The 107,964-nt window shown below is 67.1% G+C and carries 118 protein-coding genes and 2 tRNA genes (2 of these 120 running past the window's edge); 45 read left to right on the forward strand and 75 right to left on the reverse strand.

Annotation, left to right across the window (positions count from 1 at the left end):
* From AC3WMA_RS06060 to AC3WMA_RS06070, 3 genes are all read left to right on the forward strand, one after another.
* A protein-coding gene (locus AC3WMA_RS06060; RefSeq protein ID WP_492284467.1) for a putative bifunctional diguanylate cyclase/phosphodiesterase crosses the window boundary here: on the forward strand, positions 1-1,188 show its 3' portion. Its footprint begins 1,149 nt before the window's first position; 1,188 of the gene's 2,337 nt are visible here — the last part of the coding sequence; the start codon falls outside the window, past its left edge; it ends in the stop codon at positions 1,186-1,188.
* 107 nt (positions 1,189-1,295) lie between these two features.
* Positions 1,296-2,741: an FAD-dependent oxidoreductase gene (locus AC3WMA_RS06065; RefSeq protein ID WP_492284468.1), complete on the forward strand. Its 1,446-nt coding sequence runs from the start codon at positions 1,296-1,298 to the stop codon at positions 2,739-2,741.
* A gap of 11 nt (positions 2,742-2,752) precedes the next feature.
* Positions 2,753-4,201, forward strand: coding sequence for a sensor histidine kinase (locus tag AC3WMA_RS06070; protein WP_492284469.1), 1,449 nt, complete (start codon positions 2,753-2,755; stop codon positions 4,199-4,201).
* A gap of 12 nt (positions 4,202-4,213) precedes the next feature.
* On the opposite strand, the gene AC3WMA_RS06075 is transcribed toward AC3WMA_RS06070, so the two are convergent.
* On the reverse strand, positions 4,214-4,843 hold the full coding sequence (locus AC3WMA_RS06075) for a S24 family peptidase (RefSeq protein WP_492284470.1): 630 nt from the start codon (positions 4,841-4,843) through the stop codon (positions 4,214-4,216).
* Positions 4,844-5,009: 166 nt separating this feature from the next.
* Here AC3WMA_RS06075 and AC3WMA_RS06080 point away from each other — a divergent pair, with 166 nt between their 5' ends.
* Positions 5,010-5,354, forward strand: a complete 345-nt coding sequence (locus tag AC3WMA_RS06080) for a DUF952 domain-containing protein (protein WP_492284471.1) — start codon at positions 5,010-5,012, stop codon at positions 5,352-5,354.
* Positions 5,351-6,439, forward strand: coding sequence for a quinone-dependent dihydroorotate dehydrogenase (locus tag AC3WMA_RS06085; RefSeq protein WP_492284472.1), 1,089 nt, complete (start codon positions 5,351-5,353; stop codon positions 6,437-6,439). The genes AC3WMA_RS06080 and AC3WMA_RS06085 overlap by 4 nt, the downstream gene beginning before the upstream one ends.
* A gap of 3 nt (positions 6,440-6,442) precedes the next feature.
* Here the strand turns inward: AC3WMA_RS06085 and AC3WMA_RS06090 are convergent, their stop codons facing one another.
* The 3 genes from AC3WMA_RS06090 to AC3WMA_RS06100 all read right to left on the reverse strand — a co-directional run bounded on the left by AC3WMA_RS06090 (position 6,443) and on the right by AC3WMA_RS06100 (position 9,249).
* Positions 6,443-6,697, reverse strand: a complete 255-nt coding sequence (locus AC3WMA_RS06090; RefSeq protein ID WP_492284473.1) for a DUF6460 domain-containing protein — start codon at positions 6,695-6,697, stop codon at positions 6,443-6,445.
* Positions 6,698-6,800: 103 nt separating this feature from the next.
* Complete coding sequence (locus AC3WMA_RS06095) at positions 6,801-7,481, reverse strand: response regulator (protein ID WP_257733878.1); 681 nt, start codon at positions 7,479-7,481, stop codon at positions 6,801-6,803.
* A 130-nt stretch (positions 7,482-7,611) separates the two neighbouring features.
* Positions 7,612-9,249: a cisplatin damage response ATP-dependent DNA ligase gene (locus AC3WMA_RS06100; RefSeq protein WP_492284474.1), complete on the reverse strand. Its 1,638-nt coding sequence runs from the start codon at positions 9,247-9,249 to the stop codon at positions 7,612-7,614.
* A 107-nt stretch (positions 9,250-9,356) separates the two neighbouring features.
* Here AC3WMA_RS06100 and AC3WMA_RS06105 point away from each other — a divergent pair, with 107 nt between their 5' ends.
* Positions 9,357-10,139, forward strand: coding sequence for an SGNH/GDSL hydrolase family protein (locus AC3WMA_RS06105; RefSeq protein WP_492284475.1), 783 nt, complete (start codon positions 9,357-9,359; stop codon positions 10,137-10,139).
* A gap of 7 nt (positions 10,140-10,146) precedes the next feature.
* Here AC3WMA_RS06105 and AC3WMA_RS06110 read toward each other — a convergent pair whose 3' ends face one another.
* On the reverse strand, positions 10,147-11,211 hold the full coding sequence (locus AC3WMA_RS06110) for a ligase-associated DNA damage response exonuclease (RefSeq protein WP_492284757.1): 1,065 nt from the start codon (positions 11,209-11,211) through the stop codon (positions 10,147-10,149).
* 29 nt (positions 11,212-11,240) lie between these two features.
* Here AC3WMA_RS06110 and AC3WMA_RS06115 point away from each other — a divergent pair, with 29 nt between their 5' ends.
* The 4 genes from AC3WMA_RS06115 (at position 11,241) to AC3WMA_RS06130 (ending at position 15,808) form a co-directional block, all read left to right on the forward strand.
* Positions 11,241-12,200: a class I SAM-dependent methyltransferase gene (locus AC3WMA_RS06115; protein WP_492284476.1), complete on the forward strand. Its 960-nt coding sequence runs from the start codon at positions 11,241-11,243 to the stop codon at positions 12,198-12,200.
* Positions 12,201-12,431: 231 nt separating this feature from the next.
* Positions 12,432-14,918 carry a ligase-associated DNA damage response DEXH box helicase gene (locus AC3WMA_RS06120; RefSeq protein ID WP_492284477.1) on the forward strand — a complete coding sequence of 829 codons (2,487 nt, stop codon included), beginning with the start codon at positions 12,432-12,434 and terminating at the stop codon, positions 14,916-14,918.
* Positions 14,919-14,959: 41 nt separating this feature from the next.
* Complete coding sequence (gene pdeM / locus AC3WMA_RS06125; RefSeq protein ID WP_492284758.1) at positions 14,960-15,622, forward strand: ligase-associated DNA damage response endonuclease PdeM; 663 nt, start codon at positions 14,960-14,962, stop codon at positions 15,620-15,622.
* Between the two features lie 111 nt (positions 15,623-15,733).
* Positions 15,734-15,808, forward strand: a tRNA-Thr gene (locus AC3WMA_RS06130).
* Between the two features lie 158 nt (positions 15,809-15,966).
* Here the strand turns inward: AC3WMA_RS06130 and AC3WMA_RS06135 are convergent.
* The 5 genes from AC3WMA_RS06135 to AC3WMA_RS06155 form a co-directional block, all read right to left on the reverse strand.
* Complete coding sequence (locus AC3WMA_RS06135) at positions 15,967-16,617, reverse strand: ATP-binding cassette domain-containing protein (protein ID WP_492284478.1); 651 nt, start codon at positions 16,615-16,617, stop codon at positions 15,967-15,969.
* Positions 16,617-17,363, reverse strand: coding sequence for an ABC transporter ATP-binding protein (locus AC3WMA_RS06140; RefSeq protein WP_492284479.1), 747 nt, complete (start codon positions 17,361-17,363; stop codon positions 16,617-16,619). The genes AC3WMA_RS06135 and AC3WMA_RS06140 overlap by 1 nt, the downstream gene beginning before the upstream one ends.
* The gene (locus tag AC3WMA_RS06145) at positions 17,360-18,283 is read right to left on the reverse strand and encodes a branched-chain amino acid ABC transporter permease (RefSeq protein ID WP_492284480.1); all 924 of its coding nucleotides are present in this window, start codon (positions 18,281-18,283) and stop codon (positions 17,360-17,362) included. The genes AC3WMA_RS06140 and AC3WMA_RS06145 overlap by 4 nt, the downstream gene beginning before the upstream one ends.
* A gap of 5 nt (positions 18,284-18,288) precedes the next feature.
* Positions 18,289-19,188, reverse strand: coding sequence for a branched-chain amino acid ABC transporter permease (locus tag AC3WMA_RS06150; protein ID WP_492284481.1), 900 nt, complete (start codon positions 19,186-19,188; stop codon positions 18,289-18,291).
* A 79-nt stretch (positions 19,189-19,267) separates the two neighbouring features.
* Positions 19,268-20,560, reverse strand: a complete 1,293-nt coding sequence (locus tag AC3WMA_RS06155; RefSeq protein ID WP_492284482.1) for an ABC transporter substrate-binding protein — start codon at positions 20,558-20,560, stop codon at positions 19,268-19,270.
* Positions 20,561-20,767: 207 nt separating this feature from the next.
* Between AC3WMA_RS06155 and AC3WMA_RS06160 the strand changes: the two genes are divergently transcribed.
* Both AC3WMA_RS06160 and AC3WMA_RS06165 read left to right on the forward strand, forming a co-directional pair.
* The gene (locus tag AC3WMA_RS06160; RefSeq protein WP_492284483.1) at positions 20,768-21,454 is read left to right on the forward strand and encodes a DUF2848 domain-containing protein; all 687 of its coding nucleotides are present in this window, start codon (positions 20,768-20,770) and stop codon (positions 21,452-21,454) included.
* Between the two features lie 58 nt (positions 21,455-21,512).
* Entirely contained in the window at positions 21,513-22,178 is a 666-nt protein-coding gene (locus AC3WMA_RS06165; protein ID WP_492284484.1) for a GntR family transcriptional regulator, read from the forward strand.
* 17 nt (positions 22,179-22,195) lie between these two features.
* Here AC3WMA_RS06165 and AC3WMA_RS06170 read toward each other — a convergent pair whose 3' ends face one another.
* The 4 genes from AC3WMA_RS06170 to AC3WMA_RS06185 are packed head-to-tail and all read right to left on the reverse strand — an operon-like array spanning position 22,196 to position 25,966.
* Complete coding sequence (locus AC3WMA_RS06170; protein WP_492284485.1) at positions 22,196-23,548, reverse strand: amidase; 1,353 nt, start codon at positions 23,546-23,548, stop codon at positions 22,196-22,198.
* A gap of 7 nt (positions 23,549-23,555) precedes the next feature.
* A complete protein-coding gene (locus AC3WMA_RS06175) occupies positions 23,556-23,936 on the reverse strand; it encodes a cupin domain-containing protein (RefSeq protein WP_492284486.1) in 381 nt (126 codons plus the stop codon).
* Between the two features lie 17 nt (positions 23,937-23,953).
* Positions 23,954-25,417: a 4-hydroxyphenylacetate 3-hydroxylase family protein gene (locus AC3WMA_RS06180; RefSeq protein ID WP_492284487.1), complete on the reverse strand. Its 1,464-nt coding sequence runs from the start codon at positions 25,415-25,417 to the stop codon at positions 23,954-23,956.
* Between the two features lie 30 nt (positions 25,418-25,447).
* A complete protein-coding gene (locus AC3WMA_RS06185; protein WP_336809969.1) occupies positions 25,448-25,966 on the reverse strand; it encodes a flavin reductase family protein in 519 nt (172 codons plus the stop codon).
* A 95-nt stretch (positions 25,967-26,061) separates the two neighbouring features.
* Between AC3WMA_RS06185 and AC3WMA_RS06190 the strand changes: the two genes are divergently transcribed.
* Together AC3WMA_RS06190 and AC3WMA_RS06195 are read left to right on the forward strand one after the other, a co-directional pair.
* On the forward strand, positions 26,062-26,610 hold the full coding sequence (locus tag AC3WMA_RS06190; RefSeq protein ID WP_492284488.1) for a MarR family winged helix-turn-helix transcriptional regulator: 549 nt from the start codon (positions 26,062-26,064) through the stop codon (positions 26,608-26,610).
* Positions 26,611-26,669: 59 nt separating this feature from the next.
* The gene (locus AC3WMA_RS06195; RefSeq protein WP_492284489.1) at positions 26,670-27,059 is read left to right on the forward strand and encodes a RidA family protein; all 390 of its coding nucleotides are present in this window, start codon (positions 26,670-26,672) and stop codon (positions 27,057-27,059) included.
* On the opposite strand, the gene AC3WMA_RS06200 is transcribed toward AC3WMA_RS06195, so the two are convergent.
* The 3 genes from AC3WMA_RS06200 to AC3WMA_RS06210 are packed head-to-tail and all read right to left on the reverse strand — an operon-like array spanning position 27,038 to position 29,340.
* Complete coding sequence (locus tag AC3WMA_RS06200) at positions 27,038-28,255, reverse strand: cyanate transporter (protein WP_492284490.1); 1,218 nt, start codon at positions 28,253-28,255, stop codon at positions 27,038-27,040. The genes AC3WMA_RS06195 and AC3WMA_RS06200 overlap by 22 nt on opposite strands.
* 4 nt (positions 28,256-28,259) lie before the next feature.
* Positions 28,260-28,733 (reverse strand): nucleoside deaminase, encoded by a 474-nt coding sequence (locus AC3WMA_RS06205; RefSeq protein ID WP_492284491.1) that lies wholly within the window; start codon positions 28,731-28,733, stop codon positions 28,260-28,262.
* A 13-nt stretch (positions 28,734-28,746) separates the two neighbouring features.
* Complete coding sequence (locus AC3WMA_RS06210; protein WP_492284492.1) at positions 28,747-29,340, reverse strand: ankyrin repeat domain-containing protein; 594 nt, start codon at positions 29,338-29,340, stop codon at positions 28,747-28,749.
* A 263-nt stretch (positions 29,341-29,603) separates the two neighbouring features.
* Here AC3WMA_RS06210 and AC3WMA_RS06215 point away from each other — a divergent pair, with 263 nt between their 5' ends.
* Entirely contained in the window at positions 29,604-30,461 is an 858-nt protein-coding gene (locus tag AC3WMA_RS06215; RefSeq protein WP_492284493.1) for a LysR family transcriptional regulator, read from the forward strand.
* Between the two features lie 6 nt (positions 30,462-30,467).
* Here the strand turns inward: AC3WMA_RS06215 and AC3WMA_RS06220 are convergent, their stop codons facing one another.
* The 9 genes from AC3WMA_RS06220 to AC3WMA_RS06260 form a co-directional block, all read right to left on the reverse strand.
* The gene (locus AC3WMA_RS06220) at positions 30,468-31,352 is read right to left on the reverse strand and encodes a DMT family transporter (RefSeq protein WP_492284494.1); all 885 of its coding nucleotides are present in this window, start codon (positions 31,350-31,352) and stop codon (positions 30,468-30,470) included.
* Positions 31,349-32,638, reverse strand: coding sequence for an ArgE/DapE family deacylase (locus AC3WMA_RS06225; protein ID WP_492284495.1), 1,290 nt, complete (start codon positions 32,636-32,638; stop codon positions 31,349-31,351). Before AC3WMA_RS06225 ends, AC3WMA_RS06220 begins: the two co-directional genes overlap by 4 nt.
* Before the next feature lie 130 nt (positions 32,639-32,768).
* Positions 32,769-34,376 carry an ABC transporter ATP-binding protein gene (locus AC3WMA_RS06230; RefSeq protein ID WP_492284496.1) on the reverse strand — a complete coding sequence of 536 codons (1,608 nt, stop codon included), beginning with the start codon at positions 34,374-34,376 and terminating at the stop codon, positions 32,769-32,771.
* Positions 34,373-35,209 (reverse strand): ABC transporter permease, encoded by an 837-nt coding sequence (locus AC3WMA_RS06235; protein ID WP_492284497.1) that lies wholly within the window; start codon positions 35,207-35,209, stop codon positions 34,373-34,375. The genes AC3WMA_RS06230 and AC3WMA_RS06235 overlap by 4 nt, the downstream gene beginning before the upstream one ends.
* Positions 35,206-36,183, reverse strand: coding sequence for an ABC transporter permease (locus AC3WMA_RS06240; protein WP_492284498.1), 978 nt, complete (start codon positions 36,181-36,183; stop codon positions 35,206-35,208). Before AC3WMA_RS06240 ends, AC3WMA_RS06235 begins: the two co-directional genes overlap by 4 nt.
* A gap of 165 nt (positions 36,184-36,348) precedes the next feature.
* Positions 36,349-37,917 carry an ABC transporter substrate-binding protein gene (locus AC3WMA_RS06245; RefSeq protein ID WP_492284499.1) on the reverse strand — a complete coding sequence of 523 codons (1,569 nt, stop codon included), beginning with the start codon at positions 37,915-37,917 and terminating at the stop codon, positions 36,349-36,351.
* Positions 37,918-38,041: 124 nt separating this feature from the next.
* On the reverse strand, positions 38,042-38,836 hold the full coding sequence (locus AC3WMA_RS06250; protein WP_492284500.1) for a bestrophin-like domain: 795 nt from the start codon (positions 38,834-38,836) through the stop codon (positions 38,042-38,044).
* A 114-nt stretch (positions 38,837-38,950) separates the two neighbouring features.
* Positions 38,951-39,559, reverse strand: a complete 609-nt coding sequence (locus tag AC3WMA_RS06255) for a helix-turn-helix transcriptional regulator (RefSeq protein ID WP_492284501.1) — start codon at positions 39,557-39,559, stop codon at positions 38,951-38,953.
* Between the two features lie 187 nt (positions 39,560-39,746).
* Positions 39,747-40,529, reverse strand: coding sequence for a GntR family transcriptional regulator (locus AC3WMA_RS06260; protein WP_492284502.1), 783 nt, complete (start codon positions 40,527-40,529; stop codon positions 39,747-39,749).
* Between the two features lie 61 nt (positions 40,530-40,590).
* Here AC3WMA_RS06260 and AC3WMA_RS06265 point away from each other — a divergent pair, with 61 nt between their 5' ends.
* Both AC3WMA_RS06265 and AC3WMA_RS06270 read left to right on the forward strand, forming a co-directional pair.
* Positions 40,591-41,532 (forward strand): PfkB family carbohydrate kinase, encoded by a 942-nt coding sequence (locus tag AC3WMA_RS06265; RefSeq protein WP_492284503.1) that lies wholly within the window; start codon positions 40,591-40,593, stop codon positions 41,530-41,532.
* A gap of 120 nt (positions 41,533-41,652) precedes the next feature.
* Positions 41,653-42,789: a helix-turn-helix transcriptional regulator gene (locus tag AC3WMA_RS06270; RefSeq protein WP_492284504.1), complete on the forward strand. Its 1,137-nt coding sequence runs from the start codon at positions 41,653-41,655 to the stop codon at positions 42,787-42,789.
* A gap of 152 nt (positions 42,790-42,941) precedes the next feature.
* On the opposite strand, the gene AC3WMA_RS06275 is transcribed toward AC3WMA_RS06270, so the two are convergent.
* Genes AC3WMA_RS06275 through pyrF form a run of 3 tightly spaced genes read right to left on the reverse strand, consistent with a single transcriptional unit; the run spans position 42,942 to position 44,283 of the window.
* A complete protein-coding gene (locus tag AC3WMA_RS06275) occupies positions 42,942-43,250 on the reverse strand; it encodes a DUF1330 domain-containing protein (RefSeq protein ID WP_492284505.1) in 309 nt (102 codons plus the stop codon).
* A gap of 2 nt (positions 43,251-43,252) precedes the next feature.
* Positions 43,253-43,540 carry a DUF1330 domain-containing protein gene (locus AC3WMA_RS06280; RefSeq protein WP_492284506.1) on the reverse strand — a complete coding sequence of 96 codons (288 nt, stop codon included), beginning with the start codon at positions 43,538-43,540 and terminating at the stop codon, positions 43,253-43,255.
* Positions 43,541-43,578: 38 nt separating this feature from the next.
* The gene (pyrF, locus tag AC3WMA_RS06285; protein WP_492284507.1) at positions 43,579-44,283 is read right to left on the reverse strand and encodes an orotidine-5'-phosphate decarboxylase; all 705 of its coding nucleotides are present in this window, start codon (positions 44,281-44,283) and stop codon (positions 43,579-43,581) included.
* Positions 44,284-44,327: 44 nt separating this feature from the next.
* Between pyrF and AC3WMA_RS06290 the strand changes: the two genes are divergently transcribed.
* From AC3WMA_RS06290 to AC3WMA_RS06300, 3 genes are all read left to right on the forward strand, one after another.
* On the forward strand, positions 44,328-44,579 hold the full coding sequence (locus AC3WMA_RS06290; RefSeq protein ID WP_492284508.1) for a hypothetical protein: 252 nt from the start codon (positions 44,328-44,330) through the stop codon (positions 44,577-44,579).
* A gap of 177 nt (positions 44,580-44,756) precedes the next feature.
* Positions 44,757-44,885, forward strand: coding sequence for a hypothetical protein (locus AC3WMA_RS06295; RefSeq protein ID WP_492284509.1), 129 nt, complete (start codon positions 44,757-44,759; stop codon positions 44,883-44,885).
* 230 nt (positions 44,886-45,115) lie between these two features.
* A complete protein-coding gene (locus AC3WMA_RS06300) occupies positions 45,116-45,886 on the forward strand; it encodes a TSUP family transporter (RefSeq protein WP_492284510.1) in 771 nt (256 codons plus the stop codon).
* Between the two features lie 12 nt (positions 45,887-45,898).
* On the opposite strand, the gene AC3WMA_RS06305 is transcribed toward AC3WMA_RS06300, so the two are convergent.
* Genes AC3WMA_RS06305 through epmA form a run of 3 tightly spaced genes read right to left on the reverse strand, consistent with a single transcriptional unit; the run spans position 45,899 to position 48,707 of the window.
* A complete protein-coding gene (locus AC3WMA_RS06305) occupies positions 45,899-46,561 on the reverse strand; it encodes a DsbA family oxidoreductase (protein WP_492284511.1) in 663 nt (220 codons plus the stop codon).
* Between the two features lie 17 nt (positions 46,562-46,578).
* On the reverse strand, positions 46,579-47,646 hold the full coding sequence (locus tag AC3WMA_RS06310) for a lysine-2,3-aminomutase-like protein (protein WP_492284512.1): 1,068 nt from the start codon (positions 47,644-47,646) through the stop codon (positions 46,579-46,581).
* Positions 47,643-48,707 carry an EF-P lysine aminoacylase EpmA gene (gene epmA / locus AC3WMA_RS06315; protein ID WP_492284513.1) on the reverse strand — a complete coding sequence of 355 codons (1,065 nt, stop codon included), beginning with the start codon at positions 48,705-48,707 and terminating at the stop codon, positions 47,643-47,645. Before epmA ends, AC3WMA_RS06310 begins: the two co-directional genes overlap by 4 nt.
* Before the next feature lie 116 nt (positions 48,708-48,823).
* On the opposite strand from epmA, the gene efp reads away from it, so the two are divergent.
* From efp to AC3WMA_RS06330, 3 genes are all read left to right on the forward strand, one after another.
* On the forward strand, positions 48,824-49,393 hold the full coding sequence (efp, locus tag AC3WMA_RS06320; protein ID WP_306226669.1) for an elongation factor P: 570 nt from the start codon (positions 48,824-48,826) through the stop codon (positions 49,391-49,393).
* Between the two features lie 91 nt (positions 49,394-49,484).
* On the forward strand, positions 49,485-50,003 hold the full coding sequence (locus tag AC3WMA_RS06325) for a DUF1993 domain-containing protein (protein WP_492284514.1): 519 nt from the start codon (positions 49,485-49,487) through the stop codon (positions 50,001-50,003).
* 11 nt (positions 50,004-50,014) lie between these two features.
* Positions 50,015-50,494, forward strand: a complete 480-nt coding sequence (locus AC3WMA_RS06330) for a GNAT family N-acetyltransferase (protein ID WP_492284515.1) — start codon at positions 50,015-50,017, stop codon at positions 50,492-50,494.
* A gap of 288 nt (positions 50,495-50,782) precedes the next feature.
* Here AC3WMA_RS06330 and AC3WMA_RS06335 read toward each other — a convergent pair whose 3' ends face one another.
* From AC3WMA_RS06335 to AC3WMA_RS06380, 10 genes are all read right to left on the reverse strand, one after another.
* On the reverse strand, positions 50,783-51,436 hold the full coding sequence (locus AC3WMA_RS06335; RefSeq protein WP_492284516.1) for an MBL fold metallo-hydrolase: 654 nt from the start codon (positions 51,434-51,436) through the stop codon (positions 50,783-50,785).
* 143 nt (positions 51,437-51,579) lie between these two features.
* Positions 51,580-51,903 carry a hypothetical protein gene (locus AC3WMA_RS06340; protein ID WP_492284517.1) on the reverse strand — a complete coding sequence of 108 codons (324 nt, stop codon included), beginning with the start codon at positions 51,901-51,903 and terminating at the stop codon, positions 51,580-51,582.
* Positions 51,900-53,516 carry a fumarate hydratase gene (locus AC3WMA_RS06345; RefSeq protein WP_492284518.1) on the reverse strand — a complete coding sequence of 539 codons (1,617 nt, stop codon included), beginning with the start codon at positions 53,514-53,516 and terminating at the stop codon, positions 51,900-51,902. The genes AC3WMA_RS06340 and AC3WMA_RS06345 overlap by 4 nt, the downstream gene beginning before the upstream one ends.
* A gap of 131 nt (positions 53,517-53,647) precedes the next feature.
* Positions 53,648-54,109 (reverse strand): PTS IIA-like nitrogen regulatory protein PtsN, encoded by a 462-nt coding sequence (gene ptsN / locus AC3WMA_RS06350; protein WP_336809999.1) that lies wholly within the window; start codon positions 54,107-54,109, stop codon positions 53,648-53,650.
* 85 nt (positions 54,110-54,194) lie between these two features.
* On the reverse strand, positions 54,195-54,779 hold the full coding sequence (gene hpf, locus AC3WMA_RS06355) for a ribosome hibernation-promoting factor, HPF/YfiA family (RefSeq protein WP_492284519.1): 585 nt from the start codon (positions 54,777-54,779) through the stop codon (positions 54,195-54,197).
* Between the two features lie 130 nt (positions 54,780-54,909).
* Positions 54,910-56,439, reverse strand: a complete 1,530-nt coding sequence (gene rpoN / locus AC3WMA_RS06360; RefSeq protein WP_492284520.1) for an RNA polymerase factor sigma-54 — start codon at positions 56,437-56,439, stop codon at positions 54,910-54,912.
* A 160-nt stretch (positions 56,440-56,599) separates the two neighbouring features.
* Positions 56,600-57,481 carry an LPS export ABC transporter ATP-binding protein gene (gene lptB / locus AC3WMA_RS06365; protein ID WP_492284521.1) on the reverse strand — a complete coding sequence of 294 codons (882 nt, stop codon included), beginning with the start codon at positions 57,479-57,481 and terminating at the stop codon, positions 56,600-56,602.
* A gap of 10 nt (positions 57,482-57,491) precedes the next feature.
* Positions 57,492-58,208 (reverse strand): LptA/OstA family protein, encoded by a 717-nt coding sequence (locus AC3WMA_RS06370; protein WP_492284522.1) that lies wholly within the window; start codon positions 58,206-58,208, stop codon positions 57,492-57,494.
* Position 58,209: 1 nt separating this feature from the next.
* The gene (gene lptC, locus AC3WMA_RS06375; protein WP_492284523.1) at positions 58,210-58,986 is read right to left on the reverse strand and encodes an LPS export ABC transporter periplasmic protein LptC; all 777 of its coding nucleotides are present in this window, start codon (positions 58,984-58,986) and stop codon (positions 58,210-58,212) included.
* A gap of 156 nt (positions 58,987-59,142) precedes the next feature.
* Complete coding sequence (locus tag AC3WMA_RS06380; RefSeq protein WP_492284524.1) at positions 59,143-59,757, reverse strand: ribonuclease D; 615 nt, start codon at positions 59,755-59,757, stop codon at positions 59,143-59,145.
* A 235-nt stretch (positions 59,758-59,992) separates the two neighbouring features.
* Here AC3WMA_RS06380 and AC3WMA_RS06385 point away from each other — a divergent pair, with 235 nt between their 5' ends.
* From AC3WMA_RS06385 to AC3WMA_RS06395, 3 genes are all read left to right on the forward strand, one after another.
* Positions 59,993-60,421, forward strand: a complete 429-nt coding sequence (locus tag AC3WMA_RS06385) for a DUF805 domain-containing protein (RefSeq protein WP_492284525.1) — start codon at positions 59,993-59,995, stop codon at positions 60,419-60,421.
* The gene (gene dapE, locus AC3WMA_RS06390; RefSeq protein WP_492284526.1) at positions 60,418-61,629 is read left to right on the forward strand and encodes a succinyl-diaminopimelate desuccinylase; all 1,212 of its coding nucleotides are present in this window, start codon (positions 60,418-60,420) and stop codon (positions 61,627-61,629) included. Before AC3WMA_RS06385 ends, dapE begins: the two co-directional genes overlap by 4 nt.
* A gap of 68 nt (positions 61,630-61,697) precedes the next feature.
* Positions 61,698-62,282: a hypothetical protein gene (locus tag AC3WMA_RS06395; RefSeq protein ID WP_492284527.1), complete on the forward strand. Its 585-nt coding sequence runs from the start codon at positions 61,698-61,700 to the stop codon at positions 62,280-62,282.
* A gap of 175 nt (positions 62,283-62,457) precedes the next feature.
* On the opposite strand, the gene truA is transcribed toward AC3WMA_RS06395, so the two are convergent.
* From truA to def, 3 genes are all read right to left on the reverse strand, one after another.
* Complete coding sequence (truA, locus tag AC3WMA_RS06400) at positions 62,458-63,195, reverse strand: tRNA pseudouridine(38-40) synthase TruA (RefSeq protein ID WP_492284528.1); 738 nt, start codon at positions 63,193-63,195, stop codon at positions 62,458-62,460.
* Positions 63,195-64,124, reverse strand: coding sequence for a methionyl-tRNA formyltransferase (gene fmt / locus AC3WMA_RS06405; RefSeq protein WP_492284529.1), 930 nt, complete (start codon positions 64,122-64,124; stop codon positions 63,195-63,197). The genes truA and fmt overlap by 1 nt, the downstream gene beginning before the upstream one ends.
* Before the next feature lie 81 nt (positions 64,125-64,205).
* Positions 64,206-64,745: a peptide deformylase gene (def, locus tag AC3WMA_RS06410; protein ID WP_492284530.1), complete on the reverse strand. Its 540-nt coding sequence runs from the start codon at positions 64,743-64,745 to the stop codon at positions 64,206-64,208.
* A 114-nt stretch (positions 64,746-64,859) separates the two neighbouring features.
* On the opposite strand from def, the gene AC3WMA_RS06415 reads away from it, so the two are divergent.
* Both AC3WMA_RS06415 and AC3WMA_RS06420 read left to right on the forward strand, forming a co-directional pair.
* Complete coding sequence (locus AC3WMA_RS06415; RefSeq protein WP_492284531.1) at positions 64,860-66,044, forward strand: DNA recombination protein RmuC; 1,185 nt, start codon at positions 64,860-64,862, stop codon at positions 66,042-66,044.
* Between the two features lie 300 nt (positions 66,045-66,344).
* The gene (locus AC3WMA_RS06420; protein ID WP_492284532.1) at positions 66,345-68,414 is read left to right on the forward strand and encodes a HAMP domain-containing methyl-accepting chemotaxis protein; all 2,070 of its coding nucleotides are present in this window, start codon (positions 66,345-66,347) and stop codon (positions 68,412-68,414) included.
* A 45-nt stretch (positions 68,415-68,459) separates the two neighbouring features.
* On the opposite strand, the gene AC3WMA_RS06425 is transcribed toward AC3WMA_RS06420, so the two are convergent.
* The 5 genes from AC3WMA_RS06425 to AC3WMA_RS06445 all read right to left on the reverse strand — a co-directional run bounded on the left by AC3WMA_RS06425 (position 68,460) and on the right by AC3WMA_RS06445 (position 72,491).
* On the reverse strand, positions 68,460-68,975 hold the full coding sequence (locus AC3WMA_RS06425) for an OsmC family protein (protein WP_492284533.1): 516 nt from the start codon (positions 68,973-68,975) through the stop codon (positions 68,460-68,462).
* Between the two features lie 42 nt (positions 68,976-69,017).
* Complete coding sequence (locus tag AC3WMA_RS06430) at positions 69,018-69,728, reverse strand: ATP-binding cassette domain-containing protein (RefSeq protein WP_492284534.1); 711 nt, start codon at positions 69,726-69,728, stop codon at positions 69,018-69,020.
* Positions 69,729-69,886: 158 nt separating this feature from the next.
* Positions 69,887-70,669, reverse strand: coding sequence for an ABC transporter ATP-binding protein (locus tag AC3WMA_RS06435; protein ID WP_492284535.1), 783 nt, complete (start codon positions 70,667-70,669; stop codon positions 69,887-69,889).
* 11 nt (positions 70,670-70,680) lie between these two features.
* Positions 70,681-71,511: an ABC transporter permease gene (locus tag AC3WMA_RS06440; RefSeq protein WP_492284536.1), complete on the reverse strand. Its 831-nt coding sequence runs from the start codon at positions 71,509-71,511 to the stop codon at positions 70,681-70,683.
* Positions 71,512-71,528: 17 nt separating this feature from the next.
* Positions 71,529-72,491 (reverse strand): aliphatic sulfonate ABC transporter substrate-binding protein, encoded by a 963-nt coding sequence (locus tag AC3WMA_RS06445; RefSeq protein WP_492284537.1) that lies wholly within the window; start codon positions 72,489-72,491, stop codon positions 71,529-71,531.
* A 307-nt stretch (positions 72,492-72,798) separates the two neighbouring features.
* On the opposite strand from AC3WMA_RS06445, the gene AC3WMA_RS06450 reads away from it, so the two are divergent.
* The 3 genes from AC3WMA_RS06450 to AC3WMA_RS06460 all read left to right on the forward strand — a co-directional run bounded on the left by AC3WMA_RS06450 (position 72,799) and on the right by AC3WMA_RS06460 (position 76,907).
* Entirely contained in the window at positions 72,799-75,567 is a 2,769-nt protein-coding gene (locus tag AC3WMA_RS06450; protein WP_492284759.1) for a [protein-PII] uridylyltransferase, read from the forward strand.
* Between the two features lie 112 nt (positions 75,568-75,679).
* Entirely contained in the window at positions 75,680-76,282 is a 603-nt protein-coding gene (gene grpE, locus AC3WMA_RS06455) for a nucleotide exchange factor GrpE (RefSeq protein ID WP_492284538.1), read from the forward strand.
* A 4-nt stretch (positions 76,283-76,286) separates the two neighbouring features.
* The gene (locus tag AC3WMA_RS06460) at positions 76,287-76,907 is read left to right on the forward strand and encodes a trimeric intracellular cation channel family protein (protein WP_492284539.1); all 621 of its coding nucleotides are present in this window, start codon (positions 76,287-76,289) and stop codon (positions 76,905-76,907) included.
* 174 nt (positions 76,908-77,081) lie between these two features.
* On the opposite strand, the gene AC3WMA_RS06465 is transcribed toward AC3WMA_RS06460, so the two are convergent.
* From AC3WMA_RS06465 to AC3WMA_RS06475, 3 genes are all read right to left on the reverse strand, one after another.
* A complete protein-coding gene (locus tag AC3WMA_RS06465) occupies positions 77,082-77,702 on the reverse strand; it encodes an alpha-ketoglutarate-dependent dioxygenase AlkB family protein (protein ID WP_492284540.1) in 621 nt (206 codons plus the stop codon).
* Positions 77,703-77,704: 2 nt separating this feature from the next.
* Positions 77,705-78,511, reverse strand: a complete 807-nt coding sequence (gene dapB / locus AC3WMA_RS06470) for a 4-hydroxy-tetrahydrodipicolinate reductase (RefSeq protein ID WP_492284760.1) — start codon at positions 78,509-78,511, stop codon at positions 77,705-77,707.
* Between the two features lie 163 nt (positions 78,512-78,674).
* Entirely contained in the window at positions 78,675-79,667 is a 993-nt protein-coding gene (locus tag AC3WMA_RS06475; protein ID WP_492284541.1) for a Tim44 domain-containing protein, read from the reverse strand.
* A 229-nt stretch (positions 79,668-79,896) separates the two neighbouring features.
* Between AC3WMA_RS06475 and AC3WMA_RS06480 the strand changes: the two genes are divergently transcribed.
* A complete protein-coding gene (locus AC3WMA_RS06480) occupies positions 79,897-80,160 on the forward strand; it encodes a hypothetical protein (RefSeq protein ID WP_492284542.1) in 264 nt (87 codons plus the stop codon).
* A 595-nt stretch (positions 80,161-80,755) separates the two neighbouring features.
* Entirely contained in the window at positions 80,756-81,892 is a 1,137-nt protein-coding gene (locus AC3WMA_RS06485) for an extensin-like domain-containing protein (RefSeq protein ID WP_492284543.1), read from the forward strand.
* 131 nt (positions 81,893-82,023) lie between these two features.
* Here the strand turns inward: AC3WMA_RS06485 and mepA are convergent, their stop codons facing one another.
* Positions 82,024-82,962, reverse strand: coding sequence for a penicillin-insensitive murein endopeptidase (gene mepA / locus AC3WMA_RS06490; RefSeq protein WP_492284544.1), 939 nt, complete (start codon positions 82,960-82,962; stop codon positions 82,024-82,026).
* 118 nt (positions 82,963-83,080) lie between these two features.
* Between mepA and AC3WMA_RS06495 the strand changes: the two genes are divergently transcribed.
* On the forward strand, positions 83,081-84,061 hold the full coding sequence (locus AC3WMA_RS06495) for a tripartite tricarboxylate transporter substrate binding protein (RefSeq protein ID WP_492284545.1): 981 nt from the start codon (positions 83,081-83,083) through the stop codon (positions 84,059-84,061).
* Positions 84,062-84,152: 91 nt separating this feature from the next.
* Positions 84,153-84,323, forward strand: coding sequence for a DUF3309 family protein (locus AC3WMA_RS06500; RefSeq protein WP_492284546.1), 171 nt, complete (start codon positions 84,153-84,155; stop codon positions 84,321-84,323).
* 20 nt (positions 84,324-84,343) lie between these two features.
* Here the strand turns inward: AC3WMA_RS06500 and AC3WMA_RS06505 are convergent, their stop codons facing one another.
* From AC3WMA_RS06505 to rpsA, 7 genes are all read right to left on the reverse strand, one after another.
* Positions 84,344-84,640: a hypothetical protein gene (locus AC3WMA_RS06505; RefSeq protein WP_492284547.1), complete on the reverse strand. Its 297-nt coding sequence runs from the start codon at positions 84,638-84,640 to the stop codon at positions 84,344-84,346.
* Between the two features lie 35 nt (positions 84,641-84,675).
* Positions 84,676-85,623: a bifunctional Delta(1)-pyrroline-2-carboxylate/Delta(1)-piperideine-2-carboxylate reductase gene (gene lhpI / locus AC3WMA_RS06510; protein WP_492284548.1), complete on the reverse strand. Its 948-nt coding sequence runs from the start codon at positions 85,621-85,623 to the stop codon at positions 84,676-84,678.
* A complete protein-coding gene (locus AC3WMA_RS06515; protein ID WP_492284549.1) occupies positions 85,623-85,961 on the reverse strand; it encodes a LapA family protein in 339 nt (112 codons plus the stop codon). Before AC3WMA_RS06515 ends, lhpI begins: the two co-directional genes overlap by 1 nt.
* Positions 85,962-85,998: 37 nt before the next feature.
* Positions 85,999-86,283: an integration host factor subunit beta gene (gene ihfB / locus AC3WMA_RS06520; RefSeq protein ID WP_199085290.1), complete on the reverse strand. Its 285-nt coding sequence runs from the start codon at positions 86,281-86,283 to the stop codon at positions 85,999-86,001.
* Between the two features lie 28 nt (positions 86,284-86,311).
* Complete coding sequence (gene sppA, locus AC3WMA_RS06525) at positions 86,312-87,283, reverse strand: signal peptide peptidase SppA (protein ID WP_492284550.1); 972 nt, start codon at positions 87,281-87,283, stop codon at positions 86,312-86,314.
* Between the two features lie 70 nt (positions 87,284-87,353).
* Positions 87,354-88,643, reverse strand: coding sequence for an Hsp70 family protein (locus AC3WMA_RS06530; protein WP_492284551.1), 1,290 nt, complete (start codon positions 88,641-88,643; stop codon positions 87,354-87,356).
* A gap of 192 nt (positions 88,644-88,835) precedes the next feature.
* Positions 88,836-90,539 carry a 30S ribosomal protein S1 gene (rpsA, locus tag AC3WMA_RS06535; RefSeq protein ID WP_492284552.1) on the reverse strand — a complete coding sequence of 568 codons (1,704 nt, stop codon included), beginning with the start codon at positions 90,537-90,539 and terminating at the stop codon, positions 88,836-88,838.
* A 461-nt stretch (positions 90,540-91,000) separates the two neighbouring features.
* On the opposite strand from rpsA, the gene AC3WMA_RS06540 reads away from it, so the two are divergent.
* The 3 genes from AC3WMA_RS06540 to AC3WMA_RS06550 all read left to right on the forward strand — a co-directional run bounded on the left by AC3WMA_RS06540 (position 91,001) and on the right by AC3WMA_RS06550 (position 92,999).
* Positions 91,001-91,558, forward strand: coding sequence for a LemA family protein (locus AC3WMA_RS06540; RefSeq protein ID WP_492284553.1), 558 nt, complete (start codon positions 91,001-91,003; stop codon positions 91,556-91,558).
* A 37-nt stretch (positions 91,559-91,595) separates the two neighbouring features.
* A complete protein-coding gene (locus tag AC3WMA_RS06545; protein ID WP_492284554.1) occupies positions 91,596-92,657 on the forward strand; it encodes a M48 family metallopeptidase in 1,062 nt (353 codons plus the stop codon).
* Positions 92,658-92,735: 78 nt separating this feature from the next.
* Positions 92,736-92,999, forward strand: coding sequence for a hypothetical protein (locus AC3WMA_RS06550; RefSeq protein ID WP_492284555.1), 264 nt, complete (start codon positions 92,736-92,738; stop codon positions 92,997-92,999).
* 19 nt (positions 93,000-93,018) lie between these two features.
* Here AC3WMA_RS06550 and AC3WMA_RS06555 read toward each other — a convergent pair whose 3' ends face one another.
* Positions 93,019-93,216, reverse strand: coding sequence for a hypothetical protein (locus AC3WMA_RS06555; protein WP_492284556.1), 198 nt, complete (start codon positions 93,214-93,216; stop codon positions 93,019-93,021).
* Complete coding sequence (locus AC3WMA_RS06560; protein WP_492284557.1) at positions 93,195-93,803, reverse strand: 2-hydroxychromene-2-carboxylate isomerase; 609 nt, start codon at positions 93,801-93,803, stop codon at positions 93,195-93,197. Before AC3WMA_RS06560 ends, AC3WMA_RS06555 begins: the two co-directional genes overlap by 22 nt.
* 247 nt (positions 93,804-94,050) lie before the next feature.
* Here AC3WMA_RS06560 and AC3WMA_RS06565 point away from each other — a divergent pair, with 247 nt between their 5' ends.
* Positions 94,051-95,283 (forward strand): argininosuccinate synthase, encoded by a 1,233-nt coding sequence (locus AC3WMA_RS06565; RefSeq protein ID WP_257735359.1) that lies wholly within the window; start codon positions 94,051-94,053, stop codon positions 95,281-95,283.
* 92 nt (positions 95,284-95,375) lie between these two features.
* On the opposite strand, the gene AC3WMA_RS06570 is transcribed toward AC3WMA_RS06565, so the two are convergent.
* The gene (locus AC3WMA_RS06570; protein ID WP_492284558.1) at positions 95,376-95,660 is read right to left on the reverse strand and encodes a GIY-YIG nuclease family protein; all 285 of its coding nucleotides are present in this window, start codon (positions 95,658-95,660) and stop codon (positions 95,376-95,378) included.
* A gap of 159 nt (positions 95,661-95,819) precedes the next feature.
* Between AC3WMA_RS06570 and AC3WMA_RS06575 the strand changes: the two genes are divergently transcribed.
* Entirely contained in the window at positions 95,820-96,170 is a 351-nt protein-coding gene (locus tag AC3WMA_RS06575; RefSeq protein WP_492284559.1) for a hypothetical protein, read from the forward strand.
* 66 nt (positions 96,171-96,236) lie between these two features.
* Here the strand turns inward: AC3WMA_RS06575 and AC3WMA_RS06580 are convergent, their stop codons facing one another.
* The 6 genes from AC3WMA_RS06580 to AC3WMA_RS06605 form a co-directional block, all read right to left on the reverse strand.
* Positions 96,237-96,482, reverse strand: a complete 246-nt coding sequence (locus AC3WMA_RS06580; RefSeq protein WP_492284560.1) for a DUF2188 domain-containing protein — start codon at positions 96,480-96,482, stop codon at positions 96,237-96,239.
* Positions 96,483-96,536: 54 nt separating this feature from the next.
* Positions 96,537-97,370, reverse strand: a complete 834-nt coding sequence (fabI, locus tag AC3WMA_RS06585) for an enoyl-ACP reductase FabI (protein ID WP_492284561.1) — start codon at positions 97,368-97,370, stop codon at positions 96,537-96,539.
* 137 nt (positions 97,371-97,507) lie between these two features.
* Positions 97,508-97,780, reverse strand: a complete 273-nt coding sequence (locus AC3WMA_RS06590) for a DUF3303 domain-containing protein (protein WP_492284562.1) — start codon at positions 97,778-97,780, stop codon at positions 97,508-97,510.
* A gap of 7 nt (positions 97,781-97,787) precedes the next feature.
* Positions 97,788-99,014 (reverse strand): beta-ketoacyl-ACP synthase I, encoded by a 1,227-nt coding sequence (gene fabB / locus AC3WMA_RS06595; protein ID WP_257735365.1) that lies wholly within the window; start codon positions 99,012-99,014, stop codon positions 97,788-97,790.
* Positions 99,015-99,126: 112 nt separating this feature from the next.
* Entirely contained in the window at positions 99,127-99,639 is a 513-nt protein-coding gene (gene fabA / locus AC3WMA_RS06600; RefSeq protein WP_047578039.1) for a 3-hydroxyacyl-[acyl-carrier-protein] dehydratase FabA, read from the reverse strand.
* A gap of 113 nt (positions 99,640-99,752) precedes the next feature.
* Positions 99,753-100,388, reverse strand: a complete 636-nt coding sequence (locus tag AC3WMA_RS06605; RefSeq protein WP_492284563.1) for a LysE family translocator — start codon at positions 100,386-100,388, stop codon at positions 99,753-99,755.
* A 185-nt stretch (positions 100,389-100,573) separates the two neighbouring features.
* On the opposite strand from AC3WMA_RS06605, the gene irrA reads away from it, so the two are divergent.
* Both irrA and AC3WMA_RS06615 read left to right on the forward strand, forming a co-directional pair.
* The gene (gene irrA / locus AC3WMA_RS06610) at positions 100,574-101,038 is read left to right on the forward strand and encodes an iron response transcriptional regulator IrrA (RefSeq protein ID WP_306226588.1); all 465 of its coding nucleotides are present in this window, start codon (positions 100,574-100,576) and stop codon (positions 101,036-101,038) included.
* Between the two features lie 32 nt (positions 101,039-101,070).
* Positions 101,071-101,841, forward strand: a complete 771-nt coding sequence (locus tag AC3WMA_RS06615; protein WP_492284564.1) for a YbaY family lipoprotein — start codon at positions 101,071-101,073, stop codon at positions 101,839-101,841.
* 15 nt (positions 101,842-101,856) lie between these two features.
* Here the strand turns inward: AC3WMA_RS06615 and AC3WMA_RS06620 are convergent, their stop codons facing one another.
* On the reverse strand, positions 101,857-102,387 hold the full coding sequence (locus tag AC3WMA_RS06620; RefSeq protein ID WP_492284565.1) for an SH3 domain-containing protein: 531 nt from the start codon (positions 102,385-102,387) through the stop codon (positions 101,857-101,859).
* A gap of 176 nt (positions 102,388-102,563) precedes the next feature.
* Between AC3WMA_RS06620 and AC3WMA_RS06625 the strand changes: the two genes are divergently transcribed.
* A complete protein-coding gene (locus AC3WMA_RS06625) occupies positions 102,564-103,559 on the forward strand; it encodes a 2-hydroxyacid dehydrogenase (RefSeq protein ID WP_492284566.1) in 996 nt (331 codons plus the stop codon).
* Between the two features lie 9 nt (positions 103,560-103,568).
* Here AC3WMA_RS06625 and AC3WMA_RS06630 read toward each other — a convergent pair whose 3' ends face one another.
* Positions 103,569-104,249: an HAD family hydrolase gene (locus tag AC3WMA_RS06630; protein ID WP_492284567.1), complete on the reverse strand. Its 681-nt coding sequence runs from the start codon at positions 104,247-104,249 to the stop codon at positions 103,569-103,571.
* A gap of 20 nt (positions 104,250-104,269) precedes the next feature.
* The gene (locus tag AC3WMA_RS06635) at positions 104,270-105,274 is read right to left on the reverse strand and encodes a complex I NDUFA9 subunit family protein (RefSeq protein WP_492284568.1); all 1,005 of its coding nucleotides are present in this window, start codon (positions 105,272-105,274) and stop codon (positions 104,270-104,272) included.
* A gap of 287 nt (positions 105,275-105,561) precedes the next feature.
* Between AC3WMA_RS06635 and AC3WMA_RS06640 the strand changes: the two genes are divergently transcribed.
* Positions 105,562-105,648: transfer RNA gene (locus tag AC3WMA_RS06640), tRNA-Leu, on the forward strand.
* Positions 105,649-106,026: 378 nt separating this feature from the next.
* Here the strand turns inward: AC3WMA_RS06640 and AC3WMA_RS06645 are convergent.
* Positions 106,027-106,914 carry a LysR family transcriptional regulator gene (locus AC3WMA_RS06645; protein ID WP_492284569.1) on the reverse strand — a complete coding sequence of 296 codons (888 nt, stop codon included), beginning with the start codon at positions 106,912-106,914 and terminating at the stop codon, positions 106,027-106,029.
* Between the two features lie 85 nt (positions 106,915-106,999).
* On the opposite strand from AC3WMA_RS06645, the gene AC3WMA_RS06650 reads away from it, so the two are divergent.
* Positions 107,000-107,575, forward strand: a complete 576-nt coding sequence (locus AC3WMA_RS06650; protein ID WP_492284570.1) for an NAD(P)H-dependent oxidoreductase — start codon at positions 107,000-107,002, stop codon at positions 107,573-107,575.
* A 37-nt stretch (positions 107,576-107,612) separates the two neighbouring features.
* Here AC3WMA_RS06650 and AC3WMA_RS06655 read toward each other — a convergent pair whose 3' ends face one another.
* Positions 107,613-107,964 carry the final stretch of an MFS transporter gene (locus AC3WMA_RS06655; protein ID WP_492284571.1) on the reverse strand. The gene runs 1,268 nt beyond the window's last position, so 352 of the gene's 1,620 nt are visible here — the last part of the coding sequence; the start codon falls outside the window, past its right edge — the gene reads right to left on this strand; the stop codon is at positions 107,613-107,615.

Below are 107,964 nucleotides of genomic sequence, written 5' to 3' on the forward strand. Positions count from 1 at the left end.
TTCGCGCTGCTCTATCTCGACCTCGACGGCTTCAAGCAGGTCAATGACAGCCTGGGCCACGATATCGGCGACCATGTGCTGATGGAGACCGCGAGCCGCCTGCGCGGCGCGATCCGCAGCAACGACATGCTCGCCCGCTTCGGTGGCGACGAATTCCTGCTGATCCTGCCCTCCGCCGACCATCTCGTCGTCACCGCCATCGCCCAGCGCATGATCGACGTGATGTCGAAGGCCTTCGATGTCGACGGCAAGACCGTCTACGTGACCGCGAGCATCGGCATCGCGATGGCGCCGCTCGACGGCGCCAATCCGGCCGACCTGCTGCGCCATGCCGATACCGCGCTCTACAAGGCCAAGTCTGCCGGCCGGAACATGCTGATGTTCTTCAACCCGGCCATGGCCGAGGAGATGATGGAGCGGCACGAGATCGAGGTCGATCTGCGCAAGGCCTGCGTCGACGGTTCGCTTGAGCTCTACTACCAGCCGATCATCGACCTGAAGACCCAGAAGGTCGTGTCGCGCGAGGCGCTGATGCGCTGGCGCCACCCCACCCGCGGCATGGTGCCGCCGAGCGTCTTCATCCCGATCGCCGAACAATCCGGCCTGATCGCCGGCATGGGCGACTGGGCGATCCGCCAGGCCTGCCGCGATGCCGCGAGCTGGGAGCCGGGCATCGGCGTCTCCGTCAACGTCTCGCCACTGCAGTTCCGCGAGCCGCGCCGGATCGTCGAGACGGTCAAGGAGGCCCTCCTCGCCTCGCAGCTCGAATCGCGCCGCCTGATGCTCGAAGTCACCGAATCGCTGCTGATCGAGGACGACAAGCTGGCGCTTTCGGTGCTGGACGAATTGCGGGCGCTGGGCGTGACCTTCGCGCTGGACGATTTCGGAACCGGCTATTCCTCGCTGGCCTATCTCTCGACCTACCCGTTCGCGCAGGTGAAGATCGACCAGAGCTTCGCCCGCGAAGTCCACACCAACGAGGCCTCCAAGGCCGTCATCGAGGCCGTCTGCCAATTGGCGCGCCGGCTCCAGATGAATGTCGTGGTCGAAGGCATCGAGACCGAGCAGCAGCGCATCGCCGTCCAGCTGCTGGGCGCGCACCGTGCCCAGGGCTTCCTGTTCGGCCGCCCGGAAGCGCTGGCCAGCATCAAGGACCGCAACGGCAGCGGCAATCGCAGCGTCGCCTGAACGGGCCTGCATGTTCCTTTAATTCAGGAACGATTGTGCAACGGCCTTGATTCCGCCGGCCCGGCAACGCATCAGCGTTCAGGGACGACAGCGAAACGGGACATCCGGTGAGCGACGGCACGGCCAAGGCGGCGAAACCAGCCGCGTTGACACCCGATATCTGCGTCATCGGCGCGGGCGGTAACGGCAGCGCGCTGGCGATCGCCGCGGCGGCCTTCGGCGTCCCCGTCGTGCTGATCGAGCGGGACGCCATCGGCGGCGACAAGGGCCCGCTCGCTGTCCGAGCATTGATCGAGGCCGGAGCCCGCGCGCAGGCGCTGCGCGAGGCCGGGCGGCTTGGTTTCGCGGCAGCCGAGCCGCAGCCGAATCCGGCCCAGATCCACGATCATATCCAGCGGGCACTGGCAGCCGACCGGGCCAATCACACGGCCGAACGACTGGCCACGCTCGGCATCAGCGTCATCCGGGGCGAGGCTCGTTTCACCAGCCGCAGCACGGTCACCGTCGAGGGACAGCCGATCAAGGCACGCCGCTTCGTCATCGCCACCGGCGCGCGCGTCGCGTCGCCCGCGATAGCGGGGCTCGATGCGGTGCCGGTTCTCCGCGAGGCCGATCTTGCCGGCCTGACCCGGTTGCCTGAACGGCCGATCGTGCTGGGCGGCGCGGGCGCTGCCCTGGCCCAAGCCCTGCGCCGACTCGGCTGCGCCGCGACCCTCGTCGCGCCCGAAGGCTTGCTGGCGGGCCATGACGCCGAAGCGGCGACGATCCTGCGCCGCCGCCTGCTGCGCGAGGAGCTGGCGCTTCACGAGGACGGCGAGCTGCTGCGGGCGGAACGCTCGCGCTCCGGGCTTCGCCTGATCCTGGCCTCGCCTTCCGGCGAAACCACGATCGAGGGCTCGCATCTCATCCTTTGCGGCCCGCGCCGGCCTGCGATCGAGGACCTCGACCTCGATCTCGGCGGCATCCGGCACGACGCCTCCGGCATCGTCGTCGACCGTAGCCTGCGGACGAGCAATCGCCGCGCCCATGCGTTGGGCGCCTGTGCCGGCGGTGCGGCGACCGCCCGTGCCGACCGCGAGGGCGACGACCATGTCGGGCTCGTGCTGCGCAGCGTCCTGTTCCGCCAGCCGGTGAAGATCGACCCGATCAGCGAACCGCGCGTCGCCTGGAGCCGGCCGCAGGTCGCCTCGATCGGGCTTTCGGAGACGGAGGCTCGGAAAGCGGCCGGCAATATCCGGGTGCTGCGCTGGCCGTTCTCCGAGAATGCCGCAGCCCAGGCGGCCGGCGAGACCGAAGGCTTCGTCAAGGCGATCGTCGACCGCAAGGGCCGTATCCTCGGCGTCACCATCGTCGGCGAGGATGCGGGCGAGTTGATCGCCCCCTGGTGCATCGCGATGCGGGCCGGGCTCGGCGTTGGCGACCTCGCCGGCATGCCGCTGCCCGCCGGCGCCCGCTCGGACGCCTCGCGTCGCGCAGCCCTCTCCTTCCATGCGGCTTTGACGACGCGGCCGGGCCTGCGCCGCCTCATCGGCTTTCTGCGTCGTTTCGGCTAAGATCACCGGCGATGCATGCACCCAAGTCAGCCTTGTCGGTCAGCCAGCCGCGCGGCCTCACCCGCCTCGGCCTCTCGGCCAAGCTGCTGCTGGTCACCGTGCTCTTCGTCATGCTGGCGGAGGTGCTGATCTATCTGCCCTCAATCGCGAATTTCCGGCGCAGCTGGCTGCATGACCGGATCGCCGCCGCGCAGGTTGCTGCACTCGTGCTGGAAGGCGCCCCGGAGGACGGCCTGCCCGAAGGCAGCGAGAACCGTCTGCTGATGGGCGTCGGCGCCCGCGCGATCGCGGCCCGCGTCGGCGCGGCGCGGCGCCTGCTCAGCCTCGATTCGATGCCGCCGCCTGAAGTCTCGCGTTCGGTCGACTTGCGCAACCTGGGCTGGCTGAGCGCGATCGAGGAGGCTCTGGCCGTGCTGGTCTCGCCCGCGACCATGCCCATCCGCGTGGTCGGCGAGGCGGTCGGCGGCGCTGATTTCGTCGAGATCGTCATTGACGAGGCGCCGCTGCGCCGGGCGATGCTGAAATTCTCCTGGAGCCTGCTGCTGATCTCGCTGCTGCTCACCGGCCTCACCGCGCTCGCCGTCTATATCGCGCTCAATGCGCTGATCATCGGGCCGATCCGGCATCTGGCGGCCAATGTCATGGAGTTCGAGGCCGACCCCGAGAACCCGCGACGGATCATTGAGCCCTCTTTGCGCGCCGACGAGATCGGCGAGGCGGAGCGCGCGCTCGCCCGCATGCAGGCGACGCTCGCCGACGAGTTGCGCACCAAGAAACATCTCGCCGAGCTCGGCCTCGCCGTGTCCAAGATCAATCACGACCTGCGCAACATGCTGGCAGCGGCGCAGCTCATGTCCGACCAACTCATCGAGACCCGCGACGCCAAGATCCGCCGCTTCGCACCGCGCCTGATCGCGACGCTCGGGCGCGCCATCGATTTCTGCCAAGCGACCCTCGCCTATGGCCGCGCCGCCGAGGCGACGCCCGCGATCCGAGACGTCGCGCTGCGCCAGCTCGTCGCCGAACAGGCGGAGATGCTCGGCCTCGGCGACGGCAAGCAGCCGCGCTTCGAGAACCGGGTGCCGCCCGAACTCTCCGCTCCCTGCGACCCCGACCAGATGGCGCGCGTGCTGACCAACCTGATGCGCAATGCGATCCAGGCGCTGACGCGGGCGGGGGCCGAAGCCGGCGACCTGCCCGTGCTGACGGTGACGGCCGGGCCTGAGAACGGCTCCTTCGCCTTGCGCGTCATCGATAACGGCCCCGGCGTGCCCGAGCGGGCGCGAGCCAACCTGTTCCAGGCCTTCCGCGGCTCGGTGACGCCGGGCGGCACCGGGCTTGGCTTGGCCGTCGCGGCCGAGCTCGTCCGGCTCCATGGCGGCTCGATCGCGCTGGAGCCCTCGACGACGGGCGCGGTCTTCGCGGTGATGCTGCCGGCGCGGCGCGCCAACGGGCACTGATCGGCGACGCGCCTACTGGCTCGCCCAGATCACCCGCGCCATGAAGGCGATCTCGGCATTGTTCAGCACGCGGTCGGCATGCTCCGGGTTGAGCGAGGCCAACTCGACCGTCTTGGCCGTCTGGCGCTTGAGCTGTTTGGCCAGCACCTCACCCTCCACCGTCTTGACCACGACGCGGTCGCCGCGCCGGACCGTCGCGGTCGGCGAGACGATGATGGTGTCGCCGTCACGATAGAGCGGCAGCATCGAATCGCCGGAGATTTCGAGCGCATAGGCCTTCTCGTCGGCGACGCCGGGAAAGGCGACCTCCTCCCAGCCGGTGCCAACGGGAAAGCCGCCATCGTCGAAGAAGCCGCCCGAGCCCGCCTGGGCGAAGCCGATCAAGGGAATCGTGCGGGCCGGCGCCGGCTCGCGCCGCAGCACCACGCTCATGAACTCGTCGAAGGAGGCGCCGGTCGCAACCAGGATCTTCGAGATCGATTCGGTCGAGGGCCAGCGCTCGCGCCCGTCGGGGGCGACGCGCTTCGAGCGGTTGAAGGTGGTGGCGTCGAGCCCGGCCTTGCGCGCCAGCCCCGAGGCGGTGAAGCCATAGCGCTGGGCGAGCGCGTCGATCGCCCCCCAGATCTGGTCATGTGACAGCATCGCTGAGGGCCTCGCTTCGCTCTTGCCGTTCGGCGGGGATTGAAGATAGGAAATATCCCCTATCGCATAAGATTTCAATCCGAATCTCGCCACAATCGGACAACCGCTTGCGGAATCCTCCTGCCAGCGTTTAAGCCGGTGCCGACAATCGCGCGCGAGACCTCCGGTGTCCCTGATCTACAAGATATGCCCTGCCGCGCTCTGGTCGGAAGCCGAGGCCAAGGGCCGCTTCGATGGCGCCCCGGTCGATCTCGCCGACGGCTATATCCATTTCTCCACAGCCGCCCAGGTCGCCGAAACCGCGGCGAAGCATTTCGCCGGGCAGGACGGGCTCCTGCTCATAGCCATCGACGACAAACGCCTCGGCCCGGCCCTGCGCTACGAGCCCTCGCGCGGCGGCGCGCTGTTCCCGCATCTCTATGCCCCGCTCGATCCGAAGGTCGTCCGCTGGATCGCCCCCATGCCGCTGAAGACCGACGGCAGCCACATTCTACCGGAGACGCTCGCATGATCGGCGGCCTGTTCAACCTCGCCCGGCCTCTGATCCACCGCATGGATGCGGAGACGGCGCATCGCCTGACGGTCACGGCGCTGGCCACGGCGCCCGCTCTCAAGCCAGGCGCGGACGACCCCGTGCTCGCGACAGAGGCGTTCGGGCTGTCCTTCTCCAACCCGGTCGGCCTCGCGGCCGGTTTCGACAAGAATGCGGAAGCCGTCGATGGTGCGCTGGGGCTCGGCTTCGGCTTCGTCGAGGTCGGCGGCGTGACGCCGCTGCCGCAGCCCGGCAACCCGCGTCCGCGCGTCTTCCGGCTGCTGGAGGACGAAGCCGTCATCAACCGCTACGGCCTCAACAGCGAGGGCATGGAAGCCGTGGCGAAGCGGCTCGAGGGCCGCCTGCGCCGCAACGGGCTCGTCGGCGTCAATCTCGGCGCCAACAAGGAATCGGCCGACCGCGCCGCCGATTATGCGACACTGGCGCGCCGGCTCGCTCCCCTCGCCGATTTCCTGACGATCAACGTCTCCTCGCCGAACACGCCGGGCTTGCGCGACCTGCAGGCGGAAAGCGCGCTCGACGACCTCGTGGCGCGGACGCTTGCGGCGCGGGACGAGGTGGCTACCGTTGGCCAGCGCACACCGATCCTGATCAAGATCGCGCCGGACCTGACGATGCCCGAGCTCGACGGCATGATCGCGGTCGCCCGCAAGCGGAATATCGACGGGCTGATCGTCTCGAACACCACGATCGCACGCCCGGACAGCCTGCGCAGCGCCAGCAAGGCCGAGACCGGCGGGCTTTCCGGCAAGCCGCTCTTCACCGCCTCGACCCGCATGCTGGCCGAGGCCTTCCTGCGCGTCGAAGGGCAATTCCCGCTGGTCGGCGTCGGCGGCGTCGATTCGGCCGAAGCCGCCTTCGCCAAGATCCGCGCCGGAGCCACGTTGGTGCAGTTCTATTCGGCGATGGTGTTCAAGGGGCCGGGACTGGCGAAGGAGATCAAGACCGGCCTCGCCACGCGGGCGCGCCGCGCCGGGCTGACGCGCCTGACCGCCCTCATCGGGCGCGACGCGGCGGCGATCGCGCGGGGCGAAAGGCTGTAACGCCTATTTCCGCGCCGCGAAGAGCCGCATCAGCAGCCAGAGCGGCACGACGATCAGCGCGCCGGCAATGACCCATTGGCCGACCTCGCGCACCGCGCCGAAGCCGAGCCCGGTGATCGAGCGCAGGAAGCGCGCGGCTGCGTCGTAGAGGCTCTGCGGGGAGAGGCCGAGAAAGGCCATGGCCGCGCCGACCAGAAGCGAGATGAAGATCAGGCGGACGAGGACGCTGAGGGGCGAGCCGCCGAGAAACCGTTCCATGGAAGCAATGGCCATCCTGTTGCGCCCCAAGCCGATCCGGGGCGCTTCCGCGCTGTCTTAACCTGAAACCCGTTGCGCTTGAACGGGGACTGAACGGAGCGCGTCAGGCGGTCGCCGCCGCCCCAGCCGTCGCCCAGGCGGTACCGGCAATCTTCGAGGCGGCGATCACGGCCTGCGTGCGGCTGTCGACATCGAGCTTGGTCAGGATCGCCGAGACATGCGCCTTCACGGTCGCCTCGGAGACGCCGAGCTCATAGGCGATCTGCTTGTTGAGAAGTCCTTCCGACAGCATCATCAGCACGCGCACCTGCTGCGGCGTCAGCGTCGAGAGGCGGCGGACCATGTCGGCGACCTCGGCATCCACGGGCGCGGACAAATCGACGCCGGGCGGGGTCCAGACGCCGCCGTCGAGCACGGCGCGGATCGCCTCGCCCATCTGCGCGACATCCGCCGTCTTGGGCAGGAAGCCGAGCGCGCCGAACTCGATGCAGCGGCGAATCACCGCCGGGTCGTCATTGGCGGAGACGACGATGACCGGAATCTCGGGATGGTCGGCGCGCAAGAAGAGCAGGCCGGAGAAGCCCTGCACGCCCGGCATGGTCAGATCGAGCAGGACGAGATCGGCATCGCCGCCGCTCGCCAGCGCCTCGGTCAGAGCTTCGAGCGAGCCGACCTCGCTGACCTCGGCCCCGCCGATGGCGCTCGACACCGCCTGACGCAGCGCGCCGCGAAACAACGGATGGTCATCCGCGATGACGATCCGCGTCGAAGGCTGCTTGCTCATGGCCCCACTCCCTTAAGCCTGCCCCGGCTCCGTCCGGTACGGGCCGATGCCTTGTTCGACCCGGACATTTTGCCTCAGCCCGGGCGTGCACCACAAGCACTGCAAACGCAAGGCTGCAACCCGTCACGGCTCAACCATTGGTCGGCAACAGCGCTTCCAGCACCTCGATATGGTCGGCCTCAACAGGCGGCTTGTCCCAGCGGATGCGGTTGATCCGGGGAAAACGCATGGCGAGGCCGGATTTATGCCGGGTCGAGCGCTGCAAGCCCTCGAAGGCGACCTCGAAGACGAGGCCCGATTGCGCGTCATGCGTGACCTCGCGCACCGGGCCGAAGCGGTTCAGCGTGTTCTTGCGGACATATTTGTCGATCTCGATCAGCTCCTCGTCGGTGAAGCCGAAATAAGCCTTGCCGACCGGGACCAGCTCCTCCCCGCCATCCTCGCCCACGCGCCAGACGCCGAAGGTGTAGTCCGAATAGAAGGAGGAGCGCTTGCCGTGGCCGCGCTTGGCATACATCAGCACGCAGTCGACGAGCCGGGCATCGCGCTTCCATTTCCACCAATAGCCCTTGGGTCGACCGGGCAGATAGGGCGAATCGCGGCGCTTGATCATGCAGCCCTCGACCGCTTCCGCATCGGCTCCGGCCCCCGCCCCGGCCGGATCGGCGCGAGCGGCCGTCAGCTCCTCCCAGGAGGCGAAGGGAATCACCGGCGAGAGATCGAAGCGGATGCTGGAAAGGCGCGACAGGAAGCCTTCAAGCCGCTGGCGCCGCTCTTCCAGCGGCAGATGCCGGATATCCTCCTCGCCATCGACGAGCAGGTCGTAGACGCGGATATGGGCGGGGAATTCGCCCAGCATCCTGGCGGTGACGGTCTTGCGGTTCAGCCGCTGCTGGAGGGTGTTGAAGCTCTGGACCGTGCTGTCGCGCATCACCAGCAATTCGCCGTCGAGCGCGCCGTCCAGCGTGAGTTCCTCTACGAGATCGGGGAAGGCGGCGGCGATGTCCTCGCCGGTGCGCGAATAAAGCCGCGTCACCCGCGTGCCGTCGGCCTTGCGACCGCTGACGGCCTGGACACGGATGCCGTCCCATTTCCATTCGGCCGAGAACTCTGCCGGGGCGAGCTTGTCGAAATCGCCGTCCTCGATCGGATGCGAGAGCATGACAGGCCGAAACGGCGCGGGATCGCGCGCCTCGGGACGCGGTCCCCTGCCCTCCAACCAGGCGAAGAGCTCGGCATAGGGCGGCTCCAGCCCGTGCCAGACCTGTTCGACCTCGTCGGGCGGCACGCCGCCGAGGCTGGCGGCCGCCGTCTTGGCGAGGCGGGCCGAGACGCCGATGCGCAAGGCCCCGGTGATGAGCTTGAGCAGGGCCCAGCGCCCGGTCTCGTCGAGCGCATCGAGCCAGCCGGCGACGAGGCGCGGCAGGTCGGTCTTGCCGGCCTCACGCAGGCTCTCGACCACCTCCGGCAGATGCGGCACCGCATTGGCGCCATGCCGAGCCGGCCACATCAGCGCCACCGTCTCCGAGAGATCGCCGACATAGTCATAGGACAGCGCGAACAGCACCGGATCGGTACGCTCGGCGATGAGCGCGCGGATCAGCCCGGCCTTGGCATTGCGGAAGACCAGCCCGCCCGTCATCGCCGCCAGCGCATAGCCGCGATCGGGATCGGGCGTCGTGCGCAAGTAATCGGCGATCAGCGCGATCTTGGCGTTGCGGCGCGGCTCATAGGCGAGGCGATCGAGCAGCCAGGCGAAGCGGTTCATGCTGTCGCCCCAGCGCCACACCGCGCCGCTTCATTCATGTTGCAGCGCATCGTTCAGATACCGTTCATGAAGCAAACCTTAACGGCAGCAGGGTAGCTAGGAGAGCCATGCCGATGCGCGCAGCGATGCGGTTTCTTGCCTTTGCCTTGCCTGCCATCGCTGCCACGTTTTCGGTCGGAGCCCCCGCGCAGGCGGCGAGCTTCTCCTGCCGCGAGACGCCGATCGTGCGCTCGAACGCCGCGCTTGCGCCACTCTCCGCCAAAGTCTCGCAGGGCAAGGCCCTGACGATCCTCGCCATCGGCTCGTCCTCGACCGAGGGCGTCGGCGCCAGCGCCAAAGACAAGACCTATCCCGCCCGCCTGCAGGCGCTGCTCGCCAAGTCCTGGCCGAAGTCGCAGGTCGAGATCGTCAATGCCGGCATCGGCGGCGAGACCGCACCGCAGACGCTCGCGCGCATGAAGGCTGCGATGGCCGCGCGTCCCTACGACCTCGTGATCTGGCAGGTCGGTACCAATGACGCCGTCAGGGGCGGCGATCTCAACGCCTTCAAGACGATGATCGGCGAAGGAATCGCGCTCGTCCGCGAGGCCGGCCCGGCGCTCGCCATCCTCGACCCGCAATATTTCCCGTCCGTGCGCGATCCGCAGCGCTATGGCCAATATGTCGAGGCCGTCGGCGAGGTCGCCCGGCGCGAGGCCGTGCCGGTCTTCGGCCGCTATGACGCGATGCGCGAATGGCACCGCAGCGATGCCGAGGCGTTCAAGGCCGCGCTCTGGACCGACGGCTTCCATATGAGCGATGCGGGCTATGACTGCCTCGCCCGCGACATGGCGAATGCGATGCTCGGCATGGCCGCGCCCGCGCGCCCGATCGTCGCCGCCTCGCGCTGATCGGACGCTAGACAGAAGCCGCATCGGCAGCCTCCTCGACCGGATCGGCCTCGCCCTCGTCGCCATAGCCGACGAGATGCAGCGGCTTGGCTTTCAGCCCCGCCGTGCCGCACCAGTGGACGAGCGCATCGGCCTCGCCATGCGTGACCCAGATTTCGCCGGCCTGGACCTCGCGGATCGTCGCGAGCAGATCGTCCCAATCGGCATGGTCCGAGATGACGAGCGGCAATTCGACGCCCTTCTGGCGGGCCCGCGCCCTGATCCGCATCCAACCCGAGGCGAAAGCTGTGACCGGGTCGGGAAAGCGGCGTGCCCACAGGTCCTGCGTCGCGCTCGGCGGGCAGATGACGATCTCGCCGCCCAGCGTCTTGCGATCGGTCTCGGAAACCAGCCTGACCTCGCCGAGCGGAATGCCCTCGGCTTCGTAGAAGGTGGTGATCTTCTCGACCGCGCCATGGATATAGATCGGGCGCTCGTAGCCGGCCTCGCGGATCAGGGCCATAACGCGCTGCGCCTTGCCTAGCGAATAGGCGCCGACGATATGCGTCCGCTCCGGGAAGAGCCGGACCGATTCAAGCAGCTTGGCCACCTCCCCCGCGGCAGGCGGATGGCGGAAGACCGGCAGGCCGAAGGTCGCCTCGGTGATGAAGATGTCGCAGGGCAAAGACTCGAAGCCGGCACAGGTCGGGTCGCGCTCGCGCTTGTAGTCGCCGGAGGCAACGATCCGCAGGCCCCGGCTCTCGACCGCGATCTGGGCGGAGCCAAGGACATGACCGGCCGGCACGAAAGTGAAATCGACCTCGCCGATCCGAATGACCTCGCCGGGCACGGCAACCTGCTGCGAACCGGTAAAACCCTCGCCATAGCGCAGAGCCATGATGGCCAGCGTTTCGCGCGTCGCCAGCACGGCGCCATGGCCGGCGCGGGCATGGTCGGAATGGCCATGGGTGATCAGCGCCCGCGCCACCGGGCGAACCGGGTCGATATGGATGTCGGCCGGCGGGCAATAGAGCCCGGCCGGCGTCGGCACCAGCAATTCGGAAGGGCGCCAGCGGGCGCTTTGTCTGGCCAGCGTCACACTCCTCGGCTACATCGGTCGGTATGACCGATACAGGCTCGACCACGCATTTCGCCTCGTCCGGCGACCCCGTGCTCGACCGCCGCTATGGCTGGGCCGAGGCTGCGCTGAAGGACGGGGACGCGCAAGCGGCCGTCGAGATCCTCGACCAGACCCTGTCGCAGGCTTACCACTTCACCGCCGCCTGGCATCTCTATGGGCTGGCGCAGGAGGCCCTTGGCCACAAGGAAGACGCGGCCACGGCCTGGCGACAATGCCTCGACCTCGACCCCAACGACCATTTCGGGGCGCGGCTCGATCTCGCCCGCATCGGCGCGCTGCCGGCCGAGCAGGCGACATCGGAGAATTTCTCCGGTGCGCTGTTCGACGCCTATGCCGACCGGTTCGACAGCCATCTCACGCAAACCCTGCAATACAACGCGCCCGACCTGCTCAAGGCGGCGCTCGTCCGCTGCTGCAGCAACGCCGGCCGGCCCTTCCGGTTCGACATCGTCTATGATCTCGGCTGCGGCACCGGATTGATGGGCGAGGCGATCCACGAGCAGAGCGGCTTCATCGCCGGCTGCGATCTCTCGCCGCGCATGATCGAACGGGCGCGGACCAAGCTCGCGCCGGACGGCACGCCGCTCTACGACAAGCTCGCCGTCGCGGGGCTCACCGCCTTCCTCGCCAGCCGGCCGGACGCCTCCGCCGATCTCGTCGTCGCGGCCGATGTCTTCGTCTATCTCGGCGAGCTCGCCCCCTGCTTCGCCCAGAGCGCGCGCGTGCTGGAGCAGGACGGGCTGCTCGCCTTCACGGTGCAGAGCCATGACGGCGAAGGCGTCGTGGTGGGCGATGACAGGCGGTTCGCGCATGCGGAGGGCTGGCTGAAGGAACGGCTCCTGGAAGCCGGGCTCACACCGATACTCGTCGAGCCCGCCAGCACGCGGCAGGATCGCGGCGCGCCCGTGCCGGGATTGCTGGTGGTGGCGGAGCGGCGCTGAAAGCCATCCACCTCGATCGCCATATAAGAGACCCGGCCGCAAAGGGGGGTTCGCGACCGGGCCAGCCCCAAGATGCGGCTTTGAGGCGGGGCCACACCTCACTGGGTGTACATTCCGACAGCGGCTTTGGATGCACGGCGGAAGCGACGCTTGGCTCTTTGAGCCAATCGATTGAAGCGATGGCTTCATTCCCCTTTCGTTCTCCCTCATCACCCCCTATCTTCGGCCAGCATGGCCGCCTCCTCCCCGCTCCCTCCCGCTTTCGAGGCCTGGTTCACTGGGCGCGGCTGGAGCGTGCGGCCGCATCAGCTCGCCTTGCTGGAGGAGGCCCGCGCCGGGCGCTCGACGCTATTGGTCGCGCCGACCGGGGCCGGCAAGACGCTCGCTGGCTTCCTGCCCTCGCTGGTCGAACTGGCCGAGCGCGAGGGCAAGCATGACGGCCTGCACACGCTCTATATTTCGCCGCTGAAGGCGCTTGCCGTCGACATCGCCCGCAATCTCGAAGCGCCTGTCCGCGAGATGGAGCTTCCGATCACGATCGAGACCCGTACTGGCGATACCTCCGCCGCCAAGCGCGTACGCCAGATTCAGCGCCCGCCCGATATCCTGCTGACGACGCCGGAGCAGCTCGCGCTTTTGGTCTCCCATCGCGATGCCGCGCCGTTCTTCGCAAACTTACGCCGCATCGTGCTCGACGAATTGCATGCGCTGGTCACCTCCAAGCGTGGCGACCTGCTGGCGCTCGACCTCGCGCGACTGAAGACGCTGGCGCCCCAGGTCTCGGGCGTCGGTCTCTCGGCGACGGTGCGTGAGCCTGCCGATCTCCAGCGCTATCTCGGCGGCACCGGGACGCCGGCCGGACTTGTCACGGTCGCGGGCGGCGCGAAGCCGCGCATCGGCATCCTCGACACGGAGCGGCGCCTGCCGATCGCCGGCCACACGACGCTGCATGCGATGGCCGAGGTCTATCAGGCCATCCGCACGCACAAGCTGACGCTGGTCTTCGTCAACACGCGCATGCAGGCGGAATTCGCCTTCCAGGCTTTGTGGAACCTCAACGACGACAACCTGCCGATCGCGCTGCATCACGGCTCGCTCGATGCCCAGCAGCGCCGCAAGGTCGAGGCGGCGATGGCGGACGGACGCCTCAAGGCCGTGGTCTGCACCGCGACGCTCGATCTCGGCATCGACTGGGGCGATGTCGACCTCGTCGTCAATCTCGGCGCGCCGAAGGGCGCGAGCCGATTGATCCAGCGCATCGGCCGCTCCAACCACCGCATGGACGAGCCCTCGGAGGCGCTGCTGGTGCCCTCCAACCGCTTCGAGCTGCTGGAGTGCCGCGCGGCGCTCGAAGCCGTGCACGAGGCCGCGCAGGACACGCCGCCGCCGCGCATCGGCGCGCTCGACGTGCTCGCCCAGCATGTGCTCGGCGTCGCCTGCTCGGACGGCTTTCAGGCCGACGCGCTCTATGAGGAGGTTCGCACCGCCGCTCCTTACGCCGATCTCTCCCGCGAAGACTTCGACGCCGTGGTCAATTTCGTCGCGACGGGCGGCTATGCGCTGAAGAGCTATGAGCGCTTCGCCAAGCTCAGGCAGGACAAGGCCGGTCTCTGGCGCGCCAGCCATGCCCGCGTGATCCAGCAATACCGCATGAATGTCGGCACGATCGTCGAGGCGACGATGCTGAAGGTCCGGCTCGGCCGGGCGCGTGCCGGAAAACCCGGCCAGCCCGGCATGATCACGCGTGGCGGGCGCGTGCTCGGCGAGATCGAGGAGTATTTCGCCGAGACGATGGTCCCGGGCGACACCTTCGTCTTCGCCGGCGAGGTACTGCGCTTCGAGGGCATCGTCGAAAACGAGGCGGTCTGCTCGCGCGCCGCGGCCGGAACCGATCCGAAGATCCCGTCCTATGACGGCGGCAAGTTCCCGCTCTCGACCTTCCTCGCCGCCCGCGTGCGCGCCATCCTGGCCTCGCCCAGCCTCTGGAATACCCTGCCGGAGGAGGTCTCGGCCTGGCTGCACGCACAGAAGCGGATATCGCGCCTGCCGCAGCCCGGCGAATTGCTGGTCGAGACCTTCCCGCGCGGCGGGCGCTTCTATCTCGCCGCCTATCCGTTCGAGGGCCGTCTCGCCCACCAGACGCTCGGCATGCTGCTGACGCGCCGGCTGGAGCGCGCCCGGATGCGACCGCTCGGCTTCGTCTGCAACGATTACGGCATGGCCTGCTGGACGCTCGGCGACATGACCGCGGCGATCGCGCGCGGGGCGCTCGATCTCGACGAGCTCTTCGCGCAGGACATGCTGGGCGACGACCTCGAGGACTGGATGGCGGAATCGGCGCTGATGAAGCGCACCTTCCGCTCCTGCGCCATCATCGGCGGGCTGATCGAGCGCCGCTTCCCCGGCCAGGAGAAGAGCGGCCGGCAAGTGACGATCTCGACCGACCTGGTCTACGACGTGCTGCGCCGGCACGAGCCCGACCATATCCTGCTCAAGGCGGCGCGGGCGGATGCGGCGACGGGCCTGCTCGACATTCGCCGGCTTGGTGAGATGCTGACACGGATCAGCGGCCGAATCGTGCATCAGCCGCTCGACCATGTCTCGCCGCTCGGCGTCTCCGTAATGCTCGAGATCGGGCGCGAGGCTGTCTATGGCGAGGCGGCGGACGAAATCCTGGCGGAAGCAGAGGCGATGCTGACGGAAGAGGCGATGGCGTGACGGCAGCTGCGGCAGCCTTAGCGAAGACGAGCGAGGCCTTCATGCTGGGCCGGCTCGCGCTCGTGCCCGATCTCTCCGGTGCGCTTTGGCTGCCGGAGGAGCGTACGCTCGTCGTCGCCGACTTGCATCTGGAGAAGGGCTCGGCCTATGCGGCCCGCGGCGTGATGCTGCCGCCCTATGATTCGACCGCGACGCTCGTGGCGCTGGGCCATGCGATCCGGCGCCATCAGCCGGCCCGCGTCATTGCGCTCGGCGATAGCTTCCATGATCGCGATGCCGAAAACCGTCTCGCGCCGGAAACGCGGGCCGCGCTTGTCGCGCTGCAGCAGGGCCGCGACTGGCTCTGGATCACTGGCAACCACGACCCCGCGATCAGCCGCGCCATGGGCGGCGAGAGCGCAGCCGAGGTCGTGCTTGCCGGCGTGACCTTGTGCCATGAGCCGACCGCTTCCGAGAGTGGATACGAGATCGCCGGGCATCTGCATCCGGCGGCGAAGGTCAGGATGCGCGGGCGGGCGATCCGACGGCGCTGTTTCGCTCTGTCGGCGCGGCGCTGCGTGATGCCGGCGATGGGCGCCTATGCCGGCGGCCTCAACCTGCGCGACGCGGCTTTCCGGCCGTTGTTCCGCGAAGGATTGAGCGCGCATCTGCTTGGCGACGGCCGGCTCTTCCGGATCGATCCACGGTTATTGTTGCCGGATTGATCGAGCGGGTTGCGTCCGTCACAAGGTTGTGGCATCAGGGCGCCGCTTCGGAACGACGCCAGCGCCCGCAACCGCCTCAGAGCAACCGCGAACGCCCCGGCCGCCGGACCTGCTGCGGTAGCTCAGTGGTAGAGCACTCCATTGGTAATGGAGAGGTCGAGAGTTCAATCCTCTCTCGCAGCACCAGCATCCTCTGACAGATCTGCAAATTTCGACGGCGCGCTACGCTTTGTGAGCGCTGATGTTGGCGTTCACCGAGACGCCATCAGCAATCGGCCCGCCGCGCGCAATCAAGCGCGGGCGGGCCGACATATTCTTGAAGGGCCGCGACTGGCCGGACTGGCTCAGTTGATCTCGCCGCGCTCGATCTGGAGCGTCTCGTCGGCGATGGCATCGAGCAGCGCCGGCGTCGATTCCGTGACGAGGATGGCGAGGTCCGGACGGCTGCGCTTGAGATCTCCGAGGGTGCGCGCATAATCCAGGGCCAGCGCGGGGGCGAGCCCCTGGAAAGGCTCGTCTAGCAGCAGCGCCGTGCGGGCGACCATCAGGGCGCGGCCGAGCGCCACCATCTTGCCCTGGCCGCCCGAAACGCCGCCGCCCGGCCGCTTGCGCATGGTCTTGAGCTGCGGCAGCAGCGCATAGACCTCGTCGAGCCGCCGCGTCCGCTCGACTGCGGGCAGGTTGAGCGCCAGCGCCGGCAGCACGATATTGTCCTCGACGGTGAATTCGGGGACCAGCCTGCGATCCTCCGGCGCGTAGCCGATACCTTGCGCCGCACGGCGATAGGCCGGCGTCGTGCCGATCTCCTCGCCGTCGAGCCGGACCGAGCCGCCCTGTACGGGCAGCAAGCCCATGATCGCGCGCAGCGTCGTGGTCTTGCCGGCGCCGTTGCGGCCGATCAGGATCGTCGTCCTGCCCGATGTCAGCCCGAGCGAGACCGAGCGCAGAACCTGCACGCCGGCGATCGCGGCGCTTACCCCTTCGATCCGAAGCATCACGCCACCCCCACGACGTTGCGCAGCACCCGCTCGTCCTTGAACACGACAGAGGGTGGTCCCTCGGCCATGACGCTGCCGGAATCCCAGACGACGACGCGGTCGGCGTAGCGCTGGACCACGTCCATGTCGTGCTCGACGAAGAGCGCCGTGACCTTGGCCTGGCGCAAGGCACCCATCAGCGTCTCCATCAGGGTGAAGCGCTCGATCGTGCTGACGCCGCTGGTCGGCTCGTCGAGCAGGACGAGGCGCGGCTTCAGGGCGAGCGCGATGACGATGTCGAGCAGCTTGCGCCGTCCTTCCGGCAGCGTGCCGGCGAGCTGCGCGGCCTCACGGTCGAGTCCGACCAAGGCCAGCAATTCCTCCGCCTCCTGGCGCCGCCCCTCGGCGCCAAGCGCCTTGAAGGGCACCCAGATGCCGCGCTTGGCCGCGACCGCGATCATCAGGTTGTCGAGCACCGTCTGGTCGAGGAAGAGCTGCGGGATCTGGAAGGCGCGGGCGATGCCGCGGCGGGCGATGGTGCGCGGCGCCATCGCGGTGATCGGCTTGCCGTCGAGATAGACCTCGCCCGAACTCGGCCGGAGATAGCCGGTGCAGAGATTGAGGAAGGTCGTCTTGCCGGAGCCGTTGGGCCCGATGATCGCGAGGAACTCGCCCTCGCGGATTTCGAGATTGACGCCGTCGGCGGCCTTCACGCCGTAGAAGGCGATGCGCAGGTCCTTGGCCTGGAGGAGAGGCGTGGTCATGCCGGTTCTCCGCTGCGGCGCCGCAGCAGGCCGTAGAGCCCGCTCGGCAGGAAGAAGATGACGCCGATCAGCGCGACGCCGATGATGAGGTTCCAGGCATCGGTGACGCCGACCGCGACCGTGTGCAGCACTTCAAGGAAGAGCGAGCCGATGAAGGGGCCGGCGACGCCGCCGATGCCGCCGAGCACCGCGACCAGCACGAGATGGCCGGAGGCCGTCCAGAAGGCGAATTCCGGCAGGATATGGCCGATCGCCAGCGCCGCGATCGCACCGCCGATGCCGGCGAGCGCGGCCGAAACCGTATAGGCGATCAGCAGCACGACCCGGACGGGCACGCCGAGATATTCAAGCCGAAGCTCGTTGGTATGCACGGCCGATAGCGCATGGCCGAGCGGGCTCGCCAAGTAGCGCTGCACGCCGTAGCCGACGCCGACCATCAGCATGATGCCGGCATAGTAGAGCGCGGTATCGAAGCGCGGCTTGTCGAGCGTGATGCCGAAGAAGCTGGGCACCGCGACGCGCATGCCGTCCGTGCCGCCGGTGATACCGTAGAGCTTCGAGATCAGCGCATAGAGCACCATCGACATGGCAAGGTTGAGCATCGCGAAGAAGATCGCGCGGTAGCGCACCAGGAAGGCGCCGACGACGAGGCCGGCGATGGCCGAGGCCAGCGTCCCGAGCAGCAGCAGCAGGACGAACTCGTTCACTCCGGCCCGCGCCAGGAAGGCGATGGCATAAGCGCTGACGGCGTAGAACATGGCATGGCCGATCGAGATCAGCCCGCCGCGCAGCAGCACGGCGACGCCGAGCGCGGCGAAGCCCTTGGCGATGGCCAGCGTCAGCACGAATTGCAGCCAGGGCGCGGCGACGGGCGCGAGCGCCAGCGCAGCCAGCGCGATGAGGAAGAGGGCAACGCGCATGGCGGTCAGATCCTCCGGGTCGCGGCCTGGCCGAACAGCCCGTAGGGGCGGATCAGCAGCACGACCATCATGACGATGTAGGGGGCCACGGCATCGAGCGAAGGCGCGAAATAGATCGCCAGCACGCGGGCGAGGCCGACGATGATCGCTGCCAGCGCGGCGCCCTCGATCTGGCCGAGCCCGCCGATGGCGGCGACCGCGAAGGCGAGCACCATGGTCTCGGCGCCGAGGCCGGGCGCGGCGCCCGCCGTCGGCGTCGCCAGCGCCCCGCCCAAGGCCGCGAGGAAGACGCCGAGCGAGAAGGACAGGATGAAGACGCGGTTGGTGTTGATGCCGATACTCTGCGCCATCTCGCGATCGGCGACGACGGCGGTGACGAGGCGTCCGGTCCGGGTCTTCGTCAACAGTACGCGCAGGCCGATGACGACCAGGGCCGCGAGCGCGATCAGCAGGAGCTGGTAGTTGAGATAGACGACGCCGCCGATCTGGGTCGAGCCCAGCAATTGCATCGGCGTGTCCTCGGCGAGCGAGGAAACACCGAAGACGATGCGTTGCAGGTCCTCGAGGATCAGGAACAGGCCGAAGGTGACGAGGATCTGGATGGCTTCGGACTTGCCGTAGGTCCAGCGCATCAGGCAGCTTTCGACCAGCGGGCCGAAAAGAGCCGCGACGATGGCCGCGCTGAGGATCAGCGCCGGGAAGGAGAGCCAGGGATTGAGCCCCGCGCCGGCGATCCAGAGGCCAATCGAGGCGGCGACATAGGCGCCGATCGAGTAGAAGCTGCCATGTGCCACGTTGAGCACGCGGAGCACGCTGAAGACGAGCGTCAGCCCGACCGCGACGAAGAAGATCAGCGCCGCGCTGGCAAGGCCGTCGACGGCGAGCGGAATCAGGGTGTCGAGCATGGGCGGCACCTTGGAAATGATGATGATGAGGGAATGAGCGGGAGGGCTTGAAGCCGCCCTCCCCGTGTCTGTGGCGCGCTTACTTGTAGCTGCCGGGCTTCGGCTGCGCGGCGAGGAAGGCCGGCGCCAGCGTGCCCACCCACTTGATCGCGTCCTCGCCCTGCGGCGGCATCAGCGCATCGCCCTTGTAGCGAACCATCCCGCCGATGACCGGGAACTTGTAATCGGCCGATTTCGTGGTGACGCCGACGATCTGGTCGACGAGCCCGTCATTGTCCTTGCGGGTCACGGTGGTACCGGTCAGCGTCTTGACCGTACTGCCGCGCATGGCCTCGGCAAGCTCGTCGCGGCTCGGCCATTTGCCGCCGTTCTTCTTCATCGCGGCCTCGTAGCCCGCCTTCATGTAGACGATGGCATTGGCCATCTTCACCGATGGGAAGACCGGGTATTCGCCGTAGCGCTTCTGATAGGCCTCGACGAAGCTCTTCGTGTCGGGATTGGCCTTGGCGTCCGGCGACATCCACCAGCCGTCGCCGAGCACGCCGACGATCACGCCTTCCGGCAGCGCGACGCGCTGGAGCACGGTCTCGCCCAGCGCCAGCACGACCTGGCTCGACGAGAACAGCCCGCGCGGCTGGGCCTGACGCACGAAGTTCTCGAGATCGGCGCCCCAGAGATTGGAGAAGACCACATCCGGGCGCGAGGCCGAGAGCTTCGAGATCTCGGTCTGGAAATTGGCCGAGCCGAGCTTCGGGAAGAGCTCCGCGACGACCTCGACATCGGGCTTCAGCGCCTTCATCGCGGTCTTGAAGATCAAAGCCGCGTCATGGCCGAAAGCATAGTCGGGATTGACGATGGCGATGCGCTTCACGTCCGGCTTCTGCTGCAGCAGGTAGAGCGCATAGGCGACGAATTCGGGGATCGTGTTGCCGTTCGGGCGGAAATAATAGCGGCTCTTGCCGTCGAGCAGGAGCTGGTGCGTGTCGCAGTTCCAGCCGATCGTCGGGGCCTGCAGCTGCTCGGCCAGCGGCGCCAGCGCGAGGCAGTTGGCGCTCGACAGCGCCGCGATCATCACCTGATTGGTCTTGTCGTCGGCGAGGCGGCGGTACTCGGCGATGACGCCCTGCGTGCCCTGCGCCTCGTCGACATAGGTCGCCTTCAGCGGCACGCCGCCGATGCCGCCCTTGGCGTTGATCTCGTCGATCATCAGCTCGGCTGCGTTCTTGCCGGGCATGCCATAGGCGGCGGCCGGGCCTGAGGTGAAGGTGAGCACGCCGATGCCGAGCGCGGCCGGCTTGTCCTGCGCGAAAGCCGGCGCGGCGAGCGCCCCGAGCGAAACCGCCAAGGCGGCCATCCAACCTGACTTGATCATCACTGCTCCTCTCCGTTTGCCGGCTGCCCGGTTTCGGGCTCCGCAGCCTTGCGTCGCCGGCTTGCGACATCCCCGCGCCATTCCCGACGCTTGAAGGCATCATAAAAATCCTTGTGAAACCTCACAAGGATTTTTATGATGCAGCCGAGAACTTTTTTGCGGCCGGCTGCCTACGGAACAGGCGGCTCATTCCTGGAAGGTGATGTGATGAAGACCCTGGACCTGACCGTGGAAAGCCGCAGCGGCTCCGCGCCCCTCTCGGCTGCGATCGATGAATTGGTGATCGGCGGCTGGGCCGGACGCGACAAGGCCGCGATGGAGCACCACATGGTCGAGCTGGAGGCACTGGGCGTGAAGCGCCCGGCCTCGACGCCGGTCTTCTATCGCGTCGCGGCCGCCCGCCTGACGACCGATCCGGTGATCGAAGATGTCGGCGCCAACAGCAGCGGCGAGGTCGAGGCCGTGCTCTTCGCCTGCGGCGGACGCACCTATGTCGGCGTCGGCTCGGACCATACCGACCGCCAGGTCGAGACCTATGGCATCAGCGTCTCCAAGCAGGTCTGCGACAAGCCGGTCGCGGACACCGTCTGGCCCTATGAAGAGGTCGCCGGCCATTGGGATGAGCTGATCCTGCGCAGCTTCGCGGTGATCGACGGCGAGCGCCGCAAATATCAGGAAGGGCCGATCTCCGGCCTGCTCGCCCCGGCCGACCTGATCCGCGGTTTCAGCGAGAGCGGCGAACTGCCCGAAGGCACGGCGCTGTTCGGCGGCACCATGCCGGCGATCGGCGGCATCCGCATGGCCAGCCGCTTCGAGGGCGAACTGGAGGACCCGGTGCTGAAGCGCAGCCTGCGTTTCGGCTATGATCTGAAGATTCTCCCCATCCGGGGTTGATCCCGTCCCCATCCGGAAGAACGATGCTGACGACCTCTCCGACTCGGTGCAGAGACACGTGACGCTTCTGGATATGCACAAGGGCGCGCAGCGGCATGTCTCGCTGCGCGAACAGGCCTACAGCGCGATCAAGCGCCTGATCATCACCTGCGAGCTCAGGCCGGGCGAAATCCTGAGCGAGCCGGCGCTCAGTAGCCAGCTCGATATCGGCCGCACGCCGATCCGCCAGGCCATCGACCGGTTGCTCAATGACGGACTGGTCGAGGTGATGCCGCGCAAGGGCACGATCGTGAAGCCGGTCAGCCTCGACGAGATCTTCAACATCATCGATGTGCGCGTCGTGAACGAGACCTTCTGCGTGCGCGTCGCCGCGGCGCAGGCGGGGCCGGATGTCGCGGTACAGCTCAAGCGCAATCTCGACGCCATGCTGGCGGCCGCACACCAGCGCGAGATCGAGACGATCGCCGGGCTCGACCAGCAGTTCCATGCGCTGATCGCCGGCTCGGTGCGCAACCCGGTGATGAGCGACCTGTTGCGGAACCTGCACGAGCGCTCGGCACGGATGTGGTTCATCTCGCTCAGCGCCAACGAGCAGCACCTGCGCATCTGCGACGAGCATGCCGCGATCGTCGACGGCATCGCCCGGCAGGACCCCGACCTCGCCGAGCGGGCGATGCGGGAGCATATCCAGTCCTTCCGCGCGAACATCACGCGGCAGGCCTGAACGGTCCCCACCTTAGCTTAGCGGCTGGCCAGCGCCGCTTCCGCAGCGGCCGCGATCCCGAACAGCGCCGCGTCCTCGCCGCCGGCCCGGGCCAGCATCAGCCCGGCCGGGGCCTCGCCGGCACGGTGCATCGGCAGCGAGATCGCGCAGCCGTCCATGACGTTGATCAGGCCCGGGTTGCGCAGCATCAGGAGGTTGATGCGGGCGAAGGCCTCGTCGTCCTCGGCGAGCTCGGCGATCGTCGGCGCGATCGTCGGCACGGTCGGCATCGCCAGCACGTCGAAGGCAGAGACCTCCGCGCGCATCGCCGCGACGAAGGCCGCCCGCGCCTGGACGAGCTGGATGTAATCGGCGGCATCCTGGTTGCGGCCGCGCAGCACGCGCGTGCGCACCCGCTGGTCGTAGCCGTCGCCCTTGGCCTCGATGAGGTCGCGGTGATGGGCATAGGCCTCGGAGGGGGCAAAGCCCCCCTTGGCGTTGAGGCGGGCGACCTCGGCGAAGCGGGCGAAGGGCACGTCGATGATGGTCGCGCCGGCCTTGGCGAGCAGGTCCAGCGCGCGGTCGAAGCTTGCGGCGACATGCGCGTCGAGCCCGTCGAGCGCGACGGTCTGCGGCACGGCGATGCGCAGGCCCTTGAGGCTCGACGGCCCTTCCGACGTAAGCGTCACGCCGCTCATGATCTCGTGCAGGATGCGGCAGCATGCGACGCTGTTGGCGAGCGGCCCGATCGAGTCGAGCGTCCGCGACAGCGGGAAGGCGCCTTCGCGCGGCACGCTCGACGCAGTCGGCTTGTAGCCGGTGATGCCGCAGAAGGCGGCGGGGATGCGGCAGGAACCGCCGGTGTCGGAGCCGATGCCGGCGAAGGCCATGCCGTCCGCCACCGAAACCGCGGCACCCGACGACGAGCCGCCCGGAATCCGGCGGGTCGTGGCGCGCTCGTAAGGAGAAGCCGGCGTGCCGTAATGCGGGTTGAGGCCGAGGCCGGAGAAGGCGAACTCGGTCATGTTGGTGCGGCCCATCACGATGAAGCCGGCGCTGCGCAGCCTAGCGATCGCCGGAGCGTCGCGCTCGGCAGGGGCGGCATCCGCCAGCACCGTCGAGCCGGCCGTGGTCGGTTCGCCGGCAAGGTCGAACAGGTCCTTCACCGAGATCGGGATGCCGGCGAAGCGCGACGGGGCGAGCCCGGCGCTCCGCAGCTTGTCCATCGCCTCGGCGGCGGCGAGCGCCGCCTCGCGATGGACCTTGATGAAGGCCAGCTTCCCCTCCCCGTCCGGGGCGTCGATCCGGGCGAGAGCCTCACGCACGAGGGCGAGCGCGCTCGTCCGGCCGGAGGCGAGATCGTCGGCAAGGGCGGAAAGGGTGCGAGCCATGGGCGTATCAGACCGGGTCGAAGTAATGGATTTCGAGGAGCAGGCAGCCGCCCTCGGACTTGAACGGCCCATGTTTGGCATGCGGCGGACGAACCGCATAGGTGTGCGGCGGGAAAGCCGTCCCGCCATTGCCGCTGGCATCGTTGCCGACGGTCAGGTCGCCCTCGACCAGATAGACCTCCTCCCAGTAGTCATGGGAGAACGGCGCGGTGGTGTAGACGCCGGGCTGGAAGCGCAGCAGGCGCGTGCGCGTGCCACGGTTGTTGACCTCGTCCAGCGCCCCCGAGAGGATCTTCTGCTGGATGCCGGCGGGATAGCCGGCCGGGACTTCCCAGCCGCTGGTCATGTCGAGCGTGTAGAACTCGTCGTGCGTCTTGTTGACGGGCATGGCTTTTCCTTTCGCGCTCAGGCGGCGGGCTTGCTGTCGAGATCGTAGGAATCCAGCATCGACTGCACGATGCCGCCGGCCTTGCCCCAGTCATAGGTGCGGAAGGAGTGGCCCTTCGTCACGAAGGTCGCCCCGGCATAGAACATCTCGTACTGGTGATGGCGCGAGCCGAACTCGGAGCCCACCGCGTCCCAGGCGAGCTTGTAGAACTTCACCCGGTCATGCGAATTCGCGGCCGGCGACTGCTGGGTCTTCTCGATCATCGCGGCGATCTCGGGATTGGCGAAATCCGCGATCGAGGACGGCAGCATGATCATGCCGCCGCCGGCGAGCTCGCGCAGCGAGTTCAGGATCTTCGGATACATCTGCTGGGTCAGCACCTGCGCCGAATAGAGCATGTGCCGGTCGGGCACGTAGTAGGGGCCGACCTGCGTGCCCTTGGCTTCCATCGCGTTGACGAAGGCATCGACCATCGCGGCCTCCGCCGCGAGCTGGCCGAGGATTTCGCGGACCTGCGGGAACTGGGTGATGCCGTTGGTCTGCGTCGTGCGATGGGCGATGCCCATCAGGAACTGCAGCTTGACCTTGAGGCGGATCATCGCCTGGTAGTTCTGGTAGACATGCGCCGGCGTCGCATGGAACTGCTTCTGGCACATCTCGACGCTGCCATCGATGAAGACGCGGTCCCACGGCACCTTCACGTCATCGAAGAACAGCACGGCGTCGTTCTCGTCGTAGCGGCTCGCCAGCGGGTTATCGAAGATCGAGCCGGCCTGCGCCTCATACGACTTGCGCGAGAGCATCTTCAGGCCCTTGCTGTTCATCGGGATGGCGAAGGAGACGGCATAGCGCTCCTCGCCGGGCTGCATCGGCTGGATCGTGGTGACGAAGACCTCGTTGGCGACGACGCCGCCGGTCGCCAGCATCTTGGCGCCGCGGATGGTGATGCCCTCGGCATCGCGATCGACCACGCCGGCCGTCAGGAAGGGATCGGCCTGCTCGGCCGCGTTCTTGGAGCGGTCGGCCTGCGGGTTGATGATGACATAGGTCAGGTAGAGGTCGTTGTCGCGGGCGTAGCGGTAGTAGTTTTCCAGAGCCGCGGCGCGGGCGGGATCATAGCCCTCGAAGACCGGCAGGCCCATGCGCATGCCGGAGATGCAGGAGGCGACATGATCCGGCGCGCGGCCGAGGAAGCCGCCATGGATCGCGGTCCAGGCCTCGAGCGCACGGCGGCGCTCGACGAGGTCGGCATAGGAGGTCGGCAATTGCCAGATGCGATTGGCCCGGCCGCCGGTCTCGGTCTCGAAGGTCATCAGCTCGCGGCGAGAGGCATCGTTGGCGAAGTCGAACAGACCGCCGACCGAGCGCGCCACGTTGCGGAAGGCGCGATGCGTGGTGACGTCCTCGACGCGCGCGCCGTCGATGAAGATCGTGCGGCCGTCGCGCAGGCTGGCGAGATGTTCCTGTCCCGTCTTGGTCATGGGTATCCCCTCTCCGGTTGTCGTGGTGGTTCAGTAGTGGATGGGCAGCGGCCAGGACGGCTCGCGCTCGGTCTCGTCGACGAGGTCGCGGTAACGGCCGCGGAAGAACACGAGCGGCGCCGGATTGCCGGCGCGCACCGCATGGCGCAGCACCCGCACGACGAAGATCACATGGTCGCCGCCGTCATAATTGGCGTAGGGCTCGCATTCGAAATGGGCGAGCGCGCCGGTGATCAAAGGCGCCTGCGCATGGCCGACGGTGCGCTTGACCTCGGCCCATTTGTCGCTCAGCGCCCGTGCAAAACGGTTGGAAATCTGCTCCTGCTCGCGTGCCAGCACATTGACCGCGAAGCCCTTGGCTTCGAGCATGGCCGGCAGGCTGTTCGCCCGCCTGTCGACGCTGAACAGGACGAGCGGCGGATCGATCGAAACGGAGTTGAACGAACTCATGGTCATGCCGATGAGATCTTCGCCGCTGCCTTGCGCGGTGATGACCGCGACCCCCGTCGCGAACTCGCCCAGGGATTGTCTGAAGGCCCTGCCGTCCATCGTTCCCTCCGGTTGCCATCCGCAACACTCATTTGCTATATAGCTTTGTAATAAAGCTATATAGCAAAGTCAACAACCCGAATGACGGACGAATCATGTCGATCGAGAACCGGCGCCTGACCGTGGCGAAACCCGATTTGCTGGAGGGCGGGAGCGACGCGCGTTTCCGCGACATGCTCTATGACTTCTTCGCCTTCGGCAGCCGGCTGGAGGAGGCCCGCGCGCGCTTCGCCGGCTATATCGGCCTGACGCCGCCGCAATACCTGATCCTGATCGCGGTCGGCCGCGGCGCGCCCGACAACGAGCTCGGCGTCGCGCAGGTGGCCGAGCGGCTGCATCTCAGCGGCGCCTTCGTGACCATCGAGCTGAACAAGCTGGTGAAGAGCGGCCTCGTCGAGAAACGCCCTCATCCGAGCGACGGGCGCCGGGTCACCCTCACCGTCACGGCGACCGGCTTCCAGAAGCTGGAGCAGCTGGCCTCGCTGCAGCGCCCGGTCAACGACGCGCTGTTCGCACCGCTCGACCGCGAGACCTTCGAGGCGCTGAGCGGCGTGATGCGCCGCCTCGCCTCCGGATCGGAGCAGGCCATCCACCTCGCGGACCACATCATCGCCAGCGAGACATCACCGGGGACGCGGAGCTAGGCCGCATTCCTTCGTGCATGCACGGCCGCTAGGGTGGGCATCCCTAGACGGAGCCTGCCATGCCCAAGCGCATCATCACCTCGGACCGCATCCACAAGGGCCGCCTGCCCTTCGCCCAGGCGACCGTCGCCGGCGGCTTCATGTTCGTCTGCTGCGTCGGCACGGACAAGGACGGCAAGCTCGCGATCGGCGATCCCCGGGCGCAGACCCAGCAATGCATCGACAACATCAAGGCGCTGCTCGAAGAAGCCGGCGGCAGCCTCGACGATGTCGTGAAATGCACGGTCTACGTCACCGACCGCGCCTATTGGGAGCCGATGAACGAGATCTATTTCGCCAATTTCGCCGAGGCGACGCCGCATCGCGTCTCCTGCATCGTCAACGGGCTGGGCTCGCCGAACTGCATCGTCGAGATCGACGCCACCGCCTATCTCGGCGACAAGGCCTGACCGGCCTCTGTTCCCAGCCGCATCGCGCGGGCATAACCGCGCGGTGCGAAGCGCAGCGCCATCAGACCTGCCAGCACCGCACATGTCAGATGCATCAGCCAGCCGGCGGTGAAGCTGCCGGCAGCATCGCGCATTAATGCGACGATCCAGGGCGGGATGGCGGAGATCAGGAAGCCGCCGCCCTGCATCAAGGCCGAGAGCGCCCCGGCATTGGCGGGGTTGTCGAGATGGTCGAGCGCCACGATCAGGAAGAGCGCGAAGCCGGCGCCCAGCCCGACACCGATCGCCACCGCCCAGACTGTCGGCGCCGCCAGTGGCCACCAGGCGAGGCCGGCAAAGCCGACGACCTGACAGCCCAGCGCGAGCCAGATCCAGAAGCGGCGATCGGGATTGCGGGCCGCCAGCGCGGGAATGCCGAGCGCCGCCACGGCCTGGCTCGCAGCCATGACAGCCAGCAGGCCACCGCTCTGAGCGCCCGACCAGCCCATCGCCTGATAGGCCGGCGCAAGCCAGGCGACCACTGAGGCATAGCCGCCGTTCACCAGTCCGAAGCAGATCATCAGCAGCCATGTGCGCGGACGCCGCAGCAGGACAAGCGCCGGCAAACCACCGCCCTGCCCTGATCGGCCGGACGGCAGCGCCACCGCCGAGACCAACGCCGCCAGCGCGGCTGGCAGGGCGATCCAACCGAGGCCGAGATGCCAGCTTCCGGAGCGTGCGGCGATCAATGGCGAGAGTTGGGCGCCGAGCGCACCGCCACCCATCAGCATCGCCGAATAAAGCCCCATCACCAGCGCGACGCGACCGGGGAACTCGGCCTTGACGATACCGGGGAAGACCGACTGCACCACCGCGACGCCAAGCCCGCAGAAAGCCGCCGTCGCGATCAGCGCCTCGCCGCTCGTCGTGACCAGACGCAACGCCGCCGCCGCGCAGAGGATGCAGAGCGCGCCGACCACCGCCACCCGCGCCCCAAGCACGCGCTGGAGCCAGGGGCCGGCGAAGGCACAGACGCCCATCAATAGCATCGGCACCAGCGTGAACAGCGAGAGGCTACCAAAACCCAAGCCCGTCGCAGCCTGGATTTCCGCCGCGAGCGGGCCGATGCCGGTCAGGAACGGGCGCAGGTTCAGGCCGACCAGAACCACGGCCGCGAGCAGCAGCGCGCGGGACGCGCCGGATGTTGTAGGCGTCATGGCTTCAGGCCGGCTTAGGCTGGCGCCGCTTCCACTCGGCATAGAGATCGGGTCCGGTTTCGAGGCGGACCGGCATATAGGCGATCTTCATCGACTGCTCGGCGAAGGGCTTTGCCAGATCGGCATAGATCGCCGCCGTCGACAGACCGAAAGGCGCGCCGTCATCGTTGGAATAGGCGTAGCAGACCTCGCTGACGCCGGAGAGCCGCATCGCCGCCATGCACATCGGGCAGGGATGACCGCTGGCATAGACCGCGCAGCCGGCGAGGCTCGGTGTTCCGAGCTTTCGGCTCGCCGCCCGCAGAGCCGTCATCTCGGCATGGGCAGTGGGGTCATGGGTCGCGACGGTCTCGTTGACACCGGTCGCGACGACCTCGCCGTCCCTGACGACGACCGCGCCGAACGGCCGGCCGCCCTGTTCCATATTGGCCTGCGCAAGCTCGATCGCCTCGCAGAGAAAACGCTGTGCCTGGCTCATGATCGCCCTCCGCTCAGCGACCGCCGGCGGCGAGCAGGATCTGCTGCATCTTCGCCTGGCCGCGGCTGCGGGCATGCTGCAACGGGGTGACGCCATCGCGATCGGCGAGGTTCACATCGGCGCCAGCCGCAAGCAGGTCCTTGACGATCTGCTGATGCTTCTCGCCGCCATCGCTGAGGATGATCGCCTCCAGCAGGCCGGTCCAGCCGAGATTGTTGATATGGTCGACCTTGACGCCGGCCGCGATCAGGGTGCGGACCGTCTCGACATGACCGCGCTCACAGGCCGGGATCAGAGCGGTGCCGCCATAGCGATTGGTGCTCTTCAGGTCGGCGCCATGTTCGAGTGTCAGCTTGAGGATGGCGAGGTGGCCCCGCGCGCCGGCATAGAGATAGGGGCTGTCGTTCATCGCATCCTTGGCATTGACGTCGGCACCGGCCTCGATCAGGGCGCGGGCGGCATTGACGCGGTTCTCATGGGTCGCGGCGAGCAAGGCGGTCCGGCCACGCTCATCGCGTGCATTGATCGCGGCCCCCTCGGCGAGAAGCCGCTTGATCGTGGCGACGTCATCCCTGGCAGCGGCGGCGTGCAATCTGGTCTCGGTCATGGCTTGTCCGAAGGCTGTCTGCGGACCGAGGGCCAGCAGGAGAAGAACGAAGGCAAGGATCGGCGAAAATCGGGTCAATTCCGTCTCCTTGATGGGCGCAGGCGGCATCGGCCGGCGCTGCCGCACCCCGTCGATCAGGCAAGGCAAGCTTGCCTTGATCCCTGAATAACGGCGCGTAGGTCCATCTGAAAATTAAATATCTGGATATTGATCAGTGGTCTTGCGAATGTAGCCGGCATCCCGGCTTCCGACACGCGGCACCGATGCTCGATCCCCGTCTGCTCCGTTCCTTCGTCGCCATCGCCGATACCGGCAGCTTCACCCAGGCGGCCGAGCGGCTCAACATGACGCAATCGACGATCAGCCAGCAGCTCGCACGGCTGGAGGAGGCGGTGGGGCGCGGATTGATCGACCGCGTCGCCCGCCCGGTCCGCGCTACGGCCTCGGGCGAGCGCCTGCTCGGCTATGCCCGGCGCATCCTGACGCTGCAGCAGGAGGCGGAGACCATGCTCGGCGATTCCGCCGGCACCGCCTCGATCCGCATCGGCGTGCCCGACGACATCGTCACTGGCAACATGGCGCAGGTTTTCGCCGGCTTCATCAGGCAGCATCGTGAAGTCCGGCTCGACGTGGTCGCGGGCTTGAGCCGCGAATTGACGCGGCGCTACCGGGCCGGCGAGTTCGACGTCGTCATCGTCAAGGAGCCATCCGCGAGTTCCGACCACCGCGCCAGCTATCCGGAGGCGATGGCCTGGTTCGAGAGCACCGAGGCGCCGGAGAGCTGGCCCGAGCCGCTGCCGCTGGTCACCTTCCCGCCCGGTGGGCTCTATCGCGATGCGATGTTCGAGCGGATCGAGCGCGAGCGGCACCGCTGGTACATCGCCCTGTCGAGCAGCAATCTCTACAACGTCATCGTGGCGGTCGAGGCCGGGCTCGGGCTCTCCCTCCTGCCGGTCGGCACCACGATCGGCCGCCGGGTCAGACCCTACGCGGCCTTCGGCATGGAGCCGGCGATGGTCGTCTCGATCTATTCCTGGGAGAAGGGCGGGCTCATCGCCGAGCTTGTCGCCGCGATGAGCGCCGTGCTGGCCCAGCGCTACAGCATTCCCGGCCAGAGCTGAGTGCGATCACCCCCGGCGGGCGGGGATCATGATCGCGCCGGAAGCGGCAATCACGAGACAGAGGCCGAGCCAATCCGTCAGCGTCGGCCGCTCGCCGAGCAGCAGCACCGAGCCGAGCACGCCGACCGCCGGCACCATCAGCGTGCCCAAGCTCGCAATGCCCGCCGGCAGGCGCGCCACCACCGTGAACCAGAGGAAATACGCCAGCGCCTGCGCGCCGATGATGTGGAAGCTCAGCGCCGTCAGCACGCGGGGCGACAGGAGCTTCGGCACAGGCAGGCCTTCGAAGACGAGCATGCCGATGCCGGCGACCACGCCGCCGATCAGCAATTGCCAGGCGGCGATCGTCAGCGCCGGGGCCGAGACCGGCCAGCGCTTGGTCACGATCGTGCCGAGCGCCCAGCTCACCGCTGCAAGCAGCGCCAGCGTCAGGCCGAAGGAGAGCTGCCCGGCGAGGATCAATGGCAGACCGAGGCAGACGAGGCCGGAGATGCCGAGCGCGAGCCCCGCAAGGCGCCGGCCGTCGAAAGCTTCGCCCAGCACGAAACGGGCGAGCAGCGTCGCCCAGATCGGCATGGTGAAGGTCAGGATCGCCGCGCGCGAGGTCGGCGCCGCGAGTTGCGCGAAGGCCAGCAGCACGTTGAAGGCGGCGATCGAAAGAAAGCCGGCGACGACCAGTCGCGGCCACTGGCCCCGCGGCACGGCGAGCGGGACGCCCCGCGCCAGTGCGATGGCGACGAGCACCAGTCCGGCGAAGCTCATGCCGGCGGCGCGCAAGGTCCAGGGAGCGATCTCGGCCAGCGAGATCCGCACCGCCGGCCAATTGAAGCCCCAGAGCAGCCCGAGCAGGGGAACGAGCAGCAGCGCCCTGCCCGGCGCCTGCCCGCTCACCCCTCGATGCTTTCGAGGCCGCACCATTCGGCGACGAAGAGCGCCATGGCGCCGGTGATGCGCTTCACCGAGGCGAGGCTGACGCGTTCGTCAAAGGCGTGGATGTTCTCGCCCATCGGGCCGTAGCAAAGCGCCGGGATCTTGTCGTAGAGCGCGTGGACGCGGGTATCGAGGTAGGCTGCCGTCATGAAGCTCTTGAGCGGCTTGCCGAGCGCTGCCTCATGGGCGCGGGCGAGCACGGCCTCCGCCTCGCTGCCGGGCTCCAGCACATAGCCCTCGGCCCAGAAGCCGTTGAACGTCACCTTCGGCGGATTGTTGGCCAGGAAGGAATCGCCGCGTGCCGCCTCGCGGATGCAATCCTCGATGCGCTGCGCCGTCTCCTTGGCGGTGACGCCGGGATAGAGCCCGACGCGGCAGTCGACGCGGCACCAGCACGGCACGGAGGAGGCCCAGTCGCCGCCCTCGATCTTGCCGATATTCAGGTTGATCGGGTGCGGGTCATTCTCGAAATGCTCGCGGCCAGCCTTCTCGACGTTGAATTGCTCCTCGAGCTTCCGCAGAGCCGCGATGACCCGATAGGCGGCGTCGATCGCGTTGGCGCCGGTGCCCATCTCGCGGACATGGGCAGGGATGCCGCGCACCTCGAACTGGAACCAGAGCACGCCGGCATTGGCGCGCGCCAGCATCTCGTATTCCGGTTCGGGGATCAGCGCAGCCTCGGCGCGATAGCCGCGCAGATGCGTCATCAGCGCGCCGTTGCCGGTCGATTCCTCCTCGACGACGGATTCGACATAGACCGTCGCCGCCGGCTGCATGCCTATGCGGCGCAGCGCATCGAGGCAGAAGAGATTGGCGGCGGAGCCGGCCTTCATGTCGGCGCTGCCGCGGCCATACATCCAGTCGCCTTCGATGACAGGGTCGAAGGGCGCATGCTTCCATTGGTCGACGGGGCCGGCCGGGACGACGTCGACATGCGCCTGCAGGATCAGCGAACGGCCCTTCTCCTCGCGGGGGCGATGAATGCCGACGACGATCGGAGCTTCGGAATGCGTGTCGGAGAAGGGCGCGCCGCCGGGATGGGCGGCGATCAGTTCCTTGTCCATGGCGAAGCGATCCATGGTGAAGCCGCGCTGCTTCATGGCCCGGAAGATGAAGTCTTGGACCGTGTGCTCCTGCCCGCGGGTCGAGGCGAAGCGGACCAGCTCCTGGGTATAGGCGACCTGCTCGTCGAAGCCCGCCTCGACGGCGGCGAGGATCTTGTCACGCAAGGCGGGATCGAGAGGCATGGGCAGGTCTCCTTTAGGCCAAATCTGTCATGGTCGGCCTTGTGCCGAGCATCCACGCCTTGCGACATGGGTGAAGGGAAAGACGTGGATGGTCGGGACAAGCCCGACCATGACGCGGAGCGCTTCCCCCTTAGTGCCCGAAGCGCCCGCCGCCCGGCACCGCCGCCAGCAGCTGCCGCGTATACGCGTGCTGCGGGTCGGCGAAGATCGCCGCGGTCGGCCCGCTCTCGACGATGCGCCCGCGCTGCATCACGGCGATGCGGTCGCAGATCTGCGCCGCGACGCGCAGATCATGGGTGACGAAGAGGATGGCGAGGCCGAGCCGCGCCTGGATGTCCTTGATGAGCTTGAGGATCTGGGCCTGCACGGAGACGTCGAGCGCCGAGACGGCTTCGTCGGCGACGAGCACGTCCGGTTCGAGCGCAAGCGCCCGGGCGATGCCGACGCGCTGGCGCTGACCACCCGAGAATTCATGCGGGTAGCGGTCGATGGCGTTGGCGGAGAGGCCGACGAGCTCCAGCAGTTCCTTTGTCCGCGTTAAGGCCTCCTTGCGCGGCGTGCCATGGGCGATGGGGCCGTCCGAGATGATGCGGCCGACGGTCTGGCGCGGATTGAGCGAGGCGAAGGGGTCCTGGAAGACCATCTGGATGCGCTTGCGCTGGCGGCGCAATTCGGCGGGCTTCAATTCGGAGAGGACGAGATCGCCAAGCGCGATGCGGCCGCGATCCGGCTCGATCAGGCGCAGGCAGCAACGCCCGACCGTCGACTTGCCCGAGCCGGACTCGCCGACGAGGCCGAGCGTCTCGCCACGGACGAGCGTGAAGGAGATGTCGTCGGCCGCCTTGACCTCGCGCGCAACACCGAACAGCGAGCGCTTGCGATAGGTCTTGCCGAGGCCCTCGACGCTGATCACCGGCGCGGTGTCCGGCAGCGGCGGCAGCACGGCCGGCGTCAGCGAGGGCACGGCGGCGAGCAGCTTCTGCGTATAGGGGTGGCTGGGAGAGCCGAGCACCTGATCGGCCGTGCCCTCCTCGACCAGTACGCCCTTCTCCAGCACGGCGATGCGGTCGGCGATCTCGGCGACGACGCCCATGTCATGGGTGATGAAGAGCACGGCCGTGCCGTGGCGATGGCGCAGGTTGTCGATCAGCTTGAGGATCTGCGCCTGGGTGGTGACGTCGAGCGCGGTCGTCGGCTCGTCGGCGATCAGGAGCTTGGGTTCGAGCGCGAGCGCCATCGCGATCATGACGCGCTGGCGCTGGCCGCCGGACAGCTCGTGCGGATAGGCTTTTGCGAGGCGCGGCGGATCGGGCAGGCCGACCTCGGTCAGGAGGTCGATGGCGCGGGCCCGGCGCGTCGCCTTGTCGTGCAGGCTATGGGCCTCGAAGGTCTCGACGATCTGGTCGGAGATGCGCATGACCGGGTTGAGCGAGGTCATCGGCTCCTGGAAGATCATGCCGACCTCGCGGCCGCGCACGTCCTGCATCGCCTGTTCGTCGAGGGCGAGGAGATCCCGCCCCGCGAGCTTGATGGAACCGGCGACCGGCTTCACCGCCTTGGGCAAGAGGCCCATCACGGCATGGGCGATCATCGACTTGCCGGAGCCGGATTCGCCGACGACGCAGAGCGTCTCGCCCGGCTGGATAGTCAGCGTAACCTTTTCGACCGCGTTGGCGCGGTCGGCCATTGCCGGCAGGGCCAGCGTCAGGCCTTCGATGGAGAGCGCGGGAGCAGTCATTCCCGCCCCCTGGCCAGACGCGGGTTCAGGGCGTCGTTCAGCCCCTCGCCGGCGAGATTGAGCGCGAGCACCGTCAGGAAGATCGCGAAGCCCGGGAAGAACGAAATCCACCAGGCGTCGAGCAGGCGCGTGCGACCGGCCCCGACCATATAGCCCCAGCTCATCAGGTTGGGATCGCCCAGACCGAGGAAGGAGAGCGAGGATTCCAACAGGATCGCCGAGCCGATCATCAGCGAGCCCATGACGATGATCGGCGCGATGGTGTTGGGCAGGACCTGGCTGAAGATGATCCGCGGCGTCGACTGGCCGATCGTGACGGCCGCCTGAACGTATTCGCGACTTCGCAGCGAGAGCACTTCGCCTCGCACCAATCGCGCCACGGGGGGCCAACTGACCACGCCGATCGCGAGCACGATCGAGCCGAGCTGCGGCTGCAGGATCGCAACCAGCACGATGGCAAGCGCGAAGGAGGGAATGGTCTGGAAGAACTCGGTGAAGCGCATCAGCGCGTCATCGACGAAGCCGCCGGCATAGCCGGCGACGGCGCCAAGCGGCACGCCGATCACCAACGCGACCAAGGTCGAGACCACGCCGATCATCAGCGAGACGCGCGCGCCATGGACGAGCCCGGCGGCAAGGTTGCGGCCGAGTGTATCGGTGCCGAGCGGGAAGCGCTCGTTGACGAAGGGCGCGAGGAAGGGCCGCGCGACCGGGCGCCAGGGCGATTGCGGATAGAGCGTCGGCGCCAGGATCGCGAAGGCAACGACGGCAAGCAGGATGACGATGCCGATGACGGCGCCGCGATTGCGGACGAAGCGCTTGAGGAAGTTCATGCGTGCGCCTCGATGCGCGGATCGACGATCCGGTAGACCAGATCGGTCGCGATGTTGAAGCAGACGACCATCGCCGAGGAGACGAAGAAGACGCCGAGCAGGACGGAATAGTCGCGCTGGACCAGCGCATCGAACATCAGGCGCCCGATGCCGGGCCAGGCGAAGACGGTCTCGGTCAGCACGGCACCGCCGACGAGCTGGCCCGCCTGCAAACCGGCCAGCGTCACCACCGGCAGGATGGCGTTGCGCGCGACATGCCGCCGCCAGACTCTGGACTGCGAGACGCCCTTGGCGCGCGCCGTCTTGACGAAATCCGCGCCCGCCACCTCCAGCATCGAGGCGCGCATCATCCGGGCATAGAGCGCGGTGAAGAACAGGCCGAGCGTCAGCGAAGGCAGGATGAGGTGCTGGCCGATATCGAGCGCGCGGGCGAGACCGGTATAGTTCGCGCCGATGGTCTCGTAGCCGACATTGGGCACGAGCCCGAGCTTCAGCGCGAAGACGATCTGGCTCATCAGCGCGATCCAGAACAGGGGCGTCGCGTAGAAGGCCAGCGCCAGCGTGGTGATCAGGCTGTCCGACCATTTGCCGGCGCGCCGCGCCGCGAGCGCACCCATCGCCGTGCCGACGACGAGCGAGACGATGAAGGCCGCACCGGTCAGCAGCAGCGTCGCCGGCAGGCGCTCCATGATCAGGCTGAGCACCGGCTGCTGCTGGCGATAGCTGAAGCCGAGATCGAAGGTGAGGTAGCCCTTCAGGTAGATCCAGAGCTGGGTCAGGAAGGGCTGATCGAGGCCGAAGCGCGCGCGCAGCTGTTCAAGCAACTGCGCATCGGCGGCGCCGGCCTCGCCGGCCAGCACCTGCGCGGGATCGCCGGGCGCCGCCCGGATCAGCAGGAAGTTCAGAACGGCGATCGCGAACAGGACGATGACGCCCTTCACGAGCCGGCCGGCGAGGAATTGCGCGAGGTTCATTCAGGACTTTCGTGAAGCCGGGTCATCCCGCGCGCGCCGCGGCGCGAAGTGCCGCTGCGCAGACGCGGGACCGTCGTCAGAATGGGGCGGCCCTGGAGCCAACCCCGATACGATCCCGGATCGCCGCTTCGCGGCGTCCGGGATGACGCCTCTCCGCGAGCTGCCTCACTCTTTCCAGGCGTCGCGGAAGCCGTCGTTCACGCCGACGCCGGTGGTGACGAGGTTCTTGACGTTGCAGCGGTAGATGGTCGGGAAGTCCATCTCCAGCAGCCAGAGCACCGGCAGTTCGTCGGCCAGGACCTTCTGCACCTTGGTGTAGAGGTCCTGGCGTTCCTTGTCGGTCGGCGCGATCGCGGCATCGGCGAAGAGCTTGTCGACCTCCGGATTGGAGTAGCCGCCGACATTGGCGAAGGGATTGCCCTTGGCGATGTTGGAGGAGATGTAGGAGCGCGCCACGCCCATGGCGGGGTCGCCGAGCTGGTAGAGGAAGTTGAAGTTCAGGTCGAAATCCCAGTTCGACGCCTTCTGCGTCCAGCCGGGCACGTCGGTGTTCTCGATCTGCACCTTGACGCCGACATCCTCCAGGTTCTGTTTGATCGCCTCGGACCAGCGGCTCCAGGTCTCGCCATAGGGCAGGTTCAGGAGCTTGATCGTCTCGCCCTTGTAGCCGGACGCCTTGATCAGCTCCTTCGCCTTGGCGGGGTCAAAGGTGTATTTCGGCACGTCACCCGAATAGAACTTGGTCTTGGACGAGATCGGCCCGGTCGGCAGCTTGCCGAGGCCGCCCCAGACCACATCCTTCCCGAATTCGCGATCGATCGCGTACATCAGGCCCTGGCGGAACTGCTTGTTGCCAAGGATGCCGTTGCGCACGTTCGGGGTGAGCCAGGCGTGGGGCGCGAACATCTCCCAGCCCTTGGTCGTCATGCAGGTATTAGGCAGCTTCGACAGCCGCGCGACGTCGTAGACATCGACCGAGCCACCGGTCAGTACATCGACCTTGCCCGTCTCGTAGGCAACGGCGCGGGCGGCTGCATCGGGAATGATCTGCCAGTAGATCTCGTCGAGGTTCGGCTTGCCCTTCAGCCAGTAGTCCTCGTTCTTGACGAGGTGGATATAGGAGCCCTTCTTCCACTCCTTGAGCTTGAAGGGGCCGGTGCCGATCGGCGTATTGTTGGCGGGGTTCGCGCGGTAATCCGTGCCGTCATAGATATGCTTCGGGATCATCGGCGCGGAAGCGACCTCCTGCGTCATGATCATCGGGCCGAAGGGCTGCTTCAGCGTGATCTTGACGGTGAGATCGTCGATCTTCTCGATCTTCTCGACCTGGGCGTTGACGATCGGGCGCCAGCGGGGATGGACGTCGCGCAGGAACTTGTCGAGGGTGAAGACGACATCGTCGGCGGTGAACGGCTTGCCGTCATGCCATTTCACGCCTTCCTGCAGCTTGAAGGTGTAGGTCTTGGCGTCCGGCGAGATCTCCCAGCTCTTGGCGAGCGAGGGCTGCGGTTCGAGCTTCTCGTTATAGCGCAGCAGCGATTCGTAGATGTTGCCGGCGACCATGTTGGTCGGGCCGTTCTGGTTGAGGCCCTGCATCAGCATCGGCGGCTCGGGCTGGACGACGACATGGACCGTCCCGCCCTTCTTCGGCTCCTGGGCCGCCACGCCGCCCAGAACGAAAACCGACGCCGCCAGCGCCAGACTCACCCGCAATCCCGTCATCCCACGCACCATCTGCCTGTTCCCCTGCCTCGTACCGAGATCATATCGTTTGAATCGGGCCTCGTAGGACCGGACCGGCGCCATCGCACCCGATCCCGCGTCTCTTGGCAAGCACCGCGCCAACTGCCCGGATGGATCAGCGGGCCATGCTCGCCAGAGCGCCCCGCATCGAGGCGCTGGAAATACCGAACAGGCCGCCATAATGCGTCTCGAGATCGGTGATCACGAACATCACGGTCGAGATCGAGACGATGCCGATCGCGAGCACGATCGCGGCGAGACGTCGCCGCGGGATCTGCAGGCCGAAGCTCAGGAAGACCAGCATCAGCCAGAAGGTCAGGATATTCGTGAACAGCGGCGAGACGGGGCCGTGCACATCCTCGATCACGGCCCAGCGCCGCTGCTGCACCCGCTGATAGGTCGCCCGGCACTCCGTCGCGAGATTGGCATGGAGCGCGTCGGTCGGCGCCAGACCGTTGATCGCCCGGCCGATGCGCGCGATCAGGGCGCCGAGCGAGGGGTCGGCGCCTTCGCGGGCCATGCCTGTCGTATCGGGGTAGGAGACGCCTTCAGGTTTCGGCTCCTGCGGCCAGGTGCTGGCGACGACGCCGGCCGTGTAACTGCGCAGATCGAGCCGGATCGGATCGGCCTCGGCACCATAGCTGCGCAGGCATTCATCGAGCTGCGCGAGCGCGGCCGCATCGGCGTTGCGGTCGCGATAGGCCTGGTCGAACGTGCCCTTGACGTTGGAGAGCTGCAGGCTGAGCACCAGGGCGGCGAAGGTGACGAGCAGGCTCGTCACCAGCCGGATCGCCTCCAGGGTGCGCTCGGAGAGATGCTCTTCCGACAACCAGCCGCGCAGCTTGATGCCGAAGATGGCGCTGCCGCTCAGCAGCGCGCAGAAGGTGAAGGCTGCCAACGTCTCGGGCATGGTGGCGATCGTTCCGGACGGATGCGGTGCTTGCGCATACCGGTCCAGATGGGCGTGCGATCGCGGGCCCTGTCAACATCTCCGGCGGCGATACGCAGCCTCAGCACCTTCTCTTCAGCGGAGTTCCTCGACATAGGTCGCGACGAAGCGGACGAGCTCGCTCTGCCGGGCCGTGCCGGTCTTGGCGAAGAGACGCTGGAGGTGGGTGCGGGCCGTGGTCGGCGCGATGCCCAGCCGCTTGGCGGCGATGATCGTGTCGAGCCCTTCGACCATCAGGACGAGCATGCGCTCCTCGGTCGGCGTCAGGCCGCAGGCCTCGCTGACCCGGGCGATGTTGCGGTCGATCGCACTTTCCGGATCATCCACCGTCAGGACGAACAGTTCGATGCTCGCCAGATGCACGGCATCGACCGCGACCTGCCGGCCGTTGCGCAGCACCAGCGGCAGCCTCGTCTCGCCAGCCGTGCTGCCATTGCGGCAGCGCTTCAGCCAGACCTGCAATCGCGCCATGAAATCCTTGTCGCAGGCGGTGAAGCGGTCGAGGCCGCCCAGCCCGTCATGGGCGAGCGCCGCCGCACCACGGTTGCCGAAACGCTGGTTCAGGTCGGCATCGATGACGAAAACCGGCCTGGAAGCCTTCCCGAAGGCATCGGAAGCGATGTCATGGCGCGGCGGAAACGGGGTGTAGCTCGTCCTGCAGGCAATCGAGACATGAAGCGACATTGCAATATCCATTCTGCAATCCACGGACCGCCGCGCCACCTCGCCCCGGGACACCCGAGACTTGCCGGATGCGGCTCCGTTCCTCTTGGTCGCGGCAGATCGCGGAGAGGTTCAACCTTCCCTGTTTTTGGACTGCTATTGGATATCTAAACTGGAGACCTGAAGCGACGGCCTCTACCGCAGGATGTCAGGCGGTCAGCGTCAGCTTGTAGGTATAGGTATCGCCGCGGAACAGGCCCTCGACATATTCGAGCATGTCGCCGTCTGCACCATAGCTGCGCCGCTTGATCAGCAGGCAAGGCACGGGAACCGCGAAGCCGAAGATCGCGCATTCCTCGACGGTGGGCGCCGCGGCCTCGATGGTCTGGTCGCAACGCGTCAGCGGCAGGCCGAGCGCGGCGAGGCGGGCATAGACCGAGCCCGAGAGATCGCTCTCGGCCAGGTCGGGCGCACGCTCCAGATTGTACCAGGCGACCTCGCGGGACATCGGGATGCCGTCACCCGAACGGATGCGGACCAGCTTGAGGAAGCGCGCATGCGATGAGTGACCGAAGATCGAGGCGATCAAGCGGTCGGTGACCACAGCGCGCTCGACGATGCGGGAGGACGGCACGCGGCCGAGTTCCTGCATTTCCTCGGTAAAGCCCTTGAGCCGATCCATGCCGGAATGCAGGCGCGGCCCCGAGCCTTGCACGATCGAGCCGAGGCGCCCCTGCGCGCTCAGCAACTTTCGCTCGCGCAAGGCGTTGTAGGACCGCTGAACGGTGGCTCGGCTGATATTGAGGCGTTCGGCGAGCTGGCGCTCGGCCGGAAGTGTCGTGCCCGCCGGCAGGGTGCCGTCGCTGATCAGTTGAGACAGCTGGTCTTCAAGCTGCTGGTAGAGCGGCTTGGCGGTGTCGGTGCGCAGTTCCAGCAGGTCCTGGAAGGGCGGCTTGGCGAGAGGCGTCTTAGGCACTGTCTTGGTTTGCATGAGCGTGTCACAACCCGCGTAGCAGTTCGTGAATGGCAAAATCAAATTCCCGGAGACTGCCGTGACCGGCAAACCCGTCTTTGTGCTCGGAAGCTTCGTCGTCGCCTGCTCGGCGAAGGTCGCCCGCTTCCCGCGCCCCGGGGAAGCACTCGCCGCCGAGACCGTGACGATCGAGCCCGGCGGCAAGGGGCTGAACCAGGCGATCATGGCGCGACGCCTCGGCATGGATGTGGAGGGCCTGCTCGCAGTGGGCGACGACCTCGCCGCCGCCTTCGCCTTGCCGGCGCTCGAACGGGCCGGCCTGCCGCCATCCATGTTGGTCCGGCTCACGGGCAGCACCGGAAGCGGCATCGGCTTCACCGATGCCAGTGGAGAAACCTGCGTCGCCATCGCATCCGGCGCCAATCTCGCCCTCTCGGCCGAGCATGTGCGGCAGCGAGCGAGGGCCATTGCCGGAGCGGCGTTGGTGACGGCCCAGTTCGAGATCGGCGACGCGCCGATCGAGGCGGCTTTCGCCCTGGCCAGACAGGCCAGCGTTCCGACCCTGCTCAATCCCTCGCCCTTCCGGGACATTCCTGAAGCGATGCTGGCGCGGACCTCGATCCTGATCGTCAACGAGAGCGAGGCCGGCAGCCTCGCGCTCTCGCTGGGCGTGGAGCCAGACGGGATGACGCAGCCGCGGCATTTCGCGGCGGAGTTGGTGCGGGAGTTGATGAAACGCGGGCCAGAGCTCGTCGTCGTGACGCGGGGCGCGGCCGGGGCGATCGCTGCTACGGCGGATGGTCAGATCATCGAACAGAAGGGCTTTTCCGTCGAGACCATCGATTCGCTCGGCGCTGGCGACGCCTTTGCCGCAACGCTTGGAGTCCGGCTGGCGACGGGACGTTCTCTGCCCGACGCCCTGCGCGATGCAGCGATCGCCGGAGCCCTGACGACGACCCGACACGGCGTCTTCGACGCTCTCCCGACGCATGCCGCCATCGACGCCATGGCCGGCAGGTGAGGTCAGCCCGGATCGATAAAAAACTTTGGATTGTTTTTGGACTTTTCCCGAGCGCTCCATGCTGCTAGCTTCCGAGAGGCGCGCCACGCGTGCGTCTTCCGTGGCCAGCCGGGATGTCTCATGCCGCGCCTCGATGTCGATACCGTCACGTCCGCGATCGACCAGTTGCTGGCGGGCGCGATGGATGAAGAGCAGATGCAAGCCGCCGCCGAAGCGATGCGGCTGCTGTTCAACGGCTCGAAAGCCTGCTTCGCCGGCTTCGGGCCGAGCCCGGAGGACTGGGCGTCCTATGCAACCAATCCCGATGCCGCGCTGCAGGAACGCTGCTTCGGCGACCTCGCCTCCGACTTCATCGAGATGGGCGACGCATTGCGCGATATCCCCCTCGGCGTGATCTACCGCGACAACGAGGTGTTCGGCGAGGAAGCCCTGCGCAGCACGCGCGTCTGGCAGGAATGGATGCGCCCGCAGGACATGTATGGCGGCATGGCCTGCCGCCTCGCCAAGAACGGCGAGGCCTTCTGGTTCTTCGACATCCAGCGCGGCCGACAGCAGGAAGCCTTCGACGCCGAGGACGTCGCCCTGCTCGAAAAGCTCTATCCGGTGCTCAGGCGCGTCGTCGAACTGCGCCGCCATATCGGCCGGGTGACGATCCAGCGGGACGAGGCGCGCGGTGCGCTCGACCGGGTCGCGATGGGTATCGCGATCCTCGACCAGGATATGCGGATCGCCTACGCCAACGAGGGCGCCGACGAGATATTGTCGGACCCCGACAGCGCGGTCGGGCTGCGGCAGGGGCGGCTCTTCGCGCGCCAGCCGGCCGACCAGCGCCAGCTTCGGCAGCTGGTCGAGGGCGCGCTGCGCAGTGCGCAGGATCCCCTTGCCCCGACACAGGCCAGCATGATCCTGCATGGCGAGGACGGATCTCATTCGCTTTCAGCCTGCGCCATGCCAGCGCCCCCCTCCCCGCAGGCTCATGCGGCCGGCAAGGTGCTGATCGCGCTGCGGCGGCTGGAAACGGCGACCAATCTTGTGGCGTGCGCGCGCCAGCTTTTCGATCTCACCGATGCGGAAGCGAAGTTCGCCTCCGCGCTCGCGAGCGGATCATCCCTGACGGAAGCGGCCGAAGCCCAGGGCGTCCGGATCTCGACCGCACGCACGCACCTGGCGCGCATCTTCCAGAAGACGAACACGCGCCAGCAAAGTCAGCTCGTTTCACTGCTACGCAGCGCGGCGCTCCCCCTGCGCCCACGCTGAGACATCGACATCGGGGCTGGGTCGGGACGCATTCGAGCCTCGCCCGGCTCACGCGCCCGATATCCCCTCCGTCAGGCTACGAAGGGGAGATTACGGGCGCTCCACCGCGCCTTTCGTCATCCAAATGACGGAGAAGGCCCTCGTCCTAAGGCCTATTCGCCCGGCTGCGAGCCGTCATAGCCGCCGATGATCACGAGATCGGACTGGCCGGCGGCGCTGAGATGCTTCACCGCCTCCTGATATTCAGGCGAGGCATAGCAGGCGCGGGCCGTCTCCTCGTCCTTGAACTCGAGGACGACGTTGTGCTTGCGGCCCTCACCGCGAGCGAGCTTGTATTCGCCGCCGCGGACCAGGAACTTCGCCCCGTATTTGGCGAAGGCCACGGCATTGAGCGAACGATACTTGGCGTAGGCCTCGGCGTTCTCGACGTCGACGCGCGCGATCCAGTAGCCCTTGGCCACGGTCAGATCCCTTCGACAGCGACGAGATCGATCTCGCCGGCGCCCTCGCGCAGCTTGCGGGCCTCGGCATATTCCGGGGAGAAGAGATAGGCGCGGGCCGTCTCGAAATCCTTGAACTCGAGCACGACGTTGCGGGCGCGGCCTTCGCCCTCGCCGACCGTCATCTGGCCGCCGCGCACGACCGGCGTGCCGCCATATTGCTTGATCACTTCGGAGGCCTTGGCGGCATAGCTCGCCCATTTGGTCGCGTCGGTGACCTTGGCGCGGCCGATGACATATCCCTTGGGCATGGTGCTATCCGTTGCTTGAATCGAGTCCGGGCGGGAGCTTACGAAGCCGCGACGATCTCGTCCATGACCGCGCCCGCCGCCGCACGCGGGTCTGCCGCGCGGATGATGGGACGCCCAACGACAAGATGGTCGGCGCCGATGCGGATCGCCTCGGCCGGGGTCAGCGTGCGCTTCTGGTCGCCCGCGGCGCTGCCGGAGGGGCGAATGCCGGGCGTGACGATGACCATATCCTTGCCGATGACCTCGCGCACGATCTCGGCCTCGGCGGCCGAGCAGACGATGCCGTCGATCCCGGCGGTGCGGGCCTTCTCGGCGCGCAGGCGCACGAGATCGCGCACGGCGAGGCCGTAGCCGGCATCGCGCAGATCGCCGTCGTCATAGGAGGTCAGCGCGGTGACCGCGAGCAGCTTCAAGGCCGCATCGCCGCGCCCTTCGACCGCGCCGCGCATGGTCTGCGGATAGGCGTGGACCGTGAGGAAGGTGACGCCGAGCTTGGTCAGCGAGTCCACGCCCTCGGTCACCGTGTTGCCGATGTCGTGCAGCTTGAGGTCGAGGAAGACCTTCTTGCCCTCGGCAACGAGCTGTCGCGCGAGATCGAGCCCACCGGCGAAGGCGAGGCGATAGCCGATCTTGTAGAACGAGACACCGTCGCCCAGCGTCGAGACGAGGCGATAGGCATCCCAAACGGTCGGCACGTCGAGGGCGACGATCAGGCGGTCGCGGACATCGTTGATCTTTTGCATCGCGTAATTCCCTGAGTTTCGAGGGAAGGCGCATGATTCGAATGATGATGCAAGGGCGCGCAAGCCGCGCTCTTCACGAGCCCGGCGGCTGGAAGGCCGGTCGATCAGGCGGTCACTCGACCGGCGTGCACTCCATCCGCACACGCTCGCCGGGCTGGCTCGCGGTCTGGCAGACGACGTTGGCTGGCAGCGCCGATGACGGTGCAGCAGCAGCAGGCGCCGGGACGGCCGCAGCAGCAGGCGTCACGGCGGCCGGTATCGGAAGCACGGGCCGTGCCCGCGACGAGGCCAGCTGAGGCACCGGGCGGGCCACCGGCCTGGCCCTGGCCTGAGGCTGCACAACCAGCGGCACAGACTGTTCCTTGACGGGTTCGGCTAACGGAGGAGCACTCTGAACGGCCACAACGACAGGCTGGGGCTGCTCGGGAGACGAGCGCCAGGGCGTCCACGAGCCCAGCCGCGTGAAGGCTTCCATGGTCGGCCGCGTGATCGTCTCCGCGGTCGGCATCGACTGCATGCAGCCGGTCAACGCAAAGCCGAAAAAGCACACGGCTGCGCGGTTCGGGATCGACAGCATCTTCGCCGCTCCTGCTGTGGATTGATCGCGAGCGGGCGGATCGTGCCCGCGCTGCCCCGACCAAGTCAACCTTCGGCCGCATTCGCAGCGGGCAGAACGGCCACCACCATGGCCCGAAGGCAACAGCAGCATGACAATGCCGTGACGATGCGACCTGCGATCCTCCAGCGCACATCAGCTTTGCCGGAAAATGGATTTCAGCCTGCGCGGCAATGCTCTAGGCCTCGCTCCACGCTCTCCCGGAAACAGACCGCAATGTCCCTGGCTGCCCTCGTCGGGTTTCTACTGCTGACCGGCATGGCGGCCTATGTCCAGACGCTGACCGGCTTCGCCTTCGGGCTGATCGCGATGGGCGGCGTCGGGCTGACCGGCCTGCTCTCGCTGCCGGATGCGGCGATGCTCATCAGTGCGCTCACGCTGGTCAATGCGATTCAGATGCTGCTCAAGGGCTGGCGCGATGTCGACTGGCGCAAGTTCGGGCTGGTGATGGTCGCGAGCTGGCCCTTCGTCTTCATCGGCTTCCATCTGCTCGAATGGCTCGCCGCCAGCCGCGCCGATCTACTGCGGCTGGCGCTGGGTTTCGTGATCATCGTCTCCAGTCTGCAACTGGCGCGGAAACCGGAACCGCTCAAGCAGCCATCCGGAGCGCCGAGCTACCTGTTCTTCGGGAGCATCGCGGGATTGATGAGCGGCATGTTCTCCACTGGCGGCCCGCCGCTCGTCTACCATTTCTACCGCCAGCCGATGCCTCTGGTGGTCGTCCGGGAAACGCTGGTCACGATCTTCGCGCTGAACGCGCTGTTCCGCACGGGGCTGGTCATCGCCACCGACCAGATTCCCGCGCCATCGACGCTCTCGGGGCTCTTCGCCATTCCGGCGGTGATGCTGGGCACGCATCTGGCGCGGCGCTACCCGCCGCCGCTCACGCAGGCGGTGATGCGGCAGATCGTGTTCATGCTGCTGTTCCTGTCTGGCGTCTCGCTCGGCGCGCCGGCCGTCGCTCACATGCTGAAAGGCGCGCTCTGAGGCCCCGTCGCCTCAGAACTGCGGTTCCTGCGGGGCCCGCGCGGCGAAAACCTCCTGGAAGACCTGCCCCCAGACATCCGGCGGCTGCGCGCCGGAAACCGCGAGCTTGCTGTCGATGATGAAGAAGGGCACGCCGGTGACGCCGACCTTGCGGGCGTGATCCTCCAGCCCGATCACCGTCTCGCGCAACTCGTCATTGGCGAGTTCGTCGCGGGCGGCCTGCTCGTCGAAGCCCTGCTCGACCGCGATCTGGACCAGCGTCTCGAGATCGCCGATATCGCGCCCGTCCTGCCAATAGGCCTTGAACAGGGCGGCCGTCATGTCGCCGCCGCGCTGCACGGTCGAGGCGGCCGCGACCAGCATATGCGCCATGCGGGTGTTGACGCTCTTCGTGACCTTTGCCCAGTTGAAGGTGACACCGCTCTCCAGCGCCGCTTCCGACAGCCGGACCTCGATCTCCTTGCGCTTGCCGGGACCGAACTTGCCCTCCAGATACTGGTTGCGGTCCATGCCCTCGGCGGGCATTTCCGGATTCAGCTCGTAGGGCAGCCAGGTGATGACGAAGCGCTCGGTCAGGCCATAGCGCTCCAGCGCCGTCTCCAGCCGCGCGCGACCGATGAAGCACCAGGGGCAGGCAATGTCGGAGACGATGGCGAGCGGCAGCTTGTCCTGCATGTCGATATCCTCAGGTCTCAGGCGGGCGGGTAGCGATGCTGCCCGCCGTGACGGTCTTCGGCGACCGCCTCCACGCCCGGCGTCTCGCAGCCGGAGAGGAAGGCGGGGCCGACCGGAATCTTGCCGGCGCCGCCGGGAATGTCGAGGATATAGGTCGGCTGGCACAACCCGGAAAGGTTGCCGCGCAGGCTTTTGACCAGCGCCTGCCCCTCTTCCAGCGTCAAACGGAAATGCGAGGTGCCGGGCGCGAGATCGGGGTGGTGCAGGTAATAGGGCTTGATGCGGTTCTCGACGAAGGCGCGCATCAGGGCGCCCAGCGTCTCGACATCGGCATTGACGCCCTTGAGCAGCACGGACTGGCTCAGCAGGACATGGCCGGCATCGGCGAGCGTCGCGATGGCGGCGCGGGCCTCGTCGGTGAACTCGCGCGGATGGTTGGCGTGGATGGCGATATAGCTCGCCTTGCCGGGAATGCGCAGCGCCTTCGCATAATCGGGCGTGATCCGGCCGGGATCGACGACGGGCACGCGAGTGTGCCAACGCGCGACCTTGATATGCGGGATGCTGGCCAGGCGCTTCGCCACCTCGCGGACGCGGCGGGCGGAGAGGATGAAGGGATCGCCACCGGTCATGATCACCTCCCAGATCTCCGGCCGGGAAGCGAGATAGGCAAGCGCGGCATCGAGCTTCGCGCCGGTCAAGGCATCGCCGCCGGGGCCGACCATCTCGCGCCGGAAGCAGAAGCGGCAATAGACCGGGCAGGCATGGACGAGCTTGAGCAAAGCGCGATCCGGATAGCGATGGACCACGCCCTCGACGGGGGAATGGGCATCGTCGCCGATCGGGTCGGCCAGCTCCTGCGGCAGGGTCACAAGCTCGGCGGCATCAGGGATGAACTGGCGCGCGATCGGATCAGTGGGGTCGGTGGGATCGATCAAATCCGCGACGGCCGGCGTCACCGAGACGGCATAGCGCTCCGCCACCTTTTGCAGTGCCTCGCGGCGCGCGGGCGCAGCAAGACCGGCCTCGACGAGCGCGTCGATGCTGCGCAAAGGCTGGCCACCGGGAGGCTGGTGAACGGTCATGCCCTTCCCCTGCCCGGTTCCGCGACCGGCGTCCAGAGCACATCCTCGATCCGGCGCGCGCCCACGCAGAGCATGACGAGCCGGTCGAAGCCGAGCGCAATGCCGGAAGCGGCCGGCATCAGCGCCAGTGCCGCCAGGAAATCCTCGTCGACAGGATAGCGCTCGCCATAGATGCGCTCCTTCTCGTCCATATCGGCCTCGAAACGGCGGCGCTGCTCGGCCGGATCGGTGAGCTCGCCGAAGGCATTGGCGAGCTCGACGCCGCAGGCATAGAGCTCGAAGCGCTCGGCCACGCGCGGATCGCCCGGCTTCGGCCGGGCCAGCGCGGCCTCGCTGATCGGGTATTCGCAAAGGATCGTGGCACGGCCGCGACCGAGATGCGGTTCGATGCGTTCGGAGAGGATGCGGCTGAAGATGTCGGACCAGGTATCGTCGGCGGCGACACGGATGCCGGCCTCGACCGCATCGGCGGCGAGCCCGCCGCGATCTACGTCGTGATCCGCGGTCACCGTGCGCAGCAGGTCGATGCCGGCATGGCGCCTGAAGGCTTCCTGCAAGGTCAGGCGCTCGGGCTCGGCGAAGGGGTCGGCCTCGATGCCGCGCCAGCGCAGCATGGTGGTGCCGGCGGCATGCGCGGCTTCAGCCAGCAGCGCCGCGCAATCCTGCATCAGCGCCTCATAGTCCTCGCCGGCGCGATACCATTCCAGCATCGTGAATTCGGGATGGTGCAGGGCCGTGCGCTCGCGGTTGCGGAAGACGCGGGCGAAATCGAAGATGCGCGTCTCTCCGGCCGCGAGCAGCTTCTTGGCCGCGAATTCCGGCGAGGTGTGCAGGTAATAGGGATGCGGCTCGGCGGCATTGTCGATCAGCGTCGTGCCGAAGCCGTGCAGGTGCGTCTCGTTCCCGGGCGAGAGTTGAAGGATCGCCGCCTCGACCTCGGTGAAGTCGCGAGCCTCGAACCAGCGCCACAGCGCCGTCTTGATCCGCCCGCGCGCCAGCAGGGCCGGGCGGCGGTCGGCATGAACATCGGGCCGCCAGAACGGCGTCGGGGACGAACTCATCGAAACTCGCATGGAATGCGTCGGAAAGCTTTCGTTTCGCGCGCGAATGCGGTAGTTGCGCGGCGACAGGAATTCGCATAGCGCGCGACAACGCTGCGCACCAGAAGGACATTCACGTGGTCAAGGTCATCGCCTCTTCCGTCCGCAAGGGCAACGTCCTGGATCTGGACGGACATCTCTGCACCGTCATCTCGGCCGAGAGCTTCTTCCCCGGCAAGGGCACCCCGACGACGCAGATCGACATGCGCCGCATCTCCGACGGTACCAAGATGACCCAGCGCTACAAGACGACCGAGCAGGTCGAGCGCGCCTATGTCGAGGACCGCGACTTCACCTATCTCTATCAGGACGGCGAGCAGTACGTCTTCATGAACCCGGAGACCTACGACCAGATCCCGGTCGACAAGGACGTGATCGGCGACGCCGCTCCCTATCTCCAGGAGAACATGAAGGTCTCGCTCTCGGTGTTCGAGGACAAGGCCGTCGCGATCGAACTGCCGCAGCGCGTCACGCTCGAGGTCGTCGAGACCGAGCCGGTGACGAAGGGCCAGACGGCCTCCTCCTCCTACAAGCCGGCGATCCTGTCGAACGGCGTGCGCAGCGCCGTGCCGCCGCATGTCGGCGTCGGCACCCGCGTCGTCGTGATGACGGCCGACGGCTCCTATGTCGAGCGCGCGAAGGATTGATCTGCTGGCGCAGAGCGCCGCGGAAAAATCTCCTCTATAGCTTTCACGCAGCGGGCCCTTTCCGGGCCCGTTGTCGTTTCCGAGGACATTCATGACGCTCTCAGTCAAGGCCGCCGCCCTTTCCGGCTTCGTGCAGACGCTCAAGGCGCTCGACGCCATTCTCGACAAGGCCGTGGACCAGGCCGAGACCCGCAAGATCCAGCCGGAAGTGCTGCTCTCCGCCCGGCTCGCGCCGGACATGCTGGCCTTCACCCGCCAGATCCAGCTCTGCTGCGACTTCGCCAAGAACGCGGTCGCGCGTCTGTCGGGCGGCGAGAACCCGCGCTTCCCCGATGAGGAAAAGAGCTTCCCGGAACTGAAGGAGCGCATCGCCAAGACGCTGGCCTTCATCGCCGCAGCTGACAGCGCCACGCTCGATGCCGGGCTTGGTCGCGAGGTCACCTTCCCGCGCGGCCCGTCGGCGACCGTGACGATGACCGGCGAGGCCTATCTCACCCGCTTCGCCATCCCGAACTTCTATTTCCACGCCACGACGGCCTACGACATCCTGCGCCAGAACGGCTTCCAGATCGGCAAGCAGGACTTCCTGCTCGGCGTCTTCGACGCCTGAGTTCTGAAACCATGAGCGCGACGCCGGCCATCACGATCGAACGCGCCTCTCCCGGCGATGCCGGGGAGATCGCATCGCTCTATCTGGCGTCGCGCGCGGAGGCCCTTCCCTATCTGCGTCGCGTCCATAGCGACGACGAGGTCCGGGGTTGGATCGCGCATGTCAGGCTCGCCACCGGCGAGACCTGGGTCGCGCGGGAGGCCGGGCGCATCCTCGGCTTCCTCAGCCTCGACGGCGAGGACCTCGACCAGCTCTATTTGCTGCCGGGCCAGTTCCGGCGCGGCATCGGCTCATTGCTGCTCGCAAAGGCGAAAGAGCTGAGCCCGCAGCGGCTCCACCTGTTCACCTTCCAGCGGAACGCGGCTGCGCGCGCCTTCTACGAGCGCCACGGCTTCCGACTGATCGATCTCAACGACGGCGAGCGCAACGAAGAGGGCGAGCCGGACGTGCTCTACGAGTGGCGCCGATCTTTTTCAGGCGAGGGCTTGTAATCGGGACGTGCCCTCCCCATCTCAGGCTCACGGCGATGTCGAGAGCGTTCCACAGCTCTCCAGCGCCGTTGAAGACGGCCATGAGCCGAACGTTTGACGCCGGATGTACGCGCACCCGTTCAGGACATGGCCGTTGGTTCATTCCGAGGCCCGTAGCGGACATCCGCTGCGGGTCTTTTCGTTTCCGTCTCAGCCAAGCCGATGCCGGCCGCCCGCGACTTCTTTCGTCGGACGATGTGTTCGATGTCGTGTTCGCCACAAGGGCGAGCATGACGCTTCGGCTTTCTCTCAGCCTTGCAGGAACGGGTTGTTCTGCCGCTCCTCGCCCAGCGTGCTCGCTGGTCCATGGCCGGGCAGGAACTGGACGTCGTCGCCGAGTGGCAGCAGCTTGGTCTTGATCCCGGAGATCAGCGCCTCATGGTCGCCATAGGGAAAATCGGTACGGCCGATCGAGCCGGCGAAGACGGTGTCGCCCGCCAGCAGGAAGCGCAGGTCCTTCTGGAAAAAGGTGACATGGCCCGGCGAATGGCCGGGCACATGCGCAACCGCGAAGGTCAGGTCCCCAAGCGAAACCGTATCGCCCTCGTTCAGCCAGCGTGTCGGCACGACGGCTTTCATGCCATGGATATCGAAGCGCAGGCCCTGCTCCGGCAAGGCGTCGAGCAAGGGCTTGTCGCCTTCATGCGGCCCGATGATCGGGATCGACAGCGCCTGCGCCAGTTCGGTTGCGCCGCCGGCATGGTCGAGATGGCCATGGGTCAGCCAGATCGCGACCGGCGTGACGCCGAGTTCCTTGATCGCGGCCTGCAGGCGCGGGACGTCGCCGCCGGGATCGACGATCGCCGCCTCGTTGGATTTCGGCTCCCAGACGATCGCGCAGTTCTGCTGGAACGGCGTCACCGGCACGACGGCGATCTGGAGCGGTGGCTGCTGGTCGGTCATGGGAGAATCTTTCGGGGCTTGAAATGCCGGTGGCGCGGTGAGGCCGTCATTCTCGGGCGGAGCGAAGCGCAGACCCGAGAATCTCTTTCAGGAGATGCTCGGGTCAAGCCCGAGCATGACGGCGGCAGTCGCTGGGCGCAAACTCACCGCCCGCCGCAGCGATTGGCGATCAGGGCGCGGTAATTCACCAGCTCGGAATCCATCTCCGCGACGTTGCGCGCGCGCTCCGGCCCATCCTGACAGGTGGCGAAGACCGAGCGGGCCTTCTGGAGATAGGCGACATGCTCGCGAAAGATCCGGCACTGCGTGGCCTGGTCGGCGCTCGCCACGCCGGCGAGCCGCGTTTGCTGCTGGCGGAAGCCGGCTTCGTTCTGGAAGAGATCGCGCGAGCAGGTCGCCGGGCGCGGCTGCTGGGCCAGCGCCGGGGCGGCCAGCAGAAGCGCCGCCAAGGTCAGCGCGAGCCTCATCCGAGGTTCAGCTCCTTGAAGAAGTCGTTGCCCTTGTCGTCGATGACGATGAAGGCCGGGAAATCCTCGACCTCGATCCGCCAGACCGCCTCCATGCCGAGCTCCGCATATTCGAGCACCTCGACCTTGCGGATGCAGTCCTGCGTAAGCCGCGCGGCCGGGCCGCCGATCGAGCCGAGATAGAAGCCGCCATGGGCCTTGCAGGCCTCGCGCACCGCCGCCGAGCGGTTGCCCTTGGCCAGCATCACCATCGAGCCGCCGAAGGACTGGAACTGGTCGACGAAGGAATCCATGCGGCCGGCCGTGGTCGGGCCGAAGGAGCCGGACGCGAAGCCCTCCGGCGTCTTGGCCGGGCCGGCGTAATAGACCGGGTGGTTCTTGAAATAGTCCGGCATGCCCTCGCCGCGCTCCAGCCGCTCGCGGATCTTGGCATGGGCGAGGTCGCGCGCGACGACGATCGTGCCGGTCAGCGACAGGCGCGTCTTGACCGGATGCCGCGACAGCGTGGCGAGGATTTCGCTCATCGGCTGGTTGAGATCGATCTTGACGACCGCGCCGCCGAGCTTCGCCTCGTCGACATCCGGGAGGTACTTGGACGGATCGGTCTCCAGCGCCTCGAGGAAAATGCCGTCCTTGGTGATCTTGCCCTTGGCCTGACGGTCGGCCGAGCAGGAGACGCCGAGCCCGATCGGCAATGAGGCGCCATGGCGCGGAAGGCGGATGACGCGGACATCGTGGCAGAAATACTTCCCGCCGAACTGCGCGCCGACGCCGAGCGCCTGCGTCATCTTGTGGACCTCTTCCTCCATCTCGATGTCGCGGAAGGCATGGCCGCTGGGTGAGCCCTTGGTCGGCAGCGCATCGAGATATTTGGTCGAGGCGAGCTTCACCGTCTTCAGGTTCTGCTCGGCCGACGTGCCGCCGATGACGATGGCGAGATGGTAGGGCGGGCAGGCGGCGGTGCCCAGCGTCAGGATTTTCTCCTTCAGGAACGCCATCATGCGGTCCTTGGTGAGAAGCGAGGGCGTCGCCTGGTAGAGGAAGGTCTTGTTGGCCGAGCCACCGCCCTTGCAGACGAAGAGAAATTTGTAGGCATCCTCACCCTCGGCGTAGATGTCGATCTGCGCCGGCAGGTTGGTCGCGGTGTTCTTCTCCTCGAACATCGAGAGCGGCGCGAGCTGCGAATAACGCAGGTTGCGCTTGAAATAGGCGTCCGCCACACCCTCGCCGAGCGCCGCCTCGTCCTCGCCATCGGTCCAGACCTTGCGGCCCTTCTTGCCCATGATGATCGCGGTGCCGGTGTCCTGGCACATCGGCAGCACGCCGCCGGCCGCGATGTTGGCGTTCTTCAGGAGATCATAGGCGACGAACTTGTCGTTCGAGGTCGCCTCGGGATCATCGAGGATCTTGCCGAGCTGGGCGAGATGGCCGGGACGCAGCAGGTGGTTGATATCGATGAAGGCTTGTTCGGAGAGCTGGCGGATCGCCTCGCGCGAAACGCTCAGGACCTCGCGGTCGCCGATCTTCTCGACGCTGACACCCTCGCTGCCGAGCTTGCGATAAGGCGTCGTATCCTCGCCGAGCGGGAAGAGATCGACATGCGTATAGGCCATGACCAGCGGCTCCGAAACAGGGCGCGCCGCGTTCAGGGCATGAGAGACGCGGCGCCGATCTAGCCGGGGTCATAGCCCGTCGGCCGGGATCGTCCAAGCAGTCTTTAATGCGTTTAAGCCGAGAACAGGGCCTAGGCTGCCTGTGCCGCCGATTCGGCGAGGATCGCATAGATCGCCGAGGGATCGCGGACCTTGCGGACCTGTTCCAGAACGGACTGGTTGCGCAACACGCGCGCGACACGGGCGAGCGCCTTGAGATGGTCGGCGCCAGCGCCCTCGGGCGCAATCAGGACGAAGATGATGTCGACGGGCTGGCCATCGAGCGCGTCGAAATCGATCGGCTTCTCGGTGCGGGCGAAGAGCCCGACGAGGCGGTCGATGCCGGGCATCCGGCCGTGCGGGATGGCGATACCCTCGCCGATGCCGGTCGAGCCGAGGCGCTCACGCTGGAGCAGCGCTTCGAACAGCTCCCGGTCCGGCAGGCCCGTCAGCGTGGCGGCATGCTGGGCAAGCTCCTGCAGAGCCTGCTTCTTGCCGTTGGCCCGCAGCGGCGAGATCACCGCGGCGGGGCTCAGAAGATCGGTCAGCGTCATTCGCCCGTCCATGCATGTCCCGTGCCGGCCGAAATGCGTCGGCACGGGTCAGGTTCGACGGCCGGAGCGGATCGCCCGCCGGCCTTCAGGACAGCGATGCCGGCGGGTCGATCCAGCCGATATTACCGTCGCCGCGGCGATATACGATGTTCATGCGGCCATTGCCAGCGTGGCGGAAGACGACGACCGGCGCGCCGGTCAGGTCGAGCTCGGCCACTGCGTCGCTAACCGTCCTGACATGCAGGGATTTGGTCGATTCCGCGACGATCACCGGGTTGTCGCCAGCCGAAACCCCGTCGAAATCCTCAACATCGTCATCGGGGGCCGCGATCACATAGCTGGGGATTTCGATTCCGACATCGCGGCCATTGGCACTCGAACGGTCCTTCAACCGTCGCTTGTAGCGTCGCAGCCGCTTCTCGATGCGCTCAGCCATCTTGTCGAGGCTGGCATAGGGATCGTGGGCGGTGGCGGAGGCTTCCAGCGTGATCCCGGAGGAGAGGTGCAGGACACCGTCGGTCCGGAAGGCGGAGCCGTCCTTGTCGACCGTGACATGGCCCTGATAGCCACCCTCGTAATATTTGCTGACCGCCGCAGCGACCCGCTCCTCGGCCTGACCGCGCAGGGCCTCACCGACGTCGAGATTCTTGCCGGAGATTCGCAAGCTCATGGAGTGCTTCCCCTTGGTTTAGCCATGGCCCAGTTCGGCCATCCCTAGGAGCTAAGAACCGGGAGTCGGGGTTGTCAATGAGCCGGCGCAGTCATGGCGCGCATGCGCGGGCCCTTTGGAACAAATTCGCTCAGCGTTCTGCCGCGGCCATCGCGACCTTCTCGCGCCGCCGCTCCATCGAGGACGGGATTCTCAGAGATTCGCGGTATTTCGCCACAGTACGCCGGGCGATATCGATGCCACCGCCCTTCAAACGGGTCACAATGGCATCATCCGAGAGAACCGCCGAAGGGCTCTCGTCGTCGATCATCTGCTTGATCCGGAAGCGCACGGCCTCCGCCGAATGCGCCTCGCCATAGCCGGTCGCGGCGATCGCGGCCGAGAAGAAATATTTCATTTCGAAGACCCCGCGCGAGCAGGTCAGGTATTTGTTCGAGGTCACGCGCGAGACGGTCGATTCGTGCATGCCGATGGCGTCGGCCACGGTCTTGAGGTTGAGCGGGCGCAGATGCTCGACGCCATGGGCGAAGAAGCCGTCCTGCTGGCGCACGATCTCGCTCGCGACCTTCAGGATCGTCCGGGCACGCTGCTCCAGCGAGCGGGTCAGCCAGTTCGCCGTCTGCAGGCATTCGGCAATGAAGGCCTTGTCCGCATCGTTGCGGGCCGCCCGAGAGACGCGCGCGTGATAGGTCTGGTTGACGAGCAGGCGCGGCAGGGTATCGGGGTTGAGGTCGATCAGCCAGGAGCCGTCCGGCGCGGCGCGGATGAACACATCCGGCACCACGGTCTCGGCGGCCGAGCCACCGAAGGCACGGCCGGGCTTGGGGTCGAGACGGCGGATCTCCCCGACCATGTCGGCGATGTCCTCGTCATCGACGCCGCAGAGGCGCTTCAACGCGGCGAAATCGCGCTTGGCGACGAGATGCAGGTTCGCGACCAAGACCTGCATGGCCGGGTCGAAGCGGTTGCGATCGCGCAGCTGGATGGCGAGGCACTCGGCGACGTCGCGGGCGGCGATGCCGGAGGGATCGAAGCCCTGGACGACGCGCAGGACCGTCTCGACCCTGTCGATGGCCACGCCGAGGCGCTCGGCGATCTCCACGAGGGGCTCGCCAAGATAGCCGCTGTCATCGACCGCATCAATGATATGGCGGCCGATGATGCGGTCGGCCGGCGTCACGACGGCAAGGTCGAGCTGGGCGACGAGATGATCGTGCAACGAGGCATCCGCCGTCAGGCTGCTCTCGAAACCCTCTGGATCGCCGTCGAAGGAGCCACCCGTCGCGCCATAGGCGCCACCGACGATCGGCAGGCTGTCGGCACCGTTCGCCTCGCTGCGGGCGACTGTCGGCTGCTCGTTCTGGAAGACGTTGTCGAGACCGGTACCAAGCCGGCCTTCCATGCCCTCCTGCGTATGCAGGCTCTCGGCCTTGGCGAAGCTTTCGGCATCGGCGGCGTGAGGGCTATCGCCGTCATCGGAGCGGGCCGGCTGCTCCGCCCCCTCATCGCGTTCCAGCAAGGGATTGCGCTCCAGCTCGCCCTCGACGAAATTCTGGAGTTCGAGATGCGAGAGCTGCAGGAGCTTGATCGCCTGCAGCAGCTGCGGCGTCATCACCAGGGACTGGCCCTGGCGCAGCTCCATGCGCGGCATCATCGCCATACGCGAAAGGCCCTTCCCGCTCGCGCACCATCGGCACGCTTCTTGCTTGCGGAAGGGACACTAGCGCCGGCTCACCGCCGCGTCAAAGGCTCAGCCATGTCTGCGGCCGGAAAATTGATGCGCCGCAACAAAAGCGCCTTCGCAAGCCAGCCGCAGCGCCTCAGAGGCGGAAATCCTCACCGAGATAGACGCGCCGGACGTCCGGATTGGCGATGATCTCGGCCGGGGAGCCTTCGGTCAGAACGCGCCCGGAATGGATGATATAGGCGCGATCGACCAGACCGAGCGTTTCGCGGACGTTGTGGTCGGTGATCAGCACGCCGATGCCGCGATCGGTGAGCTGGCGCACCAGCGCCTGGATGTCGCCGACCGCGATCGGGTCGATGCCGGCGAAAGGCTCGTCGAGCAGGATGAAGGAGGGCTTGCCGGCGAGCGCACGGGCAATCTCGCAGCGGCGGCGCTCGCCGCCCGACAGCGCGATCGAGGGCGCCTTGCGCAGGCGGGCGATGGTGAACTCTTCGAGCAGCTGGTCGAGCTGGCGCTCGCGCGCCTTGCGGTCGGGCTCGACCACTTCCAGCACCGAGCGGATATTGTCCTCGACCGACAGGCCGCGGAAGATCGAGGCTTCCTGCGGGAGGTAGCCGATTCCGAGGCGGGCGCGCTGGTACATCGGCAGCGCGGTGATGTCGTTGCCTTCGAGCGAGATGACGCCGGCATCGGCCGCGACGAGGCCGGTGATCATGTAGAAGATCGTGGTCTTGCCGGCGCCGTTGGGGCCGAGCAGGCCGACCGCCTCGCCCTGGCGCAGGTGAAGACTGGCATCGGAAACGACCGCGCGGCCACCATAGCTCTTGCGCAGGCCAGCGACGGCAAGGACCCCTGCCCCGCCGATGGCGGCGACGCCGGCAGGCGCCTGCCTTGCGCTGCCCTGATCGCTTTTGCCGAACAACCCGCGCAGACGGCCGAAGGCGCCCGGCTGCTGCGGGCGCGGAGCCGGCCGCACCGGCGTGGCCGAGGGACGAGGCGCTTCGGAAACGGTCACTGCAGCACGATCAGTTGGTGGGCTTCGGGGCCGGCTGAGCCGGCTTGGCGCCGGGCTTGGCGGCGTCCGGCTTATTGGCGTCGCCCGCATTCGGCACGAAGAAGCCCTGCACGCGCCCACCCCGGTTCTCGACATTCGCGACGCCGGTGGTGGTGTTGTAGATCAGCTTCTCGCCGCGGGTGATGTTCGGCCCGTCATTGAGGGCCACGTTGCCGGTCATGATGACGACGTTGTTGGCCCGGTCGAACTCGGCATTGTCGGAGGTCGCAGCCTGCGTCTTCGAGACCACGGTGACCGGCCCCTTGCACAGGATGCGCTTGATCGAGCTGTCATTGCCCTGCCCTGCCGCGCCCGTCGCCGCGGGAGCCGGGGCCGGGGCCGGGGTCGCCGGGCGGCCGGCAGTTCCGCCCGGGCCACCACGACCTTCGTAGAGCACGGTCATGATCGTGCAGCGAACCGTCGTCTCGCCCTGCACGGCCACGACATTGCCGGAGAAGACCGCCTTGTTCTCCTTGTCGAGCACGTCGAGCTTGTCGGCGTCGATCTTGATCGGTTCCTTGCTGTCGCCGCCGAGCCCGCCCAGCGCCGAGGAGGCGCCGCGCGCCTTGGCGGGCGCCGCCTGCGCGAAAGCCGCCTGGGGCGCACCGATGAGCGCGAAACCCGCCACAAGGAGCAGCGCGGCGTCACGGGCATGCGCGAAACGGAGCATCTGGCCAACCTTGGTCATGTCACTGTCTCTTCCCATTCCCGGCGTCGCCTGCCGGCACCCCATCCGCAGGGGGAACCCGATTCGCGTTCAGCAGTTCCGGCATCGGAGTGCTGCCCTCGCGTTCGGGGCCGGCGAGCGTACCTGCTGGCGCGTTCCGGATGAAGACCCGCACCCGCCCTTCGAAAGCGATCAACTCGCCATTGTTCTTCACGTCAAGTGTGTCGGCATCGACGGTGGTCTCGCCGAGGCTGACCTTGACGGGTTCCTTCGAGACCACGGTGCCGGCCTTGAAGTCGACATCTGCGGTCTTCATCTGCATGTCGTGGCCGTTCTCGGTGCGGATCTTGACGTCGTCGACGAGGCGCAGCTTTTCCTTCTGCGTGTCGAACAAGCCCGTCTTCGCATTCACCGTCACCCAGCCCTCGCGCTCCATCTGGATGCGCGCCGTCAGGGTCTGCAGCTCGACCTGAGTCGGGTTCTTGATCTCCTGGAAGGCGTTCACGGCCGTGACCTGATAGGGCCGGTTGTCCTTGCGATAGCCGGAGAGCTTCGGCGTCTCCATCTTGACCTTGCCGCCGGTGATGCCGACGGAACTGACCGAGACATTGGCCAGCTTGCCGCCGAGCGGCGAGAGGAAGGGCACCACGACCAACGCCAGCACCAGGACCACTGAAGCGACGGGAATCAGGCGGCGCAGGAGATGCACCAACCGCGTATGGCGACGCGCCGCGCCAAAGGCCGCGCGCCGACGCAGCGCCTGCGCGGACAGCCCCGCCGCCGGGTCGTTGAAGGTCATTGCCAAAGTCATGCCCCGCGCAATGGCAGCCGCTCACGGCATTTTCGTGTCACGGGACGGGCCGCATCGCGCCCTCGCGCGGCTCGTCCAGAGGGGCAGGCGCACCACCGCGCGCCTCACCCGCGCGCAGACTGACGCAAGAAGCCTTAGAAATTGTCAAGTGTGGGCGAAGATATCCGTCTCGTCCCAGCCCGCGAGATCGAGCTCCGCGCGGTAGGGCAGGAACTGGAAACAGGCCTGTGCAAGATGCCGGCGCCCCTCGCGCGCAAGCATCGTCTCCAGCTTCTCGTGCAGGCCATGAAGGTGCAGCACGTCAGAGGCGGCATAGGCGAGCTGCGCCTCGCTCAGCGTGTCGGCACCCCAGTCGGACGACTGCTGCTGCTTCGACAATTCGACGCCGAGCAGCTCGCGCACGAGATCCTTGAGCCCGTGCCGGTCGGTATAGGTGCGGGTGAGCTTCGAAGCGATCTTGGTGCAATAGACCGGCGCGGTGACCACGCCGAAGGCATGCTTGAGCACGGCGACATCGAAACGGGCGAAGTGGAAGAGCTTCAGCACCGCCGGATCCTCGAGCAGGCGGATCAGGTTCTTCGGCCGCTCGCCGCCCTTCGGGATCTGCACGACGTCCGCGGTGCCGTCTCCACGCGACAGCTGGACGACGCAGAGCCGGTCCCGATGCGGATTGAGGCCGAGCGTCTCGGTATCGATCGCGACGCTCGCCCCGGCCTCATAGCCGTCCGGCAGGTCGCCGCGATGAAAGCGGATGGTCATGCTCGAAACCTCACTGGGGCCGCGCGAACGCGCCCTTCGACTGCACTTCACGAAACGGGAAACGACAGGCCGCGTGCCGACAGCGACGCGCGTCCCGCAGCTAACGGCCAGCCCCGTCCCGTTCAAGCCCTTTCTGAGCCGGAATAAACTCTTATGCGCCTCATTAACCCTTTATTCACCATAGGCTTCAACCCAGCAGCCGGCTGTGCGACAACCGACCATCGGAGTTCGCCGGATGTCCATCACCCGCCTTTTCAGCGATTTCGACGGCCGCATCGGATTGCGGGCGTTCTGGATCGGCAGCCTCGCGGTCGCGCTGACGCTGTTCGCCATCCAGCGCATCGTGCCGCTCCTGGCGGATCGCCAGGACACATTGACTGTCATCGCCTTCGCCAACGCCTTCGCCCTGTTTCCATGGGCGGCACTGGCCGCCAAACGCGCGAACGACCGTGGCAGCACACCGCTTTTCGGTATCCTGCTGATCTGTGCCATCGTGCTGCCGGAGCAGCTCCGGCCCTTCCTGTCGATCGGCTGGCGCCCGTCGCTCGAGGCGATCTCGACCATGGCCTGGATCGTCGCCATCATCGATCTCGGGTTGCTGCCGTCGGCAGCGGAACAAGATGGGGTTGCGGCTCAGCCGGTCGGTGCTAAAGCGGCGGAATGAGCGCCACACCGACATCCCCCGCCCCTGCCCTCCGCTTCGACCCCACCGACCCCGTCGCCCTGACGCAGGCCCTGGTCCGCTGCCCCTCGGTCACGCCCGAGGAAGGCGGAGCGCTCGCCCTGCTCGCCGCCGTGCTGTCGGCCGAGGGCTACGTGGTCGAGCGCCCGGTCTTCAGCGAGCCGGGCACGCCTGATGTCGAGAACCTTTACGCGCGCATCGGCGATACGGCTCCCGTCTTCGTGATCGCCGGCCATACCGATGTGGTTCCCGTCGGCGACGCAGCCGCCTGGACGCGCGAGCCCTTCGGCGCGACCATCGAGAACGGCACGCTCTACGGCCGCGGCGCCTGCGACATGAAGGGCGGGCTCGCCGCCATGGTTTCGGCCGCGATCCGCTACCGGCGCGACAACCCGGATGCGCCCGGCTCAATCGCCTTCCTGGTTACCGGCGACGAGGAAGGCCCTTCGGTCAACGGCACGGTGAAGCTTCTGGCCTGGGCGCATGAGCGCGGCGAGCGCTTCGACCATTGCATCCTCGGCGAGCCGACCAATCCAGCCACGATGAGCGATATGGTCAAGATCGGCCGGCGAGGCTCGCTGACCGGCAGGCTGACCGTGCAGGGCACGCAGGGCCATGTCGGCTATCCCCATCTCGCAGACAATCCGATCCGCGGCATGGTGCGCCTGCTCGCCGCCCTCGACGCCACACCGCTCGATGGCGGCACGCAGCATTTCGACCCGAGCAACCTCGAAGTGACGACGCTCGATGTCGGCAATCCCGCGACCAACGTCATACCGGCGCAGGCGAAGGCAGCCTTCAATATCCGCTTCAACGATACCTGGACGCCGGAGACGCTCACTGCCGAGCTGGAACGGCGCCTGCGCGAGGCCGCCGGCAACCAGGTGCGCTACACGCTCGACGTCCAGCCGACCAATGCCGTCGCCTTCCTGACCGAGCCCGGCCCCTTCGTCGCGCTCGTCACTGAGGCCGTCGAGGCCGAGACCGGCAAGCGCCCGGCCCTGTCGACCACGGGCGGCACCTCCGACGCGCGCTTCATCAAGAACTACTGCCCCGTCGTCGAGTACGGCGTCGTCGGCAAGACGATGCACCAGATCGACGAATGCGTTGCCGTTGCCGACCTCGTCTCGCTCCAGCGGATCACGCATCGTTTACTCGCCAGCTATTTTGCGACGCAGCATCCGGCTTGACGGCTCGGAACAAGGGTCCATTATCTCCGTTAGACGAAAGTCTAACACCGCAGATAATGGAGACCGTGATGAGGCTGGCAGCCGATGACGTCGCGCGTTCGCTGCGCGGCTCCTGGCACCTGATGACCCGCGGGGCCGAGGCCCTGCCGGAGCTCGACCTGACCAGGGACGGGTTCTGGCGCTCCTTCCTCGCCTTCGCGCTGATGCTGCCGGCGACGATCGCCATCCTTGCAGCGGCGCGTCTGACTGCGGGACTGCCGAACAGCGCCGGGCTCTTCGCCGCACCGACGCTGGCGCTGTCGGTCATCGCGGCTCTCGCGCTGACGGTCCTGGCAGTGCCGGCCCTGCTGATCGCGCTCCGCCCGGAGCTCGCGCAGACGCCGCGCTTCACCAGCTTCGTCATCGCCTGGAACTGGGCAGGCATCGTCTCGGCCAGCCTGATGGCCATCCCGGCGACGATCTTCGCCATCGGCTGGGCTCCGCCCGCGCTGGCGATCATGCAGTCGCTCTTCTTCGCCGCGATCGTGCTGCGGCTGCGCTATTGCGTGGCGCGCGCCGTCTTCGGGCCGGAGAGCCGCGGCATTGCCATGATGCTGGTCGTCGCCAGCGTGATGCTCGACTACGGCGTCACCCGGCTGTTCGGGCTGTTCTGAGGCGGATCGGGATCCCACCGTCATTCCGGGACATGCCGCAGGCATGGGCCCGGAATCCATGAACGCGACGGCCCATCAAGAAGGCACCCATCGCGCCGAGCTTCCCAATTGCCGTCGTGTTCATGGGTTCCGGGCTCGCCGCTTCGCGGCGCCCCGGAATGACGGCGTCACGCGCTCAGTAGTCGACGCCAGCGAGATAGAGCCCGCAGGACGGCGCCAAAGCCGCGCATTGCGAGCGGTCGCGCGCCGCCAACACCTTGCCGACCTTGTTCTCCGGCCAGCGGCCCATCCCGACCATCTTCAGGCAGCCGACGATCGAACGGACCTGATGGTGCAGGAAGGAACGGGCGTGGACATACACCACGATCTCGGAGCCCTCGCGGCGGACATCGCAGCGGTCGAGCGTGCGGATCGGGCTGTTGGCCTGGCATTCGGCGGCGCGGAAGGTGGTGAAATCGTGCTGGCCGAGCAGCGCCTTGGCCGCGCGGTCCATCGCCTCGTGATCGAGCTTGACCGGCACATGCCAGACCCGGTCGCGATCCAGCGCCGGCTGGGCCCGGCGATCGAGGATGCGGTAGACATAGTAGCGGCGCCGCGCCGAAATGCGGGCATCGAAATCATCGGGCACCAATTCGGCGCTGAGGACAGCGACCGGAAGCCGCTTCAGCCGGGCATTGGTCGCGTCGCGCACGACATCGGTGCGCCACTCCTTGTCGATATCGACATGGGCGACCTGATGGGTGGCGTGCACGCCGGCATCGGTCCGGCCCGCGCAATGCAGCCTGACCGGATGGCCGCAGAAGGCCTCGACCGCCTCCTCGACGCTCTGCTGCACGGATGGACCGTTGAGCTGGCGCTGCCAGCCCGAGAACGGCGTACCGTCGTATTCGATGACGAGCTTGTAGCGCGGCATCAGAGCTTGGCACCGGCTCCGAGCCGGGCGCCGCGCAGGAACTCGGCCCCGCTCATCGGAGCCTTGCCGGCGCGCTGGACCTGCAGCAGCTTCACCGCCCCGACGGCGCAGGCGACGGTGCCCTCGTCGTCGAGCAGCGTGCCCGGCTCCGCGGCGCCGCCGGCGCGGGCCGTGCGCAGAATCTTCAGACGCTCCGGCCCCTTGCCGAGATCGATCTCGGCGAACGCGCCCGGGAAGGGCGAGAGACCGCGCACGAGGTCATGAACCTGCTGCGCCGGCAGTGCCCAGCTCAGCTTCGCCTCGGTATTGGTGATCTTGCTGGCATAGGTCACGCCTTCCTCAGGCTGCGGCGTGAACTGCAGGCCGCCGCGGCCGAGCGCCGCGAGCGCGCGCACCATCAGGTCGGCGCCGAGGAGGCTCAACTGGTCATGAAGCTCACCGGCTGTCATGTCCGGGCCGATGGTCAGGTTCTCGACCATGGCGACAGGGCCGGTATCGAGGCCAGCTTCCATCTTCATCACGCAGACGCCGCTCTCGGCATCGCCTGCCATGATCGCGCGCTGGATCGGGGCGGCGCCGCGCCAGCGCGGCAGCAGCGAGGCATGGAGGTTGAGGCAGCCCAGCTCGGGCAGATCGAGGATCGCCTGAGGCAGGATCATGCCGTAGGCGACGACGACCGCGACATCGGCCTGATGCGAGGCGATGATCTCGGCCTGGTCCGGCGTCTTCAGTGTTTTCGGCGTGAAGACCGGGATGCCGAAGCGTTCTGCCGCGCGATGCACCGGCGACGGCTTCAATTCGAGGCCGCGGCCAGCCTGGGCCGGAGCGCGGGTGTAGCAGGAGACGACCTCGTGGCCCTGCCCGACGATCTCGGTCAGGACCGGCACGGCGAAATCCGGCGTGCCCATGAAGATGACGCGCAAACTCATACGCTCGACCTTACCTAAAAACGAACGTCATCCCGGGCGACCGAAGTGAGACCCGGAAAGACCAGTGCCAAGTCTCGAAGCTTACGCAGCCCGCTCGCGCTTGGCCGACTTGGCGAATTTCTTGGTGACGCGCTCGCGCTTCAAACGCGAGAGATGGTCGATGAAGAGCACGCCGTTGAGATGGTCGATCTCGTGTTGCAGGCAGGTCGCGAGCAGGCCGTCGGCAGCGATCTCCTGCGTCTTGCCGTCGAGATCCATATAGCGGACCTTCACCTCGGCGGGGCGCTCGACCTCCTCGTAATATTCGGGGATCGAGAGGCAGCCTTCCTCATAGGCGCTGAACTCCTCCGAAGACCAGGTGACCTCCGGGTTGATGAAGACCTGCGGCTTCCTGGGCTCGGGCTCCTCGCCCTCCTTGGCCTCGGGCTTCGACAGGTCGATCGTCACCACGCGCAGCGGCACGCCGATCTGGATCGCCGCGAGCCCGATGCCGGGCGCGTCGTACATCGTCTCGAACATGTCCGCGACCAAGGCCTTGATCTCGGGCGTGATCGCCTCGACCGGCTTCGAGACGAGGCGAAGCTGGGCGTCGGGCAGGATGACGAGCGGGCGAATGGCCATGGGATTCCAAGGGAAAAGATCTGTTGAACCCGGGACATAAGCATTTGTGGGAGAGCGGTCAAACTGTTCCGCTTTCGTTCGCTATTCCCCATCGAATCGGCTAGGCTCCCGCGCATGAACGAGATCGCCTTCACCTTGCTGGAGCGCCCGATAACCTGGGCCGAGGTCATCATCGGCTTCGGGGCCCTGAGCCTTGTGCTGCTGATGCTGGCTGTCATCGCCGGCTGGCGTGGCGGCAAGAGCCGCGCGATCGAGGCTGCGATGGCGGCCGAGCGCGCCCGCGAGATGGACGACAAGGTCGCGGAGATGAACCGGCAGCAGGCAGAGCTCGCCGGCCGGATGCAGTCGATGGCCGAGATACTCTCGACAAGGCAGGGCGACCTCGCGCGACTCGTCGCCGACCGCATGGACGGGTTGAGCCACAAGGTCGGGCAAGGACTGGAACGGAACGTCCAGCAGACCACCGAGAGCCTCGGCAAGCTGCAGGAGCGGCTGGCGGTGATCGACTCAGCCCAGAAGAACCTGACGGACCTCACCTCGGAGGTCGTGACGCTCCGCGATGTGCTCGCCAACAAGCAGGCGCGCGGCGCCTATGGCCAGGGCCGGATGGAGGCGATCATCCGCGACGGCCTGCCCGCCGCCTTCTTCGCTTTCCAACCCCAGCTCTCGAACGGCAAGCGGCCGGACTGTCTCGTTACCCTCCCTGGCGATGGGCGCGGCCTCGTCATCGATGCCAAGTTCCCGCTGGAGAGCTTCACGCTGCTGCGCGAGGCACGCGGCGACGAGGCTAGGAAGGCCGCCGGCCAGCGCGTGCGCAGCGATGTCGGCGTGCATGTGAAGGATATCGCCGAGCGCTACTTCCTGCCGGGCGAGACGCAGGACCTGGCGCTGCTCTTCGTGCCGTCGGAATCGATCTATGCCGATCTGCACGAGCATTTCGACGATGTCGTGCAGCGGGCGCACCGGGCGCGCATCATGATCGTCTCGCCCTCGCTGCTGGCGTTGGCGATCCAGCTGATGCAGTCGCTGGTGCGCGATGCGCGGATGCGCGAAGAGGCGCAGGTCATCCAGACCGAGGTCGGCAAGCTGCTCGACGATGTGCGCCGTCTCGGCGAGCGCGTCGACAAGCTCGACAATCATTTCCGGCAGGCGCAGGACGATGTCGGCCAGATCAAGACCTCGGCCGGCAAGGTGACGAGCCGTGCCGAGAAGATCGGCGCGCTCGATTTCGACGACGAGAAGAGCGAGCCGAAACTACCCTTCGCCAAGGGTCTGGAGCTGAAGCGCGCCGCCGAATAGCGGCCTCACGCTCCCCTTCCGAGAACAGCAATCATAGATTGCCATCAGCAATAATATACAACCCTAAGCATAATTCAGACCTCCGGTTGCGGCAGCGCAACTCATGCGTGCCAGCCCCCCGCTTTCCGTTAGAGCAACCTTAAGAATTCTCTGAAAATTTCAGGAGAAATCGCAGCCCAAATACAGTCGCCTGTCATGATTCGAACCGGACGAGCCCGACGATTGCCTGAAAAATAGGCATGCCTGAATAGACCCTCACCACTCTCCTCATCATCGCGGCCTCTTCCCGGAAAGTTCATCATGGCCCTGAGCATCAAGACCAAGCTGGCGGGCGCGCTCGTCGCTCTGACTCTCTGCGTCCTCGTCGTCGGCGCCTGTGGTTTCATGGCCCTTCGATCCGTCACGCAGCGCATCGATGAAGTGGTCCAGAACAACGTCATCCCGATGGAGCAGTTGCGGACCGTCAGCGATATGTATGCGGTCAACATCGTCGACACGATCTGGAAGGCACAGAGCAACCAGATCACCTGGACGAGCGCGCTGAAGAGCGTTCAGGACGCGGTGGGGAACATCGACAAGGGCTGGAAGGCCTATCTGCCCAGCATCACGGCCGCCGACGAGAGGCAGCTTGCCGAGCAGGCGACGGTGCTGATGAAGACCGGCGATGCCGCCGTCGCCAAGCTGATCGGTATCCTGAAGGAGCGTGACGAGAGCGCGCTGCGCATGTTCGCCACAGACGAACTCTACAAGGCGATCGATCCGATCTCGGCCAAGCTCGGGGAGCTGACCTCACTGCAGCTCTCACAGGCGCGCAGCCAGGGCCAGGAAGCCCAATCCACCGCCGGTTCCGCGAGCGTCCTGCTGCTGGTCGCCGCGGGCGGCGCCTTGCTGGTCGCAGCCCTGGCGCTGGCCTTCGTCATCGGTGGCATCGTGCGCCCGCTTGCCGGCATGACTGACGCGATGAAGCGCCTCGCCGGCGGTGAGCAGGATGTCACGGTGCCCAGCATCGGACGGCGTGACGAGATCGGCGACATGGCCGGGGCGCTGCAGATCTTCCAGGATAATGCGGCGCGTGTGCGGGCGCTCGAGGAACAGGAGCGCGCCGCTGCGGCCGCGCGCCTTGCCCGTGCACAATCGATGGAAGCGGTCGTTTCGGATGTCTCCGAGGTCGTTGCAGCGGCCGCGGCCGGCGATTTCTCGGCACGGCTCCAGATCGACGACGGCGACGAGCAGATGCAGCGACTGGTCGCCGGCATCAACGAGATCAACCGGGTCGTTGACGGCGCCACGACCGAATTCGCAGACATTCTCCAGGCGATCGCGGGCGGTGACCTGACGCGCCAGATCGGAACCGGCTATCGCGGCCGCTTCGCCGATCTCAAGGGTGCGATCAACGAGACGGTGGATCGCCTTTCGGCGACGGTCGCGACGATCCAGACCACCTCGGCCGATGTCGGGCTCGCAGCCCGCGAGATCAGCATGGGCGCCGACGACCTGTCGAAGCGCACCGAGGAACAGGCCTCCTCGCTGGAGCAGACCGCCGCCACGACCGAGGAGCTCGCAGCCTCGGTCAAGGCCTCGGCCCAGGCTTCCCGTTCGGCGGCAACCGCGGCCGATGAGGCGGCGAGCGCCGCACGTTCGGGCGGCACCATCGCCGGCCAGGCGGTCGATGCCATGGCCCGGATCGAGACCGCCTCGCAGAAGATCTCCGACATCATCCGCGTGATCGACGATATCGCCTTCCAGACCAACCTGCTGGCGCTCAACGCGGCGGTCGAAGCGGCCCGTGCGGGCGATGCCGGCAAGGGCTTCGCCGTCGTCGCCTCGGAGGTCCGGACCCTGGCGCAGCGTTCCAGCGAAGCGGCCAAGGACATCTCCGAGCTGATCTCCTCGTCCAATGTCGAGGTCGGCGAGGGCGTGAAGCTGGTGCGCAAGGCCGGCGAATCCCTGACGCAGATTCTGGCGGCCTCGCAGAAGGTCGCGGCCACCATCGCCGACATCTCGGCGGCCTCGGGCGAACAGGCCAACGGCATCGACGAGATGAGCCAGGCCGTCGCGCATCTCGACGAGATGACCCAGCAGAACGCGGCGCTCTCCGAGCAGAGCGCGGCCTCGGCCAACTCGCTGTCCGGCCGGATCGAACAGCTCAACGCGCTGGTCGCGACGTTCCGGACCAATCAGGGCGGCGCTGCCGTGTCGCGTGCACCCGCCTCGATCAGCTCGGCTGCATCCGAACCGGACCGTTTGCGCCAGCTCGCCGAGGCGGCCTTCCAGCAATCGCGGCGCCCCGCCGCGGCGGAAGCCAGGCCCGCCCCCGCCAAGCGCGCGGTCAATGCCCGCAACGGCAGCACCGGCTGGGAAGAGTTCTAGGCCCTCCTCCATCCAACCCCGCTCCCAGACGCCTCCTGACCCCTGTCAGGAGGCGTTGCCTTGCAGGGTCGCCGACAGCTCCGGCTTCACATTCAGGGTCTGGAAGACCACGCAATAGCGCTCGGTGAGCTTGAGCAGCGTGTCGAGCTTCTCCTGCGGCGCATCGGTCTCGACGTCGAAGAACAGGCGGATCGCCTTGAAACCGACCGCCGCATCCTTGGCCACGCCGAGCGTGCCGCGGAAATCGAGATCGCCCTCGGCACGGACCGCGCCCTTCTTCAGGTCGATCTCCAGCGCCGTCGCCACAGCCTTCAGCGTCACGCCGGCGCAAGCGACCAGCGCCTCCAGCAGCATGTCGCCGGAGCAGAGCTCGGCGCCCGAGCCGCCGGTGGCGGGATGCAGGCCGGCGAGCGCGATGGCGCGGCCGGTCTCGACCTTGCAGGCGATGTGCTGGTCGTCGAGCTCGCCACGGGCCTTCAGCGTGATGACCGCCGCCTCGGGATTGGTGCGGTATTCGTCCTTGAGCGGAGCCTGCAAGGCGCGCAGCGCGGTGACGTCCATGATCGTATTTCTCCTAAGGCGGCTCGCCGGCTTGTAGCCCCTTCAGGCAGCCGCCTCCACCTCCGGTGCGGCATGCCGGCTTTCCTTTTCGAGCGCCCGGCGCAACTCGCGGCGCAGGGTGACGAAGCCGACGGAGCCCTCGTCACGCGGGCGCGCCAGCAGGTTGTCGAGGCTGAAGGCGACCGGCCCCGGCTGCCGCGGCAGGACGTGGATGCGATCGGCCAGGCGCAGAGCCTCCTCGACGGAGCCGGTGGCGATGACGACGGCAGGGCGCGCCTGCGTACAGAGTTCCGGCAGGAAGGCAGCGAGCCGCGCTCGCGCCTCGGCATCGAGGGCCGAAAAGGGCTCGTCGACCAGCAGCAGGCGCGGCCTGACCAGCAGGAGCCGGGCAATGGCGAGCCGCAGCAACCCCTCCGGCGAGAGTTCAGCCGGACGCTGCTTTGCCTGCCCGGCGAGGCCGAGGCGGACCAGCACATTGGCGATCAGGCCCTCGCGCTCGAACGGCGTCGCATTCGGCAGGGCGAAAGCGAGATTCTCGGTGAGATCGAGCCAGGCAAAGAAACGTGGCCGGGCGCAGAGCAGGCCGATCTCGGCCGTCGGCACCACCCCCTCGTCCGCTTGCAGGCCGGCGAAGGCGCGCAACGCCGCCTTCCGCGCCTCGGGCGAACCGAGCACGGCGACGATCTCACCGGCGCGGGGGCGCGGCAGGGTATGTTCGAGAGTGCGGGAGAAATCGTGAAGAACTGCCGACATCGCTGGCTCCACCCATGACAAAGCGGAAGGAGCGCCGACGGCATCAGCCGTCCCGTCGTCCCGCGCTTTAGCTGCATTTGTTTCGCGCCCGCAAGCTGAGGCTCAAATCGGCGCGTGTCCTCTTCTAAGGTCTAAGCGTCCGTTTTGTCAAACGACACTCACCACCACATGCCGGCGGTCTCGGCCGCCTTCTCCTGATGCGGAGCCTCGTCGCGCAGCGAGCGATCGAGCGCACGCAGCGCCTCGCGCTTGGTCGCCTCGAAGGCCGGCGAGAGCCGGTCGCGCGGGCGGGCGAGCGGATTGTCGAGCTCGTCGAATATGCGGCCGGGCTTGGGCTGCATCACCACGATGCGGTCGGCCAGCGTCACGGCCTCCTCGACATCGTGCGTGACCATGACGACCGTCGGGCGGCTCTCCTGCCAGAGCGCCAGCAGATGCCCGTGCAGGCTCGCTCGCGTCGTGGCGTCGAGCGCCGAGAAGGGCTCATCCATCAGCAGGAGCTTCGGCCGGGTGACGAGGGCGCGTGCGATGGCGACGCGCTGCTGCTGGCCACCGGAGAGTTCGCGCGGCCAGCGTTTCTCGTGGCCGGCGAGCCCGACGCGGGCCAGCGCATTGGTCACCAGCCCCTCGCGCTCGAAGGCCGAGAGATGCGAGAGACCGAAGCCGGCATTCTCGGCCACGTTGAGCCAGGGGAAGAGCCGCGGCTCCTGGAAGATGACGCCGACATCGGCGCGCGGCTCGGCGATTGCCTCGCCATCGAGGCGGATCGCGCCATCGCTGGGGCGGTCGAGCCCGGCGACAAGCCGCAGCAAGGTGGTCTTGCCGCAGCCTGAACCGCCGAGCAGGGCGACGATCTCGCCGCGCCCGACATCGAGCGTGATCGCCGAAAGCGCGCGCGTGCCATCGGCATAGGTCTTGGAGAGCCGGTCGAAACTCAGCACCGGGACGCCCCTCAAAGCTTGTCGCGCGCCGTATCCTGCCAGGTCAGGAAGGGCCGCGTGATGGCGACGAGCAGGCCGTCCGCCAGCTTGCCGAGCACAGCGAAGCTGATGATGGCCGCGATGATGGTGTCGGGGCGGCCGAGCTGCTGGCCGTCCACGAGCAGATAGCCCAGCCCCTCGCTCGCCCCCATGATCTCGGCCGCGACCACGAACATGAAGCCGAGGCCAAGGCCGGAGCGCAAAGCCGTGACCCAGGCCGGCAGGATTGCCGGCAGCAGGACGCGGCGGACCATGGCGAGGCGCGAGAGGCGGAAGACGCGGCCGACCTCGACGATCTTGCGATCGATGCCCTGGATCGCCGCGGCAACGCCGAGATAGACCGGGAAGAAGACGCCGACGGCGATCAGCGCGACCTTCGAGGCCTCGAAGATGCCGAGCCAGAGGATGAAGAGCGGCACCCAGGCGATCGAGGGGATCGCCCGCAGCGCCTGCAAGGTCGGATCGAGCAGGCTGCGAGCGACGGGCAGAGCTCCCGTGAGCGCGCCGAGCACCGTGCCGGCGAGCGCACCGAGGCCGAAGCCAGCGGCGACCCGCCAGAACGTCGCACCCGCATGGGTCAGAAGCTCGCCCGAGGCGGCGAGGCCCCAGAGCGTGCGGCCGACGACGCTGGGCGGCGGCATCAGGCGGCCATTGGCGATGCCGGCCGCGACGAGCCCTTCCCAGAGCATGGCCAGCACGACCGGCAGGACGAAACCGGCGATCGCCAGCCGATAGGAGCGGCGCGGGGCGGCTGGGCGCCGCTCCGGCTCGTCCACGACGGTTGCGATCTCCAGGACGCTCATCGCCGCGCGCTTGCCCGTCAGTTGGTGGCGGCGAAGCGCCGGTCGATCAGGCTGTCGACGGCCGCCTTCACATCGGTCGTGGCCGGCAGGACACCGGCCTCCTTCAGCGCGAGCCCGGCGGCGGTGATGGTATCGACCTGCGCCTGGCCGATCGCCGAATGAGTCAGTTCGGTGCGGGTGAGCTGGCGCTCGATCACCGGTTCGGAAAGCTTGGTGTACTCGATCAGGACCTTCTTGAGTTCGGCCGGGTTGGCGCGCGCATAGGCGCGGGCCTCCTCGTAGGCGGCCAGCACCTTCTTCACCAGCGCCGGGTTCTCATTGGCGAAGGCCTCGCGGACATTGAGGATGCCCCAGGTGTTGTCCTCCGCCTTGCGATAGAACAGCCTGGCGCCGCTCTCGACCTCGGCGGCGGCCATCAGCGGGTCGAGCCCGGCCCAGGCATCGACGTCGCCGCGCTCCAGCGCAAGGCGGCCATCGGCATGCTGGAGCAGGACGAGCTTGACGTCCTTTTCGGTCAGCTTGGCATCGGCGAGCGCCCGGACGAGGAAGATATGCGGATCGGTGCCGCGGGTGACGGCGACCCGCTTGCCCTTGAGATCGGCGACCTTGGTGATCTCGCTCTTGGCGCCTGTGACCAGCGCCGTCCATTCCGGCCGCGAATAGACATAGATCGACTTGATCGGGTTGCCGTTGATCTTGCCGATCAGCGCGGCGGCGCCAGCCGTCGAGCCGAAATCGATCGAGCCGGCATTGAGGAATTCGAGGGCCTTGTTCGATCCGGCGGACAGGACCCAGCGCACCTTGATGCCGTCGGCCTCGAGCGCCTTCTCGAGGATGCCGCGCTCCTTCAGCACGAGACTGACGGGATTGTAGGTCGCGTAGTCGATCCGGATTTCCTTGGGCGCCTGCGCGAAAGCCGGCGCGGCGAGGCCGGCGGCGGCAACAAAAGCGAGCGCAAGGCGGCGGGTGATGCTGGTCATGGGGCCTATCCCTCTGTCGATGGTGCGAGGGATCGGGACGGGTGGCGTCCTGGGCCCCACGCTTTAGCTGCACTTGTTTCGCGCCCGCAAGCTGGTGGCTCAAATCGGCGCGTATCCGACCTATAGGTCCGATCGTTCTGTTTGTCAAACAACACGTGCGGTGGTGTTTTTATCTTAATTTCACATCAATTGATGTTTAATTTTATCCTCTCCCTGCCCCCTCGCCCATGTTACGAAAGGCGATGCTCGCCGGACCGGAGCCTTCGTGACCACGCCTCCCGCCAAGCCCGCCCTGTCGCTCGCCGAGATGCTGCATAGCCCCGAGGCCGGGATCGCGCGGCTGTTCGAGACCATCAGCCGGCGGGACAAGGCGCAGATGCGGCAAGCCCTGGTCACCGGGCTCAGGCAGGTTCTCGACGAAGGCCACGCCTCCGCGCGGGCGATCCTGGCGGGGCCGCGCGCCGGCCTGGCCTGCGCGCATCGGCTCTCGGCGGTGATGGATGCCGTGGTGCTCGGGCTGCACAGCGCGGCGACCGCCTATTTCTATCCGGCCGACAACCCCTCGCAGTCCGAGCGGATCGCAGTCGTCGCCGTCGGCGGCTATGGGCGCGGCACGCTGGCGCCGGGCTCGGATGTCGATCTGCTCTTCCTGTTCCCGCACAAGCAGACGGCCTGGGGCGAGAGCGTCATCGAATCGATGCTTTACCCCCTCTGGGACCTGAAGCTGAAGACCGGCCATTCCGTGCGCTCGATCGACGATTGCGTGCGCGAGGCCCGCGCCGACATGACGATCCGCACCGCCCTGCTGGAAGCGCGCTTCCTGGTGGGGGACCGTTCGCTGTTCGACGAGATGGTCAGCCGCTTCGATGCGGAGGTCGTCGAGGGCACGGCCCAGGCCTTCACCGAGGCCAAGCTTGCCGAGCGCGAACTCAGGGTGCAGCGGGCCGGCGCCTCGCGCTATCTGGTCGAGCCGAACGTCAAGGATGGCAAGGGGGGCTTGCGCGACCTCAACACGCTGTTCTGGATCGCGAAATACTCCTACCGCGTCCAGGACGTGCGCGAGCTCGTCGAGGCCGGACTGTTCGACCAGCAGGAGCTGCAGATGTTCCAGCGCTCGGAGGAATTCCTCTGGCGCGTGCGCTGCTGGCTGCATTTCATCACCGGCCGGGCCGAGGAGCGGTTGTCCTTCGATCTGCAAAGGCAAGTCGCAGCCGAGATCGGCTATGCCGGACGCAGCGGGCAGGCGCCGGTCGAGCGCTTCATGAAGGCCTACTTCCTGATCGCCAAGGATGTCGGCGACCTCACCGCCATCGTCTGCGCCGCGCTGGAGGCGCGCCAGCAGAAGCCGCGCGCCACCCTCTCACGGCTGTTCGACACGCTCGCCAAGCGCAAGCGCGAACGCTCGCTCGGCCATCCCGATTTCAAGCTGACGAGCCAGCGCCTCGATGTCGTCGACGACAGTGCCTTCGAGCGCGATCCGGTCAACCTGCTCCGGCTCTATGCCATCGCCAGCCGCGAGGACCTCGCCATCCACCCGGATGCCAGCCGCCTCGTGACGCAGTCCCTCCGTCTTATCACGCCCGGCCTGCGCAACGAGCCGGAAGCCAACCGCATCTTCCTGGAGATCCTGACCGGCCGGCGCTCCCCCGAGGTCGTGCTCAGGCGCATGAACGAATCCGGGCTGCTCGGCCGCTTCGTCCCGGATTTCGGCCGCATCGTCGCGATGATGCAGTTCAACATGTACCACCACTACACGGTGGACGAGCACCTGATCCGCGCCATGGGCGTGCTGGCCGAGATCGATGCCGGCGTGCTGGAAGCCGAGCATCCGCTCGCCAACGAGATCATGCCGACCATCGCCAACCGGCGGGCGCTCTATGTCGCGCTCTTCCTGCACGACATCGCCAAGGGCCGGCCGGAGGACCATTCGATCGCGGGAGCCAGGATCGCCCGCAAGCTCGGCCCGCGCTTCGGCCTGACACCGGCGCAGACGGAAACCGTGGCCTGGCTGGTCGAGCATCATCTGGACATGTCGACTGTGGCGCAGAGCCGCGATCTCGGCGACCCCAAGACGATCGAGAGCTTCGCCGCCACCGTCCAGACGCTGGAACGGCTGAAGCTGCTGCTCGTCCTCACCGTCGCCGACATCAAGGCGGTCGGGCCCGGCGTCTGGAACGGCTGGAAGGGCCAGTTGCTGCGTACGCTCTATTACGAGACCGAGCTTGTTCTCACCGGCGGCCATTCGGCGGTCGAGCGCAAGGCGCGCGTGGCGATGAAGCAGGACGAGTTGCGCCGTCGCCTCGCCGACTGGAGCCCCGAGGAGCGCGACGCCTATGTCGCGCGGCACTACCCCGCCTACTGGATCAAGGTCGATCCGGACGAGCAAGAGAAGCACGCACGCTTCCTGCGCGAGGCCGAACAGGCCGGGCGCACCACGGCGACCATCGTCGAGACCGACAAGTTCCGCGGCGTGACCGAACTCACCGTGCTCGCGCCCGACCATCCGCGCCTGCTCGCCATCGTCACCGGCGCCTGCGCCGCGGCCGGCGGCAACATCGTCGATGCTCAGATCTTCACCACGAGCGACGGGCTCGTGCTCGACACGATCTCGGTCTCGCGCGCCTTCGACCGCGACGATGACGAGTTGCGCCGGGCCGAGCGGATCGCGGCGGCGATCGAGCGGGCATTGAAGGGCGAGATCAAGATCGCCGATCTCGTGGCGCAGCGCCGGGCTCCGCCGCCGCGCGGCCAGACCTTCCAGGTGGAGCCGGAGGTGGTGATCGACAATGTGCTCTCGGCCCGCCACACGGTGCTGGAGGTCTCCGGCCTCGACCGGCCGGGCCTGCTCTACGATCTCACCACGGCGATCGGTAAGCTCAACCTCAACATCGCCTCGGCCCATATCGCGACCTTCGGCGAGAAGGCGGTCGACGTGTTCTACGTCACCGACCTGACCCATGCGAAGATCGTCTCGACCGGCCGGCAACTGACGATCCGCAAGGCGCTCATCGACGTCTTCAAGTTCGAGGCCGAGAAGCCGGCGGCGGCCAAGGCGAAAGTGCCGGCCCGCGCTTGATTTAAACGACCATAAGGCCGATATCCGGCACGAACGCGGCTGCAACCCGGCATGACCGGCCTGGCCCCGCAAGGGGCGGCGCAGCCAGCCAGTAAAGGGACGTGACGATAAAATGACGCAGAACCCTGCGACGGAAGACCCCAACCTCGAAGCCGGCGCGGACGCGCCCGAGCAGGCGGCCACCGCCGAGGCAGGCCTCGCGGCGCAGCTCGCCAAGCTCCAGGCAGAACGCGACGACCTCAAGGACAAGCTGCTGCGCACGCTCGCCGAGATGGAGAACCTGCGCCGCCGCACCGAGCGCGAGATCGCCGATGCCAAGGCCTATGCCGTGACCAGCTTCGCCCGCGACATGCTCGGCTCCTCCGACAATCTGCGCCGGGCGCTGGAAAGCCTGCCGGCCGACGCGATGAAGACGGTCGACGCCGCGGTGAAGGCGCTGCATGAAGGCGTCGAATTGACCGAGCGCGAACTGCTCAAGACGCTGGAGCGCCACGGCGTGCGCCGGATCGATCCGCAGGGCGAGAAATTCGACCCCAACCTGCACCAGGCGATGTTCGAAGCGCCCGACGCCACGATCGCCAAGGGGCTGGTCTCGAAGGTCGTGCAGATCGGTTACAAGATCGGCGAGCGCGTGCTGCGTCCGGCCCTGGTCGGCGTCTCGGCCGGAGCCCCGAAGGCCCCGGACGCGCCGGCCGGCGAACCGACCCAGCACTGACGCCGTGTTCGAGGCCGCCGGCGTCGCCATCTTCGCGCTGACCGGCGCCCTCGTCGCCGCCCGCAAGGGCATGGACCCGTTCGGCTTCATCCTGCTGGCGACCGTCACCGGCGTCGGCGGCGGCACGTTGCGCGACGTCCTGCTCGGGCGCGGCATCTTCTGGGTGCGCGACCCCAGCGACGTCATCGTCTGCACCACGGTCGCGCTCTGTGCCTGGGGGCTGGCCTATATCCGGCCCGGCGTGCTCGAAGGCTGGGCCGGACGCAAGCTGCTGCTCTGGGCCGACGCCGCCGGCCTCTCGCTCTTCGCCGTGGTCGGCACGCTCAAGGGCCTCGATGCGGCCGCGCCCGTGCTTTCGGCCGTCGCGCTCGGCGCGATGACCGCGACCTTCGGCGGCATCCTGCGCGACATCCTTGCCGGCGACCGGCCGATGGTGCTGTGGAGCCGCGATTTCTACGTCACAGCCGCGACCGCGGGCGCCGCGATGACGGCGCTGCTCACCGGCCTCGGCCTCTCCGGTCCAACCGTGATGCTCGGGGGCATTGCAGCCTGTTTCGGCCTGCGGGCCGGATCGCTGCTGTTCGGCTGGTCGTTCCCGAACCTGCCCGGCAAGGCGCAGGATTAGGCGGTACGATCCACCCTTGTCATTCCGGGGCTTCGCGGAGCGAAGAACCCGGAACCCACGACCGGGTGAGACATTCGGTGCCGGATTACGAGCGATCCACCCAGTCGTGGGTTCCGGGTTCGCGCCTGCGGCGCGCCCCGGAATGACAAGGGGCGTGCCTCGCGAAGGCGAAGTTTATTTCGGCTTCATCACCCGCCGCATCGTCAGGTTGATCCGCCCGCCCTCCGGCAACAGCGTCGAGGACCCGGTCAGGATGCGGTCGATGCCGTGATAGGCGAGCCGCGCCTCGCCACCGAAGAGCAGCACATCGCCCGAGGCGAGCTTGAGCGAGGTCGTCTTGCCGCCGCGCGTCGTGCCGCCGATGCGGAAGAGCGCGGCATCACCGAGCGAGACCGACAGGACCGGCGCGTCGAAATCCTGCTCGTCGCGATCCTGATGCAGGCCCATCTTGGCGCCGGCCGCATAGAAATTGACGAGGCAGGCCTCGGGCGGGTGCGGATAGCCGGCCAATTCCCGCCAGAGGTCGAGCAGCGGCGCCGGCATGATCGGCCAGGGCTCGCCGGTTTCGGGGTGTTCGGGCTGGTAGCGGTAGCCCCGCTCGTCAGAGACCCAGCCGAGCGAACCGCAATTGGTCATGCGGACCGAAAAGGGCGTGCCGCTCTTCGGCATGCGCGGCTGGAAGAACGGCGCCTTGCGCGCGACCGCGCGCAGTTCCGCCACCAGCGCAGCCTGCTCCTCCGGCGCCAGCTTATCCGGCCAGTGGACGACGCCCGGCGCGACAGTGACGCGGGTCATGGTCAGAGTGCGTCGAGGCCGAGCACGTCGGCCATGGAGTAAAGCCGCGCTTCACGCCCCCTGCCCCAGAGCGCGGCCTTGACCGCGCCTTGCGCGAACAGGCTGCGGTCCTCCGCGACATGCGCGAGTTCGAGCCGCTCGCCGCTACCTGCGAAGATCACCTTGTGATCGCCGATGACGGTGCCGCCACGCAGGGCCGCGAAGCCGATCGTGCCGGGCTCGCGCGCGCCGGTGATGCCGTCGCGGCCGGCAACGCGCGCCTTTGCGAGATCGACGGCACGGCCCTCAGCCGCCGCCTCGCCGAGCAGGACGGCGGTGCCGGAGGGCGCATCGACCTTCATGCGGTGATGCATCTCGACGATCTCGATGTCCCAGTCCGTACCGAGCGTCGCCGCGACCTTGCGCACCAGCGCCGCCAGCAGGTTGACGCCGAGGCTCATGTTGCCGGAGCGGATGATCGGGGTGCGCTTCGCCGCCTCGGCCAGTTCAGCGAGATGCGCGGGCTCCAGCCCGGTCGTGCCGACGACATGGAGGATGCCGGCCTCGTCGGCGAGCTTGGCGAAAGCGACCGTCGCGTCCGGCGCGGTGAAATCGAGAACGCCGTCGGCCGCCGCGAAGGCCGCGGCGGCATCGCTCGTCACCTTGACGCCGGAGGCCGGCAGGCCGGCGAGGATGCCGGCGTCCTCACCGAGCGCGGCGGAGCCAGGGCGCTCGATCGCGGCGACGAGCGTGCAGCCTTCAGCCTGATCGATGGCGCGGATCAGCATCCGGCCCATCCGCCCGGCGGCACCGACGACGACGAGACGCATATCACTCATGGAAGGCGGGCTCCGGGCTGGTTCTGCGGCGAAGGCAGATGTCTTCGCCAGTAGCGCAATAGGCTTCGCTCCGCCAGCGGCCCACCCGAAAGCCGGACAAAGCAAAACGGCCGGGTTGCCCCGGCCGTTTCTCATTCTCTCACGCTGTCGGCGCTCAGGCCGCCTGCTGGATGCCCGAGAGCTTCCAGGCGCCGGCGCGCTCGCGCACGAAGGTCCAGTACTCGCTGACCTCCTGAGCCTGCGTGGCATTGCCATCGACGATCTTGCCGGTCTTGCGGTCATAGGCCGCGTTGATCAGGCTGAAGCGCATCGCGACTGTGGCGTAATCGACATCGCCCTCGTGCCAGGCCTGCGACAGGTCGCCCTGCAGCAGCTTGACGTCGGAGACGCGGTCGGCGACGCCGCGGCGGGCGTTGTCGCTCAGATCCTCGTCGAAATAGCCGAACATCTCGGGCGTCGTCCGCTGGCGCAGGCCGGCCTCGTCCTCGTTCGAATAGGCGGTGTTGATCTCGCCGAGCAGGCGCTCGAACGCGTTAAAATCATCACCCGACAACTCGATCGGCTGCGGCTGCACGGCGGCAGCGGCCGCACCGCCACCGAAACCGCCCATGCGGGCGGCGGCAGGCTGCGGCTGGGGCGCATCATAGCCCTGACGGGCATAGGGCGCGCCCGCGCCGGCGAGCTGCGGCTCGGAACGGCGGCGGAAGAAGCGGATGGCGAGCATGATGATGCCGGCGATCAGACCGATCTGCAGCAGGAAGCCGAGCATACCGGCGAGCGAGGCCAGGCCGCTGAAGAAGCCGGAGCCCGAGAGCAGGCCGAACAGGCCCGCGCCAAGCAGGCCAGCGCCGATGCCCATCATCATGTTGCGCGCGAAGGACGGGCGAGCGGCCTGCGCCGCCGCACCGGCGGCAGCGGGGCCAGCCATGGACGGCGAAGCCGGCGAGGCCGGAGCCGAGCGCTGGAAAGTCTGGGCGCCACCCGGCGTCGTATTGGTCGACGGCGGCGCGCTATTGGTGAACGACCCACGGCTGCCCGAGCTGCGGCCACCGCCCGGACGGGCTTCGGCAACGAGCGGCACGAGCAACAGGGCCCCGGCGACCAGGGCGACGGCACGTCCACGACGGGCGAGCGAAATCAGAGACATTGTTCCTCCCGGAGCCCACCACGGGCCCACCGTCCGACAATATGGAGAGAGCCCGCATCCGACGCAAGGCCCCTCCCGGCTAACAGTCTGAAATGCCTTACTATTTCAAATCGACACATAATTATTCGTTGCAATCGGACCGATATGATAGGCTGACGAACAGCTTCGCCCGACGAGACGCGGGGAGAGAGCCATGACCGGATCCGGACCGAGGCCTCACCGACACCGCATGCTGAGCTGGATGCTCGCGCTCGCGGTCTTGTTCCTTATCAGCGAAGCGGCGGCCGCAGGGGAACCAGCTCTCGCGCTGGACAGGCCCCGCCTCGCGCAGGCGCCGGAGCCGCTCTGCTTCTGCTGGAACGACGGCCGCAAGATCGCGGAGGGCGCGAAGTCCTGCATCAGGACCACGCAGGGACGACGGCTCGCGACCTGCGGACGCGTCGTCAACATGATGTCCTGGGAGGTGACGGAAACCGCCTGCCCGGAAAGTTGATCCCGCGCCACCCCGAAACTGCCAGCACAAACAAAAGCGCCGCCGGGATTGGTCCCGGCGGCGCTGTTTTTCATAGCTCTTGTGGTCCTAGCGACTTCGAGACTGACCCGTTGTCAGAACGCTCCCAGAACGATCGCCATCATGAAAACGAAGGCCGCACCCATGATCAATCGGTCGAGACGTAGCGTGACACTCATCACACCCTCCTGTGTCATTGACCTGTCGTGGAGGCTAACAGAACTGACGAAGGCCGCAAGGGGGCGGCATCGTGGCGCGCCCCGGGCGGAGGCTAGATCACCCTTAATCATCGGTTAAATCATTGAATAGATTTGGGGATATTTCTGGCTGCGCGATTTCGCCGCGAGCACTCTCCAAGGCACTGCCACGCCTTCGCCATGGTTCGACCTGCGAGCCCCGAGAGCTCGTCTTCGCGACATCCTGAAAGCCCCTCCGTGCTGCCGAAACGGCACCGGTTAAGGCCGGAAACGGCGCATTAAGGCTCGGTTCACCACGGTACCAAAGTTAATCCGCCTGTGGCGGCCAGGGCGCACTCGGTTGAGAAACCGTTCACCAAGCGGTTCGCATTTGAATGGTCATGCGACGCGCTCATCTCGCCCTCATCGCACTCGGCATCGTCGGCGCAGCCGGCCTTGCGGGCTGCGGCAAGTTCCAGAAGCCGCAACGCGCCGCCTGGCGTGACCAGGCGGAGGCCGCCTGCATGGCCGCGCGCCAGGTGCAGATCTCGTCCTATGTCAGCCTGCGCGGCAAGCCGATCGACGGGCCCGGCACCTGCGGCATGCAGCAACCGCTGAAGGTCTCGGCCTTCTCCAACGGCGGCATCGGGCTGACAAGTTCGGCCACCCTCTCCTGCCCGGTCGTCGCGACCACCGACAAGTGGCTGGCCGAAGTGGTGCAGCCGGCCGCCATGAACGTGCTGGGAGCCCAGGTCATCGAGATGCGGGCCGGCTCCTATTCCTGCCGCGCGATGAACAACGGCACGGGCACGTCACGCACGTCGGAGCATGCCTTCGGCAATGCCGTCGACGTCTTCTCCTTCCGGCTCAACGACAACCGCGTGATCACGGTGAAGGACGGCTGGCGCGGCTCGCCCGAAGAGCAGAACTTCCTGCGCGAGGTCTTCGTCGGCGCCTGCGAGCATTTTTCGACGGTGCTCGGCCCGGGCGCCGACCCGATGCATTACGACCATTTCCATATCGACCTGGCCCGGCATTCGAAGGGCCGGCACATCTGCAAGCCGGTGATCAAGTATACGCCGAACTACAACCTGCAGCCGCCGGACCCGGCACGGTCCTATTCGTCGGCCCAGACGCTGCCGCGCGGCGTGGCGCCGGCCGGCACCATGGTCGCTGGCGGCGGGCTGATGCGGCAGCCGAGCGAAGGCCTGCGTCCGCCCGGCGCCGTGCAGGGCGGCTATCCGGTCGCAAGCTACGGCCGCGGCCAGCCTCAGGGGCTCGACGCGCAGCAGCGCTTCCTGGAGCAATACGACGCGCGCCAGCGGCAGGGGCGCTACCAGCCGCAGCCCTTGCCGAGCGAGAACCGCGGACCGCTTGCCCTGCCGGGCGCCGTCGAGCCCTCGGAGGAAGAGGCCGCCTTTGGCGATGGCGGCGGCTCCGGCGTCATGGACCAGCAGGATTCCGAGGAGGCCTTGCCGATCAATCCCCGGAACGACCCCTTCGCCTATAGCTCCGGGCGCGTGCCGCCCCGGCGCTGAAGCAGTGGCTCATCATTCTCGGGCGGAGCGAAGCGCAGACCCGAGAATCTCCCGACGAACCAGCGCCGGAGCCTCCTTTGGCACGAGATGCTCGGGTCAAGCCCGAGCATGACGGCAGGCGGTGTCGCATCTCAGCGCGAGACCAGAACCTGCCGGCATTCCGGCGGCAGGGCGTCGAGCGACATCGGCGGCTTCGGCTTGGGCTTCGGTCCGGGCTTGGGCTTCGGCGGGTTGAAGATGGCGTCGTGCTGACGCTCGACCCAGCCGCTGAGCTCCGCCCCGCAGCCATCGCCGAAATTGGGCGGCTCCTGCCCATGGCAGCTCGCCATGCCGGCGGGGCAGGCCAGCCGGATATGGAAATGATAGTTGTGGCCCCAGATCGGCCGCACCTTCTCCAGCCAGCTCTTGTCGGCCCCGGCCTCGCGGCAGAGCGCGACCTTGAGTGCTGGGTTGACGAAGATGCGCTCGACCTTCGGCTCGGCCGCGACGGTGCGGATCAGGCGGGTATGGGCCGGCGTCCAGTGGCGGGGATCTATATCGCGCCAGTCGGAACGGGCCATGTTGACCGCCGACATGTTTTCGCGCTGCTCCCGGTCGAGCCGGCCGCGCGGCATCGGCGTCAGCCAGACATCGGCATCGAGCCCGATCTGATGGGAGGCATGGCCGGTCAGCATCGGGCCGCCGCGCGGCTGCGACATGTCGCCGACGAGGAGCCCCGCCCAGCCGGTGATGCGCGGCACGTCGCGGGCGAGCTTTTCCAGATAGTCGATCAGGGCGGGGTGGCCCCAGTTGCGGTTGCGGTTGAGCCGCATGACCTGCCAGCTCGGCCCGTCGACCGGCAACGCCTCGGCGCCGGCCAGGCAGCCCCGTGCATAGGAACCGATGGCACGGGCCTGCATGCTGGCCGGCTCGGTCTTCTGGCCGAAGAGCGAGCGGGCGGCATCGGGCCAGGCCGCGATGTTGGCGGCGCGGGTCTTCGCCTCCTGATCCGCGGTCGACTGGGCGTGGCCCATGGCCGGCAGGAGGGCGAACGGCACCAGAAGGGCCGCGATTCGGGAGATGCTGCGCATGGCCTGAGAATCGTCGCACCCCTCCCTCGCGGTCAAGCGCGATGGCTGGACAAGCGGCGCGGCGAATTGCAGCTTTGAGAAAAGGCGACGCGAGACGCGCCCTTCAGGGAGACTATCGATGACCATCACGATCGACCGCCGCGCGATTCTCGCTGGCGCAGGCGCTCTTCTTGCGGCTCCCTCTGCCGGCCTCAGTCAGCAGCCCTGGCCGCAGGGCCGGCTGCTCAAGCTCGTCGTGCCGTTCCCGCCGGCGGGCGCGACCGACGTGCTGGCGCGGCTCGTCGCCGACAAGCTCGGCCAGACCTGGGGCACCAATATCGTGGTCGAGAACCGGCCGGGCGCCGGCGGCAATATCGGCACCGACGCCGTCGCCAAGACCGAGCCGACCGGCGACACCTTCCTGATCGTCTCCGTCGGCATGGCGACCAACCAGTATCTCTACCAGAAGCTGACCTATGACCCGGCCAAGGACCTCGCGCCGATCACCATGGTCGCGATGGTCCCCAACCTGCTCGTCGCCAGCAAGACCCTGCCGGTGAACAATGTCGCTGAACTGATTGCCTATGCGAAAGCCAATCCCGGCAAGCTGACTTACGGCTCGTCCGGCGTCGGCACCTCCGTACATCTCTGCGGCGAGCTGTTCCAGAAGCTGACCGGCACCAAGATGGTGCATGTGCCCTATCGCGGCACGGCCCAGGCGACGCAGGACCTGATCGGCGGGCGCATCGACCTGATCTTCGACAATATCCCGCAGGCGCTACCGCATGTCCGCGCCGGCTCGATCCGCGGCTTCGGCATCACCACGGCGAAGCGCTCGCCGACGGCGCCGGACTTCGCGCCGATCGCCGATACCGTGCCGGGCTTCGACGTCTCCTCCTGGTTCGCGCTGTTCGCGCCGGCCAAGACGCCGCCCACCGTCATCGCCAAGATCCATGCCGACACCAAGGCGGGGATCGCCGACCCGGCCGTGCGCGCCAAGATGGATGCGCTGGCGGCGGAGCCTGTCGGCAACAGTCCCGAAGAGCTCGGCGCTTTCCTGCAGGCTGAGATGAAGCGCTGGGGCGACCTGATCAAGGAAGTCGGGCTCAAGGTGGAATGATCGGACACTAACCCAGCGGAACCGAGCGTCCGCAGCCGGCGTTTCCCGCTAGACCGCGCCCGGAACGGGCGCCGCGAAACGGGAGTTCGCCATGTCCACCGTCCTCATCATCGTGCTGCTCGTCCTGCTTCTGGGCGGCGGCGGCTATTACGGCCATCGCAGCTACGGAACCGCAGGGCTCGGCGGCGTGCTCGGCCTTGTCCTCACGATCGTGCTGATCCTGTGGCTGCTCGGTGCCATCGGCGGCGCGCGGATCGCCTGACCCGAGACGGCCGCAACCGGTCAGGCCACGTCAGGCCGATCGGTTGCGGCCGGCTCGGCCGCGACCTTGGCACAGACCGACTTGAACAGCGCCGCCGACCGGCACTGGCTGTAAATCCACCACAGGTTGAGCGCGACCAGGCAGGCCAGAGCGAGCGCGACGGCCGTCACATCGCCGATCCAGGCGCCGTAGGTGCCGAACAGCACGACCGGCGCGAGATAAGGCAGGGACGATAGAAATGCCGGCAGGAAGCCGGCATCCGCTACGGCCGCCTGTGCGACATAGCTGCGCTCCTCGTCCGTCAGATCGATCGCCACCGGCTATCCCTCCCCGGACTGAAGCAGAGTTCTGCTTACGCGCGACGCTCCCAGACCGCGACGGCGGCCGCCAGATCCTCGAGCGCCACGCCGACCGACTTGAACAGCGTGATCCCGCCGCCCTCGACAGGCCCGGCGATCCGGCCATGGCAGAGATCGGCGAGCGTGCCCGCGATCTTGTCGGCGCTGTAGCTGCCTTCGGCGATGGCGACGGCGACATCACCGCCCTCGTCGATCGCCTTGCTGGAATCGACGACGACCCGCGCACGATGCAGCGCGTCGGCATCGGCCTCGCGCATCTGCATCGTGAAACCGCCGATCAGGTCGAGATGCGCCTCGCGCTTCAGCCAATGACCGTGGATCAAGGGCTCGGTCGCATTGGTCGCGCAGGAGATGATGTCGGCGGTGCGGGCCTCGCCTTCGAGATCGGTGGTGGCGCGGGCCTCGATGCCGTCCTTTGCCAGCTCCGCGACGGTGGCCTCGGCGGCTTCGGGCCGCCGCGCCCAGACCGCGATCTCGGTCAACGGGCGGACGGAGCGGTGCGCCTTGATGATGAAGGGCGCGAGCGCGCCGGCTCCGACCATCAGCATGCGGCTGGATTCGGGGTTGGACATGTAACGCGAGGCCAGCGCGGACGCCGCCGCCGTGCGCCAGGTCGTCAAACGGTTGCCGTCCATCACGGCGAGCGGCTCGCCGGTCGTGCCGTCCATCAGCAGATAAGCGCCCATCACGCCCGGCAGGTTGCGCTTGCCGTTGCCGAAGAAGACCGAGACGATCTTGGTGCCGATATAGGGATTGGCGACGTCCGGCCCGCTCCAGGCCGGCATGGTCAGCAGGATGGCGTCGGTCTCGTCCGGACGCTGGATCGCGTACTGGCCGCGCTTGGGCGCGATGACCTCGCTGCGGAAGGCGTCGTCGAGAATATCGATCAGGCCGGGATAATTCAGGGCCGCATCGATCTCGGCCGCATCGAAAAGTCGCATCAATTCCGTCCGTTGGTCAGTGCCGGCAGCGCGGAGTCGGGCACGGCCGAGCGCAACGCCTGGGTTTCGGAGCGCAGCGCCTCCGCCTCACGGCGGTTGCGGCGCGCCGCCTTGCGGTGTTTGCCCTGCGCGACCCAGGAGGCCAGGCCGCCGACGAGCACGCCGACGGCGATGGCGGCCAGCACCACCGCGAAAAGCGGCAGCTCATAGGAGAGCACGGGCAAGTCACGGCTGAAGGGATCGAGCGAAACGCGCACCGCGCCGCGATTGGCGACCGAGAACAACACGATCACCAGTGCGACGGGAACCAGAACCAGCGCCTTGAAGAAGGCCTTCATTACAATCTCCGTGCGGCTGCGGGGCCTGCGCCTGCGCTCAATCCTTGCCGTTGAGGCGCAGCCGCAGCTCCTTGCCCGTCTTGAAGACGGGGACGAACTTCTCCTCGACCTCGACCGCATCGCCCGTGCGGGGGTTGCGGCCGATGCGGGCCGAGCGGCCCTTGCGCGAGAAGGCGCCGAAGCCGCGCAGCTCCACCCGGTCGCCCCGCGCCAGCGCCTTCACGATCTCGTCCAGGATAGCCGAGACGATGTTCTCGATGTCACGCTGATAGAGGTGGGTGTTGCGGTCGGCGATCCGCTGAACGAGTTCGGATTTAATCATCGCGGGAGTATAACCATTTGTATCAACATCACTTTTCAGCGGCAGGCTGCCAGAGCGCCAAGGGCGCGTCAAGCCGCAAGCCGACCGGCTGATCTGCCGCGCGCGCGATCGTCGCCGCGAGCGCGTCAAGGCCGGCGCCACGCGCCATCGCCTCGGCCAGGCTCCACAGGCCAAGCGACGAGGATTCGCTGCGGCGACGCCAGTCGCGGACCTTCAGGTCCTTGGCGACGCTCTTCTCGCGCTCCATCCAGGCAATCGCCTCGGGTTCCCCGCCGATCTGGTCGACGAGCTTCAGATTGACGGCCTGCCGGCCGGAATGGACGCGCCCGTCCGAGACTGTTGCGACCTCGCCCTCGGCGAGATGGCGGCGGTCGCGCACCATGTCCTTGAACCAGGTGTAGTTGTCGTTGACGACGCGCTGCAGCGCGTCGCGAGCCTCGGGCGAGGTCGGCTCGAAACCGCTCGGCGCCGCCTTGAGCGGGCTCGACTTGATCGACTCGACCTTGACGCCGACGGTGTCGAGCAGGTTCGAAACGTTCGGGAACTGGAAGAGCACGCCGATCGAGCCGACGAGCGAGGTCTGGCGGGCGACGATGCGGTCCGCGCCCATCGCGGCGATATAGCCGCCCGACGCTGCGACGCCATCGACGACCGCGACCATCGGCTTCTTCGCGGCGAGCTGGCGCAAGGCCGTATGCAATGCCTCGGAGCCGGAGGTCGTGCCTCCGGGGCTATCGATGCGGAGCACGACGGCGGAGACGGCCTTGCTGTCCTCGACCGATTTGATCAGGTCGAGCGTGCGGCGATCACCGGAGATGAAGCCGGAAACGGTGATGCGGGCGATATGGGCGCTCGACAGGCTGCCCGTGCTGTCGCCCTTCCAGGCGAGGCCGCCGATCACCGCCGCGACGATCACGCCGAGCACGGCGAGCACACGCCAGAGCGTCAGCTTGCGGCGCAGGCTGCGGCGGTCTGCGAGCAGATCGGCATCGGACGACATCGGGAGGCTCCTGAGGCTGGGTCCGTGATGTAGACCTGCAAGCCCAACCGGGCAAGGCAGGAGGGACGCCTCAGGCCGCGACCGAGGCGCGCGCCCGGTCTAGCGCGAGCAGCGCGAGGCCACTGGCGACCGAACGGAACGCATCGCCGATATGCACCTTGCCGACGCCGAAGCGACGGTCGAACAGGCTGCGCACGGCCGGAACGTAGGAGGTGCCGCCGGTCATGAAGACCGCCTCGATGCGATCGCCACCGAGCCCGGCCTCGGCGAGAGCGCGATCGAGCGCACTCTCGATCGCCCCGACATCATCGGCGATCCAGCGCTCGAATTCCGCACGGCGGATCGGCTTCTCGATGGTGACGTCCATTTGATTGAAGCTCAGCGTCGTCTCCTCCCGGTCGGACAACGCAACCTTGGTTGCGGAGACCGCGCGGTAGAGCTCGTAGCCGAGATCGTATTCGATCACCGTTAGCAGGTCCTCGAGCTTGCCGGGCTCGACGGCTTCGCGGATCAGGGCGTTGAGCTCAGCCATGGTCTCGCGGCTCTTCATCAGCGAGAGCTTGTGCCATTGCGCGAAAGCGGCGTGATAATGGGCGGGCACCGGCAGGAGCTTGCCGAAGGAGCGGTAATCCGTGCCCTTGCCGAGTGCCGGGGACACGGCATGCTCGATGATGCGATAGTCGAAAGTATCGCCGGCGACGCCGACACCGGCATGGGAGAGCGGGATCGCCTCCAGGCCGCCATTGCGGCCGGGCTCGAAGCGCATCACCGAGAAGTCGCTGGTGCCGCCGCCGAAATCGGCGACCAGCATGGTCTGCGGTGTCTTCAGGTCGCGGGCATACCAGTAGGCCGCGCCGAGCGGCTCATAGGCGAAATCGACCTGCTTCATGCCGGCCTTGCCGTAAGAGCCCTTCAGGCGGCCGACCGCCAGCTCCTCGTCGGGGCGCTCGCCGGCGAAGACGATCGGGCGGCCGGAGACCAGCGGCAGGGCGTCATGGCCAGGCAGGTCCGCCGTGAGGTCGGACAGGAAGACGCCGATCAGATCCTCCAGCTGGAAGAGCTTGCCGAAGAGCCGGGTCTCCTGGAAGGCGCGACTGGAGAGATGGGTCTTGAGCGATTGCAGGAAGCGATGCTCGGTCGTCATCCCCAGGGCCATGTCGAGCGCATCGGGGCCGCTGACATGGGTGATGCGGGTCTCAGGGGGGCGCCCCTCGCGCCAGAACATCAGCGCCGAGCGATAGGCATCGACCGCGCCCTGCTTGGTCGCGAAAGAGCGCGTCATGACCGATCCGTCCGGCCCCGCCAGCGCGACGACGCTGTTGGTGGTGCCGAAGTCGATGCCGATGGCGGCGGGGGTCATGGCGAGCTCCTTTTATGGCGTCATGGTCGGGCTTGACCCGACCATCCCGGAAACCAGAGGGCTCTGGTCACAAGATTCTCGGGTCTGAGCTTCGCTCCGCCCGAGAATGACGAGCGAAGCCGAAACAAAAGCCCGCGCGGATCGCTCCGCGCGGGCTGACTTGGATGTCCGGCTGCTTTCGCAGCCGAAACCTCACTTCTTGTCGGTGGCCTTCTTGAGCGCAGCGCCCAGGATGTCGCCGAGCGAGGCACCGGAATCGGCGGAGCCGTACTGGGCCATCGCCTCCTTCTCCTCAGCCATCTCCAGGGCCTTGACCGAGACCTGGATCTTGCGGGCCTTCTTGTCGAAGAGCACGACGCGGGCGTCGATGCGCTCGCCGGCCGCGAAGCGCTCAGGGCGCTGCTCGGAGCGATCGCGAGCCAGCTCGGCGCGCTTGATGAAGGTCATCATGTCGGTGTCGGCGATCTTCACGTCGAGACCCGACTCCTTCACCTCGACCACCTCACAGGTGACGATCTGGCCCTTCTTGAACTCGCCGGCATCCACGAAGGGATCGCCGCCGAGCTGCTTCAGGCCGAGCGAGATACGCTCCTTCTCGACGTCCACATCGAGAACGACGGCCTGCAGGACGTCGCCCTTCTTGTATTCCTCGATGACCTGCTCGCCCGGACGGTTCCAGTCGAGATCCGAGAGATGGATCATGCCGTCGATATCGCCTTCGAGACCCAGGAACAGGCCGAACTCGGTCTTGTTCTTGACCTCGCCCTCGACCGTCGAACCGGACGGATGCTGCTCCGCGAAGAGCTCCCACGGGTTGCGCAGGGTCTGCTTGAGGCCGAGCGAGATGCGGCGCTTGACCGGATCGACCTCGAGGATCGCGACGTCGACTTCCTGCGAGGTCGAGACGATCTTGCCGGGGTGGACGTTCTTCTTGGTCCAGGACATCTCGGAGACGTGGATCAGGCCTTCGATGCCCGGCTCCACTTCGACGAACGCGCCGTAGTCCGTGATGTTGGTCACGCGGCCCTTGAGACGGGTGCCGACCGGGTAACGCTCGGCGATGCCATCCCACGGATCGGCCAGCAGCTGCTTGATGCCGAGCGAGATGCGGTGCGTGTCCTGGTTGATCTTGATGATCTTGACCTTGACCGTCTGGCCGATGGTCACGACCTCCGACGGGTGGTTCACGCGGCGCCACGCCATGTCGGTGACGTGCAGCAGGCCGTCGATGCCGCCGAGGTCAACGAACGCACCGTATTCGGTGATGTTCTTGACGACGCCGTCGATGACCTGGCCCTCTTCGAGCGAGGCGACGAGCTCGGAACGAGCCTCGGCGCGGGTCTCTTCGAGGACGGTGCGGCGCGACACGACGATGTTGCCGCGGCGGCGATCCATCTTGAGGATCTCGAAGGGCTGCGGCTGGCCCATCAGCGGGCCGACGTCGCGGATCGGGCGGATGTCGACCTGCGAGCGCGGCAGGAAGGCGACGGCGCCGTCGAGATCGACGGTGTAGCCGCCCTTGACGGTGTTGAAGATCATGCCGGTGACCTTCTCGCGGGCTTCGAAGGCCTTCTCGAGCTTGACCCAGCTCTCTTCGCGGCGAGCCTTGTCGCGCGAGATGACGGCTTCGCCGAGCGCGTTCTCGATCCGGTCCAGATAGACCTCGACCTCGTCGCCGACGTTCAGTTCCTGGTCACGGCCGGGGCCGGTGAATTCCTTGAGGGCGACACGGCCTTCGGTCTTCAGACCGACGTCGATGATCGCCATGTCCTTCTCAATGGCAACGACCTTGCCCTTGATGACGGAACCTTCGAGAGCCTCGTTACGGGTGAAGGACTCTTCGAGCAGGGCGGCGAAATCCTCGCGACCCGCGCTGTAGCTTTCAACTGCAGACATGTAATCTCCTGGGAGCCGGCCGCGTATCCCGCGGGTGTCCGGCTATAGGCGCCGTGGTTGGTGCTGCGTTCCGGATCGCGGCCGTCGGCACCTCCTCTCGGAGGTATCCGCCTCCCCGTCAGACGGGGCCGGCGAAGGCGCCAGGACCAGCGGCTCGATCCGTATCCGGACGACCTGTTTCAAACACGAAACGGGAGCAGGCCTTGAAGACCGCCCCCGGCGCATGATCGATCACGGCCCTTCGGACAGGGGCGATGTAATGCAAGCGGGCCCTCAGGGCAAGGCCGAAGCCCCGCCCGAGGCGCCGGTTCCGTCTCATTTTTCCGCCCCAAGGACGACGTTTCCTCAGGGCTATCCCCTATTCGAGGGAGCCGGCGCCTATCGATATCGCATAGCTTCCCCGGCCTGACGCTTCGTGCGAGGCTGCGGACGGATTTCGTCCACGATTTGGGAGGGGTGCCATGGGCTGGGCCATTCTGGGGCTGATCGTCGTCCTCGTCGTCTATCTGATCATGACCTATAACGGGCTCGTCGCGATGCGGCAGCGCGTGAACCAGGCCTTTGCCGATATCGACGTCCAGCTCAAGCAGCGCCACGACCTGATCCCGAACCTCGTCGAGACGGTGAAAGGCTATGCGACCCACGAGAAATCGACGCTCGATGCCGTGATCGCCGCGCGTAACGCAGCGCAGGGCGCGACCGGTGTCCATGACAAGGCCGCCGCCGAGCAGCAGCTTTCCGGCGCGGTTGGCCGGCTTCTCGCGCTGGGCGAGGCCTATCCCGACCTCAAGGCCAGCGCCAATTTCCAGCAGCTCCAGGTCGACCTCGGCAATGTCGAGGACAAGCTCGCGGCGGCACGGCGCTTCTTCAACAATGCGGTCGGCGAGTTCAACGCCGCGATCCAGGCCTTCCCGGCCGTGCTGTTCGCGCCGCAGATGGGCTTCACCCAGCGCGAGTTCTTCGATGTCGGCGAGCAGACGCGCGCCCAGATCGAAGTCGCGCCCAGCGTGAAATTCTGACCGCAGAATAACATTTCCAGCAGGCGGAGCTGCTGCGATGGCCGAGGCCTTCGGGCTCTACACCCACCAGCGCAATAACCGGATCAGGTCGAACCTCCTGATCGCGGGGCTCTTCCTGCTCGTCTATCTCACCGCCTGGGGCCTGCTGCTCGTCGCCTTCGGCTATGGCGGCGTGCCGCGCGGACGCACCGCCTTCGGCGAGGCCGGCCGCGTCTTCCGCTCGTGGTTCCCCCTCATCACCGCGGGCGCGATGCTCTGGGTCTTCATCGGCTTCCGCATGAATGTCGCGATGATCAACGCGGTCACCGGGTCGAAGGGGCTGGCGCGCGAGGACAACCCCAAGCTCTACCGGATGCTGGAGAATCTCTGCATCTCGCGCGGGCTGACGATGCCGAAGCTCGCCATCATCGAGAGCGATGCGCTCAACGCCTTCGCCAGCGGCGTCAACGACAGCCAGTTCACGGTCAGCGTGACGACCGGGCTTCTCGCCCAGCTCAACGACGCCGAGGTCGAGGCCGTGCTGGCGCATGAACTCACCCATATCCGCAATGGCGACGTCCGCCTGATGGTGATCGCCGTGGTGATCGCCGGCGTCGTCTCCTTCATCGGGGAGCTCGTCTTCCGCGGCTTCGGACGCAGCCGGATCAGGATGTCCTCCGACGACGGCAAGAAGGGCAACGGGCTTGCCATCATCGTCGGCATCGCCGTGATCGCGATCTCCTGGTTCCTGGCGATCCTGATCCGATTGTCGCTGTCACGCTCGCGCGAATATCTCGCCGATGCCGGGGCGGTCGAACTGACGAAGAACCCGGATGCGATGATCTCCGCCCTGCTCAAGATCTCCGGCCGGGCCGATATCGAGGGCGTGCCGTCCGGCGTGATGGATATGTGCTTCGAGAACGACCCGGACGATTTCGCCGACCTGTTCTCGACCCACCCGTCCGTCACCAAGCGCGTGCAGGCGCTGGTCGAGACCGCCGGCGGGCGGATGCCGGCGATGCCCCCGCACCCGCCGAAGATCGGCGAACGGCAGGACCTGCCGACGATGGTCGAGGAAACCGCAGCGCGTGGCCCCTGGCAGAGGCCTCCGGCCGGGTAGCCCATCTGCATCGCGCAATCCGTGGACGATCGCTGCACCGTCGGCCTATCTTACGCTAGGTCAACACGGAGGATGGCGATGAAAGCGGTGTTCGCGATCACGCTCGGCCTTTATGCCCTGCTGGCAAGCTATCAGAGCGCTGGCGCGCAGGAAGCATGTCAGGCCGTGCGAAGTTCATGCTCGCAGATGAACGCCTCCTGCGAGCAGAAGTGCAAGACGGGCAACAATCCCAGCGCCTGCGTGGCGCGCCTCTGCTCGACTCCCTATAGCGGATGCAAGATCAACGGCATCTGGAGATCGGCCTCCAGCCCGACTTGCTTGAAGACGAACAACCAGACCTGACAGCGGCGAACGGCCTGGCTCAGGCGGCGAGCTTCGCCGGGTCGATCTCGAAGACCAGCGGATAGAAGGTGCTCCAGCGATTCCAGCGCTGCGTGCCGGCTTCGCCGACCGCCCAGAGCTTATCGTCCGGGGCGAGGCCGAGATTCTCGATGCCACCGGGAGCGGGATAGCGCGAGGATGACGGCGGTTGTGGGATCACCGCCCGTCCGTCGCCCATTCCAGCGCTTCCTCGAGGCGGTCGTCGCCCCAGAAGAGTTCGCCGTCGCCAGCGACGAAGAACGGCGCGCCGAAGATGCCGATCGACTTGGCATATTCGATCTCGGCCTTGAGGCGGCCCTTGATCTCCTCGCTACGCGAGAGCGGCATGGCGACATTGGGATCGCTGCCCGCCTGCTTCAGCGCGGCGCTCAGCACGGCCTCCTCGGCGATGTTGCGGCCCTCGCAGAAATGCGCGCGGAACAGCGCCTTCGAGAATGTCGGCGTCCAGCCGCCGTCACGGCCGGCGAGCGCCAGCCGCGCGGCCGTCAGCGAATTCTGGGGAAAATTCTCGGGCTTGACGATCGTGACGCCCTGCCGCCGCCCACGCCGCGCCGTGTCGCGCCACATGTAGCGGCCCTTGCTGGGATAGAGCGCGAAAGGCGAGGTGTTCCAGCCCTGCGCCGCGAAGATCGGCCCGAGCAGGAAGGGGCGCCAGCGCAAGGTGACACCGGCTTTCTCAGCCAACTCTTCGATTCTGAGGGCACTCAAGCAGGAATAGGGCGACGCGAACTCATACCAGAAGTCCAGAACGGGACGATTCGGCATTCAGCCTCCGAACAGGTCGTCATGTCGTGTCGCGCCCGATCGAGCCTGCGCTCTTCGCAACGCGACCGCAAGCGCCGCGAATGGCGCCTGTGGAATGGAGGGACGACGCATCCGCCCCGCGCCCATCCATCACCGGACGACGCGGGATCGATCAGAAGGTTCCGATTGCTTCGCCCCGAACGCTGCGATAGTGCGCCATTGCGTCCGAAACGCGGCCCATGGGGGCTGCCAGAAGGAAATTGAACAGATGGCTGACAGCAGCGTGAAAAAGGTCGTCCTCGCCTATTCCGGCGGTCTCGACACCTCGATCATCCTCAAATGGCTGCAGACCACCTATCGATGCGAGGTCGTGACCTTCACCGCCGATCTCGGCCAGGGCGAGGAGCTCGGACCGGCGCGCGACAAGGCGCTGCTGCTCGGCATCAAGCCAGAGAACATCTATATCGAGGACCTGCGCGAGGAATTCGTGCGCGACTACGTCTTCCCGATGTTCCGCGCCAACGCCGCCTATGAGGGCGTCTATCTGCTCGGCACCTCGATCGCGCGGCCGCTGATCGCCAAGAAGCTGATCGAGATCGCCGAGAAGACCGGCGCCGACGCCGTCTCCCATGGCGCGACCGGCAAGGGCAACGACCAGGTCCGCTTCGAGCTGACCGCCTATGCGCTGAAGCCCGACGTCGTCGTGATCGCGCCCTGGCGCGAGTGGGACCTGCGTTCGCGCGAACAGCTGATCGCCTTCGCCGAGCAGCACCAGATCCCGATCGCCAAGAACAAGCGCGGCGAAGCGCCGTTCTCCGTCGACGCCAACCTGCTGCACGCCTCGTCGGAAGGCCGCGTGCTGGAGGACCCGGCGGTCGAGGTGCCGGATTACGTCTACTCGCGCACGATCTCGCCGGAAGACGCGCCGGACAAGCCGACCATCGTCACGGTCTCGTTCGAGAAGGGCGATGCGGTCGCGATCGACGGCGAGAAGCTCTCGCCCGCGACGCTGCTCGCCAAGCTCAACGATCTCGGCCGCGACAACGGCATCGGCCGGCTCGACCTCGTCGAGAACCGCTTCGTCGGCATGAAGTCGCGCGGCATGTACGAGACGCCCGGCGGCACGATCCTGCACGCGGCGCATCGCGCCATCGAGTCGATCACGCTCGACCGCGGCGCGGCGCATCTCAAGGACCAGATCATGCCGCAATATGCCGAGCTGATCTATAACGGCTTCTGGTTCTCGCCGGAGCGCGAGATGCTGCAGGCCCTGATCGACAAGAGCCAGGAGTTCGTCACCGGCGACGTGCGCCTCAAGCTCTACAAGGGCGGCGTCCATGTCATCGGCCGGTCGAGCGACTACTCGCTCTACGATCAGGATCTCGTCACCTTCGAGGAAGGCGCGGTGGCCTACGACCATCGCGATGCGGCCGGCTTCATCAAGCTCAACGCGCTGCGCCTGCGCACGCTCGGCCAGCGGAAGAAGAAGCTGGGGCTCTAAAAGCCCCGTTTCTGAAGCGCGTCATCCCGTGCGCGCTGCGGCATGCAATGCCGCTGCGCAGACACGGGACCGCAAGACGATAAAGGCTCCAATCACCCGGCGCGGTCAGTCCACGCCGGGTTTTCCTTTTCGATCAGCGCAATCTTCCAAGCGCGGCGCCACTTCTTCAGAACCTTCTCACGCTCGATCGCCTGGTTCGGGTCGTCGAAGGTTTCGACATAGACGAGCCGGTCGATGTTGTACTTCGCCGCGTGTCCTTTGATCGCGTGGGCCTTGTGCTCGGCGATCCGGCGTTCGAGATCACTGGTGATGCCGATATAGAGCGGGCCGTCCTTGCGCGTCGCGAGGATGTAGACGGCGTAGATGCGGGCGGTCATCGCGGATCCGGTCCTGAGAAATGGAGCTTAGTCCGGCGCACGGTCCCGTGTCTGCGCAGCAGCACTTCGTGCCGCAGCGCGCACGGGATGACACCGCTCTTTGAACCAGCGCCGCTCTGAAGCGTTCAGCACTCACCGATCAACCTGAGTGCTCATCGCATGCTGCGCTTCCTCGTCCCTGCCCTGATCTCCGCCGCCCTCTCCGCGCCCGCCATCGCACAAGAAGTCCCACCGAAGAGCGAGAAGCCGGCGACGCCGGAGGTCGCGACCTGCAAGGCCGCCGCGCTGCAGACGCTCCATGCCAAAGAGCCGGAAATCAAGGACATCTATATCGACGAGGACAGCGCCACGGTCGCCGTGTCGGAATCGAAGATCGAGGACATCCCGATCACGCGGATCGTCATGGGCGAGGCCTATCTACGGACAGACCGCTCGGACAAGCCGCGCCGCTTCCTCTGCCTGCTCGGCGAGAAGAACAAGGTGCTGCTGACCTTCTTCACTGCGCGTTGAGCCCACCGCAGGCGAAAGCGAAAGGGCCGCACCGCGGCCCTCGTGCCGTCATCTGATGAACCGCCCTCAGCCGCCGTCGACGACCCGGGTCGCGGGCCGGTCATGGCCATCCGCCAGCTCCTCGTGCCAGCGGCCGTTCTGGTCCTGGTAGACGATGCCGTCGGTGGTTCCCGCCACCGTCTGGCGGGCAGCGGCGCGGGTCGCCGCCTTCAGCGCCGCGTCATGCGTCGGAAAGGTTTCCGACAAGGCTCCGCCTGCCCTGTAGGCCCAGCCACCGTCGTGCTCGACCACCTCGTATTTGACCATGACCATCGCGCACCCTCCTTTCGATCAAAGGAAAACCGCGCCCCGGCCCTGGGGTTCCGGCTAATCGCCGTTGCCGCTATCGGCCGCGCGCAGCGAATCCAGCGCCGGCATCGAGGTGATGTGATAGCCGGCATCGACATGATGGACGTCGCCGGTGACACCTCCGGAGAGATCCGAGAGGTAATAGAGCGCCGAGCCGCCGATCTCTTCAAGCGAAACCGACTTGCGCAGCGGCGAATTCGCGCGCTGCCAGGACAGCATGGCGCGCGCATCGGAGATGCCGGCGCCGGCCAGCGTCCGCACCGGCCCGGGCGAGAGTGCGTTCACGCGGATGCCGCGCGGGCCGTAATCGCCGGCGAGATAGCGCACGCTCGCCTCCAGCGCCGCCTTGGCGACGCCCATGACGTTGTAGTTCGGCATGATCCGGGTCGAGCCGCCATAGGTCAGCGTGATCATGCTGCCGCCCTTCGGCATCCGCTCGGCCGCACGCTTGGCGATCTCGGTGAAGGAGAAGCAGGAGATCACCATCGTCCGGGAGAAGTTCTCGCGGCTGGTGTCGGCATAGAGCCCCTTGAGCTCGTTCTTGTCGGAGAAGCCGATGGCATGGACGATGAAATCGAGCGTGTTGCGCTCGGGATCGCCACCCCAGGCCTCGTCGAGCGTCGCGAAGGCGGCATCGACGGACGCGGTGTCCTCGACATCGCAGGGCACGACCAGCTTCGAGCCGATGCTCTCAGCCAGCGGCCGGACGCGCTTGCCGAGCGCATCGCCCTGATAGGTGAAGGCGATCTCGGCGCCATGGGCGTGAAGGGTGCGGGCAATGCCCCAGGCAATCGAATTCTGATTGGCGACGCCCATGATGAGGCCGCGCTTGTTGTGCATCAGCGGGAGCATGGCAAACTCGGAAGGGTCTTCAGGGCTGGCCCGAAGCGGGAGAACGGAGGAAAGTCGGCGGGTCTGGTCGGTCGAACTCTGAACGGCGTATCAGCATTGCCGGGCCATTGCCGGCCCCGGCATTGGCAGGTCTTGGGCTAGTCGATCTTGGTGATCGCGGCAGCGGCGGCCTTCGAGGTGGAGACCGGCACGATCTCGAAACGCACGAGGTCGTTCCATTGCAGGACCCATTCCTGCAGCAGGGCGATATCGTCGCATTCCATGATCTGGAAGCAGCGGCCGAGATCGGCCGAGACCCAGCTTTCGACATAGCGCACGCCGGCCGGTGCCATCCGCCCGCTATGCTGGAAGCGGGCGTAGACATCCTTCACGCGGGCCTGATCGAAATGCTCGATCACCATGAAGAGCATGGCGCTCTCAGACCTCCAGCCGCTTCATCACGATGGTGGCGTTGGTGCCGCCGAAACCGAAGGAGTTCGAGAGCACGGTGCCCAGGCCGGCATTGTCGATGCGCTTGCGCACGATCGGCATATCGGCGAAGGCCGGGTCGAGCTCGTCGATATGGGCGCTCTCGCAGATGAAGTCATTGTTGAGCATCAGCAGCGAGTAGATCGCCTCCTGCACGCCGGTGGCGCCGAGCGAATGGCCGGTCAGCGACTTCGTCGCCGAGATCGGCGGCGCCTTGTCGCCGGCGCCGAAGACCTCGCGGATCGCCTCGATCTCCTTGCCGTCGCCGACCGGGGTCGAGGTGCCGTGCGGATTGATGTAGTCGACCTTGCTCTTCACGCCTTCGAGCGCCATGCGCATGCAGCGCACCGCACCTTCGCCCGACGGAGCGACCATGTCGTAGCCATCAGAGGTCGCGCCATAGCCGACGATCTCGCCATAGATCTTGGCGCCGCGGGCCTTGGCATGCTCGAGCTCCTCCAGCACGACGACACCGGCACCGCCGGCGATGACGAAGCCGTCGCGGGCGACGTCATAGGCGCGCGAGGCGCGGGCCGGCGTGCCGTTGAAGTCCGAGGACATCGCGCCCATCGCGTCGAAGAGGACGGAGAGCGTCCAGTCCAGCTCCTCGCAGCCGCCGGCGAAGATGACGTCCTGCTTGCCCCACTGGATCAATTCATAGGCGTTGCCGATGCAGTGGTTGGAGGTCGCGCAGGCCGAGGAGATCGAATAGTTGACGCCCTTGATCTTGAACCAGGTCGCCAGCGTCGCCGAAGCGGTCGAGGACATGCCCTTGGGCACGGCGAAGGGGCCGACCTTCTTCGAGGAGCCGCTCTCGCGGGCCTTGTCATAGGCATCGATCAGGGCGCGGGTCGAGGGACCGCCCGAGCCCATGATGATGCCGGTGCGCTCGTTGCTGATCTCGGCGGGCTCAAGCCCGGCATCGACGATCGCCTGCTCCATCGCGACCTGGTTCCAGGCCGAGCCACCGCCGTGGAAGCGCATGGCGCGCCGGTCGAGCACGGTCGCGGGATCGAGCGTCGGCACGCCCGCGACCTGGCTGCGGAAGCCGTGCTCGGCGAATTCGGTGACATGGGAGATGCCCGATTTCGCCGAATGCAGCGAGGCCAGGACCTCCTGCGTGTTGTTGCCGATGGACGAGACGATGCCCATCCCGGTGACGACGACGCGTCTCATGCTCGCTTACTCCAGCTGTCAGCGCGCGGCGGGACAAGCCCGGCCGCCCTGCATACATACCGCGCAAATGGACCGAGCGGCAGCTGCACGCAAGGTCGGGCTACGTTTTTCCTCAGGCCGCTTCCGGCTTGAACAGGCCCACGCGCATGTCGCTGACCGTGTAGATGCGCTTGCCATCGGCCTCCAGCCAACCATCGGCGATGCCGAGGACGAGCTTCGACTTGAAGACGCGCTTGAAATCGACGCCGTAGACGACCTTCTTGACCGAAGGCAGGACCTGGTCGGCGAACTTGACCTCGCCGACGCCGAGCGCGCGGCCGCGGCCCGGCAGGCCGAGCCAGCCGAGGAAGAAGCCGGTGAGCTGCCAGAGCGCATCGAGCCCGAGGCAGCCCGGCATCACCGGATCACCCTTGAAATGGCAGTCGAAGAACCAGAGGTCGGGCTTGATATCGAATTCGGCGCGGACGAGGCCCTTGCCGTGCTCGCCGCCCTCTTCGGCGATCTCGACGATCCGGTCGAACATCAGCATCGGCGGCAGCGGCAGCTGCGCATTGCCCGGCCCGAACAGTTCCCCACGACCGCAGGCGAGGATCTCCTCGTAGCTGAAAGACGACTGACGCTGCATTCCCGTGAGGCTCCCTCGCACAAGCCGGATTCGGCCGGTGTCTCGCCTGCCGTGCTAACACAGCGTCAGCCGGAAACGAAAGGGCGCAGGCGATCTTCAGCCCGGGGGACCCCTCAAAATCCACGCCATCCCTGCCACAGCGTCCAGGCCGCGACCACGATCAGGAGGGCGCCGACGCCGCGCCCGATGCGGTCGACCGCAATATCCCGCCCCGTCCAGGTGCTGCGCGCCTGCGCAATGGCCAGCGCCAGCCCGCCATAGACCAGCAACTGCGTGGCAGCGATGACCAGCCCGAGCGCAACCGCCTGAGCCCCGATCCAGCCAAGCTCGGGCCGCAAAAACTGGGGAAAGACCGCGAGCATGAACAGGTAGGCCTTGGGGTTGAGCAGGTTGGTGAGAGCGCCGCTGCGAAAGGCGGCCCAGGCGCTCACGCTGAGCCGCTCACGGATCGCCTGCATCGCAGCGCCGCCGCGCAACAGACCGAAGCCGAGCCATGCGACATAGATCGCTCCGGCCAGCAGCATCAGCCGGAACGCCGCCGGCCAGAGCTGCAGCACGACGCCGACGCCCAGCGCGCCGACGACGACATGGCAAGCTCCGCCAGCGATGACACCGCATGTCGCCAGCAGGCCATCGCGCCGGCCGCCGCCAAGCGCATTGGCGAGCACCACGGTCATATCCATTCCGGGAACGATCACGATCCCGAAGACGAACAGGAAGAATATCCAGAGATGCGCCGCCTCGATCATGACTGGCCCTCGCCTGCGACAGGACCGGCCTTATCGGAGCCAGGACGGACAAGAACCGTCAGGAGCCCGGGCCGGGCTCTACGCTTGCGACCCGGGAACCAAGACCTTACATTTGTCGAATAAGAATCCACTCTACAGGCGGAGCGTCCGGACGTTCGTTGCGCATAAGGGGTTAAGAACGAGGCATGAGCGACCTGACCTCCCAGGACCAGGGTTACGGAACGCCGGTGCGGCAGGGCTGCCCCTTCAACGACATTCGCCAGAAGCTCCGGCGCGTCGGGTTGCGGCCGACCCGCCAGCGCGTCTCGCTCGGCTGGGTGCTCTTCGCCAAGGGGCAGCGCCATGTCAGCGCCGAGATGCTGTTCGAAGAGGCGATGAAGGAGCGCATCCCGGTCTCGCTCGCGACGATCTACAACACGCTGCGCCAGTTCACCGAGGCCGGTCTCCTGCGCGAGCTCACGCTCGACGGCGCCAAGGCCTATTTCGACACGGCCGATCACGACCATCATCATTTCGTCGTCGATGGCGAGAACCGGGTGATCGACATCCCAGCCGACGAGATCGATGTCGCCAGCCTGCCGGTTCCGCCCGCAGGCTACGAGATCGCGCGGGTCGATGTCGTGGTGCGGCTGCGCAAGATCGACAGCTGACATAAGCTCCGCCCGTTCCGGAGACGATGAGCATGGCTTTCACCGATTCGCCGATCTCGCGCCGCGCGCTGGCAGGGCTTCTGCTCGCAGCCACCCTCCCCGCTACGCCCGCTCTGTCCGCGCCGCGCAGCTTGCGCGGTACCGTCTCCTTTCGCGAGCGCATCGCCCTGCCGCCCGGCGCCGTCGTCGAGGTGAAGCTGCTCGACGTCTCACTGGCCGATGCACCGGCGCGCACGATCGCCGAAACCCGCGTCTCGGGCCGGCGAATCCCCGCCCCCTGGACGCTGCGCTTCGATTCCCGACGGATCGATCCCCGGCACAGCTACGCGCTGCAGGCCCGGATCACCCATCGCGGGCAGTTGCTCTTCATCACCACGGAGCGGCACAGCGTCTTCACGGGCGGCCCGGACAATACCGATATCTGGGTCCAGCGCGTGGCCGGACAGGAGCAGCCTCCCGCGCCCACCAACTCGCCGGTCGGGAACTGGCGCCTCGCCAGCCTCGGCGGCGCCGAGACCCCGGCCGTGATCGCGACCACACTCGTCATCGCAGCGGACGGCAAGGTGTCGGGCCGCGGCGGCTGCAACGGCTTCGGCGGCACCGCGACCATTCAGGGCCGGGTGATCCGGTTCTCGCGCATGGTCTCGACGATGATGGCCTGCGAGCCCGACAAGATGGCGCAGGAGCAGCGTTTCCTCAAAACGCTGGAGCGCGTGCATCGCTGGAGCTTCGAGCGCCGAACGGGCCGGCTCGTCCTGCTCGATCGCGGTGGCCGGCCGCTGATGACGCTTGCGGCGCAGTAGCGCCGGGGGCAGCCGTTAGTCGACCTTTTCGTTGGGATAGACGCCCCAGAGGCGCTCCTGGCGGATGAAGCCGTTGATATTGCCGACGCTGACGCGGCACCAGGTGTTGGTGCAGGAGGCGACGCTGGCGACGACGCCGGACTGCAGCCTGGCGACGACGGCAGACTCTTCGTTCGCCGCGCTGCGCATCGGGAAGTTCTCGTCCTTCTTCTTCGACCAGGGCGCGACGAGCGCCGTCCGGCGGCCGGAGAGCAGGCTATGCAGCACCCAGCCTTCGGTGCCGTCGGCATCGCGGACGCGGCGCCAGGTTTCGAATTCGGCGGTGACCTCCACCGGCAGTCCGGCGCGCTGATAGACCCAGCGGGTTCGGTGCTCCTTCGAGGGACCTTCGCGCAGGTTCACGCGGTCCGTCTTCAGGCTGACATAACGCGGCACGGGCAAGCCGGTGACCGATCCCGCCTGCATATCCTGCGCGGACGCGATCGCAGGCAGGCCGATGAGGGCCAGCGCCGCCAGGGCCAGGCAGCGCATCGACGAGACCTTCATGCCGCCACTCTCCTTCGCATCCCGCTTGCCCCCGGCGAAGGGGCAAGTTGTCATCCGCCGCGCCGCCGCCTAGACAAAACATGCTGCCGCGCAGCAACTCCCATTCCTGGGCCACCAGGGTTAATGGCGGGTTGAGGAAATGCCGCCGATACGGCCGATGACGGAGGGGTGCCGCCATGACGAAGAAGAAGCCTGTGGTGGTGGTGACGCGCAAGCTGCCAGCCGTGGTGGAAACCCGGATGCGCGAATTGTTCGACGCCCAGCTCAATATCGACGACAAGCCGATGTCGCAGGCCGCGCTGGTCGAAGCGGTGAAGACCGCCGACGTGCTCGTTCCGACCGTCACCGACAAGATCGATGCCGCCATCATCGCGCAGGCCGGCGACCAATTGCGCCTGATCGCCAATTTCGGCAACGGCGTCGACAATATCGACGTCGCCAGCGCGGTGCAGCGCGGCATCACCGTCACCAATACGCCCGGCGTGCTGACCGACGACACCGCCGACATGACGATCGCGCTGATTCTCGCCGTCGCCCGCCGGATCGCCGAGGGCGCCCGCGTCATCCCTGACGACGACTGGGCCGGCTGGTCGCCGACCTGGATGCTCGGCCGGCGCATCACCGGCAAGCGCCTCGGCATCGTCGGCATGGGCCGCATCGGCCAGGCGCTGGCGAAGCGGGCCGCAGCCTTCGGCCTGTCGATCCACTACCATAACCGCCGCCGGGTCGATCCGCGCATCGAGGAGAAGCTCGACGCGACCTACTGGGATTCGCTCGACCAGATGCTGGCGCGGATGGATATCGTCTCGGTCAACTGCCCGCATACGCCGGCGACCTATCACCTGCTCTCGGCGCGCCGCCTCAAGCTGATGAAGCCTGACGCCATCCTGGTGAACACGGCCCGCGGCGAGGTCGTCGACGAGACGGCGCTCGCCCGCATGCTGGAAGCTGGCGAGCTCGCCGGTGCCGGCCTCGACGTGTTCGAGAGCGAGCCGGCGGTCAATCCGCGCCTGCTCAAGCTCGCGCGCCAGCACAAGGTCGTGGTGCTCCCGCATATGGGCTCGGCGACGCATGAGGGCCGCGCCGACATGGGCGAGAAGGTCATCGTCAACATCAAGACCTTCATGGACGGCCACAAGCCGCCGGATCGCGTGCTGCCCAGCATGCTCTGAGAGCAGGTCCTAAGCGGCGCGCAGCCCCGCAAGGCGCGCCGCTTCCGCCGGCCATTCCCTGAAATCGTCGATGACGCCCGCCGCGCCGGCCGCCAGCAGGCGCTCGCGCATGCGCGCCTTATCATGGGCGACGCCGGTGAAGCCCGCGACCTGCATGCCCGCCGCCTTCGCCGCCAGCACGCCCGGCACCGAATCCTCCAGCACGAGGCAGCGCCCGGCCTCGGCGCTCATCTGCGACGCCGCGAACAGGAAGACATCCGGGGCCGGCTTGCCACGCGCGACCTGTGACGCCGAGAAGACATGCGGACCGAACAAGTCGATCAGGCCGGCGAGTCCGAGATTGCGACGCAGCGGCTCCAGCACAGTCGAGGAAGCGACGCAGCGGCGCCCCGCCATCTCGGTCAGCGCCTCGCGTACCCCGGGAAGTGCGCGCAGTTCGGCCTCTAGGCGGAGAGCGACCGCATCCTCGATGCGCGTCTCGAAATCACTCGGCAGAGGCCGCCCGAGCGCTGCCTCGATGATCTTCATGCCGTCGGCCCAGGGGATGCCGACGAGCTGATCGACATAATGGTCGAGCGTCCAGTGGCCGAGCCCGACTTCATGGCACATGGCGAGGCTGACCTCGCCATAGAGCGTCTCGGTATCGATCAGCGTGCCGTCGCAATCGTAGATGACGAGATCGAACGACACGGGGCTGCTCCGCCGGCCGTTCAGCGGGCCTGGAGCGCGTCGAACTGGCCGGTCTTGCGGAAGCGCCAGAGATAGGAGGAGATCACCGCCTCGGACGAGGTCGGCGCCAGCCCGAGCCCGGCGAAGTCGCGGCCTTCCGCCTTGGCTTCAGCCGAGACGACATTGTCGCTCTCGAGCAGCGTAACCTGATCGCGCGTCATGACCAGCTCGTCCGGAATCAGGCCGAGCGTCAGGCCGTCGGCGACCTGCAGGACGCTGCCCATGATCCGCGCCAGCGGGAACGGCAGCGGCGCGAGCAGGCGCTTGCGGCCGGTCACCTTGCAGACCTCCTCGAAGATCTGGCGCAGGCTCTGCACCTCCGGCCCGCCAAGTTCGTAGACGCGGCCGCCCGCCACGACACCATCGACGGCGCGCGCGACGATCTCGGCGACGTCGCCGACGAAGGCCGGCTGGAATTTCGTCGCGCCGTCGCCGACCAGCGGCACCATCGGCAGCATGCGGACGAGAGAGGCGAACCGGTTGAAGAACGTATCCTCGGGGCCGAACATCACCGACGGACGCAGCACGACCGCGCCCGGCACGGAGGCGAACATCGCCGCCTCGCCCTCGGCCTTGGTGCGGGCATAGATCGACGCCGATTCGGCGGAGGCGCCAATCGCCGAGACATGGACCAGACGGGCGATGCCGGCAGCGGCGCAGGCCTGCGCGATGGCGCGCGCGCCATTCGCCTGCACGGCCGGGAAGCTCTGGCGGCCCTGCTCCTGCATGATGCCGACGAGATTGACGACGGCATCAGCCCCCTTCACGGCGGCAGCGACGGAAGCGGGATAGCGCAGATTGGCCTGAACGGCATGGATCTGGCCGACGCTGCCGATCGGCTGGAGGAAATTGGCGAGATCCGGCCGGCGGACGGCAACCCGCACCCGATAGCCGCGCTTGACGAGCGCACGCACGACATGGCGGCCGACGAAACCGGAGCCGCCGAAGACCGTGACGAGTTGCTGGGCCGGGGCCTGGGAAGCCATCGCGAAAGCTCCGTTTAGAATGCTTCTGCCCTCCTAGATCATGTTCCGCCAAAGTGGAAATGCCTTTTGCGGTCAGCACCTCCCCTATCCCGCCCCTGCGGCGTTCCGCCCTATCCGCGACGCGGCCCTGCCCCTGTTTGACGCGGGTCCACCGGCTTCCGGAGGAAAACAGCCCGCAATCCGCATGATCCGCGAAGGCGGTTTCCACAGGGCGGCGAAAACAAATTCATTTCGCCGCGACAGGGCCGTTGACAGGACGACTCGGCCCCCGTAAACGAACCGCCGTTGCCCAGGTGGCGGAATTGGTAGACGCACCAGCTTCAGGTGCTGGCGCCTGCAAGGGCGTGGAGGTTCGAGTCCTCTCCTGGGCACCACTCTTTCTTCTCAGCAGGAGAAAGAGTTCCGCATTGACAAGAGGTTAGGTGGTATCCGCTTTAATATCGCGGCATCACCTCCAGGCCCCTGCAATGCCTCGTCCCCTCGCTACCAAGTGGGGACCGACTCTCCCAAGATGACGATAGCAAGGCCCTTTTGGGCCCTCGCCGGAGGTCGATGCGCGACCTGCCTGCGATGATGCACGGCGGGGTGCGTCCTTGCCCCGATTTCTTGAAGCGCCCAGCCACCATTCCAGGCGCCGGGCCAAGCGACGCACGTGCAGGCGAACGCGGCCGGCAAGGGAAACATATCCGCTATCAGGCCTCCTATCGCGGCCCTCTCCAGCTGGGCCAGCAGATCGACCGGCCCCGTTGTCTTCAGCGCAACAACCCGCTGAGAATGCCGGCGACATGTTGAAGCGCGGCATCCTTCGCGCGGCGGTGATGCCAGGCCAGGTGCAAGGGGAAGCCGGCGACAGGAACGGGGGGCGAGAACGAGACGAGTCCGGCGAAGTCGCTCAGGATCCGCGACGGAAGCAGCGCGATCATGTCCGAACCCAGAAGCAGGCCGGGCACCATCTGGAAATTCGGCACGACGAGCCCGACACGGCGCGACAGGCCGCGCCCGGCGAGTTCCGCATCGACGGGCGTGCGTGTGTCGCCGCGGCCGGAAACGAGGATGTGCGGATAGGCCAGCCAGGTTTCGAGATCGAAGCTCTCCGCTCCCGGATGCCCGGCGCGCATGACGACCCGATAGTGTTCGACGAAGAGTTCCTGGCGATGCAGGTCATCCTCGGCCGGCGGGAACAGCGAGATCGCGATGTCGCTGGCGCCATCGATCAAGGCCGCGCGAGCCGCATCGGCACCGTGCCAGGGCTGGATCACGAGGTCGATCCCGGGCGCGGAGCGCTGCAATTCCTGCTGCAGCGGCGGGATGATGAACAGCGCCGGGTAATCCGCCGTGGTGAGCCGGATGGTCTGGCGCATCTCCGAGAGCGGCACCACCGGAGGATCGACCAGTTCGGCCACGCCTGCCAGCAAGGATTTGAGCGGGGCCCGCAGCGCCTCGGCCTTCGGCGTCAGGTGCATGGTCCCGCGACCGCGATCGAGAAGGTCGTCCCTGAACAGGTTCCGGCAGCGCTGCAAGGCCGCGGAGGCCGCCGGCTGAGACAGTCCCAGCCGGTCCGCGGCGCGGCTCACATGGGCCTCGTCCAGGAGTGCATCGAGGACGACAAGCAGGTTGAGGTCGACTGCTCTTAAATTCATGAAGCAGATAATATGATAGATTTATAATCGATTGGAGTAATTTTTGCTGCAGTCACAGAGTCGCCCCATCGCAAAGGAGGCGACCATGACCAAGACCCTCATCCTGCTGTTTCACCGTGACCTGAAGGGCTCGAAGGCCAATGCGGCTCTGGCCGCGGCGGCTGCCCAGGTACGCGGCGTCGAGATCGTCGACATGCAGGCGCTCTACCCCGATGGGATCGAGCTGTTCCGGGACGGCGAGCGCGAGGCTGCCCGGCTCCTGTGCGCCGACCGCATCGTGCTGCAGTTTCCTATCCAGTGGTACTCGACCCCGGCCCTGCTCAAATACTGGCAGGACGCGGTCCTGACCCGCATGTTCTATCTCACCTACGAGCAGGAAGGCCGGCGGCTGGAAGGCACCCCGCTGATGATCGCAGCCACGGCCGGCAACGTGCCGGAAGCCTACACGCCGGGCGGGCGCAACATGTTCCCGATGATCGAGCTCATGGCACCGCTGTGCGCGACCGCTCATCGCTGCGGCCTCTGCTGGTCCGATCCCTTTATCGTCTACGAAGCGGACAAGCTCACGCCCGAGGCTCTGGCGGCAGCGGCCACCAGCTACGCGGGCGCCCTGGAAAGCTGGATCGCCGCGACGCCGGCTACCCGGCAGGAGATCGCCTGATTCCGGGACGAGGCGGGCGGGAGACGCTTCGGCCGTGTCATACTTTCGCCCCCTCTCCCACCCTCTCCTCTTTCGGCGGCGGATCGAGGTGGAGGAAGTGGCGCACGACGGGTCCGTCCTCCCCAACATGGAAACGCCTGACCTCGCCCTGCAAGTCGGCGTCGGCCTTCGAGACGCGGCGATGCTGGCGCAGATGCTCGGCCCAGGACGTGACCATGAACCATTCGACCAGCTTGTCGGGATCGGCCGTGTCCTCGGTGACGCCCCAGCCATAGGCTCCGTCGCGCCGTCGCTCGACCGAGAGCGCGTTGATCGCGCGCAGGAAAGGCTCCCGATCGGCCTGCGGCACGCGGTACTCGATCAGGATCAGGACGGGGCCACGGTCATGG

This window comes from Allobosea sp. FW305-C-101 (genome assembly GCF_058783685.1).

Coding starts and splice junctions, on each gene's coding strand:
- AC3WMA_RS06070 (WP_492284469.1), top strand. CDS start 2,753: ATGCATGCACCCAAGTCAGCCTTGTCGGTCAGCCAGCCGCGCGGCCTC.
- AC3WMA_RS06075 (WP_492284470.1), bottom strand. CDS start 4,843: ATGCTGTCACATGACCAGATCTGGGGGGCGATCGACGCGCTCGCCCAG.
- AC3WMA_RS06085 (WP_492284472.1), top strand. CDS start 5,351: ATGATCGGCGGCCTGTTCAACCTCGCCCGGCCTCTGATCCACCGCATG.
- AC3WMA_RS06090 (WP_492284473.1), bottom strand. CDS start 6,697: ATGGAACGGTTTCTCGGCGGCTCGCCCCTCAGCGTCCTCGTCCGCCTG.
- AC3WMA_RS06095 (WP_257733878.1), bottom strand. CDS start 7,481: ATGAGCAAGCAGCCTTCGACGCGGATCGTCATCGCGGATGACCATCCG.
- AC3WMA_RS06100 (WP_492284474.1), bottom strand. CDS start 9,249: ATGAACCGCTTCGCCTGGCTGCTCGATCGCCTCGCCTATGAGCCGCGC.
- AC3WMA_RS06105 (WP_492284475.1), top strand. CDS start 9,357: ATGCCGATGCGCGCAGCGATGCGGTTTCTTGCCTTTGCCTTGCCTGCC.
- AC3WMA_RS06115 (WP_492284476.1), top strand. CDS start 11,241: ATGACCGATACAGGCTCGACCACGCATTTCGCCTCGTCCGGCGACCCC.
- AC3WMA_RS06120 (WP_492284477.1), top strand. CDS start 12,432: ATGGCCGCCTCCTCCCCGCTCCCTCCCGCTTTCGAGGCCTGGTTCACT.
- pdeM (WP_492284758.1), top strand. CDS start 14,960: ATGCTGGGCCGGCTCGCGCTCGTGCCCGATCTCTCCGGTGCGCTTTGG.
- AC3WMA_RS06135 (WP_492284478.1), bottom strand. CDS start 16,617: ATGCTTCGGATCGAAGGGGTAAGCGCCGCGATCGCCGGCGTGCAGGTT.
- AC3WMA_RS06140 (WP_492284479.1), bottom strand. CDS start 17,363: ATGACCACGCCTCTCCTCCAGGCCAAGGACCTGCGCATCGCCTTCTAC.
- AC3WMA_RS06145 (WP_492284480.1), bottom strand. CDS start 18,283: ATGCGCGTTGCCCTCTTCCTCATCGCGCTGGCTGCGCTGGCGCTCGCG.
- AC3WMA_RS06150 (WP_492284481.1), bottom strand. CDS start 19,188: ATGCTCGACACCCTGATTCCGCTCGCCGTCGACGGCCTTGCCAGCGCG.
- AC3WMA_RS06155 (WP_492284482.1), bottom strand. CDS start 20,560: ATGATCAAGTCAGGTTGGATGGCCGCCTTGGCGGTTTCGCTCGGGGCG.
- AC3WMA_RS06160 (WP_492284483.1), top strand. CDS start 20,768: ATGAAGACCCTGGACCTGACCGTGGAAAGCCGCAGCGGCTCCGCGCCC.
- AC3WMA_RS06170 (WP_492284485.1), bottom strand. CDS start 23,548: ATGGCTCGCACCCTTTCCGCCCTTGCCGACGATCTCGCCTCCGGCCGG.
- AC3WMA_RS06175 (WP_492284486.1), bottom strand. CDS start 23,936: ATGCCCGTCAACAAGACGCACGACGAGTTCTACACGCTCGACATGACC.
- AC3WMA_RS06180 (WP_492284487.1), bottom strand. CDS start 25,417: ATGACCAAGACGGGACAGGAACATCTCGCCAGCCTGCGCGACGGCCGC.
- AC3WMA_RS06185 (WP_336809969.1), bottom strand. CDS start 25,966: ATGGACGGCAGGGCCTTCAGACAATCCCTGGGCGAGTTCGCGACGGGG.
- AC3WMA_RS06190 (WP_492284488.1), top strand. CDS start 26,062: ATGTCGATCGAGAACCGGCGCCTGACCGTGGCGAAACCCGATTTGCTG.
- AC3WMA_RS06195 (WP_492284489.1), top strand. CDS start 26,670: ATGCCCAAGCGCATCATCACCTCGGACCGCATCCACAAGGGCCGCCTG.
- AC3WMA_RS06200 (WP_492284490.1), bottom strand. CDS start 28,255: ATGACGCCTACAACATCCGGCGCGTCCCGCGCGCTGCTGCTCGCGGCC.
- AC3WMA_RS06205 (WP_492284491.1), bottom strand. CDS start 28,733: ATGAGCCAGGCACAGCGTTTTCTCTGCGAGGCGATCGAGCTTGCGCAG.
- AC3WMA_RS06210 (WP_492284492.1), bottom strand. CDS start 29,340: ATGACCGAGACCAGATTGCACGCCGCCGCTGCCAGGGATGACGTCGCC.
- AC3WMA_RS06215 (WP_492284493.1), top strand. CDS start 29,604: ATGCTCGATCCCCGTCTGCTCCGTTCCTTCGTCGCCATCGCCGATACC.
- AC3WMA_RS06225 (WP_492284495.1), bottom strand. CDS start 32,638: ATGCCTCTCGATCCCGCCTTGCGTGACAAGATCCTCGCCGCCGTCGAG.
- AC3WMA_RS06230 (WP_492284496.1), bottom strand. CDS start 34,376: ATGACTGCTCCCGCGCTCTCCATCGAAGGCCTGACGCTGGCCCTGCCG.
- AC3WMA_RS06235 (WP_492284497.1), bottom strand. CDS start 35,209: ATGAACTTCCTCAAGCGCTTCGTCCGCAATCGCGGCGCCGTCATCGGC.
- AC3WMA_RS06240 (WP_492284498.1), bottom strand. CDS start 36,183: ATGAACCTCGCGCAATTCCTCGCCGGCCGGCTCGTGAAGGGCGTCATC.
- AC3WMA_RS06245 (WP_492284499.1), bottom strand. CDS start 37,917: ATGGTGCGTGGGATGACGGGATTGCGGGTGAGTCTGGCGCTGGCGGCG.
- AC3WMA_RS06250 (WP_492284500.1), bottom strand. CDS start 38,836: ATGCCCGAGACGTTGGCAGCCTTCACCTTCTGCGCGCTGCTGAGCGGC.
- AC3WMA_RS06255 (WP_492284501.1), bottom strand. CDS start 39,559: ATGTCGCTTCATGTCTCGATTGCCTGCAGGACGAGCTACACCCCGTTT.
- AC3WMA_RS06260 (WP_492284502.1), bottom strand. CDS start 40,529: ATGCAAACCAAGACAGTGCCTAAGACGCCTCTCGCCAAGCCGCCCTTC.
- AC3WMA_RS06270 (WP_492284504.1), top strand. CDS start 41,653: ATGCCGCGCCTCGATGTCGATACCGTCACGTCCGCGATCGACCAGTTG.
- AC3WMA_RS06280 (WP_492284506.1), bottom strand. CDS start 43,540: ATGCCCAAGGGATATGTCATCGGCCGCGCCAAGGTCACCGACGCGACC.
- pyrF (WP_492284507.1), bottom strand. CDS start 44,283: ATGCAAAAGATCAACGATGTCCGCGACCGCCTGATCGTCGCCCTCGAC.
- AC3WMA_RS06290 (WP_492284508.1), top strand. CDS start 44,328: ATGATGCAAGGGCGCGCAAGCCGCGCTCTTCACGAGCCCGGCGGCTGG.
- AC3WMA_RS06295 (WP_492284509.1), top strand. CDS start 44,757: ATGGTCGGCCGCGTGATCGTCTCCGCGGTCGGCATCGACTGCATGCAG.
- AC3WMA_RS06300 (WP_492284510.1), top strand. CDS start 45,116: ATGTCCCTGGCTGCCCTCGTCGGGTTTCTACTGCTGACCGGCATGGCG.
- AC3WMA_RS06305 (WP_492284511.1), bottom strand. CDS start 46,561: ATGCAGGACAAGCTGCCGCTCGCCATCGTCTCCGACATTGCCTGCCCC.
- AC3WMA_RS06310 (WP_492284512.1), bottom strand. CDS start 47,646: ATGACCGTTCACCAGCCTCCCGGTGGCCAGCCTTTGCGCAGCATCGAC.
- epmA (WP_492284513.1), bottom strand. CDS start 48,707: ATGAGTTCGTCCCCGACGCCGTTCTGGCGGCCCGATGTTCATGCCGAC.
- AC3WMA_RS06325 (WP_492284514.1), top strand. CDS start 49,485: ATGACGCTCTCAGTCAAGGCCGCCGCCCTTTCCGGCTTCGTGCAGACG.
- AC3WMA_RS06330 (WP_492284515.1), top strand. CDS start 50,015: ATGAGCGCGACGCCGGCCATCACGATCGAACGCGCCTCTCCCGGCGAT.
- AC3WMA_RS06335 (WP_492284516.1), bottom strand. CDS start 51,436: ATGACCGACCAGCAGCCACCGCTCCAGATCGCCGTCGTGCCGGTGACG.
- AC3WMA_RS06340 (WP_492284517.1), bottom strand. CDS start 51,903: ATGAGGCTCGCGCTGACCTTGGCGGCGCTTCTGCTGGCCGCCCCGGCG.
- AC3WMA_RS06345 (WP_492284518.1), bottom strand. CDS start 53,516: ATGGCCTATACGCATGTCGATCTCTTCCCGCTCGGCGAGGATACGACG.
- ptsN (WP_336809999.1), bottom strand. CDS start 54,109: ATGACGCTGACCGATCTTCTGAGCCCCGCCGCGGTGATCTCGCCGCTG.
- hpf (WP_492284519.1), bottom strand. CDS start 54,779: ATGAGCTTGCGAATCTCCGGCAAGAATCTCGACGTCGGTGAGGCCCTG.
- rpoN (WP_492284520.1), bottom strand. CDS start 56,439: ATGGCGATGATGCCGCGCATGGAGCTGCGCCAGGGCCAGTCCCTGGTG.
- AC3WMA_RS06370 (WP_492284522.1), bottom strand. CDS start 58,208: ATGACCAAGGTTGGCCAGATGCTCCGTTTCGCGCATGCCCGTGACGCC.
- lptC (WP_492284523.1), bottom strand. CDS start 58,986: ATGACCTTCAACGACCCGGCGGCGGGGCTGTCCGCGCAGGCGCTGCGT.
- AC3WMA_RS06380 (WP_492284524.1), bottom strand. CDS start 59,757: ATGACCATCCGCTTTCATCGCGGCGACCTGCCGGACGGCTATGAGGCC.
- AC3WMA_RS06385 (WP_492284525.1), top strand. CDS start 59,993: ATGTCCATCACCCGCCTTTTCAGCGATTTCGACGGCCGCATCGGATTG.
- dapE (WP_492284526.1), top strand. CDS start 60,418: ATGAGCGCCACACCGACATCCCCCGCCCCTGCCCTCCGCTTCGACCCC.
- AC3WMA_RS06395 (WP_492284527.1), top strand. CDS start 61,698: ATGAGGCTGGCAGCCGATGACGTCGCGCGTTCGCTGCGCGGCTCCTGG.
- truA (WP_492284528.1), bottom strand. CDS start 63,195: ATGCCGCGCTACAAGCTCGTCATCGAATACGACGGTACGCCGTTCTCG.
- fmt (WP_492284529.1), bottom strand. CDS start 64,124: ATGAGTTTGCGCGTCATCTTCATGGGCACGCCGGATTTCGCCGTGCCG.
- def (WP_492284530.1), bottom strand. CDS start 64,745: ATGGCCATTCGCCCGCTCGTCATCCTGCCCGACGCCCAGCTTCGCCTC.
- AC3WMA_RS06415 (WP_492284531.1), top strand. CDS start 64,860: ATGAACGAGATCGCCTTCACCTTGCTGGAGCGCCCGATAACCTGGGCC.
- AC3WMA_RS06420 (WP_492284532.1), top strand. CDS start 66,345: ATGGCCCTGAGCATCAAGACCAAGCTGGCGGGCGCGCTCGTCGCTCTG.
- AC3WMA_RS06425 (WP_492284533.1), bottom strand. CDS start 68,975: ATGGACGTCACCGCGCTGCGCGCCTTGCAGGCTCCGCTCAAGGACGAA.
- AC3WMA_RS06430 (WP_492284534.1), bottom strand. CDS start 69,728: ATGTCGGCAGTTCTTCACGATTTCTCCCGCACTCTCGAACATACCCTG.
- AC3WMA_RS06440 (WP_492284536.1), bottom strand. CDS start 71,511: ATGAGCGTCCTGGAGATCGCAACCGTCGTGGACGAGCCGGAGCGGCGC.
- AC3WMA_RS06445 (WP_492284537.1), bottom strand. CDS start 72,491: ATGACCAGCATCACCCGCCGCCTTGCGCTCGCTTTTGTTGCCGCCGCC.
- AC3WMA_RS06450 (WP_492284759.1), top strand. CDS start 72,799: ATGCTGCATAGCCCCGAGGCCGGGATCGCGCGGCTGTTCGAGACCATC.
- grpE (WP_492284538.1), top strand. CDS start 75,680: ATGACGCAGAACCCTGCGACGGAAGACCCCAACCTCGAAGCCGGCGCG.
- AC3WMA_RS06465 (WP_492284540.1), bottom strand. CDS start 77,702: ATGACCCGCGTCACTGTCGCGCCGGGCGTCGTCCACTGGCCGGATAAG.
- dapB (WP_492284760.1), bottom strand. CDS start 78,511: ATGCGTCTCGTCGTCGTCGGTGCCGCCGGGCGGATGGGCCGGATGCTG.
- AC3WMA_RS06475 (WP_492284541.1), bottom strand. CDS start 79,667: ATGTCTCTGATTTCGCTCGCCCGTCGTGGACGTGCCGTCGCCCTGGTC.
- AC3WMA_RS06480 (WP_492284542.1), top strand. CDS start 79,897: ATGCTGAGCTGGATGCTCGCGCTCGCGGTCTTGTTCCTTATCAGCGAA.
- AC3WMA_RS06485 (WP_492284543.1), top strand. CDS start 80,756: ATGCGACGCGCTCATCTCGCCCTCATCGCACTCGGCATCGTCGGCGCA.
- mepA (WP_492284544.1), bottom strand. CDS start 82,962: ATGCGCAGCATCTCCCGAATCGCGGCCCTTCTGGTGCCGTTCGCCCTC.
- AC3WMA_RS06495 (WP_492284545.1), top strand. CDS start 83,081: ATGACCATCACGATCGACCGCCGCGCGATTCTCGCTGGCGCAGGCGCT.
- AC3WMA_RS06500 (WP_492284546.1), top strand. CDS start 84,153: ATGTCCACCGTCCTCATCATCGTGCTGCTCGTCCTGCTTCTGGGCGGC.
- lhpI (WP_492284548.1), bottom strand. CDS start 85,623: ATGCGACTTTTCGATGCGGCCGAGATCGATGCGGCCCTGAATTATCCC.
- AC3WMA_RS06515 (WP_492284549.1), bottom strand. CDS start 85,961: ATGAAGGCCTTCTTCAAGGCGCTGGTTCTGGTTCCCGTCGCACTGGTG.
- ihfB (WP_199085290.1), bottom strand. CDS start 86,283: ATGATTAAATCCGAACTCGTTCAGCGGATCGCCGACCGCAACACCCAC.
- sppA (WP_492284550.1), bottom strand. CDS start 87,283: ATGTCGTCCGATGCCGATCTGCTCGCAGACCGCCGCAGCCTGCGCCGC.
- AC3WMA_RS06530 (WP_492284551.1), bottom strand. CDS start 88,643: ATGACCCCCGCCGCCATCGGCATCGACTTCGGCACCACCAACAGCGTC.
- rpsA (WP_492284552.1), bottom strand. CDS start 90,539: ATGTCTGCAGTTGAAAGCTACAGCGCGGGTCGCGAGGATTTCGCCGCC.
- AC3WMA_RS06540 (WP_492284553.1), top strand. CDS start 91,001: ATGGGCTGGGCCATTCTGGGGCTGATCGTCGTCCTCGTCGTCTATCTG.
- AC3WMA_RS06545 (WP_492284554.1), top strand. CDS start 91,596: ATGGCCGAGGCCTTCGGGCTCTACACCCACCAGCGCAATAACCGGATC.
- AC3WMA_RS06550 (WP_492284555.1), top strand. CDS start 92,736: ATGAAAGCGGTGTTCGCGATCACGCTCGGCCTTTATGCCCTGCTGGCA.
- AC3WMA_RS06555 (WP_492284556.1), bottom strand. CDS start 93,216: ATGGGCGACGGACGGGCGGTGATCCCACAACCGCCGTCATCCTCGCGC.
- AC3WMA_RS06560 (WP_492284557.1), bottom strand. CDS start 93,803: ATGCCGAATCGTCCCGTTCTGGACTTCTGGTATGAGTTCGCGTCGCCC.
- AC3WMA_RS06565 (WP_257735359.1), top strand. CDS start 94,051: ATGGCTGACAGCAGCGTGAAAAAGGTCGTCCTCGCCTATTCCGGCGGT.
- AC3WMA_RS06570 (WP_492284558.1), bottom strand. CDS start 95,660: ATGACCGCCCGCATCTACGCCGTCTACATCCTCGCGACGCGCAAGGAC.
- AC3WMA_RS06575 (WP_492284559.1), top strand. CDS start 95,820: ATGCTGCGCTTCCTCGTCCCTGCCCTGATCTCCGCCGCCCTCTCCGCG.
- AC3WMA_RS06580 (WP_492284560.1), bottom strand. CDS start 96,482: ATGGTCATGGTCAAATACGAGGTGGTCGAGCACGACGGTGGCTGGGCC.
- fabI (WP_492284561.1), bottom strand. CDS start 97,370: ATGCTCCCGCTGATGCACAACAAGCGCGGCCTCATCATGGGCGTCGCC.
- AC3WMA_RS06590 (WP_492284562.1), bottom strand. CDS start 97,780: ATGCTCTTCATGGTGATCGAGCATTTCGATCAGGCCCGCGTGAAGGAT.
- fabB (WP_257735365.1), bottom strand. CDS start 99,014: ATGAGACGCGTCGTCGTCACCGGGATGGGCATCGTCTCGTCCATCGGC.
- fabA (WP_047578039.1), bottom strand. CDS start 99,639: ATGCAGCGTCAGTCGTCTTTCAGCTACGAGGAGATCCTCGCCTGCGGT.
- AC3WMA_RS06605 (WP_492284563.1), bottom strand. CDS start 100,388: ATGATCGAGGCGGCGCATCTCTGGATATTCTTCCTGTTCGTCTTCGGG.
- irrA (WP_306226588.1), top strand. CDS start 100,574: ATGAGCGACCTGACCTCCCAGGACCAGGGTTACGGAACGCCGGTGCGG.
- AC3WMA_RS06615 (WP_492284564.1), top strand. CDS start 101,071: ATGGCTTTCACCGATTCGCCGATCTCGCGCCGCGCGCTGGCAGGGCTT.
- AC3WMA_RS06620 (WP_492284565.1), bottom strand. CDS start 102,387: ATGAAGGTCTCGTCGATGCGCTGCCTGGCCCTGGCGGCGCTGGCCCTC.
- AC3WMA_RS06625 (WP_492284566.1), top strand. CDS start 102,564: ATGACGAAGAAGAAGCCTGTGGTGGTGGTGACGCGCAAGCTGCCAGCC.
- AC3WMA_RS06635 (WP_492284568.1), bottom strand. CDS start 105,274: ATGGCTTCCCAGGCCCCGGCCCAGCAACTCGTCACGGTCTTCGGCGGC.
- AC3WMA_RS06645 (WP_492284569.1), bottom strand. CDS start 106,914: ATGAATTTAAGAGCAGTCGACCTCAACCTGCTTGTCGTCCTCGATGCA.
- AC3WMA_RS06650 (WP_492284570.1), top strand. CDS start 107,000: ATGACCAAGACCCTCATCCTGCTGTTTCACCGTGACCTGAAGGGCTCG.